The 86,655-nt window shown below is 34.8% G+C and carries 78 protein-coding genes; 53 read left to right on the top strand and 25 right to left on the bottom strand.

Annotation, left to right across the window (positions count from 1 at the left end):
• Positions 1 to 515: 515 nt before the first annotated feature.
• The 11 genes from ACNQGX_RS12775 to ACNQGX_RS12725 form a co-directional block, all read right to left on the bottom strand.
• Positions 516 to 1,592 (bottom strand): porin, encoded by a 1,077-nt coding sequence (locus tag ACNQGX_RS12775; protein ID WP_417976797.1) that lies wholly within the window; start codon positions 1,590 to 1,592, stop codon positions 516 to 518.
• Between the two features lie 150 nt (positions 1,593 to 1,742).
• On the bottom strand, positions 1,743 to 2,297 hold the full coding sequence (locus ACNQGX_RS12770) for a K(+)-transporting ATPase subunit C (protein WP_417976795.1): 555 nt from the start codon (positions 2,295 to 2,297) through the stop codon (positions 1,743 to 1,745).
• A 51-nt stretch (positions 2,298 to 2,348) separates the two neighbouring features.
• Positions 2,349 to 4,382, bottom strand: a complete 2,034-nt coding sequence (gene kdpB / locus ACNQGX_RS12765) for a potassium-transporting ATPase subunit KdpB (protein ID WP_417976794.1) — start codon at positions 4,380 to 4,382, stop codon at positions 2,349 to 2,351.
• A gap of 8 nt (positions 4,383 to 4,390) precedes the next feature.
• On the bottom strand, positions 4,391 to 6,112 hold the full coding sequence (gene kdpA, locus ACNQGX_RS12760; RefSeq protein WP_417976793.1) for a potassium-transporting ATPase subunit KdpA: 1,722 nt from the start codon (positions 6,110 to 6,112) through the stop codon (positions 4,391 to 4,393).
• Positions 6,113 to 6,180: 68 nt separating this feature from the next.
• Positions 6,181 to 6,258, bottom strand: a complete 78-nt coding sequence (gene kdpF, locus ACNQGX_RS12755; RefSeq protein WP_111410498.1) for a K(+)-transporting ATPase subunit F — start codon at positions 6,256 to 6,258, stop codon at positions 6,181 to 6,183.
• 141 nt (positions 6,259 to 6,399) lie between these two features.
• A complete protein-coding gene (locus ACNQGX_RS12750) occupies positions 6,400 to 6,681 on the bottom strand; it encodes a DUF7674 family protein (RefSeq protein WP_417976792.1) in 282 nt (93 codons plus the stop codon).
• A 200-nt stretch (positions 6,682 to 6,881) separates the two neighbouring features.
• Positions 6,882 to 8,225 (bottom strand): sigma-54-dependent transcriptional regulator, encoded by a 1,344-nt coding sequence (locus ACNQGX_RS12745; RefSeq protein WP_417976802.1) that lies wholly within the window; start codon positions 8,223 to 8,225, stop codon positions 6,882 to 6,884.
• Between the two features lie 320 nt (positions 8,226 to 8,545).
• Positions 8,546 to 9,925 carry a Gfo/Idh/MocA family protein gene (locus tag ACNQGX_RS12740; protein ID WP_417976790.1) on the bottom strand — a complete coding sequence of 460 codons (1,380 nt, stop codon included), beginning with the start codon at positions 9,923 to 9,925 and terminating at the stop codon, positions 8,546 to 8,548.
• Between the two features lie 104 nt (positions 9,926 to 10,029).
• Positions 10,030 to 11,370 (bottom strand): DUF3472 domain-containing protein, encoded by a 1,341-nt coding sequence (locus ACNQGX_RS12735; protein ID WP_417976788.1) that lies wholly within the window; start codon positions 11,368 to 11,370, stop codon positions 10,030 to 10,032.
• 105 nt (positions 11,371 to 11,475) lie between these two features.
• A complete protein-coding gene (locus ACNQGX_RS12730; RefSeq protein ID WP_417976786.1) occupies positions 11,476 to 13,176 on the bottom strand; it encodes a RagB/SusD family nutrient uptake outer membrane protein in 1,701 nt (566 codons plus the stop codon).
• A 10-nt stretch (positions 13,177 to 13,186) separates the two neighbouring features.
• On the bottom strand, positions 13,187 to 16,252 hold the full coding sequence (locus tag ACNQGX_RS12725; protein ID WP_417976784.1) for a SusC/RagA family TonB-linked outer membrane protein: 3,066 nt from the start codon (positions 16,250 to 16,252) through the stop codon (positions 13,187 to 13,189).
• A gap of 694 nt (positions 16,253 to 16,946) precedes the next feature.
• Here ACNQGX_RS12725 and ACNQGX_RS12720 point away from each other — a divergent pair.
• Positions 16,947 to 17,597 carry a sugar-binding protein gene (locus ACNQGX_RS12720; protein WP_417976782.1) on the top strand — a complete coding sequence of 217 codons (651 nt, stop codon included), beginning with the start codon at positions 16,947 to 16,949 and terminating at the stop codon, positions 17,595 to 17,597.
• A gap of 7 nt (positions 17,598 to 17,604) precedes the next feature.
• On the opposite strand, the gene ACNQGX_RS12715 is transcribed toward ACNQGX_RS12720, so the two are convergent.
• Positions 17,605 to 18,645, bottom strand: coding sequence for a substrate-binding domain-containing protein (locus tag ACNQGX_RS12715; RefSeq protein ID WP_417976780.1), 1,041 nt, complete (start codon positions 18,643 to 18,645; stop codon positions 17,605 to 17,607).
• Between the two features lie 311 nt (positions 18,646 to 18,956).
• Here ACNQGX_RS12715 and ACNQGX_RS12710 point away from each other — a divergent pair, with 311 nt between their 5' ends.
• From ACNQGX_RS12710 to katG, 9 genes are all read left to right on the top strand, one after another.
• Positions 18,957 to 20,057, top strand: coding sequence for a mevalonate kinase family protein (locus ACNQGX_RS12710; protein WP_417976778.1), 1,101 nt, complete (start codon positions 18,957 to 18,959; stop codon positions 20,055 to 20,057).
• A gap of 2 nt (positions 20,058 to 20,059) precedes the next feature.
• Complete coding sequence (locus tag ACNQGX_RS12705) at positions 20,060 to 20,935, top strand: sugar phosphate nucleotidyltransferase (protein ID WP_417976777.1); 876 nt, start codon at positions 20,060 to 20,062, stop codon at positions 20,933 to 20,935.
• 159 nt (positions 20,936 to 21,094) lie between these two features.
• A complete protein-coding gene (locus ACNQGX_RS12700) occupies positions 21,095 to 22,480 on the top strand; it encodes a sugar MFS transporter (protein ID WP_417976775.1) in 1,386 nt (461 codons plus the stop codon).
• Between the two features lie 39 nt (positions 22,481 to 22,519).
• Complete coding sequence (gene nagB / locus ACNQGX_RS12695; RefSeq protein WP_417976773.1) at positions 22,520 to 24,448, top strand: glucosamine-6-phosphate deaminase; 1,929 nt, start codon at positions 22,520 to 22,522, stop codon at positions 24,446 to 24,448.
• A 292-nt stretch (positions 24,449 to 24,740) separates the two neighbouring features.
• Entirely contained in the window at positions 24,741 to 25,538 is a 798-nt protein-coding gene (locus ACNQGX_RS12690; RefSeq protein ID WP_417976800.1) for a sulfite exporter TauE/SafE family protein, read from the top strand.
• Positions 25,539 to 25,563: 25 nt separating this feature from the next.
• The gene (locus ACNQGX_RS12685) at positions 25,564 to 26,133 is read left to right on the top strand and encodes a TlpA family protein disulfide reductase (protein WP_417976771.1); all 570 of its coding nucleotides are present in this window, start codon (positions 25,564 to 25,566) and stop codon (positions 26,131 to 26,133) included.
• 104 nt (positions 26,134 to 26,237) lie between these two features.
• On the top strand, positions 26,238 to 26,801 hold the full coding sequence (locus ACNQGX_RS12680) for a YeeE/YedE family protein (protein WP_417976799.1): 564 nt from the start codon (positions 26,238 to 26,240) through the stop codon (positions 26,799 to 26,801).
• An 11-nt stretch (positions 26,802 to 26,812) separates the two neighbouring features.
• Complete coding sequence (locus ACNQGX_RS12675; protein WP_417976769.1) at positions 26,813 to 27,310, top strand: DUF6691 family protein; 498 nt, start codon at positions 26,813 to 26,815, stop codon at positions 27,308 to 27,310.
• A 993-nt stretch (positions 27,311 to 28,303) separates the two neighbouring features.
• Positions 28,304 to 30,553, top strand: coding sequence for a catalase/peroxidase HPI (gene katG, locus ACNQGX_RS12670; RefSeq protein ID WP_417976767.1), 2,250 nt, complete (start codon positions 28,304 to 28,306; stop codon positions 30,551 to 30,553).
• A 172-nt stretch (positions 30,554 to 30,725) separates the two neighbouring features.
• On the opposite strand, the gene ACNQGX_RS12665 is transcribed toward katG, so the two are convergent.
• From ACNQGX_RS12665 to ACNQGX_RS12650, 4 genes are all read right to left on the bottom strand, one after another.
• The gene (locus ACNQGX_RS12665; RefSeq protein WP_417976765.1) at positions 30,726 to 31,193 is read right to left on the bottom strand and encodes a hypothetical protein; all 468 of its coding nucleotides are present in this window, start codon (positions 31,191 to 31,193) and stop codon (positions 30,726 to 30,728) included.
• Positions 31,194 to 31,468: 275 nt separating this feature from the next.
• The gene (locus ACNQGX_RS12660) at positions 31,469 to 32,191 is read right to left on the bottom strand and encodes a hypothetical protein (RefSeq protein WP_417976763.1); all 723 of its coding nucleotides are present in this window, start codon (positions 32,189 to 32,191) and stop codon (positions 31,469 to 31,471) included.
• Between the two features lie 224 nt (positions 32,192 to 32,415).
• On the bottom strand, positions 32,416 to 33,996 hold the full coding sequence (locus ACNQGX_RS12655) for an NADP-dependent glyceraldehyde-3-phosphate dehydrogenase (protein WP_417976761.1): 1,581 nt from the start codon (positions 33,994 to 33,996) through the stop codon (positions 32,416 to 32,418).
• Between the two features lie 60 nt (positions 33,997 to 34,056).
• The gene (locus tag ACNQGX_RS12650; protein WP_131917175.1) at positions 34,057 to 34,368 is read right to left on the bottom strand and encodes a rhodanese-like domain-containing protein; all 312 of its coding nucleotides are present in this window, start codon (positions 34,366 to 34,368) and stop codon (positions 34,057 to 34,059) included.
• 288 nt (positions 34,369 to 34,656) lie between these two features.
• Between ACNQGX_RS12650 and ACNQGX_RS12645 the strand changes: the two genes are divergently transcribed.
• From ACNQGX_RS12645 to ACNQGX_RS12615, 7 genes are all read left to right on the top strand, one after another.
• The gene (locus tag ACNQGX_RS12645; RefSeq protein WP_417976759.1) at positions 34,657 to 35,283 is read left to right on the top strand and encodes a Crp/Fnr family transcriptional regulator; all 627 of its coding nucleotides are present in this window, start codon (positions 34,657 to 34,659) and stop codon (positions 35,281 to 35,283) included.
• Between the two features lie 68 nt (positions 35,284 to 35,351).
• A complete protein-coding gene (locus ACNQGX_RS12640; protein WP_131917173.1) occupies positions 35,352 to 36,140 on the top strand; it encodes a sulfite exporter TauE/SafE family protein in 789 nt (262 codons plus the stop codon).
• Between the two features lie 80 nt (positions 36,141 to 36,220).
• Positions 36,221 to 37,636: an MBL fold metallo-hydrolase gene (locus tag ACNQGX_RS12635; protein WP_417976757.1), complete on the top strand. Its 1,416-nt coding sequence runs from the start codon at positions 36,221 to 36,223 to the stop codon at positions 37,634 to 37,636.
• Positions 37,637 to 37,696: 60 nt separating this feature from the next.
• Entirely contained in the window at positions 37,697 to 38,533 is an 837-nt protein-coding gene (locus ACNQGX_RS12630; RefSeq protein WP_417976755.1) for a methyltransferase, read from the top strand.
• Positions 38,534 to 38,559: 26 nt separating this feature from the next.
• On the top strand, positions 38,560 to 38,766 hold the full coding sequence (locus tag ACNQGX_RS12625; protein WP_131996807.1) for a hypothetical protein: 207 nt from the start codon (positions 38,560 to 38,562) through the stop codon (positions 38,764 to 38,766).
• Complete coding sequence (gene trxA, locus ACNQGX_RS12620) at positions 38,759 to 39,061, top strand: thioredoxin (RefSeq protein WP_131917169.1); 303 nt, start codon at positions 38,759 to 38,761, stop codon at positions 39,059 to 39,061. Before ACNQGX_RS12625 ends, trxA begins: the two co-directional genes overlap by 8 nt.
• Before the next feature lie 316 nt (positions 39,062 to 39,377).
• Positions 39,378 to 40,124 (top strand): LOG family protein, encoded by a 747-nt coding sequence (locus ACNQGX_RS12615; protein WP_417976752.1) that lies wholly within the window; start codon positions 39,378 to 39,380, stop codon positions 40,122 to 40,124.
• Positions 40,125 to 40,163: 39 nt separating this feature from the next.
• Here the strand turns inward: ACNQGX_RS12615 and ACNQGX_RS12610 are convergent, their stop codons facing one another.
• Entirely contained in the window at positions 40,164 to 42,278 is a 2,115-nt protein-coding gene (locus ACNQGX_RS12610; RefSeq protein ID WP_417976750.1) for an ATP-binding protein, read from the bottom strand.
• A 121-nt stretch (positions 42,279 to 42,399) separates the two neighbouring features.
• Positions 42,400 to 42,882: a hypothetical protein gene (locus ACNQGX_RS12605; RefSeq protein ID WP_417976748.1), complete on the bottom strand. Its 483-nt coding sequence runs from the start codon at positions 42,880 to 42,882 to the stop codon at positions 42,400 to 42,402.
• 661 nt (positions 42,883 to 43,543) lie between these two features.
• Here ACNQGX_RS12605 and ACNQGX_RS12600 point away from each other — a divergent pair.
• The 17 genes from ACNQGX_RS12600 (at position 43,544) to ACNQGX_RS12520 (ending at position 59,548) form a co-directional block, all read left to right on the top strand.
• Positions 43,544 to 43,999, top strand: a complete 456-nt coding sequence (locus ACNQGX_RS12600; protein WP_417976746.1) for a MarR family winged helix-turn-helix transcriptional regulator — start codon at positions 43,544 to 43,546, stop codon at positions 43,997 to 43,999.
• Positions 44,000 to 44,012: 13 nt separating this feature from the next.
• Complete coding sequence (locus tag ACNQGX_RS12595) at positions 44,013 to 44,645, top strand: NAD(P)H-dependent oxidoreductase (RefSeq protein WP_417976744.1); 633 nt, start codon at positions 44,013 to 44,015, stop codon at positions 44,643 to 44,645.
• A gap of 27 nt (positions 44,646 to 44,672) precedes the next feature.
• Positions 44,673 to 45,242 carry a YceI family protein gene (locus ACNQGX_RS12590; protein WP_417976743.1) on the top strand — a complete coding sequence of 190 codons (570 nt, stop codon included), beginning with the start codon at positions 44,673 to 44,675 and terminating at the stop codon, positions 45,240 to 45,242.
• Between the two features lie 241 nt (positions 45,243 to 45,483).
• The gene (locus ACNQGX_RS12585) at positions 45,484 to 46,701 is read left to right on the top strand and encodes a hypothetical protein (protein ID WP_417976741.1); all 1,218 of its coding nucleotides are present in this window, start codon (positions 45,484 to 45,486) and stop codon (positions 46,699 to 46,701) included.
• A 426-nt stretch (positions 46,702 to 47,127) separates the two neighbouring features.
• Positions 47,128 to 48,528: an anthranilate synthase component I family protein gene (locus ACNQGX_RS12580; protein ID WP_417976739.1), complete on the top strand. Its 1,401-nt coding sequence runs from the start codon at positions 47,128 to 47,130 to the stop codon at positions 48,526 to 48,528.
• Positions 48,529 to 48,605: 77 nt separating this feature from the next.
• Positions 48,606 to 49,226 carry an anthranilate synthase component II gene (locus ACNQGX_RS12575; protein ID WP_417976737.1) on the top strand — a complete coding sequence of 207 codons (621 nt, stop codon included), beginning with the start codon at positions 48,606 to 48,608 and terminating at the stop codon, positions 49,224 to 49,226.
• 48 nt (positions 49,227 to 49,274) lie between these two features.
• Positions 49,275 to 50,267, top strand: coding sequence for an anthranilate phosphoribosyltransferase (gene trpD, locus ACNQGX_RS12570; protein WP_417976735.1), 993 nt, complete (start codon positions 49,275 to 49,277; stop codon positions 50,265 to 50,267).
• A 56-nt stretch (positions 50,268 to 50,323) separates the two neighbouring features.
• Positions 50,324 to 51,103, top strand: coding sequence for an indole-3-glycerol phosphate synthase TrpC (gene trpC, locus ACNQGX_RS12565; RefSeq protein WP_417976733.1), 780 nt, complete (start codon positions 50,324 to 50,326; stop codon positions 51,101 to 51,103).
• Between the two features lie 53 nt (positions 51,104 to 51,156).
• On the top strand, positions 51,157 to 51,798 hold the full coding sequence (locus ACNQGX_RS12560; protein ID WP_417976731.1) for a phosphoribosylanthranilate isomerase: 642 nt from the start codon (positions 51,157 to 51,159) through the stop codon (positions 51,796 to 51,798).
• An 81-nt stretch (positions 51,799 to 51,879) separates the two neighbouring features.
• Positions 51,880 to 53,061 carry a tryptophan synthase subunit beta gene (trpB, locus tag ACNQGX_RS12555; RefSeq protein ID WP_417976729.1) on the top strand — a complete coding sequence of 394 codons (1,182 nt, stop codon included), beginning with the start codon at positions 51,880 to 51,882 and terminating at the stop codon, positions 53,059 to 53,061.
• A gap of 234 nt (positions 53,062 to 53,295) precedes the next feature.
• Positions 53,296 to 53,616 (top strand): gamma-glutamylcyclotransferase family protein, encoded by a 321-nt coding sequence (locus ACNQGX_RS12550; protein WP_417976727.1) that lies wholly within the window; start codon positions 53,296 to 53,298, stop codon positions 53,614 to 53,616.
• 182 nt (positions 53,617 to 53,798) lie between these two features.
• Positions 53,799 to 54,560, top strand: coding sequence for a tryptophan synthase subunit alpha (gene trpA, locus ACNQGX_RS12545; RefSeq protein ID WP_417976726.1), 762 nt, complete (start codon positions 53,799 to 53,801; stop codon positions 54,558 to 54,560).
• Between the two features lie 240 nt (positions 54,561 to 54,800).
• Positions 54,801 to 55,718, top strand: a complete 918-nt coding sequence (locus ACNQGX_RS12540) for a hypothetical protein (protein ID WP_417976725.1) — start codon at positions 54,801 to 54,803, stop codon at positions 55,716 to 55,718.
• Positions 55,719 to 55,926: 208 nt separating this feature from the next.
• The gene (locus ACNQGX_RS12535; protein ID WP_417976723.1) at positions 55,927 to 56,418 is read left to right on the top strand and encodes a GNAT family N-acetyltransferase; all 492 of its coding nucleotides are present in this window, start codon (positions 55,927 to 55,929) and stop codon (positions 56,416 to 56,418) included.
• A complete protein-coding gene (locus ACNQGX_RS12530; protein WP_417976721.1) occupies positions 56,415 to 57,317 on the top strand; it encodes a hypothetical protein in 903 nt (300 codons plus the stop codon). The genes ACNQGX_RS12535 and ACNQGX_RS12530 overlap by 4 nt, the downstream gene beginning before the upstream one ends.
• Before the next feature lie 110 nt (positions 57,318 to 57,427).
• Complete coding sequence (locus ACNQGX_RS12525; protein WP_417976719.1) at positions 57,428 to 58,465, top strand: ligand-binding sensor domain-containing protein; 1,038 nt, start codon at positions 57,428 to 57,430, stop codon at positions 58,463 to 58,465.
• A 483-nt stretch (positions 58,466 to 58,948) separates the two neighbouring features.
• On the top strand, positions 58,949 to 59,548 hold the full coding sequence (locus ACNQGX_RS12520) for an REP-associated tyrosine transposase (RefSeq protein WP_417976717.1): 600 nt from the start codon (positions 58,949 to 58,951) through the stop codon (positions 59,546 to 59,548).
• 313 nt (positions 59,549 to 59,861) lie between these two features.
• On the opposite strand, the gene ACNQGX_RS12515 is transcribed toward ACNQGX_RS12520, so the two are convergent.
• Positions 59,862 to 60,407, bottom strand: coding sequence for a DUF4494 domain-containing protein (locus ACNQGX_RS12515; RefSeq protein ID WP_417976715.1), 546 nt, complete (start codon positions 60,405 to 60,407; stop codon positions 59,862 to 59,864).
• Between the two features lie 215 nt (positions 60,408 to 60,622).
• On the opposite strand from ACNQGX_RS12515, the gene ACNQGX_RS12510 reads away from it, so the two are divergent.
• From ACNQGX_RS12510 to ACNQGX_RS12495, 4 genes are all read left to right on the top strand, one after another.
• Positions 60,623 to 61,249, top strand: coding sequence for a TetR/AcrR family transcriptional regulator (locus ACNQGX_RS12510; RefSeq protein WP_417976713.1), 627 nt, complete (start codon positions 60,623 to 60,625; stop codon positions 61,247 to 61,249).
• Entirely contained in the window at positions 61,239 to 62,585 is a 1,347-nt protein-coding gene (locus tag ACNQGX_RS12505; protein ID WP_417976711.1) for a TolC family protein, read from the top strand. Before ACNQGX_RS12510 ends, ACNQGX_RS12505 begins: the two co-directional genes overlap by 11 nt.
• A gap of 11 nt (positions 62,586 to 62,596) precedes the next feature.
• The gene (locus ACNQGX_RS12500; RefSeq protein ID WP_417976710.1) at positions 62,597 to 63,676 is read left to right on the top strand and encodes an HlyD family secretion protein; all 1,080 of its coding nucleotides are present in this window, start codon (positions 62,597 to 62,599) and stop codon (positions 63,674 to 63,676) included.
• A gap of 79 nt (positions 63,677 to 63,755) precedes the next feature.
• Positions 63,756 to 65,339 (top strand): DHA2 family efflux MFS transporter permease subunit, encoded by a 1,584-nt coding sequence (locus ACNQGX_RS12495; protein ID WP_417976709.1) that lies wholly within the window; start codon positions 63,756 to 63,758, stop codon positions 65,337 to 65,339.
• A gap of 63 nt (positions 65,340 to 65,402) precedes the next feature.
• Here ACNQGX_RS12495 and yaaA read toward each other — a convergent pair whose 3' ends face one another.
• Complete coding sequence (yaaA, locus tag ACNQGX_RS12490) at positions 65,403 to 66,161, bottom strand: peroxide stress protein YaaA (RefSeq protein WP_417976708.1); 759 nt, start codon at positions 66,159 to 66,161, stop codon at positions 65,403 to 65,405.
• A gap of 323 nt (positions 66,162 to 66,484) precedes the next feature.
• Here yaaA and ACNQGX_RS12485 point away from each other — a divergent pair, with 323 nt between their 5' ends.
• The 5 genes from ACNQGX_RS12485 (at position 66,485) to ACNQGX_RS12465 (ending at position 72,149) form a co-directional block, all read left to right on the top strand.
• Positions 66,485 to 67,006, top strand: coding sequence for a GNAT family N-acetyltransferase (locus ACNQGX_RS12485; RefSeq protein WP_417976706.1), 522 nt, complete (start codon positions 66,485 to 66,487; stop codon positions 67,004 to 67,006).
• Positions 67,007 to 67,228: 222 nt separating this feature from the next.
• A complete protein-coding gene (locus ACNQGX_RS12480) occupies positions 67,229 to 68,506 on the top strand; it encodes an MFS transporter (protein WP_417976704.1) in 1,278 nt (425 codons plus the stop codon).
• Positions 68,507 to 68,532: 26 nt separating this feature from the next.
• Positions 68,533 to 69,306: a TSUP family transporter gene (locus ACNQGX_RS12475; protein WP_417976702.1), complete on the top strand. Its 774-nt coding sequence runs from the start codon at positions 68,533 to 68,535 to the stop codon at positions 69,304 to 69,306.
• Between the two features lie 371 nt (positions 69,307 to 69,677).
• Positions 69,678 to 71,096 (top strand): adenosine deaminase, encoded by a 1,419-nt coding sequence (locus ACNQGX_RS12470; RefSeq protein ID WP_417976700.1) that lies wholly within the window; start codon positions 69,678 to 69,680, stop codon positions 71,094 to 71,096.
• 264 nt (positions 71,097 to 71,360) lie between these two features.
• Positions 71,361 to 72,149 (top strand): transglutaminase-like domain-containing protein, encoded by a 789-nt coding sequence (locus ACNQGX_RS12465; protein WP_417976698.1) that lies wholly within the window; start codon positions 71,361 to 71,363, stop codon positions 72,147 to 72,149.
• A 295-nt stretch (positions 72,150 to 72,444) separates the two neighbouring features.
• Here ACNQGX_RS12465 and ACNQGX_RS12460 read toward each other — a convergent pair whose 3' ends face one another.
• A complete protein-coding gene (locus ACNQGX_RS12460) occupies positions 72,445 to 74,913 on the bottom strand; it encodes a zinc-dependent metalloprotease (RefSeq protein ID WP_417976696.1) in 2,469 nt (822 codons plus the stop codon).
• Between the two features lie 344 nt (positions 74,914 to 75,257).
• Here ACNQGX_RS12460 and ACNQGX_RS12455 point away from each other — a divergent pair, with 344 nt between their 5' ends.
• The 4 genes from ACNQGX_RS12455 (at position 75,258) to ACNQGX_RS12440 (ending at position 76,949) form a co-directional block, all read left to right on the top strand.
• Positions 75,258 to 75,713: a hypothetical protein gene (locus tag ACNQGX_RS12455; RefSeq protein ID WP_417976694.1), complete on the top strand. Its 456-nt coding sequence runs from the start codon at positions 75,258 to 75,260 to the stop codon at positions 75,711 to 75,713.
• A gap of 252 nt (positions 75,714 to 75,965) precedes the next feature.
• Positions 75,966 to 76,268, top strand: coding sequence for a type II toxin-antitoxin system RelE/ParE family toxin (locus ACNQGX_RS12450; protein WP_417976692.1), 303 nt, complete (start codon positions 75,966 to 75,968; stop codon positions 76,266 to 76,268).
• Between the two features lie 44 nt (positions 76,269 to 76,312).
• Positions 76,313 to 76,639, top strand: a complete 327-nt coding sequence (locus tag ACNQGX_RS12445; protein WP_417976690.1) for a helix-turn-helix domain-containing protein — start codon at positions 76,313 to 76,315, stop codon at positions 76,637 to 76,639.
• Between the two features lie 163 nt (positions 76,640 to 76,802).
• Positions 76,803 to 76,949, top strand: coding sequence for a hypothetical protein (locus tag ACNQGX_RS12440; protein WP_417976688.1), 147 nt, complete (start codon positions 76,803 to 76,805; stop codon positions 76,947 to 76,949).
• A gap of 81 nt (positions 76,950 to 77,030) precedes the next feature.
• On the opposite strand, the gene ACNQGX_RS12435 is transcribed toward ACNQGX_RS12440, so the two are convergent.
• Together ACNQGX_RS12435 and ACNQGX_RS12430 are read right to left on the bottom strand one after the other, a co-directional pair.
• Positions 77,031 to 78,074, bottom strand: a complete 1,044-nt coding sequence (locus tag ACNQGX_RS12435) for an RluA family pseudouridine synthase (protein ID WP_417976686.1) — start codon at positions 78,072 to 78,074, stop codon at positions 77,031 to 77,033.
• On the bottom strand, positions 78,064 to 78,687 hold the full coding sequence (locus ACNQGX_RS12430) for a PASTA domain-containing protein (protein WP_417976684.1): 624 nt from the start codon (positions 78,685 to 78,687) through the stop codon (positions 78,064 to 78,066). The genes ACNQGX_RS12435 and ACNQGX_RS12430 overlap by 11 nt, the downstream gene beginning before the upstream one ends.
• A gap of 290 nt (positions 78,688 to 78,977) precedes the next feature.
• Here ACNQGX_RS12430 and ACNQGX_RS12425 point away from each other — a divergent pair, with 290 nt between their 5' ends.
• From ACNQGX_RS12425 to ACNQGX_RS12415, 3 genes are all read left to right on the top strand, one after another.
• The gene (locus ACNQGX_RS12425; protein WP_417976682.1) at positions 78,978 to 79,946 is read left to right on the top strand and encodes a D-alanine--D-alanine ligase; all 969 of its coding nucleotides are present in this window, start codon (positions 78,978 to 78,980) and stop codon (positions 79,944 to 79,946) included.
• A 111-nt stretch (positions 79,947 to 80,057) separates the two neighbouring features.
• Entirely contained in the window at positions 80,058 to 80,513 is a 456-nt protein-coding gene (gene coaD, locus ACNQGX_RS12420; protein WP_417976680.1) for a pantetheine-phosphate adenylyltransferase, read from the top strand.
• A 309-nt stretch (positions 80,514 to 80,822) separates the two neighbouring features.
• Entirely contained in the window at positions 80,823 to 81,401 is a 579-nt protein-coding gene (locus ACNQGX_RS12415) for a PhnA domain-containing protein (protein ID WP_417976678.1), read from the top strand.
• Positions 81,402 to 81,548: 147 nt separating this feature from the next.
• On the opposite strand, the gene ACNQGX_RS12410 is transcribed toward ACNQGX_RS12415, so the two are convergent.
• Positions 81,549 to 82,895, bottom strand: a complete 1,347-nt coding sequence (locus tag ACNQGX_RS12410) for a DEAD/DEAH box helicase (protein WP_417976676.1) — start codon at positions 82,893 to 82,895, stop codon at positions 81,549 to 81,551.
• Between the two features lie 145 nt (positions 82,896 to 83,040).
• Between ACNQGX_RS12410 and ACNQGX_RS12405 the strand changes: the two genes are divergently transcribed.
• Entirely contained in the window at positions 83,041 to 84,771 is a 1,731-nt protein-coding gene (locus ACNQGX_RS12405; protein ID WP_417976674.1) for a M14 family metallopeptidase, read from the top strand.
• 10 nt (positions 84,772 to 84,781) lie between these two features.
• Here the strand turns inward: ACNQGX_RS12405 and ACNQGX_RS12400 are convergent, their stop codons facing one another.
• Positions 84,782 to 85,384, bottom strand: a complete 603-nt coding sequence (locus tag ACNQGX_RS12400; protein WP_131916375.1) for an NUDIX hydrolase — start codon at positions 85,382 to 85,384, stop codon at positions 84,782 to 84,784.
• A 7-nt stretch (positions 85,385 to 85,391) separates the two neighbouring features.
• Between ACNQGX_RS12400 and pyrE the strand changes: the two genes are divergently transcribed.
• Both pyrE and ACNQGX_RS12390 read left to right on the top strand, forming a co-directional pair.
• The gene (gene pyrE, locus ACNQGX_RS12395) at positions 85,392 to 86,039 is read left to right on the top strand and encodes an orotate phosphoribosyltransferase (RefSeq protein ID WP_131916374.1); all 648 of its coding nucleotides are present in this window, start codon (positions 85,392 to 85,394) and stop codon (positions 86,037 to 86,039) included.
• A 27-nt stretch (positions 86,040 to 86,066) separates the two neighbouring features.
• Positions 86,067 to 86,459 (top strand): SRPBCC family protein, encoded by a 393-nt coding sequence (locus ACNQGX_RS12390; RefSeq protein ID WP_131916373.1) that lies wholly within the window; start codon positions 86,067 to 86,069, stop codon positions 86,457 to 86,459.
• Positions 86,460 to 86,655: the final 196 nt, after the last annotated feature.

The following is an 86,655-nucleotide window of genomic DNA, read 5'->3' as shown; positions in this document are numbered from 1 at the left end:
GATTGGATATTCTGGATATTAAGATTTACCTAATTCCTTACATTCTGTTCAGACTCTAAAAGATAAAAAAGAATGAGGACATTTCTATGTGTCAATATATTTCTTTGAACTATTTAGCGACATATGTTCTCTCATTCCTTTTCACTTCATTATTCAAATTTATTGACTTTTATAATTAAAGTCGATAACTTCGCAAACATAGGAGAAACATAGAATTTAATTTTTGATTTAAATCTGTTCCGAACAGTCGAAATCTAGGTGACATAGAAAAAAAGCCAATGCTTTTTTTTCTATTGTAAACTCTTATCTCCGTCAAAATTTATTTTTACAGGAATAAACACTATGTTTCTATGTGGTTTAAACTTTAATTTTAATGCGTTTGACGTGATAGAATATTGCTTATTACTTATTGCAAATTGCTTATTGCCTATTGTCTATTGTCTATTGCTTATTGCATATTGCATATTGCTTATTGCATATTGAATATTGCAAATTGCCTATTGTTTATTTGCCTATTAAAACGAAATCGCTAATGAAGTCGTCAAAAATAAATTGTCATTACTGGGTAAATTATCTTTCAAAAATACCGCATCCTTACTATTCAAATTTCTGGCTTCTACTCTGAACATTAAATTTTCAGTAACTAAATAGTCAAAGTTAGCCGAGAAACCATAGGTTTTAAATCCGTTTTCAGTTCCAGTCGCGATAATTACCCCTTTCTCATCTTGGTAATATTCGCCTCTTGCCGCCAGCTGAATTTTAGCGGTTGGTTTGTATTGCGCCATCAAAATTGGAGAAAACCAAATGTCATACTTGTCACTTTTATTGACTGATTGTTGCGAACCTATATCAAAACCAGCAATTACGCTTGTTTTTTCAGTCACTTTAAATTGTCCGTAAAAATTATTGAAATAACGCCATTTTCTATCATTATCCGGTTGTTCGTTCCCAATGTAAGTACTCCAATTCAATGCGATTGAAGACGATGGTTTGAAAGTCACTTGTGTTCCAAAAGCAGGTGTCTGATTGCCTTCAACTTTCTGGATGCGTTGCCAGCCGTTCAAATACATAGCCGCCAAATACCATTTTTCGCTTTTTGAAGTATATCCAATTTTAACTCCAGCTTCATAATACGGGGAATTATCCGCCAAAATACTTCTGGTCAAAGTCATACAATCTTTACCAATCGCACTTTCAAAACCAATATGCGAAGGCATAATTCCCGCATCTACCCAAAGGTTATGGGCTGTCGAAATTTTCACACCAATGTTCGCCTCATACACATTTTTTAATAAATCCTGTTCCGCTGCCAAATTATATTCAGCATAGGTTCCCGCCATAAGTGCAAAGTTTCCACGAATATTATCCTTTGCATAATTCACTTTTACTAAACCTAAATTCAGATTCAATTCATTATGCTTGTTATGACTGTAAATAAATCCCGGTCGTACATGATTATCCGGATTCCCAAAATCATAACTGTAATAAGTCTCAACATATCCCGAAAACGTGAAAGAACTTTTTGACTCTTCTTGAGCATTAACTGTTGTAAATCCGAAAGCTATTAAAGCTGTAACTATTATTTTTTTCATTTTGTTTGTCATTGCGAGGAACGAAGCAATCTCATCCTCATTATTTATATTAGGAGCTATCCCGATAGCTATCGGGACAGCTATCATTCCAATCTTTTTCCAACCCAATCAGGGTTTAAAACCCTGATTGGGTTATAAGGTCAAATATTATTATTTCAATTCATCCAAAGCCACATTCAATTCCAAAACATTTACCATTGAAGTTCCCGCTAATGTAGGTTTATTGATCTTATTTTCTACCAATGCTTTTACTTTTTCTTTAGATAAATTTCTAACTTTCGCCACACGTTTTACCTGAATCAGCGCCCCTTCTGGCGAAATATTCGGGTCTAAACCACTACCCGAAGCCGTCACCATATCCGATGGGATTTCTGATTTTTTCAAATACGGATGTACAATCAAAAACGTATCAATCCTTTTTTGAACCAAAGCCAAATAATCAGGATTACTTGCTGCTTTGTTGCTTCCCCCACTTCCCGCCGCATTATAATCCACCGTCGATGGTCTTCCCCAGAAATAATTAGACTTGTTAAATTTTTGTCCAATTTTTTGATACCCTACCACTTTTCCGTTTACGGAAACGGTCTCTCCTTTCCCTTTATTTGGGGCAAATTGTGCAATTCCATATATCGCCAAAGGATAAATGACTGCAAATAAAACGACCATTAGTAAGGTCAATTTTAATATTGAAAATATATTTTTCATTTTGTTTATTTTATAAACCTAACAGGTTTCAAAAACCTGTTAGGTTTGATTTTACATAAATAGTGCTACAACCAAATCGATTAATTTAATTCCGATAAAAGGAACAATCAACCCACCCAAACCATAAATCAACAGGTTTCGTTTCAATATGGCACTTGCTCCGATTGGTTTATAATCAACACCTCTTAGAGCCAGCGGGATCAATATCGGAATGATAATCGCATTAAAGATCACCGCCGATAAAATGGCACTTTCCGGACTATGCAAACGCATAATGTTTAATCCTTCCAAAGCTGGAATCGCTGTGATAAAGAGCGCAGGAACAATCGCAAAATACTTCGCTACGTCATTGGCAATCGAGAACGTGGTAAGCGTTCCTCTGGTCATCAGCAATTGTTTTCCTATTTCAATAACTTCAATCAATTTGGTTGGGTCATTGTCTAGATCGACCATGTTTCCTGCTTCTTTTGCAGCTTGCGTTCCACTGTTCATGGCAACACCAACATCAGCTTGTGCAAGAGCGGGTGCATCATTCGTTCCGTCACCCATCATTGCCACGAGTTTACCGTTTTGTTGCTCATTCTTGATGTAGTTCATCTTATCCTCAGGCTTGGCTTCGGCAATAAAATCATCGACACCGGCAGCTTCGGCAATAAATTTGGCAGTCAAAGGATTATCTCCGGTAACCATTACCGTTTTTACTCCCATTTTTCGCAAACGGTCAAAACGTTCTTTCATTCCTGTTTTGATGATATCTTGTAATTCGATAACTCCTTGAACTTCGTTGTTTTTTATAACTACTAATGGTGTTCCTCCTTTAGAAGAAATAGCTATTACTCGCTGAGCCGTATCGTCCGGAAAATCATTACCAGCTTGAACTGCTATGTTTTTTGCAGCATCTTGAGCCCCTTTTCTAATGTTGGTTCCGTCTCTTAAAACAACACCACTAGTTCTGGTTTCGGCAGTAAATTTGATTAAAGTAGCACCTTCAATAGACAGTTTCTGAGCAACTTCCAGTCCAGCCAATTCTACAATACTTTTTCCTTCTGGAGTATCATCTGCAAGTGAACTCAACACTGCTGACTTGATAAAATCTTCTTGTGAAATTCCTTTTGCAGGATAAAAATTAGTTGCTTTTCTGTTTCCAATAGTGATTGTTCCAGTTTTATCCAAAAGCAATACATCGATATCTCCAGCAGTTTCTACCGCTTTTCCTGATTTTGTAATTACATTGGCCCGCAACGCTCTATCCATTCCTGCAATTCCAATGGCAGAAAGTAAACCACCAATAGTCGTTGGAATTAAACATACAAATAGCGAAATGAAAGCTGCAATAGTAATTGGTGCATTTGCATAATCAGCAAACGGCTTCAAGGTAACGCAAACAATCACGAAGATTAAAGTAAACGCTGCTAACAAAATCGTTAATGCAATTTCGTTTGGTGTTTTCTGACGACTTGCCCCTTCTACCAAAGCAATCATTTTATCCAGAAAACTTTCGCCTGGTTCGTTAGTCACGATAACTTTAATTTTATCCGATAATACTTTTGTCCCTCCGGTAACCGATGATTTATCACCACCAGATTCACGAATTACAGGAGCACTTTCTCCAGTAATGGCACTTTCATCGATAGTAGCCAAACCTTCAATTATTTCACCGTCGGTAGCAATTAGATCACCTGCTTCACAAACGAAAACATCACCTTTCTTCAATTCAGAAGAACTGATATTTTTGATTTCGCCATTAGGTAAAACCTGTCTTGCTGGTGTTTCCTCACGTGTTTTTCTTAAACTGTCGGCTTGCGCTTTTCCACGGGCTTCGGCTATAGCTTCTGCAAAATTGGCAAACAAAAGCGTTGCTAACAAAATTAAGAATACAATGAAATTATAAACAAAACTACCTTGATCCTGTGCACCAAATAAAATGGCAATACACACAGCAAACATAATGGCAGTCCCGATTTCTACGGTAAGCATTACCGGATTTTTGAACATTATTTTCGGGTTAAGCTTCACAAAAGACTGCACTAAGGCATCTTTTACTTGCTTACTTTCAAATAATGAGTTGGATTTATTTTTAGTCATTTTTTATATTATTTTAATGTAAAGTACTCCGCTAAAGGTCCAAGTGCCAATGCTGGAAAGAAAGATAAAGCAGCAATAATCGCAATTACAGCAAAAACCATTACTCCAAAAATCGTAGTATCCGTTTTTAAAGTTCCTGCACTTTCTGGAATGTATTTTTTATTGGCTAATAGTCCTGCAATAGCCAATGGCCCGATAATAGGAAGGAAACGACTCAATAGCAACACAATTCCGGTGGTAATATTCCAAAATGGGTTGTTATCTCCTAAACCTTCAAAACCAGAACCATTATTGGCCGCACTCGAAGTATACTCGTATAACATTTCTGAAAATCCATGATGTCCGGGATTGTTCAGCCAGCCAGTTGCGTTTCCGCTAAACCAATAGCCCATTGCTGTATCATTCGCAGCAAAATAAGAAGCCAAAGCCGTTCCCGACAATATCAATAAAGGGTGAAGAATTGCAATAAAAGCAGCAATTTTCACTTCGCGGGCTTCAATTTTCTTTCCTAGAAATTCAGGTGTTCGTCCCACCATTAAACCCGAAATAAATACAGCGAGAATAATGAAAATATAGAAGTTCAGGAAACCAACTCCGCAACCGCCATAAAACGCATTGATCATCATGGCGAGTAATTCCATAGATCCAGAAACAGGCATCGAACTATCGTGCATACTATTGACAGATCCTGTAGAGATTACCGTTGTGGCAATACTCCAAAACCCAGTAACGGCAGGTCCAAAACGGACTTCTTTCCCTTCCATGGCACCAGTAGCTTGGGTAATTCCCATTCTTTCGATAGCAGGATTTCCGTTGAGTTCACTGATAACTGTTGGTATTACTAAAAGCAAGAAACCAACGGTCATTACACCAAAAATAACGTACGAGAATTTTCTTTTCTTTAAATAAAAACCCAAAGCAAAAATCATCGAAAAAGGGATAATCAATTGTGCCCAAAGTTCAACCGCATTGCTAAAATAAGTTGGGTTTTCTAAAGGATGGGCAGAGTTTGCTCCAAAAAACCCTCCTCCGTTGGTTCCTATATGCTTGATAGCAATAAATGCAGCTGCTGGTCCACGGGAAACTTCTACTGAATCGCCTTGTAAAGTAGTAATGGCATCTTTTCCTTCAAATGTCATTGGTGTACCGTTAAACAGCAGTGCCACAGCTACAATAGCAGAAAGAGGCAATAAAATACGAGTACAACTTTTGATGAAATAATTGTAAAAATTGCCTAATTTATCAGTAGTTCTTTCTTTCATTGCAGTAAAAACCATTGCTGCTGCTGCCATTCCGACACCGGCTGAAACAAATTGCAAGAACATTAAAAACATTTGCGACAAATAAGAAACTCCACTTTCACCTGAATAATGCTGTAAATTGCAATTTACCACAAACGAAATGGCAGTATTAAATGCCAAATCGGGTGACATAGATGGATTATTATCTGGATTTAAAGGCATTGAACCTTGAAACAATAAAATAAAAAAGCATAGAAAGAACCAAATCATATTGACACTCAAAAGTACTTTTAGATGTTGCTTCCAGTTCATTTCATCAGTTGCATTGATGCCGCTGATTTTAAAAATAAGTTTTTCAATTGGATTGAAAATCGGGTCAAGTAACGTTTTATCGTTTGAATAGATTTTAGCAATATATCTTCCCAAAGGAATTGCTAAAACTATCGAAACGATAAAAATACTGATGACACCAAATAACTCTGTATTCATATATTTAATTTTAGATTTTAGATTTTAGATTTCACTGTGACAATTCTAAATTCTAAAAAATTTATTTTTTAAAACTTTTCAGGTTTGATTAATACGTAAACCAAATAACCAAATACGGCAAGTGCGACGATAAATAGTGCTGTCATGATTTAGATTTTTTCAAAAAATTCGACGGATTTAAAACAAATCGCAAAAAGCAAAGCTCCTAATGCGAGTAAAAGAATAATGACTAACATAGATTTTTAGATTATTGGATTATTAGGCTTTTAGACAATCGATTAGCCTCATTATACTCCCGAAGCATTGATTTGTTTGATGTATTCTGCCTTCAACGATTTTGGAAACAGATTGGAAATACTGCAATGACGCAGTTCCATAAAAGAGGAAACCGAAAAAACATAGACATTCGAAATGGCAATCTTAGTTTCGTTGCTTCCTGTTTCGAATAATCGTTCAGCTAGTGCCAAACATTTTTTTGCCCGATTTATATTTCCAGTAATGATTGCCGTTTTAGTGATTTCGGCAAAGCGTTCTGCCTGTTTGTAAATCGTAGTGACTTGATTTTTCATAAGGATGATTTTTTATGTTCTTCATCGCTTATGCCAAAATGCATTCCAAGAAATTACAGCCGCACATAAAGCACCATCAATTAATGACTTATGTATTTTTCGTCAAAACATGGCATAAAAAAAGCCTATCATTTTGATAGGCTTTTCTCGTTTTGATACCCTTTTCAGGGTTCAAAACCCCGATAGGATATTATTATAAATTACTGAATATTATATTCGTCTAATTTCCGATAAAGTGTTGCAACTCCAATTTCTAATAAGCGTGCTGTCTCTGCTTTATTCCCTTTGGTGTAATTTAATACTTTTTGAATGTGGAGTTTTTCAATACTTTGCATCGAAAAAGCAGATATTATTTTAGTGCTTTTTTCAATTGGATGCTGCATTTCATAAGGTAAAATAGCAGCAGTAAGTATTTCTCCGTTTACCAAAATTACAGATCGCTCAATTATATTTTTTAATTCTCTGATATTTCCAGGCCAATGATAGGTTTCTAATTTATGAAGAAATTCGGCATCAATAGACAATGTTTGCTTGTTTGTTTTAGCTGAAAATTGTGCCACAAAATAATGTGCCAATGGAGCAATATCTTTTATTCTTTCCCGTAATGGCGGAATTGTAATCTCAAAAATATTCAACCTGAAATACAAGTCCGAACGAAAACGATGTTCTTCACTTTCGGTTTTCAAATTGCGATTGGTGGCAGCAATTAAACGAAAGTAAGATTTTTTTGGTGTGGAATCCCCAACAGGAATGTATTCGTTGGTTTCTAAAACACGTAACAATTTAGCTTGCAACTCTATTGGCATTTCACCGATTTCATCCAGAAATAAAGTTCCGCCATTCGCCTCTTCGATAAATCCTTTTTTGTCTTTTAAAGCTCCGGTGAAAGCGCCTTGTTTGTGTCCGAACAATTCGCTTTCCAGAATTTCCTTGCTGAAAGTACTGCAATTTAAAGCTACAAATGATTTCCCAACTCGGTTACTGTTTTCATGAATGGCTTGCGCAAAAACTTCTTTTCCGGTTCCGGTTTCTCCTGTCAAAAGCACGGTAGAATCTGTTTTGGATACTTTTTTGGCCAAATCAATTACTTGTTCCAATCCTTTAGATTTTCCAATGATAGTATCAAAGGAATATTTATCGGATATTCGTTTTTCGAGCTGTTTGACTTTTTTTAATAGTTGTACTTTTTCCAGTGCTTTGTATAACAACGGGATAATTTTATCATTGTCGTCGCCTTTAACGATATAATCAAAAGCTCCGTTTTTCATAGCTTGAACACCATCGGAAATTTTGCCGAAAGCGGTCAATAAAATGACTTCGGTCAAAGGAAAAGCAGTTTTTATTTTTTGAACAAAATCAACTCCGTTGCCATCGGGAAGTTTGACATCACAAAGTACAACATCAATATCATTATGTTCCAATTTCTTGAAACCTGATTTTAAATCGGATGCTTCGAGAACTTCAAAACCCTCAGATTTTACTATTCTTGCCAGAAGTCCACGAAGTTTTTCTTCGTCGTCAATAATGAGTATGTTTTTCAAAATGTTATAGATGAAATTTTAGATTACAAAATTACATTTTTTACTTCTTTAGAATGGATATATGTAATATAAATTTTACAGTTAAAATAACAGATAGCATCACAAAGTCGCAAGTCCTAAAGTTTTAAAATCATAAAGCCCAATATGTCTTAATTTTTTGATTTTAAGCTTTCACCAAATGGGTAATACAAAGCAAAAATAACTTTCTTGAAGACAACAAAATGTAGAACATTATCAAAGTTCATATAGAACTTGTTCTACAACTACAAAGAAAAACCCGCTCTGGGAGGAGCGGGTTTACTTAAAAAAATAATTATTTTTTCTTATTTAGAAAACTCTAAACCTTTTAATTTGTTCCAACCTCCACGAGTGAAATCAGGGATTTCAACAGGAGTTGAATTATTATCAAGAGAAATTTCCGTTAGTGGAACAAGACAAGACCATTCCGCCAAGTCATATACATCCATGTCAAGTGGAAGACCATTTTGTAGACAATAAATCAAACGGTAATCCATTATGAAGTCCATACCGCCGTGACCACCAACCTTTTTCGCTTTTTCTTCGATTCCTTTTACAATCGGATGTTTGTATTTTTCCATTAATGCTTTTTTCACGTCTTCAGGTACAAACTTGTGTGCACTTAAGTTTTCATGATTTGGAGCAATATCTGACCCAATTGCTTTTGAATCCAATGCATACCCCTCAACTGGATATTTGTTTGCAAAACCTTTTGTTCCGCTAACTTGATACATACGGCTGTAAGGACGAGGAGAAGTTACATCATGTTGAATATGAATCGTTTTTCCTTTTTCCGTACGAATCATGGTCATCGTATGATCCCCGTTTCTAAAATCTTTTACCTCTATTCCAGATTTTTCTTTAATATACGCCGGATTACCAACTGCTTTAGTATCCATAGAAACCAAATAATTCATCTTGTCACCACGGTGGATATTTAACGCTTGGCAAGCAGGTCCCATCCCGTGCGTTGGATAAATATCTCCACGGTGTTTTTTGTTATAATCCATACGCCAGTTGTTCCAATACTCTCCCCAGAAAGGTTGAAGTCCGTGGATATATGCCCCTTCTGTATGCATAATTTCGCCGAATAATCCTTGTTGAACCATATTCAATGTGGTCAATTCAAAGAAATCGTACACGCAATTCTCCAATTGCATGCAATGTTTACGTGTTTTTTCGGAGGTATTAATCAAGTCCCAAATTTCTTCCATGGTCATTGCCCCAGGAACTTCAATGGCTACATTTTTACCATCTTTCATGGCTTGAACACCAATTTTCGCATGGTTTTTCCAATCTGTTGCTACATATACAAGATCCACATTAGGAAGAGCAGTTACTTTTCTCCAGGCATTTTCATCCCCAAAAAACTCTTTTGCTTTAGGAAGTCCTGCTTTAGTAAGAATTTCATTTGCTGATTTAGTGTTGTTTTCCAACATATCACACAACGCAACAATCTCAACTCCCGGAATATGTGTCATTCGTTCTACTGCACCCGGACCACGCATACCTAAACCTATGAACGCAATACGAACAGTAGGAATTGGAGCTGTTGCAAGACGTAAAACATCTTTTTGTCCCTTAGCTCGAGCGGGAGCGGGAGTTTTAATCATTTGAGCCGATACATTTGCCCATCCTAGAAAAAGAAAGGAAATAAGTAGTAATTTAAAAATACTAGTTTTCATAATTTAATTTATTTATTAAAAAAAATGGAAGATAATCTCTTTGTTGATTATCTAATTTTAGGTTTATATATTTTTGATAGCATTTAATTTTTCAACGATTTGATTTAAGGTAATTTATTAAAATCTATATTAGGTCTATTATTGCTTAAAGGTCTTGTAAAAACACTTTGAGCTTTAGTAAAATTATTAAAAAAACCTCCATTTTTCAAATAGAATGATTCGTTATTTAATAAACCTCCTGAATAATCCATACGGTACCCTATAGTACCAGTATTGTCTGTTGTGAATTTTGCTGAGTTTATCTCTGTCCAATTTCCGGTATCATCACAATACCATTGATTATTGAATAATACTTCGCGAGACTTGTTCCCTTGCTCCGGAGAAAAATTTTCTAAAAACGAATGAAATCGTTTTAGATAAGTACTTGTTTCCGGACGGTTAAAGCTGGCGATTAATTGCCATTTGTTTAATTCGGGTGCAAAAAAGTAAGCGGTATAGGTCGTTGAATTATCGTTTTGAGGAATTCCACGAAGTAAAAATTTATACGTGTTTCCAGCGATCCAATTGTATTTCAAATAACTTTGTCCTCCGGAACCTTCATTACCAAATTCTCCTGTTGTCACTCCTCCTCCTTTTTTAAGGAGTTTAATTTTTTTGGAATCTGGAATGGTTGCTGGATCATCCGTTACAAATGGACTCCAAACGGAGAACAATACTCTACGCTCTTTGTCAGAGTTAACTTGTATACCAAAATATCCTTCTGCAAACCCATTTGCCATATAATAAGAACCTATAATATCTTGGCCTTTTGGCACCATAACTTCGTTGTAATACCATTCGATGTTTTTATCTGCAGGCACTTGATAATTTAAGTGCACAGATGGTCCTCTTCTTCCCCAATGATAAAAACTACCTTCGTCATTTTGAACAAATGCAATTTTATCTTTAGCAATCGAACTGTTAATTGTTACTTTTGAAATAGAAGGAAAATTACTTTTATTCTTACTGATTCCTTTTATTTTTAAAGCAACGTAACCTGGTTCATTAATTTCCCAACGTCCTATTTGATAAGAATCTTTTTTGGTATCGTTGAATTCAACTCTCTTGGATTCGTTATTAATGGTGAATTCTAAAGTTGATTTCCCAAGAACTACCAATGACTCCTTATCTATTGAGAATTGGAATACTCCCGGTTCAGAAATTCGAAAATAAGCAGTAAAATATTCTTCTGAATTGGTCCAATACTCGATTCCATTTTTTGTTATGGTTTCAACTTCTCCAAGGGGGATTGAACTAAAAGCATTTCCACCAAGAGGCAAAGAAAATTCCATTATCATTTTAGAATCATCCTCACCAATAGCACTACTTCTGTCACTACCACTACAAGAAGTAAGTGGAATCAATAATACGATTGCTACTAGTTTTGTAAAGAATCTTTTTTTCATCTCTAATTTTTTTATACTTATTTCTATTCCCGAATTTACCTTTTCTGATCCCTTTTATTCTTAATCAAATGGACGCTTTTTACAACATCATTCTAACCTTTTTTATTATTGATTTTGGGTTAGCGTTCCTGGATAAGCATTTATTTCTGATTGAGGAATGAATTGTACCACACGAGGGCTTGTTGCAGGAACATCTTCCATCGAAGGATGTGGTCCTGGATAACGACGCGTCATTGTTTGCCCGTTTCTATATACATCATACCCTCTATGCGCTTCAAAAGCTAATTCTAATTGACGCTCTTCATCTATAAGTTGGATCGCATTGGCGCTAGTTAATGAAGTATATCCAGCACCAGGAATTGATCTTTCTCTTACTATATTCAGATTGATACGGGCATTTGTGTAATCTCCTTTTTTAGCATACGCTTCTGCCATATTCAAATACATTTCTGCTAATCTTGAAATGGTAGGAGAATGAAGATGCGAATCATTATCCTGTAAAGAACATTTAGTGATATAGTACATTGGATATACACGGTTTAACAACATCATATAATCTTTTTCACCTACATACGTTTTTCCTTTATAGACGATTGAATAACTATTCTCAGCAGCATTAACTTCTGTAAGGTTATGTTTAACAGTTGCGATATCTATATAAAACGATCCGTCAGTATTACGTTTCAGTGGTTGTTGCAGATAGTTATATCCTGTTTGTACACCGGTTGTTGCATTATAAGAATCATGGATAAAACGGAATGCTTCTGTTTTATTTTTGGCGGCATCAGTCACATATTGAGGCTCAATAAATGCCCAACGAGCATCATTTTTCTGACCAGCCTTACGTAGTAAATCTAAATATTTGGCACTGGCATACATTTCGCCCCAACCTTGTCCTTGAATATTGGCATACATACCACCAATACCGTAATAATGATCAAAACCAGAGAACTCTGAAGCCACACGTTTTACGGCAAAGATGGTTTCGGTTTGTCCGGCTGCATCTGGAGCAAAGGTGTTGTATTTCATAAAATCTGCTCTGCTTAGCAAATTGTAATTACCGCTCGCAATTACTTTATTAGCATATTCTATAGAAAGAGTAGCATATTCTTGATTTGGACTTTGGTACGTTCCGCTCATATACAAGTACACTCTTGATAGCATCGCTTGCGCTGCCTCTCTGGTTGCGTAAGTTGCACTACGTTTTACAGTCATTAGCGTTTCTGCTTTTTTCAAATCATTTATAGCTTGTTGGTAGCTATCTTTAATTGTGGATCTGTCTGGGAGATGTAAATTATCTATATCAGCAGGCAATCCGTTTACAATAGGCACTCCCAAATTAGATTCAGGTGATTGTGCATAAGGTCTACCGTACGTACGAGATAAATAAAAGTAAATCATTCCTCTTAAATAATAGGCTTCTCCCAATTGCTGATCCATTTGTACACTTTCTCCTTCAGTAATCTTTTTCATCAAATCACTTGATTGTGAAATAATTTTATAACTGTTGTTCCAAAAAACAGATAATCTTCCATTATCCGGTATGTGCTGGTACGAAATAAAGGAATAGAAAGCATCCGTAGAAGTTCCTCGTATCATGATATTATCTCCGGGATATTCCCCTACTCTGTGCATAACATCTGACCAACCTTTAAGTTGTGCATAACACCCATTTAAAAGCACTTCGACAGCGGCTTCCTTATCTGCAAGGATTTTATCCTCGGTGTAAGCATTAAACGGTTCTCTCTCTAGTTCACAAGAGGATAAGAAACTCATTGTAATAAATAATATAAATATCTTTTTCATGATTTTTTTTTTAAAGAGTAAGATTAAGACCTAATACAAATTTGCGTGTCTGAGGATATACTGATGTTGCAACTCCTGTAATTTGACCATTACCACTAGGTGGTATCTCAGGATCAACTCCAGAGAAGTGAGAAATTGTAAATAAGTTTTCTGCAGCTACAAATAGTCTAAGATTCGAAATATTCAAACGCTCAACATTTAGGTTGTATCCTAAAGAAAGACTTCTCATTTTTAGATACGTTCCTGTTTCCAAGAAACGAGACGACGCTTTGTTTGAGTTACTACGATTGTTATAACTCGCTTGAGGATGCGTAGCAATATCTCCCGGTTTTTCCCAACGGCTCCATCCGCTGTGCAGATTCATTTGGTTACGATCCGTATATGCTCCATCTGAATCAAATTCTGCTCTGGCATAATTATAAATTTCACCTCCTACTGAATAAGTGAACATGGCAGCAAGATCAAAATTCTTATAATTCAAATTCGTTGAAAATCCACCAAAGAAAGAAGGAGTATACGCTCCCATAGCAATCGGTGTTTTTGAAGCAGCACTATAACTAAACGTTTTTACGCGTTCTCCTGCTGCATTGGTTTCAAACCATTGTGGTTTTCCTGTCTCTGGATCTACACCAGCCCATTCTGGCAAGTACCAAGTATCAACATCTTTTCCTGGAGTCAGTAGTTTAGAGGCTGAACCGGCAATACCAGATCCATCTCCAACAATGATTTGTTTTCTTTCACCATAAAGACTCGTAACTTTGTTTTTATTCACGCCAATATTAGCATCAACAGACCATTGCCAATCTTCATTTTTAATAATTTCAACATTAAGTGCCGCTTCGAAACCTTTGTTCCTTACAGCCCCTACATTTTTCCAAATACTGGTAACTCCAATTACTCCAGGTAAAGGAACTTGGTACAATAAACCAGAGGTATCTTTATCATAATAATCTAAAGTAAGGTTGAATCGTTTTAAAAAACTAACATCTAAACCAACTCCGGCTGTATACGTTTTTTCCCAACTTAAATCAGGATTCGCAATTTGAGAGATAATAGCTCCTGGATTTTCATTATAACCTGTCGTTAAAGAATACAATGCATAATGTGGATAAAGGCTGTTTGGTCTATTTCCAACAGATCCGTAACTCGCTCTAAGTTTTAAATTTGTAATATAATCTGCTTTAAAAAAGTCCTCTTTATGAATATTCCATCCACCACTCACAGAGAAGAAATTTCCATATTGTGAATTAACTCCAAAATTTGAAGCCCCGTCGCGTCTTAAAGAAACTTGTGCTAAGTACTTATTATCATACGTATAATTAACATTCGACAATAATGATTGTACGGCCCATTGTGCTCTGCTTCCTTTCACTTTTTCAGGAATTGAGGCTACATCACCCACTATAAATCCTGGCGCAAATCCTGTAGCAAATCCTTCTGTGTTTTTAGAGTTGAATTCATTCCATTCATAACCAGCGATAGCATTAAAATTATGCTTACCATATGATTTATTGAATTTGAACAATTGATTGGTATACGCTCTATTATAAGAACTCATGTAGTCTTCAATTCTACCTTTTACGGCTAATCCGCTGGAAGAACGTGGATCTGAATAGGACATAGAATTTGAATGTGAAAAGATATAGTTATTTACAGACGCAAATGTTAACCAATCCGTAAGTTTTATATCGAAGTCAAAATTACTTCTAACATCGTACGCCTGAGACTCACTGTAATCCCACTGTAAATCATACAAATAGTTAGATCCTGTTGTGTTTACCCAAGTTGGATTTGGTTGATTTCCCACCAAAGTGCCATCTTCTAAATAAGGATTGTCCCAAGGCATATTGCCATACATTGCCCCTACAGAATGCTGCTTGTTTAATACATCTCTGCGTGAAGCATTAATTTGAGGTTTTATTGTCAACCAATTATTTACTTTATAGCTGAATTTTAAGAGTAGATTGTATCGGTTAAAATCATATCCTTTTACAGCAGCAGTTTCATCATACACACCCAAAGAAACGTAGCTTTTAAAATTTTCAGTACCTCCGCTTATTGCGAGGTTATGATCTGTTGCTAAACCAGTTCTAGTGGCATTGTCCCACCAGTCAAAGTTTTTATTTCTTAATTCCGGATTCCACCACCAAGCAGTTGAAAAATCTTGTTTGTTCGAAAATGAATCGTATAAATCGTACAATTCTGCTCCGTTCATAATATCAAAATTACCTGTATTCAAAGTCGTAGCAGCCATTTTTGTAGAAAAACTAATAGTCGCTTTTCCAGATTTTCCGCTTTTTGTTGTAACAACGATAACACCGTTTGCTCCTTGCGAACCGTACACAGCTGTAGAAGCTGCATCTTTAAGTACCGTCAGACTTTCAATATCGGTAGGATTAATATTTCCGGCGCTGCTTCCTACAATAACTCCGTCAACTACCCATAAAGGATCGGTACTCCCGTTTACAGTAGTTTTTCCTCGAATAATTATTTTTCCTGAAGATCCTGGCTGACCAGATCCTGAAGTTACTTGAACCCCCGTAGCTTTACCCGCCAATAAATTTTCGACAGAAGGAGTTGTTGCATCTGTAAGCTTCTTATTAGTAACAGTTTGTAATGACCCCGTAAGACTTTCTTTTTTAATCGTACTATACCCTACAATAACTACTTCATTTAATTTTTGACCCGTTTCTTTTAAAACAATTTTTAATGGTCCAACGCCAATGGCAACCTCTTGTTCTTCCATTCCAATGAACGAAACAACTAAAGTGTTGCTATTTCCCAATACTTCAATAGAAAAATTACCGTCAGCATCTGTCTGAACTCCTACCGTAGTGCCTTTGATAAGTACATTAGCTCCAGGAAGAGGTGCGCCACTTTCATCAGTCACTTTCCCTTTTACAATTTTCTGAACTAGTGATACATTGGTATCGTATGATGTAACCGTTTTTATAGTCGAAGCAGTGGAAACTTGAAAAGTTAAAGCTAACAAAGAAAGAATTGCTAGTTTTATTTCTTTGTGGGACAGATTGTTTATCCCTAAATCCCTTGGTTTTTTTTGGGTTAATAATTTCATACTCTTGAAATGATTTTAGTTAATAATTAATTGTTTGTTTATTCTGCATTCTGTTTTGCATACATCCTTTTTGATTGAGAAAAATTGACTCTAAAAAATTTGATTTATAATTTCTTAATTGATCTGTTTTTTATTCAAATCATCCTCTTATTTTTTAATTCGCATTCTGGATTTATACTTTTTTTATCCTCTTATTTAATTTTTAGAGTATTAAATTTTTATCTAATAAAAGAGGCATTATTTTTTAATATGTGACGAAACTATAGATTATATTTTTATTAAACAAGGAAAAACATGAAAAATGTGCTCGAACACACGACATTTGTGTTCTCGAGCACATAAATATTATGCAAAACGTTTTTTTAGTAATAAAATTCTAGTTTTTTAATAATAGAAGCCGCTTCAATCTTGCTCTCTTTATTTTAGCTAAAAGGAAGCTTATAGATTAAAAAATATGAAATTCGTAATTTTTAAATCATTTTTTTAAAAATTCAACAGTTTTGTATATTATTAGAAACACATTAAAGCCTATTATTTTTATCGATTTAGACCAGAATTTAACGCTAAATAGATATTTTTAAGAATTCCAATTAAGCTAAAAAAAGAGAAGAATTTTTCATTGAAATTTCTTTTAACTATATTTCGGAAATTTTACTCAAATACAATTTTATACAACTATTAAATACAACATAAAATGACTCCAGAAATAAAAGAATACGAAGTGAATTTAATCGAGAAAAAACAATTGAATATCTCCGGAAATGGAGATGATACATTATGGGATAACGCTATGATTTTGACAGATTTTTGTTCCCCTTGGAGTACCGAAAAAGGAACAGAAATTACATTTAGAGTACTTTGGGATCGTGAAAAATTATTTTTTAATTTTACTGTTTTGGACACCGAAATCCACATTGAAAAACAGGATGACAGTATTGACAGTATTGGAAACTCCGATAGAGTCGAACTCTTCTTTAGACCTGATAATTCCCTGAATCCGTATTATTGTTTAGAAATCGATACTTCTGGTCGAGTAATGGATTTTATGGCGCATCCCAATAAGGACTTTGATTTTAATTGGAATTGGCCCAAGGATGATTTAGTAGTTAAATCAACTGTAAATGCTAATTCTTTTACTGTTGAAGGGTCAATTAGTATCGAATCTTTAAAAAGTTTTAATTTAATTCAAAACAATAGAATAGAAACCGGTGTTTTTAGAGCAAAATATACAAAGAGACAAAATGGATGTTTTGAACCTAACTGGATAACCTGGGTAAACCCAAATACCGAAACACCTAATTTTCATATTGCTTCTTCGTTCGGGGTTTTTGTTTTAAAAGAATAGAATGGTGCTATTCAATATAATACTCCGCATTTTCAGCATTTACAATATCAATGGGTAAAAGAATCATTTCCGGAATTTCTTTCTGAAAAAGAAAATATTCCACTAAAGAGGTTATTCCCAGATACGCTTGCCTTTTCTGATTTTGATGGATCATAAAATCAATTACTCCTTGATTCAAATAAGTAACATTTTCATTAATCAAATCATATCCGACAACTCCAATTTTTTTACGTTTGAACGCACTAAGAATTTTAGCTATTTGATATGCTTTAGAAGTGGTAATAAAGATTCCTGATACATCAGGGTTTTCATTCAGAAAATTATTGAAACTAATTTCAACATTTGGATTTTTCAATTTTAGGGTTGTGATGGTATAGTCTGAATTTCCTATCTCCTCAAAATAATTTCTAAAACCTCTTTCCTTTTCCTGCATGTGAATTGCATTTTTGTAGGTTTCATCAATATGAACAATAGCAATTTGACCTTTATCAGTAATCGAATCTAATAATTTTGCAGCCACTCGCCCACTTCTAAACAAATCCTGACCTACAAAACTTTTTACAAAACTGGATTCGACTTGGTTGTTAAAAGTGTTTACAATGATGTTTAATGAATGGTATTCTTCAATAACATCAACGGTCTCTTTATGGAATAAAGGCGCCAACAAAACCGCATCGGGAGATAACCCTAAAACCGTTTCATTCGTTTTTAAAAAAGATTTCTTTTTTTCCGGATTAAAATAAAAAGTTTCAATAACTAAATTATAGGCATTGAATTCTTTCGCAGCATCATCAATACCATTTAGACAAGGAAGCCAATAAGGATCAATTTTAGGATCAGGAAGTACAATACAAATACGATAAATTTTATTGTTTTTTAAATTTCTGGCAATAAGATTTGGTTCGTAGTCAATTACTTTTAAAACCTCGTTTACTTTTTCCAGAGCTAATGGTGACACTTTTCCTCTTTTATGCAAGACTCTGTCAACAGTACCTTTTGAAACGCCAGCTAATTTAGCAATATCTTTTATTGTATATTTTTTATCCATAATGGGCAAATATATAAAAACTTTGGTTTATTTTATTTTGTAAGACTTAATTAACAAATAAGAATTTAATTAATGAATGCCATCCTTTTATTTTGAACCACTACTCTATTTTTAATAATGCCTTTTATATTTAATTTAAAAATGTGCTCGATAACATTTTTAAGGTGTGTTCGAGCACATTTTTTGTTTTTTACTTGGTTTATTAGAATTTAATCTATAGTTTCGTAAAGTCAAAACTAAGAAAACCGTTAGAAGTACAAATAAAAAATATCATAATCATCAGTATTACAATACTTTAACACCTATAAAAAGTGAAAGAAATTATATCATTAGCACCGGGACGGACGTGTCTCTTTGGAGATCATCAAGATTATTTAGGATTACCGGTAATTGCATGTGCAATTAATAGAAACATAAAATTAACTGCAGTGCAAAATGACACTGACGTTTTTAAATTAAATATGGGGGATATTAATGAAGTTAGGGTCATTGATATCCACGCTACTTTTTCAGAATTAGCGCCACGTGATTATTTTGCGTCTTCCTTAAGAGTTTTGAGAAGACATGGTTGCATCCCAAATGTAGGATATGATATTACCATAAAAGGAAATATTCCCATCAATTCAGGAACCTCAAGTTCATCGGCCTTATTATTGGCTTGGATTAACTTTTTGATTACCGCTTACGGAGTCGATGCCGAGGTTACACCTGAATTTATTGCAAAAATGGGATATGCTTCCGAGGTATTAGAACATGGAGAACCAGGCGGAATGATGGATCATTACAGCATAGGAGTGGGTAATATTGTGCACATCAATACCAAAAATCCATTTTCTTGTACTATTATAGGTACTGAATTGAAAGGTCTTATCACGGGTGTTTCGGGTGTGCCTAAAGAAACTATTGGCTTAATTGGCGAATTGAAAGGGAATGCATTATTGGCGATAGATATTGTAAAACAAAATTTTAAAGATTTTGATTTAAACAAAGCCGAAATCCAAGATTTAAAGAAATATTGTAATTATTTACCAGACCGATTGATTCCTTATTTCGAAGCGGCAATTAAAAATCATCATTATACCAAACTTGCTTTAAAAGAATTTGAAAAACCAACGCTTGATTTAAAAAAGATTGGAGAATTAATGAATGCGCATCATGTTGTGTTGAGAGATTTATTGAAAATTACGGTGCCAAAAATCGATGCTATGATTAATGCCGCATTAAAAGCTGGTGCGTATGGTGCCAAAATAGTTGGTTCAGGTGGCGGAGGCAGTATTGTAGTACTGGCCGAACCGGGAAAAGAAGCACTGGTAGTGGAAGCGATACTGGCAGCAGGTGCAATAGAAGCGTATACAGTGGATGTTGATCCTGGAGTGAGAATATTAGAAAATAGTATAATTTTAAAGAATTAAGTATGCATGGCAATTTAATTATTTTAGCCGGTGGCGCTTCCTCCAGAATGAAAAAACAAGTTACATTAGATAATTTGAGTGAAGAAGAAATTGCGCAAGCTAATGAAAGAAGTAAAGGATTAATTGGTGTTGGCCCAAACGGAAGACCATTATTAGATTATCTTTTATTAAATGCTAAAAAAGCAGGGTATAAAAATATCTATATTATTATTGGTGAGCAGGGAGATTTATTTAAAGAATTTTATGGCAGTGAAAATAAAAATAATGATTTTCATGGTTTAACCATTTCTTTTGCCACTCAATACATTCCTGAAGGAAGAGTGAAGCCATTTGGTACTGCGGATGCATTATTCCAAGCGGTAGAACAGTATCCGGAATTGAATTCTCAAGATTATTCGGTTTGCAATAGTGATAATTTGTATTCGGCAGAGGCGTTATATGCACTCAGGGAAACCAATAGTCCTAACGCTTTTATAAGCTATAACCGTGATGCATTAGAGTTCCCGTCGGAGCGAATTTCTCGTTTTGCCATTGCGAAACTAAATGAAAACAACTGTCTTTTGGACATTCTTGAAAAACCAACCGCAGCTATTTTAGACAGCTATAAAGATGCTGAAGGAATATTAAGAGTGAGCATGAATGCTTTTAAATTTAACGGAGCTATTTTATATCCTTATTTAAAAAATTGCCCCGTTAATCCGGAAAGAGATGAAAAAGAATTGCCAACCGTACTTTTAAATGCAATAAAAGAACACCCTAATACCGCATTAGGAATTCCTTTTTCGGAGCATGTTCCTGATTTAACGGCAAAGGAAGACATAGCCGAGGTAAAAGCATATTTAAAAAAACATTATCCTCAATTGGATTGGAATGTATAATAACCAAAAAATAAATCCATCTTAAAAAAATAAGGTGTGAAAAATCAGTAAAAGTGCTTCTCCCTTTTTTTTCTAGTAATTAAACCAGACTAGATTGTAGAAGTGCTCATACTAATAAAGTTACCCGCTAAATTTAACTATTACTAAAAAACAAACAACATGTCAAAAATCGAGAGTACCATAAATAGGAATCAAGGGAGTGCATTAATTCCAATGGTTATTTTAACCGCATTATTTTTTATTTTCGGGTTCGTAACTTGGTTAAATGGGCCGTTAATTCCATTTTTTAAAACTGCCTGCGAATTAACGGAGTCTCAATCTTATTTTGTGGCTTTTGCATTTTACATTGCCTATTTTGTGATGGCAATACCCTCTTCTTGGTTGATAGAAAAGGTGGGTTACAAGAATGGTTTATCACTAGGATTAGTGGTAATCGCAATTGGAGCCTTTACGTTTTATCCAGCTGCCGAAGCACGTACATTTATTCTATTCCTAATTGCATTATTTGTCATGGGTACGGGATTAGCAATTTTACAAACCGCGGCGAATCCTTATGTGGTTGTAATTGGTCCTCGAGAAAGTGCGGCAGCAAGAATTAGTGTATTGGGTTTAGCAAATAAATTTGCAGGATTTATTGCCCCTATTGCCTTAACCGCTTTGGTACTTTCTAATATGAAAGATTATACTGCTGAAAAAATTGCACTTCTTGATGCTGATGCAAAAGCAAAAGCACTTGATGCACTTGCATTACAATTGCAAACTCCTTACATCTATATTGGAATTATTATCTTGATATTGGCAGTATTGATAAAATACTCTCCGCTGCCGGAAATCGATTTAGACGAAGATGGACAAGTGGGACATTTAAGTATTTTTCAACAAATTAAAAATGCGTTCCAATATCCGCAATTGGTTTTTGGTTTCATTACGCTAATGTTATATGTAGCTGGTGAAGTAATTGCAGGCGATTCTATAGGTGGTTTTGGAAAAAAACTAGGCGTTTATGGCGATAACGGAGATTTTTATCTAAAACTTACTTCGTTTACAATGACCGCTATGGTAATTGGCTACATTTTAGGAATTACCTTAATCCCTAAGTATGTTTCACAAGTTACTGCTTTAAAAGCTTCAGGCTTTTTAGGAATTATTTTAGTGCTGTTAATTGTTACGATTTCTCCAGCCATTATGATTCAATTACCCGGAGGAATTCCAAATTTACCACTAGTAATTATTTTGGTGGCTCTTATAGGACTTGCCAATGCACTTTGCTGGCCAGCAATATGGCCAATGGCACTTCAAGACCTTGGAGGCTATACAAAAATAGCGGGTGCCATATTAATAATGGGAATTGTAGGTGGTGCTATTTTTCCATTAATGTACGGTTCATGGGCAGATACAATTAATATAGCGAACGAAGCTGAAGGTATTGCTGAGACTGCTAAAAGTGGTAATCAAATTGCCTATTTGATATTATTACCTACTTACTTTATGATCCTGTTTTATGCATTTAAAGGACATAAATACAGAAGCTGGTCCAGAAAATAATACAGATTAAGTTAGATAATAAATTAAAAAAAACTGACAATGTTAAAAAGTAACATAGATAAGGCGACAGGTTTTGAAAAAAGATTCGAGAATATTGGAACAGTAGTATTTGAAAATTCAACTGCGGCATCTAAAGCCGTTGCACAACAAATAGCAACCCTTATCAGATTAAAACAAGAGAATCAAGAATCCTGTATATTAGGATTAGCAACGGGGTCTTCGCCCAAAGGATTGTATGCCGAGTTAGTGCGCATGCACAAAGAAGAAGGACTGAGTTTTAAAAATGTAATCACATTTAATTTAGATGAATATTATCCAATGGAACCCGATTCTATAAATAGCTACGTGCGATTTATGAAAGAATTACTGTTGGATCAAGTGGATATCCTACCGGAAAATTATCATATTCCGGATGGGACTTTATCCAAAGAAGAAATTGCTGATTATTGTGCTAATTACGAAGCTAAAATAGAAGCTTTGGGAGGCATTGATTTACAGATATTAGGAATTGGAGGAAACGGCCATATTGGATTCAATGAATCAGGGTCTTTACAGAATTCCAAAACACGATTGGTAGCATTAGATCATATTACCAGAGTGGCGGCAAGCAAAGATTTTTCTGGATTAGGGAATACTCCCAGAACAGCAATTACGCTGGGAATTAAAAAAATAATGGAAGCCAAACAAGTTATTTTAATGGCTTGGGGAGAAGGAAAATCGAATATTATTAAAGCTTCTGTTGAAGGAACGGTAACCAATCAAATTCCTGCTTCATTTTTGCAAGAGCACAATAATGCCGTTTTTGTTTTAGATAAAGAAGCTTCTTCAAAATTAACGCGAATCAATACGCCTTGGTTGGTTGAAAAAATTATTTGGACCGATCAATTGACCCGAAAAGCGGTGTTAGGATTGGCACTTGATTTAAAGAAACCTATTTTAATGCTTACAGATGCTGATTATATTGAAAATGGAATGAGCGATTTGTTGGCTGATTCTGGACCGGCATACGACATTAATATCAAGATATTTAACAAACTTCAGCATACAATTACCGGATGGCCAGGAGGAAAACCGAATGCCGATGATGTAAACAGACCCGAAAGAGCGGAACCCGCAAGAAAAAGAGTGTTGGTTTTTAGTCCGCATCCGGATGACGATATCATCAGTATGGGAGGTACTTTTATGCGATTGCAACAACAAGGGCATGAAGTACATGTTGCCTACCAAACCTCTGGAAATATTGCGGTTGCTGATGATGAAGCACAACGATTTGCACGATTTGTAATTGATTATAACGAGAAATTTGGAATAAAAAGTATTGAAGCGGAGCATATTTATAAAAAATCGATAGCCTTTCTTAAAAACAAAAAAGCGAGCGAAATAGACATTCCTGAAGTTCGTTATTTAAAAGGATTGATTCGAAAAGGAGAAGCTCGCGCTACGAGTCATTTCGTTGGTTTGTCCGATGAGCAAATTCATTTTATGGAACTTCCATTCTATGAAACAGGAACTATCGAGAAAAAACCTTTGGGAGAAGTCGATATCCAGTTGACAATGGATCTTATTGAAAAAATAAAACCACATCAAATTTATGCTGCAGGTGATCTGGCAGATCCGCATGGAACGCATAAAGTATGTCTGGATGCCATTTTTGAAGCCGTAAAACGATTGAAACCACAAGATTTCATGAAGGATTGCTGGGTTTGGTTATACAGAGGTGCTTGGCAGGAATGGGGTATTGATGAGGTGGAAATGGCTGTACCTATGAGTCCCGATCAGGTGTTAGCTAAAAGACACGGAATTTTCAAACACCAATCTCAAAAAGACGGTGTGGTATTTCAAGGATCTGATGCTAGAGAATTTTGGCAGAGAGCAGAAGACAGAAATAGAGAAACGGCCGTATTGTATAATCAATTGGGATTATCTAGCTATGCCGCAATGGAGGCTTTTGTTAGATGGCACTATTAGCAGCCGTCCGACTGTAGTCCCTTCCTCTCCACGATTATGAAAATCCATTTTACAATTAGTAAAATGGATTTTTTTTATGTTTATTCCGAATGTCATAATTAATTTAACCCGTTGGGTTAATTAGTTTTTAATTGAAATCAAAACGCCTTTAAACTTTATACTTTACAGGCGTTTTTGGTTTATTCACATCCCTAATACGTTCATTTTTTGAAAAAAAAGCTCCCTATGTGATAAATGTTACTGTACGCGGAATTTTAACGGACAATCTTTGCAGTATACAATTTTACAATTTATGGAATATATCGGTTATTTTACATCAATACTCATTGGCGTTGCATTAGGACTCATTGGCGGTGGTGGCAGTATTCTTACCGTACCTGTTTTAGTTTATTTATTTGCTATCGAACCCATTTTAGCTACCGCTTACTCCTTATTTATTGTAGGACTTACAAGTGCTGTGGGTACTGTCGGCTATTTCAAAAAAGGATTGGTAAATATTAAAACAGCTATTGTTTTTGGTATTCCGTCAATCATTGCTGTTTTTACAACGAGAGCTTTAATCGTTCCTGCGATTCCAAAAGAAGTGTTTTCCATAGGAGAATTTATAGGTACAAAAAACCTGTTGATGATGCTCCTTTTTGCCGTAATTATGATTGCCGCTTCGTATAGCATGATTAAAAAAGACACCAAAATTATAGAAGAAAAGTCCGAAGAACAAAAATTCAATTACCCGCTGATACTTATCGAAGGCGCAATTGTTGGCGCTATCACAGGTTTAGTGGGAGCTGGTGGCGGTTTCCTAATTATTCCTGCTTTGGTTATTTTGAGTAAATTACCAATGAAAGAAGCAGTCGGGACTTCATTAGTAATTATTGCTGCAAAATCTCTGATTGGTTTCTTTGGAGAAGGAAGCGAAAACGGAATTAATTGGCAATTTTTGCTTACCATTACAACATTTGCAATTGTTGGAATTTTCATTGGCACAGCCTTATCAAAAAAAATTAATGGAGATAAACTGAAACCTGCATTTGGTTGGTTCGTTTTGGTGATGGGAATCTATATTATAACTAAAGAGCTTTTTCTAAAATAAAATACTATTTCAAAAAAAATAAAAAATGAACTGGAAAACACCAAAAAAATCTACTATTCAAAATATTGCTTTTATCCTATTTATCGCATTGCTTCTGTTTAGTCCTTTGGGCACTTTTTTAAAAATACAAGTAAACCGCTTAATTGCTTTTTCGCCAAAAACGATTGCTGTAACAGATCAAAAAATGCTTTCCACATACCAATGGCAATTAGTCGATGCTACAGGAAAGAGTGTGACATTGGAAGAATACAAAGGAAAAATAATATTCATTAATTTCTGGGCTACATGGTGTCCGCCCTGTATTGCCGAAATGCCAAGCATGCAAAAATTATATGCTGACTATCAGGATAAAATTGTGTTTTTATTTGTGACAACTGATTCCTTTGAAAGGGCAAATGCGTTTTTAGTCAAAGAAAACTTAACCCTTCCAGTATATCAATCCATTACAAATCCTCCTTTAGAAATGGAGTCGTCTACAATACCCGCCACTTATCTTATTGACAAACAAGGAAATGTGATTGTAGCCAAAATTGGAGCTGCAAATTGGAATAGTGATTCGTTCCGAGAAAAGTTAGATCATTATATTACAAAATAAAATCAATGTGATTTTTTTAAATCTTTTTTTGTTGTGTGACAAAAGTAACACAACTACTGCTTTTTAAATATAATCTTTGCAGTACTAAAGCAACAAATATGGAAATTTTAGAATTCATCAAACAACCTTGGCCTTGGTATATTGCAGGCCCATTAGTTGGACTTACAGTTCCGGCATTATTAATTATGGGAAATAAATCTTTTGGAATCAGTGCTTCATTGAGACACACTTGTGCGATCTATTTACCGGCAAATATTACCTTTTTTAAATACGATTGGAAAAAAGAAATCTGGAATATGTTTTTCGTATTGGGAATATTAGTGGGTGGCGTTTTGGCATTTAATTTTTTGTCAAATCCAAATTCAATTATTATAAACGATACTCTAAGAACAGAATTAGCGTCATATGGAGTTACAAATATCAACGGAATGTTACCCGAACAACTCTTCTCGTGGGAAAACTTAATCACGCTCAAAGGATTTTTCATGATGGTCATAGGTGGTTTTTTTATTGGTTTCGGTTCTCGTTATGCGGGAGGTTGTACCAGCGGGCACTCTATTTCCGGTTTGTCTAATTTACAATTGCCCTCACTGATTGCAACCTGTTGTTTCTTCGTAGGTGGATTGATTATGGCGAATATCATTTTACCTATAATACTTTCTATTTAATACTATCTAACATGCAAAATAAAGATCAAAATACAGATTTCGAAACTCGTTCCTTAGACACCGTTTGTGTCAACGAGAGTCAATTAGAACACAAGTGGTATCATAATTTAAAATACTTAATCATCGGTTTATTGTTTGGAATTGTTTTCATCAAAGCCGAAGTAATCAGCTGGTATCGCATTCAGGAAATGTTTCGTTTTCAATCCTTTCATATGTATGGCATCATAGGAAGTGCCGTTATGGTAGGAATGCTATCTGTTTTCCTGATAAAAAAGTTCAATCTTAAAACCATTTATGGAGAAAAAATTGAATTCCACGACAAAACGTTCAACAAAGGACAAATTTACGGCGGACTCCTCTTCGGATTGGGTTGGGCTATAACCGGAGCTTGTCCAGGACCGTTATTTGCACAAATTGGAACTGGCGCAACTGTCATGATTGTTACCTTATTATCTGCTGTAGCGGGAACCTGGGTTTATGGCTATTTTAGAGATAAACTGCCTCATTAAAAGTATGAATTCAGAAAAGTGACACAGATATCGATTCTCTTTATTTCGATGCCGAGAAAAAGGTGATTTTGCAAAATGAAATGGCAAAATACTGGAAACCGGCAGACATTAATCGGATTACAGATTCAGCTTTAAAATAAGAAGTAGAATATGGCAAAGGTCCTAATACAAATGTACCCAATCGATATAAATATAAGTTGCTTTTTACTAATCCAAATGATAAAACTTCATTATCAAATAATTCAGAAGGAAATACAACAACGTTCCTACCACAGCAAGTGTGATGATACAGCTAATCAGGTTGAGCACAATATTAGGAATAAACTTCAATCGAGGATGCGTGATTAAAGGTTCCCGATGCAGTCTTTCATGAATATTTTCCTTAGCTATTTTGATTTTCTTTTTGATAGTTTTTGAGTTTTAAAGACAATAGTGATGAATTGTTCCTGCTGCCTTTTGGTTTCGTATTTTGACTACTCTAAAATTACGTAATATTTTTAAGATAAAGAAGTTCTAGAATTGAAAAAAGAGAATGATGGTTAGGAAATTCTCTTTTTAGTTTGCCATTACTGTTTTAAAAAAATAATGATTTTGGATTTAATCTACTTTAAGTATTGTACTAGGTTTCCAGTAGCGGTTTATATTCCTTTTATTTTTTAGTTATCATTAAACTTCCAAATACAAGACCAATATTCCATTAAACTAATTCTCAAATCTTTAATAACCATCTTAAGTTTACATTTCATAAATTTATACCTAAATCAGAAACAACAAAAAACAGGAATACGATTCTCTCGAATTTATGAGCTTAATACTGGCTGGATAATATCCAGATGCACTGATGCTTATTTAATTAAACATTTTTAGTAAATTTAGCACATACCTATGTATAGCAACTACTATAGTTTTTATCTATTAAAAACAAAATTAGATACGAATACTTTTCAGTAAATTCGTCATATTAAGTTTATAAAATAAAAAATCAATCATACTATGGAAAATAACACAAATCCAACATCCTACAAAGTCAACGGAGAAAGTAAATGCCCGTTTTCCGGTGGAGTTGCCCCAAATCAAAGCTCTGGTACTGGAAATAGTAACCGCGACTGGTGGCCAAATCAATTGAAATTAAACATCCTGCGCCAAAACTCTTCTCTTTCCAATCCGATGGGAGAGGCCTTTAATTATGCTGAGGAATTCAAGTCTCTGGATTTAGATGCCTTGAAGAAAGACATTTTCGATATGATGACCACATCTCAAGACTGGTGGCCTGCTGATTACGGTCACTATGGTCCGTTCTTTATTCGTATGGCTTGGCACAGTGCAGGTACGTATCGTATCGCGGACGGTCGTGGTGGTGCAGGTTTCGGGACGCAGCGTTTTGCGCCACTAAACAGCTGGCCAGATAATGCAAATCTGGACAAGGCTCGTTTGCTGTTATGGCCAATCAAACAAAAATATGGTAAGAAAATTTCTTGGGCAGATTTAATGGTTCTAACTGGTAATTGTGCCCTCGAGTCGGCAGGTTTACAGACCTTTGGTTTCGCTGGCGGACGTGCCGATGTTTGGGAACCACAAGAAGATATTTACTGGGGTTCTGAAAAAGAATGGTTAGCACTTAGTAACACTCCAAATAGCCGCTACTCAGGTGATCGTGATTTAGAAAATCCTCTAGCTGCTGTACAAATGGGACTTATTTATGTAAACCCTGAAGGTCCTGACGGAAATCCTGATCCACTTTTAGCAGCCATTGATATTCGGGAGACTTTTACCCGTATGGCTATGAATGACGAAGAAACGGTTGCACTTATTGCTGGTGGACATACATTGGGTAAAACCCATGGTGCTGCTGATCCAAATAAATACGTAGGTCCAGAACCAGCAGGAGCATCTATTGAAGAGCAAAGCATAGGTTGGAAAAACACCTATGGTACTGGAAATGCAGGTGATACAATTACCAGCGGTCTTGAAGGTGCTTGGACCACAACGCCAACAAAATGGAGCAACAACTACTTCGAAAACTTGTTCGGGTTCGAATGGGAATTGACCAAAAGCCCGGCTGGTGCCCATCAATGGAAACCGAAAGGTGATGCAGGAGCTGGTACTGTGCCAGATGCACACGACCCTTCAAAAAGTCATGCGCCATTTATGCTGACTACTGACTTATCATTAAGAGTTGACCCAATATACGAGAAAATCTCAAGACACTTTTTTGAGAATCCAGCAGAATTCAATGATGCCTTTGCTAGAGCATGGTTCAAGCTAACACATAGAGATATGGGTCCAAAAGCGCGCTATTTAGGACCAGAAGTTCCTGCTGAAGAACTAATTTGGCAAGACCCAGTTCCTGCTGTTACACATCCATTAATTGATGACCAAGATATTGCTACACTTAAGGCAAAGATTCTGGCTTCTGGATTGTCTGTACCAGAATTAGTAGCTACCGCTTGGGCATCAGCATCCACTTTCCGTGGCTCTGACAAACGTGGTGGCGCAAACGGTGGTCGTATTCGTCTAGCTCCGCAAAAAGATTGGAAAGTAAACAATCCGTCCCAACTGGAAAGAGTGCTTAACAAACTTGAGAATATCAAAAATGAGTTCAACAGCACGCAATCTGGCGGTAAACAAGTTTCAATTGCTGACTTGATCGTTTTAGGTGGTAGCGCAGGAATTGAAAAAGCAGCTGCAACTGCAGGACATTACGTATCAGTACCTTTCACACCGGGACGTACGGATGCTTCACAAGAACAAACAGATGTAGCATCATTTGCAGTGCTTGAGCCTCAGGCAGATGGATTCCGTAATTATGTTAAGACAAAATATACCGTATCAGCAGAGGAAATGTTAGTTGACAAAGCACAATTATTAACTTTGACAACGCCAGAAATGGCAGTTCTTGTTGGTGGTATGCGTGTATTAAACACCAACTTTGATCAGTCACAAAACGGTGTTTTCACAAAACGTCCTGAGGTGCTTACAAATGATTTCTTTGTAAATCTACTTGATTTAGGCACCACTTGGAAAGCAGTTTCAGAATCTGATGATGCTTTCGTAGGAAGTGATCGTATGGCAGGCGGATTAAAGTGGATTGGAACTCGTGTCGATCTTATTTTTGGTTCTAACTCAGAGTTAAGAGCGCTTGCAGAGGTTTATGGTTATAGTGATGCTCAAGAAAAGTTTGTGAAAGACTTTATAGCTGCTTGGATTAAGGTGATGAACCTGGATCGTTTCGACTTGGTTTAATTTTAGTATTTTATAATTTGTTTGAAAAGGTGGTCTGGCAACGGATCATCTTTTTTGTTTTATAGGTTGATTTGCAGATTGATCAAACTTTTTAAATTGCTAAGTTTTTCTAGTTACTACAATTACTTTTCTTGATGATTACGCACTTTTGGGAAAACCGTTATTTTTATAGTTATTTTCTATAAATTAATACTCCCAAAACAATATAAAGAAGAAATTCCCTCGCAGACTGAACTATTTGTAAGTACCCCGATCTTGTTGCTTTATGATAACTATCTAATTGTATTGCATATTTTTCTACTAAAATATCAAATAGATAATACGATATTACTAATTGCAAAAATTGAATTACTACTAAAGAGATAATAGATGTTTTTAAAATCTGTCTTGCCGTTACGTTATCAATATTACTATTTTTGATCCAGTTGAAAATTTTCCAAGTTACTAAAGCAAATAAAATCAAATAGAGTATCTCATTTATCCAAAAAATCACCAATGAATCAACAGAAACTATGATTAATATATATTTTGAAATTATAAAAAGAAATGTGTGCAAAAAACTTATAATTGCCAGCCAAAGAAACATTCCAGCTCCAACGCTAAAATGAATAATATTAGATTCACTTTTAATTTTCTTCATAATTGTGTTACTTTAAAATTGATGCTAATTTTTACATTAGTTTTTCTCTTCATGCTCATCTTTTTGTATAACTTATAATACCAGCCATAAAGTGGCTCCAATCCTTAAAATTTAACTGGTTTGGTAACATAAATAGCTTTTTTATACTTTTGCTAATGTATAAATAATTTATTACAAATTAGTAACTCCAAATCCATTCAAAAAAAATCTAACCCCCATAAAAAAAACCGTCTCATTGCTATCAACAAGACGGTTTCTTTATATTTTAAAACGCATTAATAATCCGTTATCTTATAAAAAAACATTTGTGGAGTGCCTTCAACACCGGCATCCATCATCAGTTTCTTCTTTGCTTCGGAGGTGATGTTTTCTTTTGCTTTTTTCATATCCGTAATGGCAAATACCAGCGTCACCATATTAGGATCATCTATACTTCTGGCCATTCCTCTGTCTATGAATCCTTCTTCCATTCTTTTGGCAGTTCCTTCGGCATCGTATACTTTGAGCCAGACATCAAAATCTTTTACACGATGCGTCACCATCAATCGGTCTTTCTGATCAATCGGTGTGTCGTCATTTCGTATTACCTCATAATACGTAAATTCAGGTTTACCGGTAACCCCGGCTTTTTTCATCGTCTCTTTCAGATTGGGAAGCACACTAAACTCTTTTGCTTTTTGGACATCATTAATTTTATCTATTATCATAATCATATTCGCATCGTCAATTCCTCTTCCTACCATATAATGTGAGATTCCATACACCATTCGCATAGAATCATGTGCATCATATTCCTTTCTCCATTTTTCATAATCCGCTATTTTATGCTTTATTCCAATTACTTTAAAAGGTTCAAATACAGCAACAGCAGTAGCAGTATCTTTAGGCATAACTTCTTCAGGTTCTGTTTTCTCCGTTTTATTGTTTTTACAAGATAAAAATGCAACGGTAAAAACTAATATCAAAACTGGTTTCAAAAAAAATTTAATGTTTTTCATATTATTATTTTTTAAGTTATTTTTATTACGTAAATATAATAATAAATACTGATAATCAGATTATTACAAACTAATTAATCTTTAAAAACAAATATCAAAACTCATGTTGACAGTCCTTTTCACTTTTAATTTCTCCATAAAATAGAGTTTATTCTAAACAGAATCCCACAAAAAAAGCCGGCTCGAAAAAACGAGACGGCTTAATTTTTTTTAATTAAAAAAGATTACAAAATATAATCGGTATTAATGAAATTAGATTCTTTACTGCTCAATAATTCCTGCAAAATAGCATTGTTATAATCATTGTCTTTAGACGCAACAAAAGTTCTAATGGAGAATGAACGCAAGGCATCGTGAATACTCAATGTTCCTACTGCTGAATCTTTTCGTCCTGTAAAAGGGAAAACATCCGGTCCTCTTTGGCAAGAACTGTTCAAGTTTACTCTACACACTAAATTTACCAAAGCATCAATAAGTGGTGCAATAGTTTTAATGTCTTTTCCAAACAAACTCACTTGTTGCCCGTAATTCGATTCGGCCATATCGTTCAAAGGCTCTTGAATGTCTTTGAAAGAAATAATAGGCACAACCGGACCAAATTGCTCTTCGTGATACACACGCATTTTTTTATTTATAGGAAATAAAACTGCAGGAAAAATATAATTAGACGAATGCTTTCCTCCTTTTTCATTGATTATTGCAGCTCCTTTACTCGTAGCATCATCTATCAATTCCTGAATGTAAGCCGGTTTTTCTTTTTCTGGTAATGGCGTCAGAAACACAGATGCGTCCCACGGATTACCAAAAACCAACGCATCAACTTTGGCAGCAAAACGTTTGTTGAACTCATCAGCAATGGACTCATGTACATACAACACTTTCAAAGCCGTACAACGCTGTCCATTAAACGATAAAGAGCCAGCGATACATTCTTGGATAGCCAAATCTAAATCGGCATCCGGAAGAATTATCGCAGGATTTTTAGCCTCCAAACCTAATATCAAACGCAATCTGTTTTTATTAGGATGTTGGTCTTGTAAAGCAATCGCTGATTTACTGTTTCCTATCAAAGCCAAAATATCTACTTTTCCGGATTTCATTATTGGCGAAGCCACTTCACGTCCGCGACCATACACAATATTGATGGCTCCTTTTGGGAAACTGCTTCTGAAAGCTTCCAATAAAGGTGAAATCAATAAAACGCCATGCTTTGCCGGTTTAAAAATTACCGGATTCCCCATAATCAAGGCAGGAATCAGTAACGAAAAAGTCTCATTCAACGGATAATTATAAGGTCCAAGACATAGAACAACGCCAAGCGGTCCTCTACGAACCATGGCATTTATTCCTTGTACTTTAGAAAAATGAGCACTGCGACTGTTTAATTCTTTTAAACTGTCGATAGTATCATAGATGTATTCTACGGTTCTGTCAAATTCTTTTTCGGAATCACCCAATGATTTTCCAATTTCCCACATCAATAATTTAACAACTTCTTTACGGGTTGTTTTCATTTGTGTAACGAAATTTTCCATGCATTTTATGCGATCCGTCACTTTCATGGTTGGCCATAATCCTTGACCGTTATTATAGGCCGCACTAGCCGCATTAACTGCTTCCAGAGCTTCGGCTTCTCCCATAAACGGGATTGAACCTAAAATAGTGGGACCGTAGGCTTCAGTGGATGAAATTGTTGAAAAAACAGGCGTGGTCTGACCTTCCCATTTTTTTAATTCTCCATCAACTAAATACGTATCTTGATTCAATAATGTTGTAATCTTAAATTCTTCTGGTATTAAACTCATACTAATGGATATTATATTTATAATTTAAATAAATAAAAGAGGCAATTGCCTCTTTCTTTTTTATGGTTCAACTACTTCTCCATCCCATTCTATAATGCCTCCAACTAAGTTGTACGTATTTTCAAAACCCAGCTCATTCATTATTTCGCAGGCTTTTGCACTTCGCATTCCGGAGCGGCAATACACATAATAGTTTTTTGTTTTGTCTAACGCTTCAATTTCGGTTATAAAACCTTGTCCCAAATGAATATCAATATTAATGGCATTGGCTATAATTCCTTCGTTAAATTCGGCTTCGGTTCTCACGTCTAAAATTACTGCGTTTTCGTCAGTTTCAAATTGAGAAACCCAATCTTCTTGTGTTAAATTCATAGTGATGTTTTTTGTAAAAATACAAAGTTTTTAGCTAACAATAAACGTACGATTTGTTAATTGGATAATATTTATAAGAAAACGTTTTCGCAAAACATTAACTATCAAGAAACTATAAATTTAGTACTTATTTTTATGAAATCAGTCTATTAAATCCATAGGAAATAAGCAAACAATATTCATTCAATCAATCAAGTACTTGTCACTATTTTTAGTCAAAAAATTACCCGCATTTTTTCGAGTTTTTTAGACTACTTTTACAGTACAAACGATAGAAAAAAGACCAAAATGCTTGATCCGATAAAGAAAATATTTCCCTCATTTTCTAATGAATTAGCGAAAGAAATTGAAACGAATGCCACCATTCATTCCTACCAAGCGGGTGATATTATCATACGAACTGGACAGTACATCAAAAACACTGTTTTAGTAATCAGCGGAAAAATAAAGATTTATCGCGAAGATGAAAATGGAGGTGAATTTTTCATGTATTATTTGCAACCCGGACAAGCCTGTGCCATTTCTATGATTTGTGCCACCAAAAACGAAAAAAGCCAAATAATGGCTAAAGTAGTCGAGGATGTTGAATTGATAATGGTCCCGCTTCCTTTAATGGACATGTGGATGATGCAACACCGCAGTTGGTATGAATTTGTAATTAATTCTTATCGCAGTCGTTTTGAGGAAGTGTTGGAAGTTATTGACAGCATTGCATTCAGGGCAATGGACGAGCGCTTGGAATTTTATTTAAAACGCCATGCAGACGCTTGTGGCTGTAAAGAATTGAAACTGTCCCATCAGGAAATCGCATCTGAGTTGAATACCTCAAGAGAAGTAATTTCCCGTTTGTTGAAAAAAATGGAACAACGCGGTATCGTTTCCTTACACCGTAATAACATTGAACTTTTAAAATAAAATCGGCTCAATGAAGTCCATTTCCTGTAAGTAAAATTACCAGGGAAGTTGCTTCAAAAAAAAATAAGATGGAATATTTAGGCTATTTTGCTTCAATTATTATTGGACTTTCATTAGGATTAATCGGAGGTGGTGGATCTATACTTACTGTTCCTATTCTGGTTTATCTCTTTAAAATAAATCCTGAAAATGCTACCAGTTATTCTCTATTTATAGTGGGAATTACGGCTTTATTTGGATGTATTAGCCACTATAAAATGGGGAATCTTAAAATTAAATCGGCATTATACTTTGCCATTCCTTCGGTTTTTTCAATACTGATAATTCGAGAAGTCATTTTCCCAAAAATAGCGGCAACAATTTTCTCCATTGCTTCCTACCAAGTATCAAAAAATTTCCTGATAATGATTGTTTTTTCAGTACTCATGATAGCAGCCGCAATATCTATGATACGCAAAACAAAAACGGTAACAAGTCTACCCAAAACAAATTACACACAACTGGGACTAATTGGATTTTTAGTTGGAATTGTAACTGGATTTTTAGGTGCCGGAGGTGGATTTTTAATTATACCTGCATTATTATTTTTTGCTAATTTACCAATGAAACAAGCCGTTGGCACATCATTATTAATTATCTTTATAAACTCTAGTATCGGTTTTGGCGGTGATTTGTATATTGGTACACCTATAGATTATTCGTTTTTACTGATGATTTCAAGTATGGCTTTTATAGGAATGATTATTGGCATCAAGCTTTCAAAAAAAATAGATGGGGCTAAACTAAAGCCAATCTTTGGTTGGTTTGTATTAGTAATGGGCATTTATATAATTACTAAGGAACTATTCTTCAAATAAAAATTTTATGTAACAATTGTCACAGTTTATCCTAGAAAACAGAATTATCTTTGTACAATAAAATAATAAATAGTATTATCATGCAAATAGAACAAATATATACGGGGTGTTTAGCACAAGGAGCTTATTATATTACTTCAAATGGCGAAGCGGCTATTATTGACCCGTTACGTGAAACCCAACCCTATTTAGACCGATTAGAAAGAGACGGCGTTACATTGAAATATATTTTTGAAACCCATTTTCATGCTGATTTTGTATCCGGTCACGTTGATTTGAGCAGAGAAACAGCTGCTCCAATTGTTTATGGTCCAAATGCAAGTTGTGAGTTCGAATGTATTTCTGCTAAGGACGGACAGGAATTCACCATTGGAAACATCAAAATAAAAATATTGCACACTCCGGGACATACCATGGAAAGCTCCTCTTTTTTATTGATCGACGAAAACGGAAAAGACCATGCCATTTTCTCTGGAGACACTTTGTTTATCGGAGATGTGGGAAGACCGGATTTGGCCCAAAAAGCGGCAGACATGACACAAGAGGAATTAGCGGGAATCTTATTTCATTCCTTAAGAGATAAAGTGATGATTTTGGCAGATGATGTCATTGTTTATCCGGCTCACGGTGCAGGAAGTGCCTGTGGAAAAAATATGAGTAAGGAAACAGTATCTACTATTGGCGACCAAAAAACCACGAATTATGCGTTGCGTGCGAATATGACTGAAGCCGAATTTATACAAGAAGTTACCGAAGGTTTATTACCTCCTCCAGCCTATTTTGGAATGAATGTGGCGATGAATAAAAAAGGATATGACAGTTTTGAAAACGTATTGCACTTAGGAATGCGCGCGCTATCTGTAGTCGAATTTGAAGTGGCTGCCGAAGAAACCGGAGCCTTAATATTGGATACCCGAAAAAACGGAGAATTTGCCAAAGGATTTATTCCCCAATCCATAAACATTGGAATTGATGGTGATTTTGCTCCTTGGGTAGGTGCTTTAATAGCCGATGTAAAACAACCCATTCTAATTGTTTGTGAACTGGGACAAGAGGAAGAAACCGTTACACGTTTAAGCCGTGTGGGTTTTGATAACTTGATTGGTCATCTGGATGGTGGTTTTGATGCTTGGGCAAAAGCCGGAAAAGAAATTGATACCGTACATAGAATCACAGCCGAACAATTTGCTGCAGCAGTGAAAATTGGCGAAAGCAAAATAATCGATATTCGTAAAGAAAGCGAATATTGCGCAGAACATATTGAGGAATCCTACAGCAAGCCATTAGCGGTTATCAATGAATGGATAAAAGATATTAATCCAAAAGAACATTTTTACCTGCATTGCGCGGGTGGATACCGCAGTATGATTGCCGCTTCAATTTTGGAAGCTCGCGGTTTTAGAAATTTCACTGAAATTGAAGGCGGTTTTAATGCTATTGCAAAAACGGATGTTCCAAAAACGGATTTCGTTTGCCAAAGCAAAGTTCTGAAATAAAAGCAATTTCAATGACAATGGCAATAACAATAGTAATGGCAATTTCAAAAAAATCAAATTATGGAAGATATAAAATGTTGTGTAGTTTCCTGCGATAAACCGCTTGATGCAGCCTATTGGGAAGCGCAATACGAAGCCAAAACCACCGGTTGGGATCTAGGCAAAGTATCGCCGCCCATACAAACGTATGTGAATACGATTGCTGATAAAAATTGCAGTATTTTGATTCCCGGTTGTGGGAATAGCTATGAAGCTGAATATCTTTTGGAGCAAGGATTTACAAATAGTACCGTAATCGATATTGCGCCAACACCAGTGGCAGTTTTAAAAGAAAAGTTTAAAAACAATTCTAATATTCAAATTATACTGGGTGATTTCTTTGAACATCAAGGAAAATATGATTTGATTATTGAGCAAACTTTTTTCTGTGCTTTGCCTCCTCCTATGCGCCAAAAATACGTGTGGAAAATGCATCAACTTTTGGCTGATGAAGGAATTCTAGCGGGATTACTGTTCAACAGAACGTTTGAATCCGGACCTCCTTTTGGCGGAAGTAAAGAAGAATATGAAAAGCTTTTTGCAGCCGCTTTTGACTTTTTGAAAATGGAAGTATCTGAAAATTCGATTGCACCAAGAGCGAATTCGGAGTTGTTTATCGAACTGAAAAAGAACAATCAGGTTATTGTGAATTTATATGAATTCGAAGGCATTACGTGCAGTGGCTGTATGGAAACCATCACAAAAAAATTGGCCGAAATCGATGGAATATTAAATGTAAGCATGAGTAGCAATTTTGCTGAAGTATTAATTGTCAGTAAAAATGAAATTGCAATCGAAGCATTACAACATGTGATTTCTTATGATGCGAAGTATAAAATCAAAAAAATAAACACGTAAAATCAAATTCCTTTTTTCGAAAAAAAATGAAAGCATTATTATTTACAAATTGGCATCTAATGCGCTGGGTTCGTCTGGCGTTTGCCTTATTTTTATTTGCTCAAGCCTATATTTTAAAAGAGTGGATGTTCATTGGTTTTGGACTATTTTTCTTGATTCAGGTCGTTTTTAATTTAGGTTGTGGCTCTAATGGTTGTACTATTCCTAACAATAAATACAATAAAGATGAGTAATTTCGATACGATTATCAATTCAGGCAAACCGGTATTAATAGACTTTTTTGCCACATGGTGCGGACCATGTAAAATGCTTAGTCCCATTTTGAGAGAAGTAAAAGAGAGTTTGGGAGAAAACGTTTCCATCATCAAAATTGACGTGGACAAAAACCAGCAAATTTCAAGTCAGTATCAGGTTCGTGGGGTTCCAACGATGATTTTATTTCAAAACGGAAAACAGTTATGGAGACAATCCGGTGTGTTATCCAAAGAGGAAATTATCAAAATTATTTTGGAGAAAAGCAATAAATAACCCATTGGGTGTTATTCAAAACGTCAGTTCGAGTATTTTTTGTGGAGTAAAACGGAACAAAAAATGTCCCGATAGCTATCGGGACGAGAATTATTTTTAATTCAAAATTTTCTTGTTCTCGATACGATTTTCTTCCCGAAGCTTTGGGAGAAAATCACTCGAACTGTCGAAAATTATAATTAAAAACTGATTACAGTAGGCGCAAAACTTTTACCTCAACAAGTAATCTTATATTCTCTTGATAAATAAATTAGTTTTCACCCATTTATGAAATAGAAAAAAAATTGACTCCTTTTTTTCCTAACTTAGTGTCATTATGGAAAAACCACGCCAATATAGACTTTCAAGATCCGAATCTTTATTTGTTAGAGGACCTTTGACACTATTAAAAAACTTGTTTTTCACTTTCAAAGTTCAATACAACTTTATTAGAGCTTTTCAAAAAATGCATTTTATTGGTCCGTGTGTTACCGTTTTTGGCTCTGCCCGATTTGGTCCCGAAACTGCGCATTATAAAAATGCAGAGCGTATTGGTGCCGAAATAGCAAAATTAGGTTTTACAGTAATGACAGGTGGCGGTCCGGGAATTATGGAAGCGGCAAATAAAGGCGCTTATGAAGCGGGAGGTTATTCTGTTGGGTCTAATATTGTTCTTTCGGTGGAACAAAAACCAAATCTTTATTTGCACAAATGGATTTACATTCCTTACTTTTTTGTGAGGAAAGTTATTTTAGTGAAATATTCCTATGCATTCATTGTTATGCCGGGAGGAATAGGCACTCTCGACGAATTATTTGAGGCGCTGACCTTAATTCAAAATAAAATAATCAATAATTTCCCGATAGTTATTTTTGATACTGGGTATCATAAGGAGCTTTATCATCATATTAAAGTCATGTCAAAAAATGAAAGTATAAGTCCTGAAGATATGAGCCTCTTATTTGTCACTGACTCAGTAGAGGAATTGGTAGCGCATCTTAACAAACATGCTATCAAAAAATTTGGTTTAAAAAAGTATCAGTATAAGCATAAATCGTGGTTTGGAGAAAAAAGAAGACCCTAATTATCAAATGAAACTAATTTAAAAAAAAAATCGGCTCTATTATTTCAACCACTTAAACAGTATTTTTTCTAAACTGGATCTTATAATAGGTTTGCAAACATAATCATCCATTCCTGACTCTAAACATTTTTCTTTTTCACCTAACATTATTCCGGCAGTCAGTGCTATTATTGGAATATTATTGTATTTTTTTAGTTGTTTAATTTCGACAGTAGCTTCATATCCATTTTTATGAGGCATTTGGATGTCCATTAAAATCAAGTCCAGATTCTCTTTTTTATACAATTTAATGGCTTTTTTACCATCGGAGGCTTCTAATACTGTACTGCCTGGAAGTATTGATTTAAGTAATGTTTTTACCAAAAGCATGTTTATTTTATTGTCCTCGACTACTAATATTTTTTTGTCCGATAAATTTCCAATAGAAGAAATATTCTCTACTTTTTCAACATTATTATTTAAATTTTTTGAATCATATTCATGATTTGATTTTTCTAATTCAACGGTAAAGAAAAATTCACTTCCTTCTCCATAATGACTATTCAGCTCTAACTTGCTGTTCATTAATGCTAAAAGTTGGTTTGTAATAGTCAGTCCCAAACCAGTTCCTCCAAATTTTCGCGTAATTGAACTATCTTCCTGCATGAAAGAATGGAATATTTTTTCTTGATTTTCTTCTTTTATTCCAATGCCTGTATCTTTAACCGAAAATTTTAAATGACATTGGTTTTCATTTTCAGAAGTAACCGTGTTGCTAATATTTAATTCAACAGAACCTTCTTTCGTAAATTTCAACGCATTCCCTATCAAATTCACTAAAATTTGTTTCAATCGTATGGAATCTACTAATATATAATTGGGAACAGTTGCGTCAATATTTAGGATTAGAGCTATTTTATTTAAGTCTGCATGATATTTGAAAATATCGATTACATGATGAATCAGTTCAAAAAGATTAACTTCTTCGATATTCAATTCAAATTTACCCGATTCAATTTTTGAAAAATCCAAAATATTATTAATAATCTCAATTAATATTGTAGCTGATTCATGAACTATACTCATATACTCCGTCTGATTTTCATCCAGATTTGTTTTCATCAACAAATCAGTAAAACCAATGATTCCGTTCAAAGGAGTGCGAATTTCATGACTCATATTAGTCAAAAAACTGGATTTTGCTTTATTAGCTGCTTCGGCTTGATTTCTGGCTTTAATCAATTCAATTTCTAACTTTTTTAACGCTGTAATTTCAATAAAACTGATTACTACTTCCGCTATTTCTCCCGAATTATTAAATACAGGAAAACCATTTATCAGAAGCCATTTAAAAGAAGCATTCTCGTTTTTCTTGATTCCAATTATAAAGTTTTTTATGGGTTTTTTAGTATTTAGAATTTCGATTACCGGATAATTCTCCAGAGCCAAAGGTTTATTATCTTCTTTTATACATTCCCACACTGGATTAAGAATCTGTTTCCCTTTCATCTGATCGTTACTCAAACCAATCAGTTTCGATGCTTTAGGATTAGAAAAAAGTATCGAAGTGTCCTTATCATGCAAGATAATCCCAACATCAAGATTGTTTATTAATTCTCTATACCGCTCTTCACTTTCTCTAAGAGCAGATTTGGTTAATTTGAGTTGTGTAATATCTACCGTGGTGATTAGAGCTTGTTCTTTATTTTTAGATAGAATCCCGGTGAGATATGTATTTACTACAAAATCATTATCTAAAAATAGTTTGACTTCGCAGCATTCTTTTCCTCCATTATTGAAAACATTCGCTAAGAATTGATTAAATATTAGTTTTGTATCATCAGAGACAAAAAACCCAAATTGACTGTTTATTAATTTTGATCTTTCTTTTTGTAATAATTGAGAACCGGTAAGATTGAGTTGCGTTATTTTTCCAGAATTTGTCAGTGTAAAATAGCCTGAAGGAGCAAAATCATACAATTCAGCATATTTTTGCGTAGCCATTTCAGCTTGTTCTTTGGCTAAAATAAGTGCTTCTTTTTGCAGTTCCAATTCTATCTGATGAACTTCTAATTCATGGATCAGTTTTAATGTTTCCACTTCTGATAGTTTAGAATCAGCTATTGAATGCTTTTGTTGTTGTAATTCTCCCCCCTTACTTTCAATATTTTCCATAAGTATTATCTTTATAAAGACTACTGTTTTTATTCCCTGACAATTGAAAATTAAATACCTATTCTTTTACTTATCTAGTGGTATATCATTTATAAAAAACTAAATATTTCTGTAATTATGACTAAAAACCAAACTGACAAGCGCAGTATTCCCTTTTTTTGTAGTTCATTTTTCTATTTCCATGAAACCTAAATAAAAACTGTACCATTTTATTTAGGTCCTTTTCACTTTTAATCAGTGTTTTAGAAACCAAATTTATCTCAAGAAAATAGTTGAGTAACGCAATTCGTTTAGTGGGGAGTTCTTTTGAGGAAGAAACAATAACAGCTATAATACCTTCAATTGTATTGCGGTGTATGCTCTTAAATTTTGCCAAAGCAGGATCTTTGACAAGTGTAAAACCATTTTTTTCTTTATCGGATCCCATTCCAAAAAGAATGATTCCAATACTTTTTTCTATTCTATCTAATGGCTCAAGTTCGCCTGCTGATGCTCCAATACCAATTATTGGAAAATCACTGTTGTCGGCAATAGACAAGCTTGAATTTAGTTTCAAATCAAGAATTTCGCCTTCCCCTTGGCTAATTTGATTGTTTTTTACCATCTCTAAATTAGAATTTCTATATCTTATTATTAGTTGAGTCGGATTGTTGTTTCAATAATTGTTCTTTTTAACTTTGATTACTATACAATTGTCAATTCTATTTGCTTTCAATAACTAAATTGCTTTTGCAAAAATAAAAATGATTAGAAGATCATACCCTTCCACAAAAAATCATTGAAATTTAACAACTGTTTACCTTTTTAAAAAATAGATTGAAATTTAACATTACACCTAATTACATATTCCCATTAAATTTGCCACTATTATAGTGTTAATTAAAATATTTAACTAAATACACTCTTAAATGACTATAAATTTAATAAAAAAATATTTTTTTTACAACTAAACACAAAACTAAATCGATAAACATTCTTTAAAAAAATCAAGAGGCAACACTTCTCCTTTACAATTTTAATCAAAATTTATAGTACACTTCAAAGTGTTAAACCAAAATAATATTTCCGGCTTAGTTTTTGTAAACCATTTATTCAAAATTAGAGAGTTCGTTTATATTTTTAAACTTTATTTAAACCTGAAACTATCGCAAAGCAAATTCCTGAATTGCATACTATAATAAAAATTAACACAAAAATAACACACATTTGTATATACAAATAAAAAATGTGCTACATTTGTACCAACAAATTACATGCATACAAATATGAAAATTGAAGATGTATTAAAAAGCACTATTGCCTACGATAATTCAAAAAGAATTATTCTGAATGTTTTGTACACTCAAAATGTAATTACAGATAATTTTAATGAAATATTGAAACCCTATGAATTATCAGGGGAGCAATATAATGTTTTACGAATATTAAGAGGCCAGAAAGGAAATCCTGCAAACATGTGCGTTATTCAAGAACGCATGTTGGCCAAAACGAGTAATACTACCCGATTAGTCGATAAACTATTATTAAAAAAATTTGTGACTCGAAATGTTTGCCCTGAAAACAGAAGAAAAATAGAAGTTTTAATTACTCAAAAAGGACTTGACGTTTTAAAAGAATTGGATCCTAAAGTAATTGAACACGAGCAGTTTTTTTCTAAAAATTTGGACTCGGAAGAATTAGAACAATTAAATCAATTATTAGAAAAGTATAGAAATCAATAAACATAAATTAATCATGAATAATTTCCTAAACAATCAAAATTGGAGATACGCAACAAAAAAATTTGATGCAGCAAAAAAAATCTCTAACGAAGATTTAAATATATTAAAAGAAGCCATTCGTTTAAGTTCTTCCTCTTATGGATTACAACCTTATAAGGTTATAATTGTTGAGAATCCCGAATTAAGAGCAAATCTTCAGCCAGCAGCATGGGGACAATCACAAATTGTTGAAGCTTCACATCTGATTGTCTTCGCGAATGAAACCAAAATAGACGATTCGGCTATAGATGATTATTTAAAAAACATGAGCGAAACCAGAAATACTCCAATGGAAGCTTTAGCAGGTTATGGGGCGTTTATGAAATCTAAAATTACTGCTCTGACGACTGAAGAAAAAAATATTTGGTCAGCAAAACAAACTTATTTAGCTTTGGGAAATCTTTTGAATGCAGCTGCTGAACTTAAAATTGATGTTACCCCAATGGAAGGATTTGTCCCAGCCCAAATAAACGAAATTTTAGGATTGGATAAAATGAACCTAAACGCTTCTTTAATAGCTACCATTGGTTACAGACACGAAGAAGATGCAACCCAGTTTTACAAAAAAGTTAGAAAATCGCACGAAGAATTATTTATTACACTATAATTATTAATTAAAATCAAATTTAAACACATGAAAAATTTCAAATCAATTGCATTGGCATTAGTAGTAGTTTTATCTACTTTATCAGTAACAGCACAAACTAAAAAAGTAGATGCTTCAAAAAGTTCTATCAACTGGGTTGGGAAAAAAGTAACTGGACAACATGAAGGTACAATCAATCTTAAAGATGGTGCATTAGTATTCAAAGGAAAAAAATTAGTTGGTGGTACATTCAATGTAGACATGAATTCAATCGTTGTTACTGACTTAAAAGCAGGTCAAGGTAAAGAAAAACTAGAAGGTCACTTGAAAGCTGATGACTTTTTTGGAACAGAAAAATTCGCAACTGCGACTTTGGTTTTCAAAAAAATAGCTGTAAAAGCTCCAAATGTATACACTGTAACTGGAGATTTAACAATAAAAGGAATTACAAAACCAGTTACTTTTGATCTTGCAACAACAAAAAATACTGCTGCAACGACATTTAAAGTGGATAGAACAAAATACGATATTAAATATGGTTCTGGAAGCTTCTTTGATAACTTAGGAAATAAAGCAATCAATGACGATTTCGATTTGGCTGTTGCTTTGAAATTCTAATTTCATCTCAAAAATAATATCTTAAAACCCTAACAAGAAATTGTTGGGGTTTCTTTTTTTATTCCTAATCAAAAATTGAAAAGCTCATAAGCACAAGGGCTTTTTTAAATTAACATCCATAAACTTATAATAACAAATAGATAATATACTGCAATTATTCTTTTAACATACCCACAGTATTTTTGGTAAAAAATAAAAAGACTACAAAAACATTAAATATCAAACTACAAACAATTGGATTATGAAAAAAACAGTTTTAATTGCAATTCTAATTTTTATAAATATACTTTCAATAAATGCCCAACAGTTAAAAGGAATTTCAGGTGAAAACAATTGGCTAAGCAATTGGACCAATTTTAAGCCAGCCACAACAGAATATAATGACGCAAGCAATATCTTGACAGGAATAATAGACAGCAATATTAAACTGTACAAGAAAAACACATATCGCCTGGTGGGTACCGTTTATGTTACCAAAAATGCTGTATTGACCATTGAACCCGGAACAACTATTAGAGGTGATAAAGAAACATGCGGCACGCTTGTAATAACAAAAGGAGCCTCTATCATTGCCGAAGGAACTGAAACTGACCCAATTGTTTTTACATCCAACAATAACATCTCGGAACGAAAACCAGGAGACTGGGGAGGAATTATCATACTTGGAGATGCTCCCATAAATAAAATGGGTGGTATCAGTTATTTAGATTTTAACCTAGACCCTGCTGTAAGTTATTATGGCGGACAAGATGTGGACAGCAATTCTGGTATATTAAAATACGTACGTATCGAATTTTCGGGCAGAAAAATAAATGCGTTAAAAGAACTCAACGGATTATCATTAGCTGGCGTTGGACGCAAAACTAAAATTGATTATGTCCAAGTTAGCTATTCTAACGATGATTCCTTTGAGTGTTATGGCGGATTGGTGAATTTTAATAATCTAATCTCCTATAGAGCCACTGACGATGATTTTGATTATACACAGGGTGTTCAATGCAATATCAGTAATTCTTTAGCGATACGCCACCCTTTTTCTTCAGATATTTCGGGATCAAGATGTTTTGAAATTGACTCATACGACAAACCTGAAAACACAGACTTTTCGAAAAAATTATCAAAAATAACAGCCCATAATATTACTTTGATAAATATGGAAGAAAGCAATCAAGGATTAGTTAGAGAAGCTATTTACGTTAAAGACAAAAGTTATTTCAGTTTAAATAACAGTGTTGTTTCCGGTTTTAAACAATGTGTTCTACTCGACGGTAAAATGGCCGTAATTCCTGCCAATTTAGCAAAAATTAATCTTCAAGGAATCTTAATTAATAACTGCGAGAGTAACATTCAAAGTGAAACTGCGGCAAATAATACAGAAATAATGAATTGGTATAACAATGATTCATTTTCTTTAGAGTACTCTAAAGTTCCTAATTCATCACTGTTTTATGGAACCTAACACAAAAAGAATACCTGATCTTAGACTCAAAGCAAATAATGTAGTGGTAAGCGGGTATTAAGAAATAATGATGTAGAAATTTAATCTCAAAATAAAAAATAATTAACTAAACCCCACCTATTTCTTGTAGGGGTTTCTTTTTTAACAAAATTTATTTAACAAAAAAGCGCAAAATAAAATGTTTTTTTTCGTTTTTTATTTTTGAATAATCGAATTACATTTATATCTTTGTTTTAATGAAAACAATTATAAACAATACTTGGTGGTGGAACAATTTACGTCAGTCGTCGTGAACAAAGCTTCCTATAGTATTATTAAACTATAAATATAAAAGGCTTGTCATCACGACAGGCCTTTTTTTTTGTTCCAATTTTTAATTAATTAGACTGACAAGTCGCGACTTGTCTCTATCAAACAAAAAACAAAATGAAACCTTTTATACTAAAAACAAACTATAAGCAAATCCTTGCTGACACAATTACTCCAGTAAGTGTGTATCTCAAACTTCGCGACAAATTTCCTAATAGTTTATTGCTGGAAAGTAGCGATTATCATGGCAATGACAATAGCTTTTCCTATATCTGTTGTAACCCGATTGCATCTATAAAAATTGAAAACGAAATCATTCACAAGAGTTTTCCTGACGGGAAATTTGAGAAAATCACTATTGATGCCGACACCAATATTCCAGAAGTAATCCAAGAATTTTCAGGTCAATTCAAATCAGAGAAAAACAATTTCAAATTCATAAATAACGGCCTTTTCGGCTATATCTCTTATGATGCCGTTCGTTATTTTGAAAAAGTATCCATTGCTAAAAAAGAAAATAGCAACACCATTCCCGATGTGTATTATGCGGTTTACCAAAATATAATTGCCATCAATCATTTCAAGAATGAAGCCTATATTTTCTGCCATAGTTTGGATGGAAAAAATAACATTTCGGAAATTGAACAATTATTACAATCCAGAAATATTGCTTCTTATAAGTTTACAAAAGAAGGAGAAGGATTTTCGAATCTAACTGACGAGGAATTCAAACATAATGTGGCTTTGGCCAAAAAGCATTGCTTTAGAGGTGATGTGTTCCAATTAGTTTTGTCCAGAAGGTTTACCCAAGGTTTCAAAGGCGATGAATTTAATGTATATAGAGCGTTGAGAAGTATCAATCCTTCGCCCTATTTATTCTTTTTTGATTATGGGGATTTTAAAATATTTGGTTCTTCTCCCGAAGCGCAAATTATTGTCAAAAACCGTAAAGCCGAGATTCATCCCATTGCAGGAACTTTCAAAAGAACGGGTGATGATGAAAAAGATGCCATTCTTGCCAAACAATTATCCGAAGACAAGAAAGAAAATAGCGAACATGTGATGCTGGTCGATTTGGCTCGAAATGATTTAAGCCGAAATGGTCACCATGTAAATGTTGAAAAGTACAGAGAAGTTCAATTTTTCTCTCACGTAATTCACTTGGTTTCAAAAGTAACGGGACATTTACACCCAAAAGCCACAACGATGCAAGTTGTAGCCGATACTTTTCCGGCAGGAACTTTAAGTGGCGCACCAAAACACAGAGCCATGCAACTGATTGAAGAATACGAAAAAACCAATAGGAATTTCTATGGTGGTGCCATCGGTTTCATGGATTTTGAAGGAAACTTTAACCACGCCATTATGATTCGGACTTTCTTGAGTAAAAATCATCAATTGTATTCTCAAGCTGGAGCCGGAATTGTAGCCAGTTCTGATGAAGAAAGCGAAATGCAGGAAGTGTATAACAAATTAAGAGCGTTGAATGCCGCTTTGGATTTAGCAGAAACGATATAAGCCCCCTAACCCCCGAAGGGGGAACTTCGCAGAGCGGAGATAGGTTCTAAAACAAATAGAAATTAAAAATATTCAAAATGAACAACAACAATATATCCACTCCAACAGTTCCCCCTTTGGGGGCTAGGGGGCTAAAAAAAATACTAGTCATAGACAATTACGATAGTTTCACTTACAATTTAGTGCATTATCTCGAAGATTTAAATTGCCAAGTAACCGTTTACAGAAACGATGAATTCGATATTGATGAAATTGCAGTTTTCGATAAAATCCTTCTTTCTCCAGGTCCAGGAATTCCCGATGAAGCAGGATTACTGAAAGAGGTAATTCGAAAATATGGCCCAACTAAAAGTATTTTTGGAGTGTGTCTTGGTCAACAAGCGATAGGAGAAGTTTTTGGAGGAACATTATCAAATCTTGACAAAGTGTATCATGGTGTAGCGACAATGATAAAAACAGTAGTCGATGATGAACTTTTGTTTGAAGGATTAGGAAATGAGTTTGAAGTGGGACGGTATCACTCTTGGGTGGTTGACGCCAATTTACCTGATGTTCTGGAAGCGACTTCATTCGACGAAAACGGTCAAGTCATGTCCTTGCGCCACAAAACATTTGATGTGCGTGGTGTACAATTTCATCCCGAAAGTGTGTTGACACCTAATGGGAAAAAGATATTAGAGAACTGGGTGAAATCGTAGAGACGTTGCAATGCAACGTCTCTACGTTGATAATCAAAAAAAATAAAAATGAAAAATATATTAAACAGATTAATCAATCACGAAATGCTTTCACAAGAAGAAGCAAAAAACGTATTGGTTAATATCTCCAACGGAAGTTATAACACCAGTCAGATTGCTTCTTTCCTTACCGTTTACATGATGCGAAGCATCAGTATCGAAGAGCTTGCGGGCTTTCGTGAAGCGTTATTGGAACTGTGCATCCGTGTGGATTTATCAGCCTACAATACTATCGATTTATGTGGTACCGGTGGTGACGGAAAAGACACGTTCAATATTTCTACATTAGCTTCATTTGTGGCTGCCGGTGCAGGAATAAAAGTGGCAAAACACGGAAATTATGGGGTTTCTTCCATTTCCGGATCCAGCAATGTGATGGAAAAAATGGGAATCAAATTCAGTAATGACACTGATTTCCTGGAGAAATGTATGGACAAAGCCGGTATTTGTGTTTTGCACGCACCGTTATTTCACCCGGCTATGAAAAATGTGGGACCAATTCGGAAAGAATTGGCTGTAAAAACATTCTTCAATATGTTGGGACCAATGGTTAATCCTTCGTTTCCAAAAAATCAATTAGTCGGTGTTTTTAATTTAGAAATGGCCAGAATGTATGCGTATTTGTATCAAAATACCGATGTGAATTTTACCATCTTGCATTCGCTTGACGGCTATGACGAAGTTTCTTTGACAGGACCTACAAAAACAATTACCAGTTCGATGGAAGGAATGCTAAATCCGGAAGATTTTGGTGTTCGTCTTTTGCTGCAAAGCGAAATCGAAGGAGGAAAAACCATTGAAGAATCAGCACAAATATTCACTAATATCATTGCCGGAAAAGGAACTGAAGCCCAAAACAATGTAGTTTGTGCCAATGCCGGAATGGCAATAGCAACAGTTACTAAATGCACGCCGTTGGAAGGTTTTGAATTAGCAAAGGAAAGTTTGTTCTCCGGAAAAGGACTAAAAGCGTTACAAACATTACAAGAATTGAGTAAATAATAAATACAATCGTTTAACCCAATTACCGATTAAACGATTAACCAAACAAACAACAAATGAACATACTCGATAAAATAATAGTTGACAAAAAAAGGGAAGTCATTCTCAAGAAATCCATCATTCCCGTTTCGCAATTGGAAGCCTCGGTTTTCTTTGAAAAAAAGACTATTTCTTTGAGCGATAATTTAAGAAACAGCACATCAGGAATTATCGCGGAACACAAACGCCGTTCGCCTTCCAGGGCAGAAATAAATTATAGTTTTACTGTTGAAGAAGTAACTAAAGGCTATGAAAATGCTGGTGCTTGTGGAATTTCGGTATTGACGGATGGAAAATATTTTGGTGGTTCGTTAGACGATTTACTTTTGGCAAGAGCCACAGTCAACATTCCATTATTGCGAAAAGAATTTATTGTTGATGAATACCAAATCTTGGAAGCCAAAGCACACGGAGCCGATTTAATTCTACTTATCGCAGCGGTTTTAACCAGAGAAGAAATCAAATCATTATCTGAATTTGCCAAAAGTTTAGGACTCGAAGTTTTACTGGAAGTTCACAATCGGGAAGAACTGGAAAAATCGATTATGCCTACTTTGGATATGATTGGCGTGAACAACCGAAACCTAAAAACATTTGAAGTGAGCTTAGATTTCAGCAAGCAATTGGCAGCCCAAATACCCGATGATTTTGTAAAAGTTTCCGAAAGTGGAATTTCATCCGTTGAAGCCATTAATGAATTAAAACCTTACGGATACAAAGGGTTCCTAATTGGGGAAAACTTCATGAAAACCGATAATGCAGGAAAAGCAGCAACCGAATTTATTTCACAACTATAAAAAATAACCCAGTTAGGGTTTAAAACCCTAACTGGGTTAAATACAAAAACGATATGAAACTCAAAATCTGCGGCATGAAATATCCCGAAAACATTCTCGAAGTAGGTTCGCTCCTGCCCGATTATATGGGATTTATATTCTGGGAGAAATCAGCTCGGTATTTTGATGGCGTGATTCCAGAATTACCAAAATCGATTAAAAAAGTGGGCGTTTTTGTAAATGCTACACAGGATGAAATTCTTGAAAAAATAGCAAAATACGATTTGCAAGCCGTTCAATTGCACGGACAGGAATCGGTTGCATTTTGTTTGGATTTGAAACAAGTTTTGAAAGATGAGAATGGGAAACAAGTTCAGATTAAAATCATCAAAGTATTCTCGGTAGATGATACTTTTGATTTTGAAGTACTGAAACCATTTGAAGCCGTTTGTGATTATTTTCTTTTCGATACTAAAGGAAAATTACCCGGTGGAAACGGAACCATATTCGATTGGAAAGTATTAGAAAAGTATCCTTCAAACAAACCGTTTTTCCTGAGTGGAGGAATCGGAATTAATGAAATGGAAACGGTGAAGGAAATTTCGAAAACCAATTTACCCCTTTATGCCATTGATGTAAACAGTAAATTTGAAATAGAACCCGGATTAAAAAATATAGAATTATGTAGAAATATACGTAGAGACGCACTGCAGTAGAGACGCACTGCAGTGCGTCTCTACTGCAGTGCGTCTCTACAACGCGCGCCTCTACAGATAACAAAATAAAAAAATAAAATTATGTCATACCACGTTAACGAAAAAGGCTATTACGGAGAATTTGGAGGCGCTTTCATTCCTGAAATGTTATACCCAAATGTGGAAGAATTACGCCAGAATTATTTAAAAATCACGGCAGATCCGTCATTTCAAGCCGAATTTGATGCGCTGCTAAAAGATTATGTAGGCCGCCCTACGCCTCTTTATTTTGCAGAGCGTTTATCTAAACAATACAATACCAAAATCTACCTAAAAAGAGAAGATTTATGTCACACTGGCGCGCACAAAGTCAACAACACCATTGGGCAAATTTTATTAGCCAAACGTTTGGGTAAAAAACGAATCATTGCTGAAACCGGTGCCGGTCAGCATGGCGTTGCAACAGCAACCGTTTGTGCATTAATGGGATTGGAATGCATCGTGTATATGGGAGAAATTGACATCAAACGTCAGGCGCCAAATGTGGCTCGTATGAAAATGTTGGGTGCCGAAGTTCGTCCGGCACTTTCGGGATCACGTACCTTAAAAGATGCCACTAACGAAGCCATTCGCGACTGGATCAACAATCCTGTTGACACCTATTATATTATTGGATCTGTCGTGGGCCCGCATCCTTATCCGGATATGGTGGCGCGTTTTCAAAGTGTCATTTCTAAGGAAATCAAAGAACAATTATTAGAAAAAGAAGGCCGTGAAAATCCTGATTATGTGATTGCTTGCGTGGGTGGTGGTAGCAACGCCGCCGGAGCCTATTATCATTTTCTGGATAACGAAGACGTGACTATTATTGCGGTCGAAGCAGCAGGATTAGGCGTCGATTCTGGCGAAAGTGCCGCTACATCTGCATTAGGGAAAGTAGGCGTTATTCACGGCAGTAAAACCTTGTTGATGCAAACTCCTGATGGCCAAATCACCGAGCCGTATTCTATTTCGGCAGGACTTGATTATCCGGGCGTAGGTCCTATGCACGCTAATTTATTTGCTACTGGCAGAGCGCAATTCATCTCGATTACGGATGACCAAGCCATGCATTGGGGATTAAAATTATCTAAAATGGAAGGGCTGATTCCTGCTATCGAAAGTGCGCATGCCTTTGCCGTTCTGGACGAAATGAAATTCAAACCGGAGGATATTGTAGTCATCAATCTTTCCGGTCGCGGCGATAAAGATTTGAACACCTATATCGATTATTTTAAATTATAATTGGGTTTATCCTGAGTTTTTCAGGGTTTATCCTGAGTTTATTTCAGGGTTTATCCTGAGTTTATTTCAGGGCGTTCCCTCGCTTTCACTAGCGTTTCAGCGAGGTCAGGCTTTCCGTTACAATCTTTTTTATCTCGTTAAAAAACGAGACAAAAAAGGATTTTCACTTTAATCCTTAACGCAAACTCAACAATAAAAAATGAAGTTCAATTTAACATTTTCAAAATAGAAACTATGGAAAAATTATTCGCTTACGGCAGCTTACAAAATGAGGACATACAAAAAGATCTTTTTGGGCGTATTCTTGAGGGAACTTCAGAAACTTTAATTGGTTATCAAGTAAAAGAAATTCAAATTGAAGAAGAATTCGGGTTGGTACACTATCCTATTATTACAGAAACTCACAAACCGGAAGATACCATCAACGGAATGGTTTACACCATTACCACAAAGGAACTACACCAATCTGATCTTTATGAAGGATTGCATTACAGACGCGTTGAAGTGCAGTTGCAATCCAACCAAAAAGCTTGGGCTTACAGTGCCGCTATTTAAGCTGTTGAATTAATAAAATGACAAGGTTGCTAAAAATCCGCTCCGCAAAGTCTCCGACTTTGAGAAGGTGATAAACGGTCTCCGACCGCATTAATAAAAAGAAGGTCGGAGACCTTCAAAAACATCCTCAAAGTCTTAGACTTTGCGGAGCTAAAAAGATAAAAACTTATACAGAATAAAAAATGAACCGAATAAATCAAAAATTACAAGAAACCAAAAAGATACTTTCCATCTATTTCTCTGCGGGATATCCTAACTTAAATGATACGGTACAAATCATTCAGGATTTAGAAAAAAGCGGAATCGATATGATTGAAATAGGATTGCCGTTCAGCGATCCATTGGCTGATGGACCAACCATTCAAGCCAGTTCAACCCAAGCGTTGCACAACGGAATGACCACACAAGTGTTGTTTGACCAATTAAAAGACATTCGTAAAACAGTTTCTATTCCTTTAGTGATTATGGGGTATTTCAACCCGATGTTACAATACGGAATAGAGAATTTCTGCCAGAAATGTGCGGAGATTGGCATCGACGGGTTAATTATTCCCGATCTTCCGGTTGATGTGTATGCCGATGAATACAAGGAGACTTTCGAAAAATACGGCTTGAAAAATATATTCTTGATTACGCCACAAACCTCTGACGAGCGCATCCGTTTTATTGACAGCGTATCCGATGGATTTATTTATATGGTAAGTTCGGCGAGTGTTACGGGATCGCAAACTGGTTTTGGAAGCGTTCAAGAAGAGTATTTCAAACGCATTGCAGCAATGAATCTAAAAAATCCTCAAGTAATTGGTTTTGGAATCAACAATGCAGAAACCTTCAACCAAGCTACTCAATTTGCAAAAGGAGCGATTATTGGTAGTGCTTTCATTACGCATTTAACCGAAAACGGAACCGGAAAAATTGAAGAGTTCGTAAAAGCGATTCGATAAATCACTTTTTTATATAAGATTAAGCGGCGTTTAAATGAACTTTAAACGCCGTTTGATTTATGTCTAAATCTTAGAAAATGACAGGGTAATTTGTAAGGTTATTTTCATACATTAGCAAAACTAATGGGACTGTATTTGTCAGACCTATCTACCCTAATTTGGGGTGATAAGTCTGATTTTATTAGACTTATATACAAGTTATATGCCATTTTAAGAAATCACTAATCAAATTATAAAAAAATGAAGGTTAAAAATCTTGCAATACTACACGGTGAAAAAACAACTATAAATAATGGCGTAATTCACTACACCCCAATATTTGAGGAGTCTACTGATGGAAAAGAAAAAGAAAAAACTCGAAAACCTAAAAACGCTGATATTAGGTGTGATGTTAATTTCAATCAAGGAACAATTAAATATAAATTCAAATGTGAAAATAAAAGAACCGGAGTATTAATTGTCTTTGATAGTAATGACAGTAAAGATACCTTTTCTGCAGGTTTGAGTTATTATTCAAATTCTTTTAGGATTCATTCTACAAAAGATAAAACTATTAAAGCAATTGGCAGTCTAAGTTCTTTTAAATCAAATGAAGAAATTTCAATCAAATATGAAATATTTGGTTCTGAAGCTAAACTTTTTGTAAATAATATTTTATACTGTGAGCAAGACATAAATCCAATTTCTATGCCATTAACATTTAGAATAACATCAGAAGGAAAAGTGTCATTGTATGACATAGAAGTGGAGACTGTAAAGCCCAAATTATTTGTTGTAATGCAATTTACAAATGATTTTAATAACCTCTACAATGATGTTATTATACCAATTTCTGAAAAAGCAGGATTTGAAGTTATTAGAGCTGATGAATTTTATTCAAGTACTCCAATTCTAAATGATATTATTAGAAGTATTAAAGAAGCTAGCGTTATAATTGCAGATATTACACCCGATAATCCAAATGTTTTTTATGAAATTGGCTATGCACATGCAATTAAGAAACCTACTATTTTAATATGTGATAAAATTCGAGAAAAATTACCATTTGATATTTCAAGTTTTAGAACTTTATATTATGAGAATTCAATTTATGGAAAAGCAAAGATTGAAAAAAGTCTTGCTAAATATTTAGAAAACATATTAGAAAACGGCATATAACCCTGCTCTTCGAAGAGTACATAACGTTATCGTGGATACTGCGCAAACGTCGCTAAAATTATTTATAATAATTTATTTATATATTTACAAAATAACAAAACCACTATTTATCGCACAAAGCCAACCTAAATTAGATAAATTGGAGCCACTTTGTGGCTGGTATAAGTATGTTGTGTACCATATCATGAAAACCGCTTAAAATTGAAAAATGATAGTAGAAACTGATAGACTTAAAATCAGAAACTTAACTTTGGAAGATAAAAAATCTTTATTTGAAATTTACTCAGACAAAGAGGCAATGCGATTCAGAGGAAGCAAGCCTTTTGAAACAATTGAAGAAGTTGTTGAAATGTTAAGCAGAACCTTTCAAAAACTTGAATCTAAAGAAGAATTTAGATATGCCGTTGACCTAAAAGAAAATAATGAAATAATAGGCACATTTTTGATAAAACCTATTTCTAAAAATGAATGTGAAATTGGCTACTCGATTGGAAAAAATTATTGGGAAAGAGGCTATGGCAAAGAATTGGTAAAAGGTATGCTTAAGTATATTAAAAAGCTACCATTTAAGACGATTGTAGCAACTTCTAGGAAGGAAAATATTGCATCAATAATGCTTTTAGAAAGTGTTGGATTTAAACTATTTCCAGAAAAAGAAACCAATAATTTCCATTTTTTTGAATATTTATTAGAACAATGAAAAAGAAAAAATTCTTAAAATGGGGAATTTTGCTTTTGGTAATTCTTTCCACTTCATCCTATATTTATACAATAAAAGAAATGTCAAACAGAGGTTATTCAACTTCTGAAAACATGATTTATCGAGGAGTTCTTTGTTTATTTGTTGGAATAATAGCATCAAAAATAAAAGGATATAAACTTATTCCTCAAAATAAGAAAACCCAAATTTTTCGTTTTTTTTCAAGTGGCTTTGCTTCTTATTTTTATACGGCTTCATTTGCTTTTCTAAACGCATCAACCATTGCATTATTAGGACGATTAGACATTGCTTTTTTATTGGTTCTGGTTGCATTATTTTCTAATCACAGCGAAAATAAAAAATCTAGTTTACAATTTTGGTTATCTATTTGGACGATCATTATAGTGAGTTTTATTACTCTTTCAGGTAATTTTTATAATGAAAACTCATTGGGTTATTTTTATGCATTTACAAGTATTATTTTAATAGCATTGGGTTATATTTTTATGAAAAACTCAGCTGGAAAAGAAAACATTATTGTATTAAGTAATGTATTTAGTTTGAGTAATTTAGTATTTGGTCTCGCATTATTATTTATAAATGGAGAGAACCTTCATTTTGATTTAACAGATATATGGATATTTGTTTTGTATGCTTTGAGTCAGTTTGGAATTTATATTCTTTCAATACAACTATACAAATGGTATAATGTGGAACGAGCAAGATTACCTTATGTTGTAGCTACTTTTACAATATATTTTTTAGAAATTGTATTGAAAAAAAGGGAGTTTGATTTGAAACAATTTTTATTACTACTTATCATTACAGGAATGATAGTAACGATAATAATGAACCCAAAAGCAGTTGAAACAAAACATAATTTTCTTGATAAAACATAAAAAAACGGCGCTCCCCGCTCGTGCCTATTACAAATTTATAGTTATTTTGTTAGTGTTCACGAGCGGGGGACTTTAGATAAACATGCTCGATAATAAAAGATAAATAAAAAATGAAAAAACTCGTAAAATTATTTGCTCTATTCTTAACGTCTGTTTTTTGCACTTCCTGTGGACAAAACCAAACAGAAGGAAAAAAAATTATTATCAACTCCGAAACCAAAGAGGTAATCACTTCCCACGGACCTGAAAGTATCACTCGAAATACCATACAAGATAGAAAGGGCAACATTTGGATTGCGGCATTTGATGGTATTTTTCGGTACGATGGAAAGTCTTTTGCCAATATTACAAGTAAAGTGAGTTCGGCCCGCTTCTTTTCTGTTTTAGAAGATAGAAAAGGCAACTTGTGGTTCGGCTCTATTGGCTCAGGGGTTTATTATTACGATGGAAAATCCTTTCAAAATTTCACAACCAGGGAGGGACTTCTTAATAATGAAGTTACAAATATTTATGAAGATAAAAAAGGTAACATCTGGTTCGGTGTTTCTGGAGGAGCAAGCTGTTACGATGGGAAGTCCTTTCGAAATTATATCTTAGATGGGACTGCCATGAATGAGGATCGGACAGGGAAAACTTTTCCGAATAGACAACCTAATGGTGTTAATTCTATTATTGAAGACAACAAAGGCAGATTTTGGTTTGCTACAGGAGGCAATACCTTCGTGTATGATGGAAAAACATTTACCGTTTTCACTCATGAGGACGAACCTTTTAAAAATGTTCGTTCGATAATCGAAGATAAAAAAGGCAATATCTGGCTTGGTGGACCTGATGGCCTTTGGCGCTATAACGGCAGTACATTTACCAATTTTACGCAGAGGTTTGTTGGTTATATAATCGAGGATAAAAAAGGCAATATTTGGACTAGTTCAGGAAGGGATAGTAACCTAGGTTGGGCACTTTCCAAGTATGACGGAAAGTCCTTGTCTAATGAAAAGCCAACGGTAACCGAAATAGCAAATAAGCCAATGATTTTTGGAATTTTAGAAGCGCATGATGGAAGTATTTGGTTTGGCGAACTTGATGGAGTGATTCGTTATGATGGAAAGACCATTACGGACTTTAAAAGTAAAGAGGGTCAGAAATAATGTGTATTGCCGACAATTTTAAGATGAAATTATGCTTCAGGCGGCACATTTTTCGGCACCAACTCTTCGAAGAGTACATAACATATTATCTGGAAAGCAAGAGTGACTTGGTTCCTGTTAGTGTGTTTGCTTCGTTCCGATAGTTATCGGAACTACCAAAGACTTTGATTATGGACTTGTGTTCTTTATTCTTGTGGACTTTTACTTTTATAAAACAGCTTTCTTATTAACAAAAAAAGAGGACTAAAAAGCCCTCTTCTTTATACTAGCATCAATCGTAATGTGACCCCCGCTCCGCAAAGTGTTCTTCTAAAAAATAAATTTCTCGTAAATGCTGCGCAAATGTCTCTGACTTTGCGCAATTTCCTAAACCTGTAATTAAAACAAAACGCCATAAAGTCTCTGACTTTCATCCTATTAAATTTAAAAAAAAACACAAACAAATTATTAAAATCGTTATTTTTATATTAAAAATACGTCAAAATGAAAGAAGGCTATGTAATACGGGATCAGACTTTACCACATTATATAACGGCAACAGTTGTCGATTGGATAGATATTTTCACTAGGCAAACCTACAGAAACAGTATAATAGAATCTTTGGATTACTGCATAAAAAATAAAGGAATGATTTTGTATGGCTATGTCATTATGAGCAATCACATTCATTTAATCATTCAATCTCAAGATGGTAAATTATCAGATTTGATAAGAGATTTTAAAAAATTTACCGCAAAAAATATTTTAGAGAAAATCCAAATCGTACCAGAAAGCCGAAAAGAATGGATGCTGGAACGCTTCAAATTAGCAGCAGAAAAGCATACAAGAAACAAAAACTATCAATTTTGGCAGTATGGAAATCATCCTGAAGAGATTTATACCAATAAATTTATGTGGTCTAAATTAGATTACATCCATCTGAATCCAGTAAGAGCCGGTTTAGTTGAAAAGGCTTCACAATATATTTATTCCAGCGCAAGCAATTACATAAACGATTCCGGATTATTAAAAATAGAAAAAGCAGATAATCCTATAATTAATGTTTTAGATTCGAATGCTTTTGTAAAATACAATCAGCAATGAAATGGCATTCAAAAGTCAGAGACTTTTAAGGCCATGCTACTTTAAACATATGCTGAAAATTGCGCAAAGTCAAAGACATTTGCGCAGCATACACAACAAACAATTTAGAAAGCAAGAGTGACTTGACTCCTGTTAGTGTGTTTGCTTCGTTCCGATAGCTATCGGAACTACTAAAGACTTTGATTGTGGACTTGTGTTCTTTATTTTTGTGGACTTTTATTATATAAACCAGCTTTCTTATAAACAAAAAAAGAGGACAAAAAAAGCCCTCTTCTTTATACTAATGTCGACTATAATACTTATAATCAATCACTTATTCCGCAATGGCAGTTTCAAATTCCATATGATCCACTATTTCTACTGCTGCTTCCGGTTTAGAACCTTTGAGCGCATTGAATCTTTCTAATTGTTCCAATTCCCCTTCTTCCCCACTGAAATAAGGGAAAACATCCATAATAGGAGATTCCGAAATAGCAGGTATGGTATAATCGCCCATCGTGCCTTTCATCACACTGGTGGTGTTATCATAAGCCTCTTTTACATCGTTAGCCTGCACTAATAAATACATATTGGTCTTGCGTTCTTTGCCGCTTTCTTCGTCATACGCCAGTAATGAAACTTTGGATCTAAACCAACGATCCGCATTTTCAAAAGGATGAATCTCAGCATAATTGGCCACTTTTATATTCGTGATTTTAAATTCCTCACTGATATACGCTGACATCTCTTCATTAATTCTGCTTTCTGCTTCCGTATAGGATAACGCATCTACCAAGTATGGTTCTGTCGTAATCTTTTGTCCTCCAGTTTCATCCGTTTTTCTATATTTTACTTTGCATTCGTACCAAGTTGTGCTCATCTCTTTTATTTTTAAGGATGTCAAAGATAGATTTTAAAGGAAAAAAAAATCACAATTCACAAAATAGATATTCACAATTTCAGATGGAGGTCAAGTATTGCTATAAACCTCATTCCGGTTCCATTTATAGTGTTAAAACAATGTTAAATAAAAACTAAACAACTGTTTAAATTAAACACTTGTTTAGTTTTGTTTTTTGAAAAAATTAAATTCCATTGAAAAGTAATTTTAACGACAAACAAATTCAAATTCTCGAAGTTGCGGAAACGCTTTTTGCAGAAAAAGGATTTGATGGAACTTCCATTCGAAACATAGCAAAAGTGGCAAAAATCAATATTGCCATGGTTTCGTATTACTTTGGTTCCAAAGAACGATTACTGGAATCGCTTATTGTTTACAGAACCTCGGATCTTAAAAATCAATTAGAAAATTTATTGCAGGAAGATCTGGAACCTATTGACAAAATCAATAAGCTGATTGAACTGTATATCAATAGAATCAACAGCAACCGAGGAATATACCGAATTTTACACTTCGAATTTACCTCCAAAAAGAGAGAACAAAATCTTCTGGCTTTTTCTGAATTAAAAAAAGGAAATTTAAAATCCCTTGAAACTATTATCGAGGAAGGTCAGAAAAAAGGCATTTTCAGAAAAGACGTTATTATTCCGCTTATCACACCCACCATTCTGGGGACTTTCTTTCATTTTCATATGAATAAACCTTTCTTCGAAAATTTATTAAACTTGAAAACCGAAGATTTATACAACAATTACATCAAAACCAATTTGACAAAGCACATTCAACAAACTATAAAAGCACTTCTGATATATGAAAGTTAGTCAATTCATGCTCTTTGGGATTTTCTTTATTGGAATTTCATCCGTAGCAGCACAAGAAAAAACAAGTTTAACATTGAACGAAGCCATTAATTTGGCTTGGACCAAGAGCAATGAAGTTACTCTGGCCAATACAAAAGTGAAAACTAAAAAGTACGAGTTGCAATCCACAAAAAACAATCAATATCCTGATTTGAAACTTTCTGGTCAATACCAAAGATTGGCAAATGCATCGGTAGATTTTAAAATAAATCAAAATAATTCCGGTTCACAGGAACCGCTTCCTATAGTAAATCAATTGATGATTGGACAGTTGAACGCCAGTGTTCCTGTATTTTCTGGTTTTAAAATCCAAAACAGCATCAAAGTATATGAGAATCTTTATGAAGCTGAAATGGCAACAGCATCACAAACCAAAGAAGAAATCGCATTGCGCGTAATTGATTATTATGCCGGTTTGTACAAAGCGCAAAAAACAATTGAACTGCTGAAAGAAAATCAAAAAAGCGCACAACAACGTGTAAATGATTTTATCGAGTTAGAAAAAAATGGAATCATTCCTAAAAACGACCTTTTAAAATCGCAATTACAAGCCTCGAAAATCCAATTGTCATTAGACGAAACGAATAATAATTTAAAAATCATTAATTTTTATTTGGTTACACTTTTAAAATTAAATCCAGACACCAAACTGGAGATTCGTGAAAGTGATTTTGCTGATTTCCAAATGACGAATGTCCCAACAAATGAGTTGCCGGCATTAGAAAATCGTAAAGATTTAGAAGCAATTCGATTTCAGGGAAAAGCAAGTGAGGCCAATATCAAAATAGCCAAAGGTTCGTATTATCCTGCAATTGCCATTATTGGCGGTTATACTGCATTAGACTTGAGCAATGTCATCACAGTACAAAATGCGATGAATATTGGCGTGGGTATTTCCTATGACTTAAGTGCCATTCTTAAAAATGGAACGCTGGTAAAACTGGCTGAATATAAATTTATTGAAGTACAAAACTCGGAGGCCATACTGACGGATTATATTAAAGTTCAGGTTCAAAAAGCAATCGAAGATTACGATTTGGCTTTAAAACAAAATGTAGTTTACGGACAAGCAGTAGAACAATCTTCGGAAAATTACCGAATCATAAAAGACAAATATGACAACGGACTTTCGGACACGAATGATTTACTGGAAGCTGATGTGGAGCAACTGAGTTCAAAAATTAATAAAGCATTGGCGCAAGCAAATACCATTCAAAAATACTACGAGTTACTATCGGTAACTGGTCAATTATCTCAAACCTTCAACATCCCGATAGCTATCGGGACAAAAAACTAATCATACCTACCATGGAAAAGAAAAAAACAAATACAAAATTTATTATTATCCTAGTGGCTTTGGTAGTTTTAGGTGGAACTTACGGAACTTATAAATACATGCATTCCTTGGCTCACGAAGAAACAGACGATGCGCAAATTGAAAAAAACATGAATCCTATTATTCCAAGGGTTTCGGGATATGTGGATAAAGTGTACATCAAAGACAATGATTTTGTAAAGAAAGGCGATACGCTGTTTACCATCGATAAAAGAGATTACCAATTAAAAATTGAAGAAGCTAATGCTGCAATGGTTGGCGCTGAAGGCAGTTTTGAAGTTTCTAAAGCTGATATTGGAAGTGCTTTAGCCAGTATTTCAGTTTCCGATGCTAACGTGCAATCAGCAGGTGGAAACATCGAATCGGCAAAAATTAGATTGGATCGCATTACGAGTGATTACAACAGATATAACAATTTGTACAAAAGCCATTCGATTACAAAACAACAATACGAGCAAGCTTTGGCTGCAAAACTTGAAGCAGAAAGCCAAGTACGCGTTTTACAACAGCAACAGAGAGCAACTGCTTTTCAAAAATCGGTTATTGTAGCCAAATCTAAAGTTTCAGACAAACAAACTGAAGTGGCTGCTGCCAATATCAAAAGAGCCAAAGCATTACTTGATGCTGCAAAATTAAATTTAACCTACACCGCTATCACTGCAGCGATTGACGGTCAGGTTTCAAAAATTGACATTCAACCGGGACAATTAGTGCAACCGGGACAATCATTATTTTATATTATCAATAACAAAGAAGCTTGGGTAATTGCTAATTTCAAAGAAACGCAATTGAACAAAATGGTAATTGGTCAAAAAGTTACCGTAAAAGTGGACGCCTATCCCGGATATGATTTTCAAGGTGCAATCACGTCGTTTTCACCCGCTACAGGATCTCGTTTTTCATTGCTACCTCCTGATAATGCTACAGGAAACTTTGTGAAAACAATCCAAAGATTACCCGTTAAAATAAGTTTGAACACATCAAATGATCCTGAAAAAATAAAATTACTTCGCCCGGGAATGAATGTGGATGTAGATGTACATTTAAAATAAATTCCGCCTTTTGGTTCGTTCTAAAATGTCAAAAACGGCAATACTTTTAAGAAAATGATAGTTTACACTTTAGTATAAAATGGTACAAACAGGAGAAGATGATTTAGTAGAATATGGCTTTAGAAGAGTCATAATTACCATTACAGCCGTTCTTTGTGCTATGCTTGAAATTGTAGATACTACAATTGTAAATGTGGCATTAAACAATATGCGAGGCAGTCTTGGCGCGTCACTTACTGATGTGGCTTGGGTTATCACTGCTTATGCTATTGCAAATGTGATTGTGATTCCTATGACGAGCTGGTTGTCACAACAATTTGGGCGTCGGAATTATTTTGCGGTTTCCATTATTATTTTTACGGTTGCTTCCTTTTTATGCGGTAATGCCAATAATATTTGGGAATTAGTCACTTTTAGATTCATTCAAGGATTGGGCGGTGGCGCTTTATTAGTAACTGCACAAACCATAATTACCGAGAGTTATCCTGTCGCCAAAAGAGGAATGGCGCAAGCTATTTACGGAATGGGAGTTATTGTAGGACCTACTCTTGGGCCGCCTTTGGGAGGATATATTGTAGACCATTTTTCATGGCCGTATATCTTTTACATCAACATTCCTATTGGAATTATAGCTACTTTACTGACGCTCTCTTTTGTAAAAAGCCCTAAATATGGTGACAAACTAAAAGCCAGTCAGGTCGATTGGTGGGGAATCTTTCTTTTAACTGCTTTTGTTGGCTCCTTACAATATGTTCTGGAACACGGTCAGCAAGACGATTGGTTCAATAATAATACGATTGTATTGTTATCTGTTATTTCTGTTTTTGGTTTATTGTTCTTTATTTGGAGAGAACTTACCTACAAACATCCCATCGTAAATTTAAGGGTTTTAAAAGATACCAACTTAAGAATAGGAACCATCATGTGTTTTATTCTAGGTTTTGGATTGTATGGTTCCACCTTTATTATCCCTATTTACACACAGTCCGTTTTAGGTTGGAGTGCTATGGATGCCGGTTTATTGTTGATTCCAAGTTCTATTACTACCGGAATTATGATGCCCTTTATTGGTAAAATGATTCAGCGTGGCGTGCCGCAAGCGTATATGGTTGCTGCAGGATTTTTGTTGTTTTTCTTTTTTACGTATTGGATGCAACAGGTAATTACACCCGATTCTGGTGAAGAACATTTATACTGGCCATTGATATTAAGAGGAATTGGATTGGGATTATTATTTGTTCCTATTTCTACACTTTCATTATCCACTTTAAAGGGAAAAAGTATTGGCGAAGGTGCTGCTTTTACAGGAATGATGCGACAATTAGGAGGCTCTTTTGGTATTGCCATTATCACCACTTTTATTGCCCGTTTCAATCAGGAACACCGCCTGAATCTTATTTCGCATCTCAATGTAACTTCTTATGAAGTACAAAAAACAGTGCAACAGCTAAAAATGGGATTCATGTCCAAAGGCTATTCTGAAAATGAAGCTTTGGCAAAAGCCTACAAAGCCATTGAATATAAAGTAATGGTACAAAGTTCCGTATTATCGTATATGGACATCTTTTTATACTTAGGCGCATTGTTTTTATTTTGTATTCCTTTTATACTTTTGATAAAAAAAGGAAAAAACAAAATCAATCCTGCCGATGCGATGCATTAAAATCCAAACATAAAAAACGCCGTTTTCATGATGAAAACGGCGTTTTTTATTTGTTTAAAGATATTAGCGGGTAAAAACCAAATGATTTCCCTTCGATAAATTAGCGTCAAATTGATAGCCATCGTAATTGAAACCTTTTAAATCCTCTATCGTTTTAGCGTTTGTATCAATAATATAACGCACCATCATTCCTCTCGCCTTTTTGGCAAAAAAACTGATTATTTTTAGTTTTCCATTTTTGTAATCTTTGAATTCCGGAGTGATTACAGGAACTTTCAACGCCTTGACATCAATTGCCGAAAAATATTCATTGCTCGCTAAATTGACAAACAACTCGCCTTTTTCAAGCTCTTTATTTAAAGCTTTTGTAACGGTTGGCTTCCAAAATTCATATAAGTTTTTGCTTTCGCCAATGGGTAATTTGGTTCCCATTTCCAGTCGATACGCTTGAATCAAATCCAATGGTTTCAGCAATCCGTACAAACCGGATAGTATTCTCAAACGGTCTTGTAAAGCTTCTAATTTTTTTTCTGGAATCGAATAAGCGTCCAATCCAATGTACACATCACCATCAAAAGTATACACTGCCGGACGGGCATTTGAAGTCGTAAAAGGTGTTTTCCAATCTTGATTTCGCTTCCAGTTCAAATCAGCCAATTTATCCGAAATACTCATTAAATCCGATAAATCTGCAGGCTTTTTCTCTTTTAAAACTTTGTGAACTTGTCGCGATTCTTTTAAAAACAAAGGTTCGGTGTGCAATTGAGTGGGTAACTGTTTGTCAAAATTTAACGACTTGGCTGGCGATATTACAATTTTCATACACAATACTCTTTCGAGCTCTTTTTATTAATTCTTCCAAAAGTACTAATTGAAATCAAGAAATCAAGAATCTTTAAATTGATTTGTTTAATAGTGCAATAGATAATGAAAATTGTTCTCTAATTTAATTATTTTTGAGTCTGCACGGTTAAAACGGGAACAAAAAAATTAAACCGCAGATTCGCAAATTAAACACATCAAAGCTGAATAAATAATTTGCGAATCTTCGGTAAAAATTTTTAGAAGCTAAAGCGAAATGCACTAAAAGTGCATAGTTTTAAACTATATTTGAGACCAATAAACCAAACGACACTTCCATAATTATGAACTCAATTGAAATTAGAAAAGCGACACTATCTGATCTGGAAACAATCCAAAATATAAGTATCCAAACTTTTAAAGAGACTTTTGCCGCTGTAAATACGCCCGAAAATATTGCCAATTATATAAAAGAAAGTTTCAATGCGGAACAATTAACAACTGAATTAAATAATGCTAATTCCCAGTTTTATTTAGCGTATTCGAATACAGAACCTGTTGGTTATCTAAAAATAAATTTCGGTGATGCCCAAACCGAAACCATCAATGAGAATGCTTTAGAAGTGCACCGGATTTATGTTTTGCAAACTTTTCATGGGAAAAACATTGGTCAACTATTGCTTGACGAAGTAAAAAAGATTGCACAACGTACTGGCGTTGATTATATTTGGCTTGGTGTCTGGGAAGAAAATCACAGAGCACTTCGATTTTATACTAAAAATGGATTTGTTGTATTTGACAAACACGTTTTTACATTAGGAAATGACGAACAAACCGATTTATTAATGCAACTTATAATTCAATAATAATAATAATCTGTTGGGTGTAATTAGTTTTTAATTATAATTTTCGTCAGTTCGAGTGATTTTCTCCCGAAGCCTCGGGAAGAAAATCGTATCGAGAACAAGAAAATTTTGAATTAAAAACAGTTCTCGATACATTTTTTGTTCCGTTTTACTCCACAAAAAACACTCGAACAGACGTTTTGAATAATTACACCCAACGGGTTAATAATAATAATAATAATAATGAGCCATACATTATCCTCCGAAACAGAAAAGCCAGTCCGAATTCTGAACGCTGCCGTAATTGTAGCCGCACTGGGCTATTTTGTTGATATTTATGATTTATTGCTTTTTGGAATTGTCCGTACCGATAGTCTAAAAGATTTAGGAATAATCGGTGATGCCATCAGGAATCAGGGAGAATTTTTGATTAGTATGCAAATGTTCGGGATGCTTTTTGGCGGTATTCTTTGGGGAATATTAGGTGATAAAAAAGGACGTATTTCTGTTTTATTTGGTTCTATCTTGATTTATTCGGTGGCCAATATTGCTAACGGAATGGTAACTACCGTTGATGGATACGCGTTCTGGAGATTGATAGCAGGAATTGGACTTGCTGGAGAATTAGGCGCCGGAATTACTTTGGTAACCGAAAGTTTGCCCAAAGAAAAACGAGGCTACGGAACGATGATTGTAGCATCTGTAGGTGTTTCGGGTGCGGTGGTTGCTTATTTAGTATATCAGGTTTTTCAGGATTGGCGTTTGTGTTATTATGCCGGAGGTGTTTTAGGACTTCTTTTATTGTTTTTACGAATCAGTATTTCTGAATCAGACATGTTCAAAAAAGTACAAGAAAGTGAAGGGAAGAAAGGTGATTTTCTTTCTTTATTTACCAATAAAAAACGCTTTTCAAAATACATACAATGCATTCTTATCGGAATTCCGTTGTGGTTTTTGGTAGGCGTATTAATAACTTTCTCCCCGGAATTTGCCAAAGCATTAGGTGTTCGAAGTTTTGAAACGATTGCCGCAGGAAAAGCCATTGCTTGGTGTTACGGCGGATTGGTTTTTGGAGATATCGCCAGCGGATTGTTAAGTCAGTGGCTGAAAAGTCGAAAAAAAGTGATGTACTTGTTTTTGATTTTTAATCTGATCATGGTTTTTATGTTCCTAAATGCATTTGGAATTACAGCATCCACTTTTTATCTCCTTTGTTTTATTATGGGCTTCTCTGTAGGATATTGGGTATTGTTTGTCACTATTGCAGCGGAACAATTTGGAACCAATATTCGTGCAACCGTGACTACGACGGTTCCAAATTTTGTTCGGGGTTCGCTGCCGCTAATTATTATCATTTATGGCTTTTTCAGAGACACTGTTTTTGATGGAGACATCTTGAAATCTGCCATGATTGTTGGAACACTATTATCGGTAATTTCAATTTTGGCACTTTGGAAATTAAAAGAAACCTTCCATACGGATTTAAATTATTCCGAAAACGAAACGCAACCTTTCCTATAGCTTTCTTATTTAAAATCTAAAATGAAATGGAATACATCATCATTTGTCTCGCTGCATTAATAGGTTCCGGTTTGACTTTATTTTCTGGATTTGGTCTTGGAACGCTACTTGTTCCTGTATTTGGACTATTTTTTCCTATCGAAATGGCTATTTTACTTACTGCCATCGTTCATTTTCTAAACAATCTTTTTAAATTATTTTTATTGGGTAAAAGCGCTAATTTAAATGTTGTTTTACGCTTTGGGATTCCAGCAATTATTTTTGCATTTCTTGGCGCTTATGTACTTTCCTTATTGACAGATATGCAACCACTAACGGATTATCAAATAGGAAATCACACTTTTGAAATTATGCCAATAAAACTGATTATTGGAATTGTGTTGTTATTTTTCTCTCTATTTGAAGTGGTACCAAGTTTTGTCAACTTACAATTTGACAAGAAATACCTTCCTGTAGGAGGAATTTTGAGTGGTTTTTTTGGTGGTCTTTCCGGAAATCAAGGCGCTTTAAGAGCCGCATTTTTGATAAGAGCTAATTTATCCAAACAATCTTTCATTGCAACCGGTGTGGTAATTGCTTGTTTAGTGGACATTTCCAGACTAACTGTTTATTCCAAACAAATACTGAATAATCAAAGTCAATTTGATTACACTTTACTGACTCTAGCCACACTTTCGGCATTTATTGGAGCTTATTTTGGCAATAAATTATTAAAAAAAGTCACCATAACAACCATTCAAAATATAGTGACTTTTATGCTTATCCTATTTGCTGTTCTATTGATAATTGGAATAATTTAAATTAAAAAAAAACGTAAATTCAGTTAAAACTGGAACTGATTAATTCTTTTGTGAAAGACTAATAGAATTTGATATTTAATACCACATTAATATTTCGAATGAATTTTAAAAATCGAATCTACCCGATAATTTTGATCGCATTTATACTATGTTTTATAATTTATTGAGATATTATGGTTTGCATTATTGTCTAATTTTTAAAAAATTTTATAAAACAAGTCTTTAATAAATCCGTTAAATCTATTACATTTACCTCGAAATAAGTTAGAATTTAACCTATTTAAATTACTTATAACTATTGCCGTTAGAACAAAACTAACCAAAAAAGTAGCCTATTTTAGAATACTTTCACTTCGATAAAAATTTAAAACATGAAATTAATTTATACTTTCCTTTTAATAACGGTACTAAATAGTGCATATTCTCAAGCTCCAAATGACTATTTTGAAAAAATCAGAAACAATGAAGCTGAATTAACCGCTTTCTTTTCCCAAATGCCGAAAGGTGGCGATTTACACCACCATTATTCCGGTTCTATTTATGCTGAGCCCTTATTACAACGTGCTATTGCTGATGATTTTTATCTCAATACCGAAACGATGGATGTTTTAAAAGAAAAACCATCAACCGGAAACTGGCAACAATTTTCAACATTAAAAAGTAATGGAACATTAGATGTTTACAAGCAAAAAATCATGCAAAAATGGTCTGTAAAAGACTATAATCATGTGGATTACCCATCGGATAAATTGTTTTTTGAATCCTTTATGAAGTTTGAACCGGCCATCAAAGGGAATTTTGGACAAGGTTTATTGGAACTAAAAAACAGAGCCATTTCAGAAAATGTCAGTTATATTGAAACGCAATTATCTACAATTCCAACTGCAATGAATACGGATGATTTGACGAAATTCAATTCCAGATTGCAAAAATTCGCTTTGGCAAAAGACGAAAAAGCAATTCTAAAATCATTGGATTCTGTTTACAATTCATTACTGAAAAAAGATGCTGAATCCTACGCCATAGAATTCAACACCAATTTTGTGGCAAAGCTTCACAAGGACCTTAAAATTGATGACAAACAATTTACGATGCGGTATCAAAATTTTGTATTGCGTTTCATGGAACCCGTAGATTTATTTAAAAATCTGGTAATTGCATTCATTTCAGCAGATGGAAGTCCGCTGATGGCCGGTGTTAACATTGTTTCTCCAGAAGATGGTGAAACCTCGATGAAAGATTATTGGTTGCACATGGTCATGTTTAAATACTGCCATTCCCGTTATCCAAATGTAAAATACACGATGCATGCAGGCGAGCTGACGCTTGGTTTGGTGCAACCGGAAGAACTGACTTGGCACATTGGCGAAGCCGTTTATACCGCAGGAGCCAACCGTATCGGTCACGGAGTAGATATGGCGTACGAGAAAGATTCGTATGATTTATTGCGCTATATGGCGAAGAAAAACATTCCTATCGAAATTAACTTAGTGAGTAACGAATTCATTTTGAAAGTCAAAGAAAACCGTCATCCGTTGACCTTGTATAAAGAATTTGGCGTTCCCATAGTAATCAGTACGGATGATGCAGGAATTTTACGCACCAATATGACAGAGCAATATGTTTTGTTAGCCAAAAGATACAAAGACGTTTCCTATTCAGATATCAAGCAATTTGTTTACAACAGCATCAATTACAGTTTTATAAAAGAGGCTTCCGTAAAAAAGCAATTGCTTAAAGATTTAGACACCCGATTTAAAACTTTCGAAGCGAATTTTCCAATGAAATAAGTATTTATAAAGATAAAAAGGAACTCTTAATAATTATTTTTCCTTTAAAAACATAAAAAACAAAGTCCCTGTCCCGATTGCTATCGGGAGGGGCTTTTTTTATGCTTTTTGATTGTTTTATTTTAAGGCATTTTTTTCTTTTTGAGTTATTATTTTTATTATATTTGACACAACCTACTTGATTTGCAAATAGTTAAATACAAACTGTTTGCAAATAGCATTTCTTTATTTTAATTGTTTACAAACATGATAAATTATTGAAAAATGAGTAGATCTTTAATCTGGTATTGCCGAAGACATCCGTTACTATACAAAATACGGTTTAGGTTACTTTCTAAAAAGGCCACTTTTGATAGGATTGAAAGTTTTTGTTACAATAACTTAAACAAAACTACAGAAATACCCGAAATTTATTTTGAACTAAATCCATTAATTTTCGTAAAAAAAGAAGCTGTACTAAGTGATCTTGATAAGGCGAAAAAGATAGCCGTTTGGTTGAGAAACTATATAAAAGGAGGCCCTGGATTAGGTAAATCCTCAGATGTAACCCTAAGAAAAATGATAAATAGTGAAGGTGGTGTTTGCAGCGATTTTTCTCAAGTCTATAATAATTTCTGTGTCATAAACGATTTAAAAGTAAAAGAATGGGGATTGAAGATCGTATCAAACGATCCTAGCATTAAAGGTGGACATGCTTTTAATGAAATCTATTCCAATGAATTAAAAAAATGGGTTTTAATTGATGTTTCTAAATCAGTTCTTTTTTATTCAATAAATCAAACCGTTCCCTTATCGGTTTTTGATTATATCCAATTAAAAAAGGAAAAACAAGAAATCTGTTTTTCCAGTTTTAACGAAAAAACGATGATGGACAATAAAAGAATAACCGATTTGTATATCACTTCTAATTCTTCTCCTTTTGTGATTACAAATTATCACAACAAAACCTATGACTCCTATTTAAATACTCTAAAATTCTTGCCAGGACCTTTCACTCACGGACTACTGTTTCTTATTGGAAAAAGCTATTTTTTTGAGTTTCCTGTTCATTAATCAATTCATCGCATCTCTTATTCCAAGTTATAGCAATAAAAAAATCCGTTCGAAAGCGGATTCTTTATTGTAATAGAATAACCCTTTGGGTGTAATTAGTTTTTAATTATAATTTTCGTCAGTTCGAGTGATTTTCGTCAGAAAATCGTATCGAGAACAAGAAAATTTTGAATTAAAAACAATTCTCGTCCCGATAGCTACCGGGACATTTTTTGTTCCGTTTTACTCCACAAAAAACACTCGAACTGACGTTTTGAATAATTACACCCAACGGCAATAGAACACTGAAATTTTATTATTTTGGGTTTAAGATCATGTCGATTCTTTTAATCGCATCCTCATAATGGTATTTTGTTTCTGCATTTACAGCTCTGGTTTTAGCAACTGATAAAGTGGATTTTAAACTTGTCAATTCGCCTCTGACCAATCCTCTCACATCCGATTGCGCCACATTATAATAGTCCGAAGGACGACCCAATTTAATTTCTTCTTTCATCAGATAACTCATTCTTTCAATATAGGCACGTTGCAAATTTCTTCTGTAAATAGTCACATTCGAACCTAAACTGGCTTCTTTCCAAATTCCTCTGCGCATGTCACCCAGTAAGTCCAGTGCTTTATAATTAGCAGTACCCAATATTTCTGCATCCATTAATCGGCCAATACGCTCAAAACTCATCACATTATTCAAATGTCTGGCTTGCAAATTTCTAAAACGCTCTGTGTACCCGGAGTAATCAATGTTTTTCAACGTACTCACATTCACCAACCACGTTGGAGAAGCAAAAGCATTGGCTTGCAACCATTGCATCGCTTCTTGTTGCTTTACTTTTGGGACAATATCATAAATGCTTCCCTTTTGGTTTGGCTTTTTGGTAGTTTCATAAACACCTCCAACATTGGTCACCACATGCCCCACATACCTGCTCCATACATCCATCATCTCTTTGTACAACTCATCTAAATCCTCGTAATTATTAGTGACATCACTCGTCCATTCTGATAAATGTGCTGCTACATATTGCAAGTTTTTAAGTCCGTAAGAACCTGCTTTCATTGAATTATTTCCAATATCTTCCGTTTGTGAAGACGGATCAAAACTACTGCTTTGTTTCCCGTATTTATAGATAGGATTTCCGGCTTTTTCCATAATCCATTTGTCTAACGTTGGCACTTCAACCTCAGGTGAAGTCGCATTTGGAATAACTCTGTACCCCCAATTAGTGGCATAATGATCGTAAGACCCCATTTGACGGATGAAACGAACGTTTTTATCTCCCGGTTGTGCGATGTAATTAAAACGGGCATAATCCATCAAACTCGCTGCGATTCCGTTTTTCTGTGTAAAATCACCATTTCTGTAATTTTCAGTATCATAAGCGCAACTCGCCCCCATATTATGGGGAAAACCAAGAGCATGTCCCACTTCATGAGCGATAACCATACGCATCATTTCACCCATTTCTTCATCGCTTGTATTTAATGTTCTTGCTGTAGGATTTGCAGCTCCTGTTTCCAATAAATATCTATTTCTGTACGAACGCAAATGGTTGTGGTACCAGATCACGTCGCTCTCGATAATTTCTCCCGTTCTTGGATCAGAAACGCTGGGTCCAACGGCATTACGTGTCGTGCTCGCCACATAACGAATTACGGAATAACGAATGTCTTCCGGGCTGAAATCAGGATCTTGTTCTTTCGTTGGTGCGTCTTTGGCAATAATAGCATTTTTAAAACCAGCCGTTTCAAAAGGCTTTTGCCAATCTTCAATTCCTTGTTTGATGTACTTGCGCAATTTTTCAGGCGTGGCTGGATCTAAGTAGTACACAATAGGTTTGATCGGTTCTACCAGTTCGCCTTTTGCGTAAGCGACAGGATCTTTAGGCTCCAATCTCCAACGTTGGATATACGTTTTGCTGTCAGATTTTAATTCATTGCTCCCGTAATCGATTTGATTCATCGTAAACCATCCCACGCGCGGATCAGCTAATCGGGGTTGCATTGGTTTTTCAGGCAATAAAATCATCGACTGATTCATTTGGATGCTTATCGTTTCTGAATCCTCCTGAACGGGCGGTTTAGAAGCGTTGTAGGTGAAATCCTGAATCACTTCAATGTTCATCGGGAAACTTTTCATCGTATTGATAAAACTGCGGGAATCATCCATTCCTTTGACTTTGTAGGTTTCTCTCATTTCTGCCGATAAACCGCTGATGGCTTTCACATCGGTGCCATAAAATTTAGTCACATCAATCACCGTATTTGCGGAATCTTTGCTGAAGGCTACGATATCAAAAGCAAATAATGTAGGCTCATAATTATTGGATTTCACCGAAATGCTGATAGGCAAACTGTCATTGGCAACAGCACTGAATGATTTTATCTTGATAAGGATTTTATCCTGAAAACGCTGCCAAACAATCAATTGTTCATTGGTTTCGGAACCTGCATTTACGTATCCGCCGCCTAGATTAGAAGGCAGTTTAGACAAACGACTCACTAAAAGCATGTCTTTATCCAAGTATTTATTGGGGATTTCGAAGAAATATTTTTTATCTACTTTGTGTACCGTAAACAATCCTTCGTCAGAAACGGCGTCTTTAGTAATTACCTTGCTGTATTCTTTGATAGTGGGTTCCGGTTTCTTTTCCGGAGGAGGAACTACAGCGGCATTTTTATCTTTTTTCTTTTTGGACTGTGCAAATTGGGTGGTGGGCACAAGCATCGCTGCAGCGATTGCAGTTAAAATGAAAAGTTTCTTCATTTATTGGTTTTTTAATGGTTAATCAATATCAAAAATAAATTTTAGTGCCTGCAAATTGAATAGTATTCATTGGTTTAACTTTTAATTAACAACCGCTCTATTCCTTGCTGTACATTTCATACAGGAATCAGTAGCAATATTTTTGTATAATAGTTTTTTGATTTATTTTGTCGGATGAATTTAGTTTTAAGAGATCGATTTATTTGTACGAATAATTTGATTATATTTGAGAAAATAAATACTGACGATTGTCAGACTTAGCAACCCAATTTTGGGTGGATAAGTCGGACGCTGTCAGACGTATAAATAAGTTGTGCGTCATATTACTCGAAATCTGAAATCAAATGAAACTTAAAACAATTAAGATTTTAACAATTACCCTGAGCTTGATAATTTTTATAATTTCTCTAACTCAAAACGCGATAATAATTGATTACATAGAAATAAAACCAGTTTCATCTTTAACGTATTTTTTAATTGGTAGTACCGCCTTCATAGGAGGAGCGCTTTTGGAACAAATAATATGGTTGGCAAATCCATTAAGCTTATTATCAATAGTACTTTTATTAAATAACAAACCAATTGCAATCAAGTTTAGCTTAATTGCATTAGCTCTATCTATTTCCTTTTCCACTTGGAGTGAAATTCTTGGGGATGAAAGTGGATCAATGGCTAAAATTATATCGTTAGAATTAGGATATTACTTATGGGTATTAAGTATAACAATATTGTCAATTGGAACTTTTACATATTTCAAAATGAAGAAAAAGCTCTTCGAAAAAGAAAATACGAACGCCTAACAGCAAGGGTTCGTTGCGTGCGTAGCACGAACAATGAAACCTGTGTTGAACGAAACCGATTACACGCCAGCTCCGCAAAGTGTTCCTGGTATACGCTGCCCAAATGTCTCTGACTTTGCGCCCACAACAATAAGCAATAAACAGTAATCAAGACAAACTACAATTCACAAAATTACAACTCTCGTAAATCAAAAACGTAATAAAAGTTTCTAAATTTAGAAACTTTATTTATCTTTGTAAAAAATTATACGTTTGAAATATTTCGAAACAAGATTTTTAGAAGAAGCCGAGAAATTTATAGCAAAACTGGATCAAAAAACGATTTCCAAAGTTTTCTATACCATTGACATTGCAGAACAAACCAACGACCCAAAATTATTCAAAAAATTACAGCATGATATTTGGGAGTTTAGAACACGATTTGGCGGACTTCAAATTAGATTGTTGGCATTTTGGGACAAAACAGATGATAAAAATACGCTAGTTTTTGCAACTCATGGATTTGTAAAAAAAGTAGACAAAGTTCCCACAAACGAAAATAGAAAGAGCAAGTAAAATAAGAGCAAAATATTTTGAAAATAAACCTAAAAAATAATGTCATGGCAACTACAGAAATGAAATCAACTTCACTTTCAGAAATGAAAGATAAATATATCGGAAACATTGGCTCTGAAGAAAGAGAAAAATACGAATATGAACTTCGCATGGATATTTTAGGTCGTATGATTAAAAAAGCCCGACAAGAACGAAATTTAACTCAAGAACAATTGGGAGTACTTGTTGGTGTCAAAAAATCACAGATTTCTAAACTTGAAAGTAGCACAAATAGCGCAACGATTGACACAATATTGAAAGTTTTTAAAGCATTAAAAGCGGATATAAGTTTTAATGTGACAATTGAAAAACAAAAGTTGCAATTAACTTAGACAGTTGCCCCTGCTCCGCAAAGTGTTCTTTGTATACGTTGCATTCTATGATAAAAAAACAATTAAAATCTGTTAAAATTTAAGATGCAAATTTATAAGTATTTGTATAAAGAGTTTCTCTATTAGAATGAAGCTAAATTCAACAAACTAAAAAAACAGTACAATGAAAACACATAAAAGAACAGCGAATCAAACTAAAATACTTCAGGGAATGGATAAAGTTTATGAAAAGCTAATCGAATACAAAAAGAGAATGAATAGCGAATTAGTAATACTCAAAGATGATAAAATCGTCCGAGTGAAACCGTAAATAAATTTAAAATATTTTTCTTCAACTGTTAAAACAAAAAAAGCCCCTCCTGATAGCAATCGGGACTGGGGCTTCTCTATTTTATTCTTCTTCTTCGTCCGTACCATGGGATTTTGAATAGCCTCTCCATTTCTCGATACAATCCTGAAAATCCTGCGGAAGTTCCGTATCAAAACGCATCAGTTCACCCGTTGTAGGATGCACAAAACCCAATGTTTTGGCGTGTAAAGCCTGTCTTGGCAAAGCTTTGAAACAGTTGTCTATAAACTGCTTGTATTTGGTAAACGTAGTTCCTTTTAAAATCAAATGACCACCATAACGCTCGTCATTAAATAAAGGATGTCCTATGTGTTTTAAGTGTGCCCGAATCTGGTGTGTTCTTCCGGTTTCCAGTTGGCACGAAATCAATGTCACGTAACCAAAACGTTCCAACACTTTGTAATGCGTCACGGCAGGTTTCCCTATTTCCGGATCAGCAAAAACCGCCATTTGCATGCGATCTTTCAAGTGTCTTGCTAAGTTTCCTTCAATCGTTCCTTTCTCCTCGACAACATTTCCCCAAACCAAAGCCACATATTCTCTTTCGGAAGTTTTCGCTTCAAATTGTTTGGCAAGATGCGTCATGGCAGCTTCGGTTTTGGCAATCACCAATAAACCCGAAGTATCTTTGTCAATTCGATGCACTAATCCGGGACGTTCGCTGCTGTTCATTGGCAAATTATCAAAATGATACGCCAACGCATGCACTAAAGTTCCGGTATAATTCCCATGACCGGGATGCACCACCATTCCTGGCAATTTGTTTATCAATAACAATGCATCATCTTCGTAAACGATGTCAAGCGGAATATTCTCCGGATTAATATGGTTTTCATAAGGAGGATGGGTAAGCATCACACGAACCACATCATTGGCTTTCACCTTGTAATTCGACTTTACAGTGGCGTCGTTTACAAAAATATTTCCTTCGGTAGCTGCGGTTTGTATTTTATTGCGAGTCGCATTTTGAATTAGGCTCATCAAGTATTTATCAATTCGCAAAGACGCTTGGCCTTTGGGAACTTCAAATCTAAAATGTTCAAATAACTCGTCTTCTAAATCTATTGTATCTATATTATTGTTCATCAACTGGTGTTTCTTCTATTGGTGCAACCAGAGTATCCGCAGCACTTTCTTCTTCTTCATAACTCATTTTTCCGTCTCCTAAAACCAAATCAATTTTGGATGATTTCAAGACTCTGTCCCCTACTTTCAGGTTTCTTCCTTTGAAACGCATTTCCAATACCATGTCTTTTCCAAGATTTGGAACATACGTAACCGTTCCTTCTTCAAGCCCTAATGCTTTCAATGTAGGCACCGCTTCACGATATGTTTTTTCAATCAAATCAGGAATTCGCACGGATGAAAATCCCGAAGTATTTATTTTTATGTATATTTTTCTACCCACTTTTACCTTTGTACCCGGCGATGGATCTTGCTCTACCACACTGAATTGCGGGAAATCACTTCTATAATCCACACTATCCAAAAGCACATAATCTAAATCCAACTCATCCAGCTTTTCCTCCACTTGCTCTTCAGTCAATTTACTCAAATTCGGAACTGCAATTTCATGACCATGATCTGTTGTAAAAGTCAACCAATGCATAAACAAATAGCCCAAAGCGGCAATAATGGCAAGAGCAATTAATACTTGTACTAAAAAGACGCGGCTTGTAAGATACTTACGTAAACTCATAAATTTATTTTTATATGTGGCAAAGATAAAGCTATTTCGTTTCAAAAAAAATGATAATTTTGTTTAATGCTTTTTGGAGCTATCCCGATAGCTATCGGGACCCGCTATTCGTTGCAAATGAAATTCACTGAACTCCAATTAAAATGAAAGTATAGTGAAGTAATCTTTTTATCCGCCGAAAAGGCTGACAAAAAGGATTTCTCCCGAAGGTTCGGGACTATCGGGGCTAAAACATAGTGCTAAAAACACCTTATTATTTATTCGAACAACTAAGAACAAAACGATACAAAATGAAAAACATTGCCATCATCATGGGCGGATATTCCAGCGAGTATAAAATCTCACTTATCAGCGGAAACGTCGTATATCAATTTCTGGACAAAACGAAATACAACGGATTCCGAATCCATATTTTCAAAGAAAAATGGGTCTATGTTGATGCTAATGAAGCCGAATTCCCTATCGATAAAAATGATTTTTCAGTAACTGTTGATGGTAACAAAATCACTTTTGACTGCGTTTTCAATGCCATTCATGGAACTCCGGGCGAAGACGGATTGATGCAGGCGTATTTCGAATTATTACATATTCCGCAAACTTCCTGCGATTATTACCAAGCAGCATTGACGTTCAACAAACGTGATTTATTATCCGTTTTAAAACCATACGGCATAAAAACCGCCACTTCTTATTACCTAAACAAAGGCGATGCCATCAATACGGACGAAATTGTAGCTAAAGTTGGTCTGCCTTGTTTTGTAAAACCAAATAAAGCGGGTTCCAGTTTTGGAATTTCCAAAGTAAAAACCATCGATGAATTGCCTATCGCAATAGAAGTTGCTTACAAAGAAGACAACGAAATCATCATAGAAAGTTTCCTTGACGGTACCGAAGTTTCTGTAGGAGTCATCAATTACAAAGGAAAAGTAACCGTTTTACCCATCACCGAAATCGTTTCTGACAATGATTTCTTCGATTATGAAGCCAAATATCTGGGTAAATCACAGGAAATCACACCCGCAAGAATCTCGGATGAAATGACCCAAAAAGTGAGCGAAATAGCCAAACGCGCTTATGAAGTCCTAAAAATGAGAGGTTTCTCCAGAAGCGAATTTATATTGGTAAACGGAGAACCACACATGTTGGAAATGAATACTATTCCGGGATTAACAACGGAAAGTTTGATTCCGCAACAGGCCAAAGCCGCAGGAATTTCATTGAAAGATTTGTTTAGCAATGCGATTGAGTTGGCTCTTTAATAAAACACTTAGTTCTTAGATTCTAAACACAAACTTGTCATTTCGACAAAGGAGAAAACCCATATAATGATATTCCTCCTCTGTCGGAATGACAAAATAGAAAAAAAATAAATGAGAAAAGCCATATTCCCGGGTTCATTTGACCCCATCACTTTAGGCCATGAAGACATCATCAAAAGAAGCATTTCACTATTTGATGAAATCGTAATTGCCATTGGTATCAATGCCGAAAAAAAATACATGTTTTCACTGGAAGAAAGAAAACGTTTTATCGAAGAAACCTTTAAAAATGAACCTAAAGTTTCGGTGATTAGCTATGAAGGTCTGACCATTGATTTGTGCCATAGAATAAAAGCAGATTTTATCCTTCGTGGTTTGCGCAATCCAGCCGATTTCGAATTTGAAAAAGCAATCGCCCACACCAATCGTCGTTTATCAAAAATAGAAACCGTGTTTTTATTGACTGCCGCAAGAACTTCGTATATCAGTTCCAGTATTGTGAGAGATGTAATCCGCAATGGAGGTCAATATGAAATGCTGGTTCCCGATGCAGTCCGAGTAAAATAATTTTAAAGAGATTTTGTCAAATCGAGCGCAATGTTATTAAGTTAAGCTGTTTCAACACGTCACTTCGAGTGATTTTGAACATTAATGCGAAAGCTTTAATGTTTAAAATTGTATCGAGAAGCCTTTAAAACGTAAGGGTTCTCGATACTTCGCAGAAATTTTCTATTGCAAATTTCTACTCAACTCGAACTGACGAATTCATAACCTTAATGGCATTGCGCTCGACTTGACAAATAAACAGTAACCATATAAATTTGTGAAACGAGGCAATAAGCCGTAATTTCGCCTAAAAATAAAAGCCATCAAACAATGAGTATAGAAAGAGAATTAAGCAAACGTAGTGGATCGAAATGTGAAATTTGTGGTGCAACCGAAAACCTAAAAGTATATCAAGTTTTACCAACCAAAAAAGGCGGACTTGACGAAAGTATCATGGCTTGCAACACCTGTATCGACCAAATCGAAAATCCAGATAACGTAGATTTAAATCATTGGAGATGTTTGAATGACAGCATGTGGAGCGAACACACAGCGGTACAAGTAGTCGCGTGGAGAATGCTTAGCCGTTTACGTGCAGCAGGATGGCCTCAAGAATTACTGGATCAAATGTATTTAGACGAAGATACTTTGGCTTGGGCGCAAGCAACTGGCGAAGGTGAAGACGATGAAAACAAAGTGATTCACCGTGATAGCAACGGCGTGATTTTGGAACACGGAGATTCAGTAGTTTTAATCAAAGATTTGAAAGTTAAAGGCTCTAGCATGGTGGCCAAACAAGGAACTGCAGTACGTAACATCAGACTGGATCATGAAAATGCGGAATACATTGAAGGAAAAGTAGATGGTCAGCAGATTGTTATTATTACACAATACGTTAAGAAAATATAGTATTCAGTGGTCAGTCCCGACGCTTCGGGATTAGTGGTCAGTGACTTCATTATAGCAAAAAATCGTTAACAGTAAATTTGATTTACTGTTAACGATTTTTTTATTATCATTTTTTTTAGTGCTCGCTAAAAGCTAAACACTAAAAAACTACTCTTCTTCTTTCTTAATCACTTTTCGAGCGACTTCGATTTTAAATTTCTTACCTTTCATTTTTTCGTCTTTAATGGCGTGCAATAAATCTTTTACTTTATTGAATTTCACGGCAGCAAACGAAATAAAATCTTTCACTTCGATTAATCCTAAATCGCCTTTTTCTAATTTTCCTTTTTGGGAAAAGAAACCGACAATGTCAATTTTATTCAGTTTATTTTTCTTTCCGCCACTGATATAAATGGTTTGAAATTCGGGCGGTTTTGGCAATGAAGTCGAGTTTTCCACATTCAAAACGTTCATTCCATAATCGATATAATCCATTTTTTTCTCACTCTCATGAGCAATTATATAAGCAGTTCCAGAAGCTAACATACGTGCTGTACGTCCGTTTCTATGGGTAAATTCGTCTTCTTTGGATGGCAAATGATAATGAATTACGTGATTCATTTCGGGAATATCAAGACCACGGGCTGCCAAATCAGTTGTGATTAGATAACTTACACTTCCGTTTCTAAACTGGATTAAAGCGCGTTCTCTTTCGTCCTGATCCATTCCGCCATGATAATAGGTGGCATAAATTCCTTTTTCGTTCAACGTATCGCTAATGCGTTCTGCAGCATCACGATGGTTGCAAAAAACAATTGCCGATTGTGATTTCAACGAACAAATCAAGTTGAACAAACTTCCAATTTTGTCTTTTTCTTTCGAAACGACCATTTTCATCGAAAGATTCGTTTCTTCTTCATTTTCTGGAATGAAATCCAAAATAGTTGGGTTTACGACTCTTGTATATCTTGGAATCTCAATATCGGAAGTTGCCGAAACTAGAACACGTTTGTTCAGTTTCGTTAATTTTCCAATGATAAATGACATTTGCTCGTGGAAACCCAATTGCAATGATTTATCAAATTCATCCAAAATCAACGTTTGGATTTTATCCACACGAAAAGTTCCTCTGTCGATATGATCTGCAATTCTTCCCGGAGTTCCTATTAAAACTGCTGGAGGATTGCTTAAATTCTTAATTTCAGTATCAATGGAATGTCCGCCGTAGCACACATTTACTTTATAATCAGTCCCCATTTTTTTCCAAACCTGCTCAATTTGCAACCCTAATTCACGTGATGGAACTAAAATTAAACATTGAACCGATTGAATTTCGGGTTGTAACATTTCTAAAATGGGCAACAAAAAAGCCAAAGTTTTTCCGGAACCTGTTGGCGAAAGCAATAAAACATTATTGTCATTCAGGATCGTATCTTGTGCTACTTCCTGCATTTCGTTCAGGCTTTCGATACCTAAATTCAAAAGTATATTGTTGGAATGGTGTTTCTTATTCATTTTGCAAAGGTAATTTTTAATTCTGAGTTATGAATTTTGAATTATAAATTTTCATTCTTTTAAATCAGGAGTTTCCTTTTAGTCGTATCATTTCTATACGTATCGAAAAAAAGCTACATTTGATATTCCATTTAAAAACCGAAATATGAGATTTTTCACATTCCTTTTTTTACTATTCTCCATCAGTTCATTTGCACAAAAAACGAATAAATACGATACTTTTTTCGAAAAAGGCAATGGAAATCAATCCGCATCTTATCAAGAAACAATTGCATATTACAAACTTCTGGCGGATGATTTTCCTACTATCCAAATGCAAAAAATGGGATTGACAGACAGTGGCGAACCGTTGCACATGGTTGTTTTTAATCCGGAAAAACAATTTGACTTTGGAACCATCCAAAAGAACAAAGCGGTAATTTTGCTTAACAACGGCATTCACGCAGGTGAACCGGACGGAATTGACGCTTCAATGCAATTGTTTAGAGATTTAGCTTTGGGCAAAATAAAAGCTCCGAAAAATACGCTTATCGTTTGTATTCCGGTATATAATATTGGAGGCGCTTTAAACAGAAACTCCACTTCAAGAGCCAATCAGGACGGACCGGAAATTTATGGCTTTCGAGGCAATGCCAGAAACTATGATTTGAATCGGGATTTCATCAAATCAGATACCCGAAACACGAAAAGTTTTGTAGAAATATTCCATAAAATAAATGCCGATGTTTTTATTGATAATCATGTCAGCAATGGCGCAGATTACCAATATAAACTCACGTACATTATGACCCAACATAATAAATTGGGAACCGTTTTAGGTGATTTTTTAAACACTGAAATGATGCCCGCTTTGGTCAAAGATTTACAAAAAAAGAACATCGAAACTACGCCTTATGTCAATGCCTTTCAAGACACTCCGGACAAAGGTTTTGGTCAATTTTTTGAAAGCCCGCGATTTGCAACAGGTTACACTTCATTGTTCAATACAATCGGATTTGTCGTGGAAACGCACATGCTTAAAAAATATGCAGACCGTGTGAAAGTGACGTATGAATACATGCGTTCCGCAATCGATTTTACGGACGCTAATTACCAAAAAATCAAACAACTGCGATTGAAAAATGAAGAGCAGTATAAACCACAGCAATCGTACACTATAAAATGGGAAATTGACAGTACAAAAACGATTCCTTTTTCGTTTTTAGGCTATGAAGCCAGTTACAAAAAAAGCGACGTCACATCCGGAAATCGCTTGTTTTATGACAAAACAAAACCATTCAAAAAAGACATTTCATACAGCAAAGAATTCAAATCAGTAAAAGAAATAATCATCCCGGAAGCGTATATCATTCCAAGGGGATTTTGGCCTGTAATTGAATTATTAAAGAGCAATACTATTTCCTATCGTCAACTAAAAAAAGATACTATAATTGAAGTAGAGAGTTATAAAATCGCAGACTTTAAAACGACAAATTCAGCGTATGAAGGTCATTATTTACACAGAAATACAACGGTAACGTCTAAAATGGAGAAACTGGCTTTCGCCAAAGGAGATTACGTTATTCCCACACAACAAAAGGGAATAAAATACCTATTGGAAACATTGGAGCCGGAAGCAATAGATTCTTTTTTTAACTGGAACTTTTTTGACACGATGTTACAGCAAAAAGAAGGCTATTCAGATTATGTTTTTGAAGATTCCGCTACACAGATTTTAAAAGAAAATCCAAAATTAAAAGCTGAATTCGAATATAAAAAACAAAGCGACATTAATTTTATTAATAACCCCGAAGCGCAACTGGATTGGATTTATAAACATTCCGTTTATTATGAAAAGGCACATTTGCAATATCCGGTGTATCGCGTCTTAAAATAAAGAAAAGCTCCTATTTCAGGAGCTTTTCTTCTTCAAATAATAATTTTATGTTCTCGTAAGAGTTTTTTAATGCCTCTTTAATTTGTTCTGGATTCATCCAAGCCACCTTTTCGATTCCTTCTTCTAATTGACCTTGTGGAGTTCCTTCAAAGTCAGATTGCATTTCGAACCAATGCGTAATTTTCAACTTGTATTTTCCATTACGCCTAAAAACGTGATAGGTTTTTTGAAGTTTATGGGATATTTTCAAGCCATTTACACCAGTCTCTTCCTCTACTTCACGCATGGCCGTGGCATCAATTTCTTCTCCTTTTTCGATTCCGCCTTTGGGTAAATCCCATTTTCCGTTTCTAAAAATGAACAAAACTTCGCCTTTTTTATTGTAAACTAAACCGCCACCAGCTTTGGTAACAGGTATTTTTGCTTTCAAAGTCTTCATAATCACGCTTTCATCAGGATGATACAAGTATGCTTTTTGAATTTTATTTTGAAATATTTTCACTATAAGTTGCTCTATGTCAATACTTTCTAACAAAAACAATTGAAAATCGGTCTCCTTAGAGATGTGATTTGTCAAAAAAAGTGGTTTGTCGTTAACAAAAACTTTATACATTTGTACTATGATTTTTAATAAAGATACAGCCGAAAAAACAGCCGAATTTCTTTTGCAAATAAATGCAATTAAATTGAATCCAAGAAATCCTTTTACATGGGCTTCTGGATGGAAATCGCCTATTTATTGTGACAACCGATTAATCCTCTCATTTCCAGCCGTAAGGAATTATGTGCGGGATGAATTTTCCAAAAATATTGAGAAACAATTTGGTAAACCAGATGTTATTGCCGGTGTAGCCACTGGTGCAATAGGAATTGGAATGCTGGTAGCGGAAAGTTTGGGATTACCATTTGTGTATGTTCGCCCAGAACCAAAAAAGCACGGAAGACTAAACCAAGTAGAAGGTTTTTTACAAAAAGGACAAAATGTAATTGTTGTAGAAGATTTGATCAGTACGGGAAACAGTAGTTTACTTGCCGTTGAAGCTTTACGTGAAGCTGGAGCGAATGTAAAAGGAATGGCAGCAATCTTTACCTACGGTTTTGATGTTGCTGATGAAAATTTCAAAAATGCGCACCTGGATTTATACACGCTAAGTAATTATCAAAATTTATTGAATTTGGCTGTAGCCAAAAGATATATTACGGAGGAGGAAGAACAGACTTTAAGAGAATGGAATGTGAGTCCATCCACTTGGAATATTGAAGTTTAAAAAAACATAAAATAAAATACCGGAAATATGAACTTAGAAAGTCCAAAAGTTAGTGTCTCAAAATCAGCTCAAGAATTGTTTGATTTATTGAGTGATGTAAAGAACTTCGAAAAATTAATGCCCGAAAACATTGCTAAATTTGAAGTTATTGGTGACGATGCTTTTATTTTTGGATTAAAAGGAATGCCAGAAATTAAGCTGAAAATGAAAGAAAAAGTGGCTCCAAGCAAAATTGTTTTGGGTGCGGCGAGTGATAAACTTCCATTTACATTGATAGCAAACATAGATACTGTTTCTGACAACTCCAGTGCTGTAAAACTTGATTTCGAAGGTGATTTCAATCCTATGATGGCTATGATGATAAAAGGTCCAATTGGAAAATTTATCGAAACTTTAGCCGGAAATATGACTAAATTGTAAAAAATAGCTTAAAATAAATAAGAAACCCTTTTAGTGCAAACTGAAAGGGTTTCTTATTTAATTGCAATAATCAGTAGTTATACCAAACACATGTATTATATAGTCCAAATTTCATCTAAAAACACATAGCTATATCCACAGATACTCATTACCTCTTTTTTGCTTGTAGCTTTTACGAGGTTAGTAATGAAATCTT

The sequence above is a fragment of the Flavobacterium glycogeni genome (genome assembly GCF_048286775.1).
Classification (GTDB): Bacteria; Bacteroidota; Bacteroidia; order Flavobacteriales; family Flavobacteriaceae; genus Flavobacterium.
Note: the sequence above shows the minus strand (reverse complement) of the source record. Positions and strands in the feature narration are given on the sequence as shown.

Bases quoted from the DNA above. Each gene is read 5' to 3' on its own strand.
- ACNQGX_RS12775 (WP_417976797.1), bottom strand. From the start codon at position 1,592: ATGAAAAAAATAATAGTTACAGCTTTAATAGCTTTCGGATTTACAACA.
- ACNQGX_RS12770 (WP_417976795.1), bottom strand. From the start codon at position 2,297: ATGAAAAATATATTTTCAATATTAAAATTGACCTTACTAATGGTCGTT.
- kdpB (WP_417976794.1), bottom strand. From the start codon at position 4,382: ATGACTAAAAATAAATCCAACTCATTATTTGAAAGTAAGCAAGTAAAA.
- kdpA (WP_417976793.1), bottom strand. From the start codon at position 6,112: ATGAATACAGAGTTATTTGGTGTCATCAGTATTTTTATCGTTTCGATA.
- kdpF (WP_111410498.1), bottom strand. From the start codon at position 6,258: ATGACAGCACTATTTATCGTCGCACTTGCCGTATTTGGTTATTTGGTT.
- ACNQGX_RS12750 (WP_417976792.1), bottom strand. From the start codon at position 6,681: ATGAAAAATCAAGTCACTACGATTTACAAACAGGCAGAACGCTTTGCC.
- ACNQGX_RS12740 (WP_417976790.1), bottom strand. From the start codon at position 9,925: ATGAAAACTAGTATTTTTAAATTACTACTTATTTCCTTTCTTTTTCTA.
- ACNQGX_RS12735 (WP_417976788.1), bottom strand. From the start codon at position 11,370: ATGAAAAAAAGATTCTTTACAAAACTAGTAGCAATCGTATTATTGATT.
- ACNQGX_RS12730 (WP_417976786.1), bottom strand. From the start codon at position 13,176: ATGAAAAAGATATTTATATTATTTATTACAATGAGTTTCTTATCCTCT.
- ACNQGX_RS12725 (WP_417976784.1), bottom strand. From the start codon at position 16,252: ATGAAATTATTAACCCAAAAAAAACCAAGGGATTTAGGGATAAACAAT.
- ACNQGX_RS12720 (WP_417976782.1), top strand. From the start codon at position 16,947: ATGACTCCAGAAATAAAAGAATACGAAGTGAATTTAATCGAGAAAAAA.
- ACNQGX_RS12715 (WP_417976780.1), bottom strand. From the start codon at position 18,645: ATGGATAAAAAATATACAATAAAAGATATTGCTAAATTAGCTGGCGTT.
- ACNQGX_RS12705 (WP_417976777.1), top strand. From the start codon at position 20,060: ATGCATGGCAATTTAATTATTTTAGCCGGTGGCGCTTCCTCCAGAATG.
- ACNQGX_RS12700 (WP_417976775.1), top strand. From the start codon at position 21,095: ATGTCAAAAATCGAGAGTACCATAAATAGGAATCAAGGGAGTGCATTA.
- nagB (WP_417976773.1), top strand. From the start codon at position 22,520: ATGTTAAAAAGTAACATAGATAAGGCGACAGGTTTTGAAAAAAGATTC.
- ACNQGX_RS12690 (WP_417976800.1), top strand. From the start codon at position 24,741: ATGGAATATATCGGTTATTTTACATCAATACTCATTGGCGTTGCATTA.
- ACNQGX_RS12685 (WP_417976771.1), top strand. From the start codon at position 25,564: ATGAACTGGAAAACACCAAAAAAATCTACTATTCAAAATATTGCTTTT.
- ACNQGX_RS12675 (WP_417976769.1), top strand. From the start codon at position 26,813: ATGCAAAATAAAGATCAAAATACAGATTTCGAAACTCGTTCCTTAGAC.
- katG (WP_417976767.1), top strand. From the start codon at position 28,304: ATGGAAAATAACACAAATCCAACATCCTACAAAGTCAACGGAGAAAGT.
- ACNQGX_RS12665 (WP_417976765.1), bottom strand. From the start codon at position 31,193: ATGAAGAAAATTAAAAGTGAATCTAATATTATTCATTTTAGCGTTGGA.
- ACNQGX_RS12660 (WP_417976763.1), bottom strand. From the start codon at position 32,191: ATGAAAAACATTAAATTTTTTTTGAAACCAGTTTTGATATTAGTTTTT.
- ACNQGX_RS12655 (WP_417976761.1), bottom strand. From the start codon at position 33,996: ATGAGTTTAATACCAGAAGAATTTAAGATTACAACATTATTGAATCAA.
- ACNQGX_RS12650 (WP_131917175.1), bottom strand. From the start codon at position 34,368: ATGAATTTAACACAAGAAGATTGGGTTTCTCAATTTGAAACTGACGAA.
- ACNQGX_RS12645 (WP_417976759.1), top strand. From the start codon at position 34,657: ATGCTTGATCCGATAAAGAAAATATTTCCCTCATTTTCTAATGAATTA.
- ACNQGX_RS12640 (WP_131917173.1), top strand. From the start codon at position 35,352: ATGGAATATTTAGGCTATTTTGCTTCAATTATTATTGGACTTTCATTA.
- ACNQGX_RS12635 (WP_417976757.1), top strand. From the start codon at position 36,221: ATGCAAATAGAACAAATATATACGGGGTGTTTAGCACAAGGAGCTTAT.
- ACNQGX_RS12630 (WP_417976755.1), top strand. From the start codon at position 37,697: ATGGAAGATATAAAATGTTGTGTAGTTTCCTGCGATAAACCGCTTGAT.
- ACNQGX_RS12625 (WP_131996807.1), top strand. From the start codon at position 38,560: ATGAAAGCATTATTATTTACAAATTGGCATCTAATGCGCTGGGTTCGT.
- trxA (WP_131917169.1), top strand. From the start codon at position 38,759: ATGAGTAATTTCGATACGATTATCAATTCAGGCAAACCGGTATTAATA.
- ACNQGX_RS12615 (WP_417976752.1), top strand. From the start codon at position 39,378: ATGGAAAAACCACGCCAATATAGACTTTCAAGATCCGAATCTTTATTT.
- ACNQGX_RS12610 (WP_417976750.1), bottom strand. From the start codon at position 42,278: ATGGAAAATATTGAAAGTAAGGGGGGAGAATTACAACAACAAAAGCAT.
- ACNQGX_RS12605 (WP_417976748.1), bottom strand. From the start codon at position 42,882: ATGGTAAAAAACAATCAAATTAGCCAAGGGGAAGGCGAAATTCTTGAT.
- ACNQGX_RS12600 (WP_417976746.1), top strand. From the start codon at position 43,544: ATGAAAATTGAAGATGTATTAAAAAGCACTATTGCCTACGATAATTCA.
- ACNQGX_RS12595 (WP_417976744.1), top strand. From the start codon at position 44,013: ATGAATAATTTCCTAAACAATCAAAATTGGAGATACGCAACAAAAAAA.
- ACNQGX_RS12590 (WP_417976743.1), top strand. From the start codon at position 44,673: ATGAAAAATTTCAAATCAATTGCATTGGCATTAGTAGTAGTTTTATCT.
- ACNQGX_RS12585 (WP_417976741.1), top strand. From the start codon at position 45,484: ATGAAAAAAACAGTTTTAATTGCAATTCTAATTTTTATAAATATACTT.
- ACNQGX_RS12580 (WP_417976739.1), top strand. From the start codon at position 47,128: ATGAAACCTTTTATACTAAAAACAAACTATAAGCAAATCCTTGCTGAC.
- ACNQGX_RS12575 (WP_417976737.1), top strand. From the start codon at position 48,606: ATGAACAACAACAATATATCCACTCCAACAGTTCCCCCTTTGGGGGCT.
- trpD (WP_417976735.1), top strand. From the start codon at position 49,275: ATGAAAAATATATTAAACAGATTAATCAATCACGAAATGCTTTCACAA.
- trpC (WP_417976733.1), top strand. From the start codon at position 50,324: ATGAACATACTCGATAAAATAATAGTTGACAAAAAAAGGGAAGTCATT.
- ACNQGX_RS12560 (WP_417976731.1), top strand. From the start codon at position 51,157: ATGAAACTCAAAATCTGCGGCATGAAATATCCCGAAAACATTCTCGAA.
- trpB (WP_417976729.1), top strand. From the start codon at position 51,880: ATGTCATACCACGTTAACGAAAAAGGCTATTACGGAGAATTTGGAGGC.
- ACNQGX_RS12550 (WP_417976727.1), top strand. From the start codon at position 53,296: ATGGAAAAATTATTCGCTTACGGCAGCTTACAAAATGAGGACATACAA.
- trpA (WP_417976726.1), top strand. From the start codon at position 53,799: ATGAACCGAATAAATCAAAAATTACAAGAAACCAAAAAGATACTTTCC.
- ACNQGX_RS12540 (WP_417976725.1), top strand. From the start codon at position 54,801: ATGAAGGTTAAAAATCTTGCAATACTACACGGTGAAAAAACAACTATA.
- ACNQGX_RS12535 (WP_417976723.1), top strand. From the start codon at position 55,927: ATGATAGTAGAAACTGATAGACTTAAAATCAGAAACTTAACTTTGGAA.
- ACNQGX_RS12530 (WP_417976721.1), top strand. From the start codon at position 56,415: ATGAAAAAGAAAAAATTCTTAAAATGGGGAATTTTGCTTTTGGTAATT.
- ACNQGX_RS12525 (WP_417976719.1), top strand. From the start codon at position 57,428: ATGAAAAAACTCGTAAAATTATTTGCTCTATTCTTAACGTCTGTTTTT.
- ACNQGX_RS12520 (WP_417976717.1), top strand. From the start codon at position 58,949: ATGAAAGAAGGCTATGTAATACGGGATCAGACTTTACCACATTATATA.
- ACNQGX_RS12515 (WP_417976715.1), bottom strand. From the start codon at position 60,407: ATGAGCACAACTTGGTACGAATGCAAAGTAAAATATAGAAAAACGGAT.
- ACNQGX_RS12505 (WP_417976711.1), top strand. From the start codon at position 61,239: ATGAAAGTTAGTCAATTCATGCTCTTTGGGATTTTCTTTATTGGAATT.
- ACNQGX_RS12500 (WP_417976710.1), top strand. From the start codon at position 62,597: ATGGAAAAGAAAAAAACAAATACAAAATTTATTATTATCCTAGTGGCT.
- ACNQGX_RS12495 (WP_417976709.1), top strand. From the start codon at position 63,756: ATGGTACAAACAGGAGAAGATGATTTAGTAGAATATGGCTTTAGAAGA.
- yaaA (WP_417976708.1), bottom strand. From the start codon at position 66,161: ATGAAAATTGTAATATCGCCAGCCAAGTCGTTAAATTTTGACAAACAG.
- ACNQGX_RS12485 (WP_417976706.1), top strand. From the start codon at position 66,485: ATGAACTCAATTGAAATTAGAAAAGCGACACTATCTGATCTGGAAACA.
- ACNQGX_RS12480 (WP_417976704.1), top strand. From the start codon at position 67,229: ATGAGCCATACATTATCCTCCGAAACAGAAAAGCCAGTCCGAATTCTG.
- ACNQGX_RS12475 (WP_417976702.1), top strand. From the start codon at position 68,533: ATGGAATACATCATCATTTGTCTCGCTGCATTAATAGGTTCCGGTTTG.
- ACNQGX_RS12470 (WP_417976700.1), top strand. From the start codon at position 69,678: ATGAAATTAATTTATACTTTCCTTTTAATAACGGTACTAAATAGTGCA.
- ACNQGX_RS12465 (WP_417976698.1), top strand. From the start codon at position 71,361: ATGAGTAGATCTTTAATCTGGTATTGCCGAAGACATCCGTTACTATAC.
- ACNQGX_RS12460 (WP_417976696.1), bottom strand. From the start codon at position 74,913: ATGAAGAAACTTTTCATTTTAACTGCAATCGCTGCAGCGATGCTTGTG.
- ACNQGX_RS12455 (WP_417976694.1), top strand. From the start codon at position 75,258: ATGAAACTTAAAACAATTAAGATTTTAACAATTACCCTGAGCTTGATA.
- ACNQGX_RS12445 (WP_417976690.1), top strand. From the start codon at position 76,313: ATGGCAACTACAGAAATGAAATCAACTTCACTTTCAGAAATGAAAGAT.
- ACNQGX_RS12440 (WP_417976688.1), top strand. From the start codon at position 76,803: ATGAAAACACATAAAAGAACAGCGAATCAAACTAAAATACTTCAGGGA.
- ACNQGX_RS12435 (WP_417976686.1), bottom strand. From the start codon at position 78,074: ATGAACAATAATATAGATACAATAGATTTAGAAGACGAGTTATTTGAA.
- ACNQGX_RS12430 (WP_417976684.1), bottom strand. From the start codon at position 78,687: ATGAGTTTACGTAAGTATCTTACAAGCCGCGTCTTTTTAGTACAAGTA.
- ACNQGX_RS12425 (WP_417976682.1), top strand. From the start codon at position 78,978: ATGAAAAACATTGCCATCATCATGGGCGGATATTCCAGCGAGTATAAA.
- coaD (WP_417976680.1), top strand. From the start codon at position 80,058: ATGAGAAAAGCCATATTCCCGGGTTCATTTGACCCCATCACTTTAGGC.
- ACNQGX_RS12415 (WP_417976678.1), top strand. From the start codon at position 80,823: ATGAGTATAGAAAGAGAATTAAGCAAACGTAGTGGATCGAAATGTGAA.
- ACNQGX_RS12410 (WP_417976676.1), bottom strand. From the start codon at position 82,895: ATGAATAAGAAACACCATTCCAACAATATACTTTTGAATTTAGGTATC.
- ACNQGX_RS12405 (WP_417976674.1), top strand. From the start codon at position 83,041: ATGAGATTTTTCACATTCCTTTTTTTACTATTCTCCATCAGTTCATTT.
- ACNQGX_RS12400 (WP_131916375.1), bottom strand. From the start codon at position 85,384: ATGTATAAAGTTTTTGTTAACGACAAACCACTTTTTTTGACAAATCAC.
- pyrE (WP_131916374.1), top strand. From the start codon at position 85,392: ATGATTTTTAATAAAGATACAGCCGAAAAAACAGCCGAATTTCTTTTG.
- ACNQGX_RS12390 (WP_131916373.1), top strand. From the start codon at position 86,067: ATGAACTTAGAAAGTCCAAAAGTTAGTGTCTCAAAATCAGCTCAAGAA.